Consider the following 115,343-nt stretch of genomic DNA (forward strand, 5'->3'; position numbering starts at 1 on the left):
CCTTATTGAAAAATGTATTGACAGTTAAAATTAAATTAAACAAAATACAAACATGATAAATATTAGGAGGTAAACGATGAGACTATCACAATTACTTATACCAACATTAAGAGAAGTTCCGGCAGAAGCGGAGATACCAAGTCATACACTTATGTTAAAAGCTGCTATGATGAGAAAGCTTGCATCAGGCGTATATATCTATCTTCCTCTTGGAAAAAGAGTACTTAAGAAGATTGAAGAAATAGTAAGAGAAGAAATGGATAGAGCAGGTGCACAGGAAGTACTTATGCCTGCTATCATACCTGCGGAACTTTTAAAAGAATCTGGAAGATGGGATGTGTTTGGACCTGAGATGTTTAAGCTAAAAGACAGAAATGATAGAGAGTTTTGTTTGGGACCCACACATGAAGAAGTATTTACGGATCTTGTGAGAAATGAAGTGAAGTCATATAGACAGCTTCCGCTGACTATATATCAGATACAAACGAAGTACAGGGATGAGAGACGTCCTAGGTTTGGAGTCATGAGATCTCGTGAGTTTATTATGAAGGATGCGTACAGCTTTGATGTGGATTGGGATGGACTTGATGCTTCTTTTGACAAGATGTACGATGCTTACTGCAGAATATTTGATAGATGCGGATTGAAGTACACAGTTGTTGAAGCAGACTCAGGTGCGATGGGCGGAAAAGACTCGAAAGAGTTCATGGTAACTTCAAGCGTAGGTGAAGCTGTAATAGCGTACTGCGATAGCTGTGGATATGCTGCAAATGAGGAAAAAGCTGAATGTACTGTAGAGCATAAAAGCGATGAGGAAATAAAGCCATTAGAAAAGATTTATACGCCAGATGTAAGGACAATTGATGAGCTCGTATCATATTTAGACGTAAAATCAGATAAATTTGTTAAAACATTAATATATACGTATAAAGATAAAGTTGCAGCTGTGCTTTTAAGAGGAGATAGAGAAGTAAATACTGTGAAGTTAGCAAATTTACTTAAAGTAAATGAAAATGATATAGATTTTGCAGATGAAGAAACCGTAAGGAGTGTGACAGGCGCAAATGTAGGATTTGCTGGCCCTATTGGGCTTAAAGGAGATGTCCTTTTGATAGCTGATGCGGAGGTGCCTATGATGAAAAACATCATCGTAGGTGCAAATGAAACAGATTACCATCTGAAAAATACCAATTACGGGAGAGACTTTAAGGCAGATGTGGTGTCAGACATTAGAAAAGTCGTAGATGGTGATAAATGTCCTAGATGCGGGAATCCTTTAAAACTTGAGAGGGGTATTGAAGTAGGACACATATTTAAGTTAGGGACAAAATACTCTGATGCACTTGGTGCAAATTACATTGATGAGAATGGAAATGAAAAGCCTATGATAATGGGATGTTATGGCATTGGGTTAAATAGGATTGCTGCTGCCGCAATAGAACAAAATCACGATGATAAAGGTATTATTTGGCCTATGTCTATAGCTCCATATCATGCCATTGTTGTGCCAGTCAATGTCTCTAACGATGCACAAAGGAATTTGGCAGAAAAAATATACGATGAATTAAGCAAGGCTGGCATTGAGACGCTGATAGATGATAGGGATTTAAGGGCAGGAGTTAAGTTTAATGATGCTGATCTATTGGGAATACCTATAAGGATAACAGTAGGTAAAAAGGCTTCCGACAACATTGTTGAGTTAAAACTTAGAAGAGATGAAAATTCAATTGAATTAAATTATGATGAAGTGGTAAATAAGGTTAAAGAACTGATTATTAATAGTATATAGGAGCTAAATGCTCCTTTTTTATTCGCATAATATTTTGCGATTAATAAAAAAATAAAGTAGAAAGGAGTGGTTGCATGTCGATTTACATAATGGGCATTTCCGTTGATAAAAGGTCAGATTTTGCACCTAAAGTTCAAGAGGTGTTGACTAAACACGGTCAAAATATATTGGCGAGATTCGGAATACATGATGACAGCGATGATAACGGGCTTATAACATTGAATGTACGAGGGGATGAAAACTATATAAATGAATTTTCAAAGGAACTTACAAGTATTCCGTCTGTCAAAGTAAATCATATGACTGTTAAATGATTTGCTTGGGGTAGCGCATGCTACCCCTTTGCAAACAATTTTAGTAATGATGTATTGTAAGAATGACATAAAATTTGTATAATGTATATGATGAATACAAAAGATGGAGATGGCTATATGGAGAAAAGAGTTAGATTTGCACCAAGTCCTACAGGTGCGATTCATATTGGTAATATACGTACGGCTTTGTTTAATTATCTATTTTCAAGAAGCGAAGGTGCTAAGCTGATATTAAGGATAGAAGATACGGATTTGACTAGGTCGTCAAAAGATTTTGAAAAGCTCATCTTTAAAGAGTTAAATTGGCTTGGCATTGAGTGGGACGAAGGGCCTGATAAACCTGGTGATTATGGACCTTACAGACAAAGCGAAAGGCTTCATATTTATAGACAATATGCAGAACAACTTATAAAAGAAGGTAAGGCGTACAGATGTTACTGTACACCTGAAGAACTGGATAAAGATAGGGAAGAGTCTGTTAAAAGAGGCGACATACCGAGGTATTCGGGAAGATGTAGACATTTGACTAAAGAACAGGAAGAGGAATACTTAAGACAAGGCAGAAAACCATCAATCAGGTTTATTATACCTGATGATGTTATAATAGCGTTTGATGATATGATAAAAGGGAGAATAGAGATTAAATCAGATACACTGGGTGGAGATATGATAATAGTTAAATCTGATGGCATGCCCACTTACAATTTTGCAGTTGTAATTGATGATACTCTTATGAAGATCTCGCACGTTATAAGAGGGGAAGACCACATTTACAATACACCGAAGCAGCTGCTTATATATGAAGCATTAGGTTTTAAACCGCCCGTATTCGCGCATGCGCCACTCATCTTAGGGCCAGATAGGACTAAGCTGTCAAAGAGGCATGGCAATACTTACATTGGACAGTATAGAGAGATGGGTTATCTTCCTGAGGCCATGTTTAACTTTTTATCGCTTTTAAGCTGGTCGCCTGAGGATAATGTCGAATTGATGTCAAAAGATGAAATAATCAAAAAGTTTAATTTCAATAAAATTCACAGTGCAAATCCTGTGTTTGACATTGAAAAGTTAAACTGGATGAATCAGCATTATATTCAAATGAGTTCTGTAGATAGAATAGTAGACCTAGCAATACCATATTTTAAAGAAGCAGGTTATATCAAAGATGTTGATGATAAGACTTATGAATGGTTAAAAAAGGTAGTGTCTCTTTTCAAAGACGGTCTACATTATGTTGCAGAATTAAAAGACAAAGCGAAAATGTTTTTTGATGATGATATTGAATATGACGATAATCTAAAAGACGATATATTATGTGGCGATGCAATGAAAGTTTTGAAGAGCTTCAAAGAAGAGATCGAAAATATGGAAGATATCAGTGAAGAGTCTGTTAAAACATTGCTTAAGATGTTGCAGAAGAAGATAGGGGTTAAAGGCAAGGCATTTTTCATGCCTATAAGATTTGCTATAACAGGACAGGATCATGGACCAGAACTTGTAATGATAATTCCTCTTTTAGGTAAACAAAAGATATTATACAGGATTGATAAAGCGATGAAATTAATATCGTAAATGTGATGAGTGGGAGAGTAGCATAGTAGATTCCAAAAGAGAGGAGCTGTCATGGGCTGAAAGCAGCTTCTGGATATATTGTGTGAAGTGCACCCATGAGCTATACGCAATTAAGCGTACGGGTATCCGTTATAAATACAAGTGGAGTTTACTCAATCAGAGTGGAACCGCGAGCCCCCTCGTCTCTGGATGATGGGGGATTTTTTTACCATTTATTTAATTTTTTTCAAAGGGAGATTGATTTTAATGTTTAAAACATTGAAGGAGGATATAAAAGTAGTATTTGAAAGGGATCCTGCAGCCAAAAGTGTTTTGGAAGTGGTTTTATGCTATCCGGGATTTCATGCTATAATTATGCATAGAATTGCTCACTATCTATACAATAGGAAACTATTGTTATTATCAAGGCTTATATCGCAATTTAACAGATTTTTCACGGGAATTGAAATACATCCTGGCGCAAAAATAGGTAAGGGATTTTTCATAGACCATGGCATGGGGGTAGTGATAGGGGAGACTACAGAGATAGGTGATAATGTAACACTGTATCAGGGTGTTACACTGGGCGGTACTGGAAAAGATAAAGGAAAAAGGCACCCTACAATAGGAAACAATGTTGTAATAGGAAGTGGTGCTAAAGTTTTAGGTCCTATCAAAATAGGCGATAATACAAAAATAGGAGCAGGTGCTGTTGTACTGCACGACGTTCCGCCTAATTGTACTGTTGTAGGTGTTCCAGGACATTGCGTGAAAAAAGATAATATAAAGGTCAAGTCAGCTTCAAAATTAAATATTGACTTAGAGCACGGTAAGTTACCTGATCCTATAGAGGACGAAATCAGAAGTTTGAGAGCTAGGATAAAGAAACTGGAGTCTTATATGAATAACATGGAGGATGATAGAGATGAAGATATATAATACATTAACGAGAAAAAAAGAAGAGTTTGTTCCTTTAAATGATAATATTGTAAACATGTATGTATGTGGTCCAACTGTGTATAACTTTATACACATAGGAAACGCAAGAGCGTTTATCGTTTTTGATACGGTTAGAAGATACCTTGAATACAAAGGATATAAGGTGAACTATGTACAAAACTTTACTGACATAGATGATAAACTTATCAAAAGGTCACATGAAGAAAATACGACTGTCAAGGAATTGGCTGACAGATATATTGAGGAGTATTTTAAAGATGCGGATAGTCTTGGAATAAAAAGAGCTACGGTTCATCCAAGAGCTACCGAAAACATAGATGATATAATCAATTTTGTAAAAAAATTGATAGATAAGGGATTTGCTTACGTATTAAATGGCGATGTGTATTACGACACAACGAAGTTCAAAGAATATGGTAAGCTTTCGCATAAAAATATCGATGAACTAAAAGCAGGAGCGAGGATAGAAGTAAATGAGGATAAAAAAAATCCAACAGATTTTGTTCTTTGGAAAGCTGCTAAAGAAGGGGAGCCTTACTGGGATAGTCCATGGGGAAAAGGTAGGCCTGGCTGGCACATTGAATGCTCTACAATGTCGACAAAGTATCTAGGGAAAACACTAGACATACATGCAGGAGGTCCTGATTTGATATTTCCGCATCATGAAAATGAGATAGCACAAAGTGAAGCTGCTAATGATGCAGAATTTGCAAGATTCTGGATGCATATTGGATATCTAAATATCAATAACGAAAAAATGTCGAAATCAAAAAATAACTTTTTTACTGTGAGGGATATAACAAGCCAATATGATCCGGAAGTATTGAGATTTTTCATGTTGACATCACATTACAGAAATCCAATAAATTTCAGTCATGACCTTCTAGAACAGTCAAAAAGTGGATTTTTAAGGTTAAGCAATACAGTTGACAATCTTAGACATCTTTTAGATGATGCTTTAGACAGGGAGTTAAGTGATGAGGAAAAAGCATATAAAGAGAAATATGATGAATATAAAAGAAGGTTCGAAGAAGCAATGGACGACGATTTTAATACTGCCGATGCTATTTCGGTTCTTTTTGAGATGGTGAGGGATATTAATACAAATATTGATGGAAATTCTCCTAAAGAATTGATAGAATATATATTAGATATATTTTTAAAACTGTCTTCTGTACTTGGTATATCATATAAAAAGCGTGATTTGCTTGATGATGAAATAAAGAAATTGATAGAAAAGCGAGAGGAAGCTAGAAAGGCGAAAAATTGGGCAGAAGCTGATAAAATAAGAGATGAGCTTAAAAAACAAGGGATAGCATTAGAAGATACTCCTAGTGGAGTAAGGTGGAAGAGGATTTAATGGATAGCTTTATTATAAAAAACAATAAAATACTTTCGAAACAAGAGGTTATGAGCTTATCTCCACTTATAATGGCTTTTATTGGCGATAGCGTTTATGATTTATTCATAAGAACGCACATCGCTGTTAAGGGAAATAGGCCTATAAATAAAATTCATAAAGAATGTGTACAATATGTTAAAGCATCATCTCAGTCAGAAATTTTAAAAAAGCTTTATGATATTTTTGACGAAGAAGAAAAGGACATAATAAGGAGAGGACGAAATGTAAAAAGTGCAACTATTCCAAAGCACGCCGGTATTGAAGAATACCGGCTGGCTACTGCATTTGAGGCACTATTAGGATATTTATATCTTTTAGGAAGATACGATAGGCTAGATGAAATACTTAACTGTGCATTAAATATAATATAAATGAGGGTTAGATTATGAAGGAAAATGAAAATATAATATACGGAAGAAATCCTGTTTTGGAAGCTATTAATAGCGGTCGTGAAATTGAAAAAATATATGTATCGAAAAATGCAAAGGGTAATATCTCTAAGATTATAAAAGCAGCAAGGGATAAAAATATAATCGTTTCTACGACAGATAATGGAACTTTGGATAAACTGTCTAATTATGGCAATCACCAAGGGATTGCAGCTTTATGTTCTTTATACAAGTATTATGAAGTTGAAGACATACTTGAATATGCGGAAAAAAGAGGTGAAAAACCTTTTATTTTGCTATTGGATGGAATCACAGATACACATAATCTAGGTGCCATAATAAGGACTGCGGAAGCTTTTTCTGCTCATGGTATCATTATACCAAAGAGAAGATCCGCTGTTGTCAATAGTACGGTAGTAAAAACGTCAGCAGGCGCAACCGAATACATTAAAATAGTTAAAGTTTCTAATATAAACAATGCTATAAATAATCTTAAAAAGCAAGGTGTTTGGATTGTTGGAAGCAGTTTAGATGCAGACGTCGATTTTCAAAATGTTGATTATACTGGGCCTGTAGCAATTGTAATAGGTAGTGAAGGAAAAGGAATGTCTGAGCTTACACAAAAAAATTGTGATTATATAGCGAAAATACCTATGAGAGGGAATATAAATTCTTTAAATGCGTCGGTTGCGGCTTCTATTTTTATGTATGAGGTTATAAGACAGAGGATGGGTAAGGCGTGATCTGATGTATATGGTGATTGATGGTTACAATATAATAAACAATTGGCAAGATTTAAAGCTTGAAGCTAAAAGCAGTCTTGAAGATGCCAGGCAGAAATTGATAGATATACTTCTAAATTTTAGAGGGTATACAGGATTTAACATAATATTGGTTTTTGATGCAATGTATGTAAAAGGAAGCCAACAAAAGCATGAATATTATAGCGGGCTTGAGGTTGTATATACGAAGGAAGGTGAATCTGCCGATAGTTATATAGAAGGAATCATAAAAGACATAATAAAAAATGATAAGGTTGTTGTTGTAACTTCTGACTGGATTTTACAGCAAGTTGTTTTAGGTCAAGGGGCCATAAGAATGTCAGCTAGGGAATTATACGAAGAATTGAATAATTATTTGGAAAACAAGAAGAAATTATATACAAAAGATGATAAAAAGGATAGTATTGAATCAAGACTTTCTGAAGAAGTTATAAAAAAACTGCGGAAAATGGCTGAATGAAAAAAAATGTTCTTGACTATAATGTACAATAAAAGTATAATTATTATGTGAACTTGGCCTATAAGCGGAGGCGATTTTTGTGAAATCGGGGGCACAAATAGATTTATACAATGTGTTTTCATCAATGGATGAAGGCGATATCGTAGAAGAAGCCCAAAGGGGCAATCAAGCAGCATTAGAGTTTATCATTGATAAGTACTATTCTTTTGTCAAAGCAAAGGCACGTTCCTACTTTTTGGTCGGTGCAGACAAGGAAGATATAGTGCAAGAAGGTATGATTGGGCTGTATAAGGCTATTCGCGATTTCAAAAGTGATAAACTTTCTTCATTTAAAGCGTTTGCGGAACTATGCATAACAAGACAGATGATAACTGCTATTAAGACTGCAACAAGGCAGAAACATATTCCTCTAAATTCTTACGTTTCTCTGAACAAACCTATCTTTGAAGAAGAGTCTGATAGAACTTTGATGGATGTTGTATCGAGTGAGTGTATATCAGATCCTGAGGAGCTAATAATAAACCGAGAGGAATACGTTAACATCGAAAATAAGATTGGAGAAATGCTTAGCGATCTAGAGTGGGAAGTGCTTATATCTTATCTTGACGGCAAATCATATCAAGAAATTGCTGTTGAGTTGAGAAGACATGTAAAGTCAATAGACAATGCCCTCCAGAGAGTCAAGAGGAAGCTTGAAAGGTATCTCGAGATGAGAAATAGTTAACTATTGACATTTTAAAGCTTTTATAGTAAAATTTAAAATCGATGCAAAATAATGATTGCCCACGTAGCTCAGTCGGCAGAGCGTCGCCTTGGTAAGGCGGAGGTCACCGGTTCAATCCCGGTCATGGGCTCCAATTTTATTTTTTTATATTTAAAACAATAGAAACGCGTGGATGAGTTTATTAAAGTAGGAGGAAAAAAGAAATGGCGAAGCAAAAATTTGAAAGAAAGAAACCCCATGCAAACATAGGAACGATAGGGCACGTAGACCATGGCAAAACGACGTTAACATCAGCAATAACAATAGTATTGTCAAAGCAAGGGATGGCACAAGCCACAGCATATGATGAAATAGACAAAGCACCAGAAGAGAAAGCAAGAGGAATAACAATAAACACAATGCACGTAGAATACGAGACAGAGAAAAGGCACTATGCGCATGTAGACTGTCCAGGGCACGCAGACTACGTAAAGAACATGATAACAGGAGCAGCGCAGATGGACGGAGCGATACTAGTAGTATCAGCAGCAGATGGTCCAATGCCGCAGACAAGAGAGCACATCCTGTTAGCAAGGCAGGTAGGAGTACCATACATTGTAGTATTCCTAAACAAAGCAGACATGGTAGATGATGAAGAATTAATCGAACTAGTAGAGATGGAAGTAAGAGAACTATTAAACGAATATGAATTCCCAGGAGACGACACACCGATAGTAGTAGGTTCAGCATTAAAAGCAATGGAATGCGGATGTGGACAAAGAGACTGTCAGTGGTGCGGCAAGATATGGGAATTAATGGATGTAGTTGACAGTTATATACCGACACCAGAAAGAGACGTAGACAAGCCATTCCTGATGCCAGTAGAAGATGTATTCACAATAACAGGAAGAGGGACAGTAGCAACAGGAAGAGTAGAGAGAGGCAAATTAAAAGTAGGAGACGAAGTAGAGATAATAGGCTTATCAGACGAAAGCAAGAAGACAGTAGTAACAGGAGTAGAGATGTTCAGGAAGACATTGGACGAAGCAGAAGCAGGAGATAACATAGGAGTACTGTTAAGAGGAGTAACAAGAGATGAAGTAGAGAGAGGGCAAGTACTGGCGAAACCAGGGTCAGTAAAACCGCACACGAAATTTGAAGGACAAGTATACGTGTTAACAAAGGAAGAAGGCGGAAGACATACACCGTTCTTCAATGGATACAGACCACAGTTCTACTTCAGGACAACAGACGTAACAGGAGTAATAGAATTACCAGAGGGCGTAGAGATGGTAATGCCCGGAGACCATGTAACGATGACAATAGAATTAATAACACCGATAGCAATGGAAGAAGGATTAAAATTTGCTATAAGGGAAGGCGGACACACAGTAGGAGCCGGTGTTGTTTCCAAGATTCTGTCATAAAAAGGGCTGGGTATTTTACCTGGCTTTTTTTGAGTTTATACAATTAGATTGACATAAATTAATATTTATGATAAAGTTTTAAAAGTAGTTTTAAATTCCGGGAGGTGGAATTGTTGCGGGTTAAGATCACATTAGCTTGCACGGAATGTAAGCAAAGGAACTATAACACTACGAAAAATAAGAAAAATGATCCTGATAGGATAGAGCTTATGAAATACTGTAGGTTCTGCAGAAAACATACATTGCATAAAGAGACAAGGTAAAATACATGTTATAAAGGGATGTGATTCGATGGCTGCCGATGAAAGGAGAAAAGCCGGGAAGTTTTTTAGGGAAATTAAAGCCGAGATGAAAAAAGTCACATGGCCAACAAGAAATGATTTACTGGCATATACTGAAGTTGTACTAGTCGTTGTAATAGCATTTACTTTATTAATATTTCTTGCAGACTCGGCCTTTAGCTATCTACTGAAATTAATTATAAAAAGTTAAAGGAGGATGGGGTTAATCCCCAAATCAAAGATGTCTGAAACGAACTCAGCTAAATGGTATGTAGTCCATACTTATTCCGGATATGAGAATAAAGTTAAAGCGAATCTGGAAAAGTCTGTTGAAAATAGAAACCTTCAAAACTTAATACATCAGATTGTAGTTCCGACAGAAAAAGTGGTAGAAATTAAAGACGGCAAAAAGAAGTCTGTTGATAGAAAGGTATTTCCAGGATATGTACTTGTGAAGATGGTCATGAATGACGAATCATGGTATGTTGTTAGGAATACCAGAGGTGTAACTGGCTTTGTTGGGCCTGGGTCCAAACCGGTACCACTTACTGAAGCGGAAGTCAGAAGTTTAGGCATTAAAGAAGCGCAGACGTCAGTAGATATAAAAGTAGGCGATAGTGTTAGAGTTATTGCCGGACCACTTGAAAATTTCATCGGTGTTGTTGAAGAGATTTACCTTGACAGACAAAAGGCTAAAGTTTTGATTTCGATGTTTGGGAGAGAGACTCCAGTCGAATTTGACTTTGTCCAGATTCAAAAAATTCAATAAAATGACATAAATTAGGAGGTGTAAACATGGCTAAAAAAGTTGCTGCAGTGGTAAAGATACAGTTACCTGCAGGAAAGGCTACACCAGCTCCACCAGTAGGTACAGCACTTGGACCACATGGTGTCAACATAATGGGCTTCTGTAAAGAATTCAATGAAAGGACAGCTAAACAAGCTGGTTTGATCATTCCTGTAGTTATTACAATATATGCTGATAGATCATTTTCTTTCATCACAAAGACACCGCCTGCGGCTGTGCTTCTAAAAAAAGCGGCTGGCATTGAAAGTGGTTCACCACAGCCAAATAAGCAAAAAGTTGCAAAGATAACAAAAGATAAAGTCAGAGAAATAGCTGAACTAAAGATGAAAGATTTGAATGCATCAGATATTGAAGCTGCTATGAGAATGATAGCTGGTACTGCTAGAAGCATGGGTATTGAAATTGAGCAATAGATGTTTTTTAGTGGGAGGACGAATGTCCGAAAAATACCACAAGGAGGTAAAGAATAGAATGAAACATGGAAAAAAATATTTAGATAGTGTCAAATTGATAGACTCTACAAGATTGTATGATGCAAATGAGGCTGTAGATTTAGTTTTAAAGACTGCTAAAGCTAAGTTTGACGAAACTGTTGATTTGTCTGTAAGACTTGGCGTAGATCCGAGGCATGCTGATCAACAGGTTAGAGGAACTGTAATATTGCCTCATGGAACTGGTAAAACAGTTCGCGTTTTGGTTTTTGCAAAAGGCGATAAAGCGAAAGAAGCTGAAGCTGCTGGTGCAGAATATGTTGGTGCAGAGGAACTTGTTTCAAAGATACAAAATGAAAACTGGTTTGACTATGATGTTGTTATAGCTACACCAGATATGATGGGTGTTGTGGGTAGACTTGGTAAGGTTTTAGGACCAAAAGGTTTGATGCCAAACCCAAAAGCTGGTACTGTTACATTTGATATTGAGAAAGCAGTAAAAGATGTTAAAGCTGGTAAAATTGAGTACAGAGTAGATAAAAATTCAATAATACATGTGCCGATTGGGAAAGTATCTTTCGGACAAGAGAAATTAGTGGAAAATTTAAAGACGATTATGGATGCTATAATAAGATCAAAACCTGCAGCTGCGAAAGGACAGTATTTAAAGAGCGTTGTTCTTTCGTCAACAATGGGACCAGGAATAAAGGTTAATCCACAAAGAATCTTATAAAAACTGTTGACATAACAACACAGTAATGATATACTCTTAAAGTAAAATTGAAAACTTACCGTAGACAGTAGGTGTGGCAACACGTAAATCCTACCGAGGTTTTTGATAAAGTAAAAAAGGATCCTCATGTCTACGGGGGATCCTTTTAATATTATGGACGGGAGGTGTAAGTTTGAGTACAGCTAGGGAAGCTAAGGAAAAAGTCGTTAGTGAATTTAAAGATAAACTAGGAAGAGCACAATCCATCATATTTACTAGTTACAGTGGCTTGACAGTTGAGGACGATACCGCTTTAAGGAGAAAATTTAAAGAAGCGAATGCAGAGTATAAAGTCTACAAAAATACTTTGATGTGGCGTGCAGCGCAAGAATTGGGATATAACGACTTAAAGAAGTACTTAGAAGGACCAACATCGGTATCTTTTGGATACGATGATCCTGTTACACCTGCAAAAATTTTAGTTGAATTTTTGAAGAACAATAAAGGACTTGAATTAAAAGCAGGTATTGTTGATGGAAAGCTGGTTGGTCCAGAAGAAATTAAAGCATTATCAGAATTGCCATCAAAAGAAGAACTCATTGCAAAAGCACTTGGCAGCATGAAGGCGCCTATAAACAATCTTGTGTATGTATTATCTGGTACATTAAGAAGTCTCGTAATAGCTTTAAATGCTGTTAAAGAGAAAAAAGAAGCATAATAAAAAATTTTTAAATGGAGGTATTTGTAATGAATAAGGAAGAAATTTTAGAAGCTATAAAAAGTATGACAGTTTTAGAATTAGCTGATTTAGTAAAAGCTCTTGAAGAGGAATTTGGAGTATCTGCAGCAGCACCTGTTGCTGTAGCAGCAGCACCTGCAGCTGGCGCGGCAGCAGCACCTGCAGAAGAAAAGACAGAATTTGACGTTATATTAACAGATGTAGGTTCAGAAAAGATTAAGGTAATAAAAGTAGTCAGAGAAGTTACAAATCTTGGCTTGAAAGAGGCAAAAGACCTTGTTGAAGGTGCTCCAAAGCCAATTAAAGAAGGCGTAAGCAAGGATGAAGCAAATCAAATAAAGGCAAAATTCGAAGAAGTTGGAGCAAAAGTAGAAATAAAATAATTAAAAATAAAATTCGACTTAAGAAAAAAAGCATTCGAAAGGATGCTTTTTTTCTTTCCAATGAATGTTTTCTTATTGACATGGTTTTGCTATTGTGGTAATATTATATATTGCATTAACAGTGTCATTTTATTACATAAAATGAAGTACGAAACAATAAAATTTTTATGAACATGTAAATAATAGAATATTTGTATGTATTCTGGCAAATAATAATTATGTCTTTCTGTAAATTATCCAAAAGCTTTCTCTTTTGGTTATTTTAAATTTATAAGGGGTGAAGTGGATGTTACATCCTGTTGATGCCGGCTATAAGAAGCGTATGAGCTTTGCAAGGATTGAAGAAGTCTTGGAAATGCCTAACCTTATTGAGGTGCAAAAAAATTCGTACAAGTGGTTTCTTGAAGAAGGTTTAAGGGAAGTTTTCCGAGATATTTCTCCAATTGAGAGCTTTACCGGCAATTTGTCTTTGGAATTTCTTGACTATAAGCTTGATGACAATCCTAAATACTCTGTAGAGGAGTGCAAAGATAGAGACACGACATATGCTGCACCTATGAAAGTAAAAGTAAGACTGACTAATCGGGATACAGGAGAAATCAAGGAATCGGAAGTTTTCATGGGTGATTTTCCTTTGATGACAGATAAAGGCACCTTCATAATAAATGGTGCAGAACGTGTTATTGTAAGCCAATTGGTGAGGTCGCCAGGCGTATATTACGAACAACAGTTTGATAAATTAGGGAAGAAACTCTTTTTTGCAACTGTTATCCCCAATAGAGGAGCTTGGCTTGAATACGAAGAAGATTCTAATGATATTTTTTCTGTAAGAATAGATAGGACAAGGAAAGTTCCAATTACTGTATTTTTAAGAGCGCTGGGCTATGGAACAGATGCTCAGATTCTCGATCTTTTTGGGGAAGATGAAAGGATAAAAGCTACACTTGACAAAGATACTACGAAATCTGAAGAAGAAGGCTTGCTTGAAGTCTATAAAAGATTGAGACCCGGTGAGCCTCCTACAGTTGACAGTGCTAAAAGCCTTTTGTATTCTTTGTTTTTTGATCCAAAAAGATATGATCTTGCTTATGTTGGACGCTATAAATTCAACAAAAAACTTGCATTAAGTTCTAGATTGACAAATCAAAAGGCAGCTACAAATATTGCTAATCCTATAACAGGTGAAATTATAGTTGAAGAGGGGCAAAGAATATCAAGAGAGACGGCTAAAAAAATACAAGATTGTGGTATAAATGTAGTTGAAGTGCTAGTAGAAGGAAGACCAATAAAGGTTATTGGCAATAATACTGTTGATATTAACGAATACCCTCTTCCTTTTGACGTTTCTGATTTAAACATTAAGGAAAAAGTTCAATTAGGAGTTTTAAAAGAAATACTTAGTAATTTTACAAATGAGGATGAAATAAAAAATGAAATAAAACGCAGAATGGATGAATTGATACCTAAGCATATAACTAAAGATGATATAATTGCTTCTATAAATTACAATTTGAATCTTTCATTTGGAATAGGATTTGTAGATGATATTGATCACCTTGGAAATAGAAGGCTGAGATCTGTTGGCGAATTGCTTCAAAATCAGTTTAGAATTGGCCTATCAAGAATGGAAAGAGTAGTTAGAGAAAGAATGACAATACAGGATGTCAGTGAGATAACTGCTCAAAATTTGATAAACATAAGGCCTGTTGTTGCTGCAATTAAAGAGTTTTTTGGAAGTTCACAGCTTTCACAGTTTATGGATCAGACTAATCCCCTTGCAGAGCTGACACATAAAAGAAGATTAAGTGCATTAGGTCCAGGAGGACTGAGCCGTGAGAGAGCCGGAATGGAGGTTAGGGATGTTCATCATACACATTACAGCAGGATGTGCCCTATAGAAACGCCTGAAGGTCCAAACATAGGACTTATTGGTTCCCTTGCTACATATGCACGGATAAACGAATATGGATTTATTGAAGCTCCGTACAGAAAAGTTGATAAAGCTACAGGTAGAGTTCTCAATGAAATTGTCTATATGACTGCAGATGTAGAAGATGAATATGTAATAGCGCAGGCAGACGAACCCCTTGACGAGGAAAATAGATTTGTAAATGAAAGAGTTACAGTCCGTTCAAAAGATGATATATTATCAGTGCCGAGAGAAGAAGTAGATTTTATGGATGTTTCACCTAAGCAAGTGGTGTCTGTTGCAACGGCTATGATTCCCTTCCTTGAAAATGATGATGCTAACAGAGCATTGATGGGGTCAAACATGCAAAGACAAGCTGTTCCACTTCTTGTGCCACAGGCTCCTATTGTTGGAACTGGTATCGAATATAAAGCTGCGAGAGATTCGGGTGTTGTGAATATTGCAAAAAATAGCGGTGTAGTAGAGAGGGTAACTGCAGATAAAATAGTGATAAGAACAGATGACGGGAGACGTGACGAATACGAGCTGCTTAAATTTAAGAGATCCAATCAGGGAACTTGCATAAACTGTAGGCCTATAGTAAATGAAGGAGATCGAGTTGAAAAAGGACAGGTTATAAGTGATGGTCCTTCAACTGAGTTAGGCGAAATTGCCCTTGGGCGAAATGTGCTTGTTGGGTTCATGCCGTGGGAAGGTTATAACTACGAAGATGCAATTTTAATTAGTGAAGAGCTTGTGAAAGATGATGCTCTTACGTCTATTCACATTGAAGAATATGAATCGGAAGCTAGAGACACAAAATTAGGACCTGAAGAGATAACGAGAGATATACCAAATGTTGGTGAAGAGGCATTAAAAGACCTTGATGAACGTGGAATCATACGTATTGGTGCAGAAGTTACAGCAGGTGATATTCTTGTTGGAAAGGTAACACCAAAAGGTGAAACGGAACTGACTGCTGAGGAAAGACTTTTAAGGGCCATATTTGGAGAAAAAGCAAGGGAAGTTAGAGATACATCCCTAAGAGTACCACATGGTGAAGGTGGAATAGTAGTAGACGTCAAAGTATATACGAGAGAAAATGGTGATGAGTTGCCACCTGGAGTAAATGAAATGGTTAGGGTGTTTATCGCTCAGAAAAGGAAAATATCTGTTGGTGACAAGATGGCAGGTAGGCACGGAAATAAGGGTGTTGTTTCAAGGATACTTCCGGTTGAAGATATGCCTTTCCTGCCTGATGGTACGCCACTGCAGATTTGCTTGAATCCTCTTGGAGTTCCTTCTCGTATGAATATAGGTCAGGTACTGGAAGTTCACTTAGGACTTGCAGCAAAAGCTTTAGGTTGGTATATGGCTACACCAGTTTTCGATGGAGCTCATGAGGAAGATATACAAGAGCTACTTGAAAAAGCAGGGTTCTCACCGGATGGAAAGATTCAACTGTATGACGGAAGGACTGGTGAGCCATTTGACCATCCAGTTACGGTTGGGTACATGTACATGCTAAAGTTACACCATCTTGTAGATGACAAAATGCATGCAAGATCTACAGGACCGTATTCATTGGTTACACAGCAGCCACTTGGTGGTAAAGCACAATTTGGTGGTCAGAGATTTGGTGAGATGGAAGTATGGGCACTTGAAGCATATGGTGCAGCACATACTTTACAAGAGATACTTACCGTTAAATCTGATGATATAACAGGTCGTGTAAAAACCTATGAATCTATAGTTAAAGGTGAAAATATACCAGAACCTGGTGTTCCAGAATCGTTTAAGGTTCTGGTAAAGGAATTGCAAAGTCTTTGCCTTGATGTGAAAGTATTGACTGAAGATAATCAGGAAGTAGCATTAAAAGAATTTGAAGATGAAGATGATGATGATATTTCAGAAGATACAATAAATATAAATATCGAGGGAAGAGAAGATGCACCGGAAGAAGTAAATTATGGTGAAGAATTTAATGAAGATTACGATGAAGATAAAGACAGCTTAGATGATTTAAACTTTGAACCTAGTGATATAGATTTTGGTGATAGCGACAGCTTTGATGATGATTATGATATATAAAATTATTATGAAGGGAGCGAAACTCCTTGTTTGAGCTTAAAAATTTCGATTCAATGAAAATAGGTCTTGCTTCACCAGAAAAGATTAGAGAATGGTCAAGAGGTGAAGTAAAAAAGCCTGAAACTATAAACTATAGGACATTAAAACCTGAGAGAGAAGGATTGTTTTGCGAAAAAATATTTGGACCTACTAAAGATTGGGAATGCCATTGTGGTAAATATAAAAGAGTGAGGTACAAAGGTGTTATATGTGACAGATGTGGCGTTGAAGTAACGAGATCAAAAGTTAGGCGTGAAAGGATGGGACATATTGAGCTTGCTGCCCCTGTTTCACATATATGGTATTTCAAAGGGATACCTAGCCGTATGGGATTAATACTTGACATGTCACCAAGAGCACTTGAAAAAGTTTTGTATTTTGCATCATATGTTGTGATTGATCCTGGTGAAACAAATCTATCTAAAAAGCAGCTTCTAAGCGAGAAGGAATACCGCGAATACCTTGATAAATATGGAAATAAGTTTAAAGCCGGGATGGGTGCTGAATCAATAAAGGAACTTTTACAGGAGATAGACCTTGAAAAATTATCAAAGGAATTAAAAGCTGAAATCAGGGAATCTACTGGTCAAAAACGCGTTAGAGCAATAAGAAGACTTGAAGTTGTGCAAGCATTTTTGGATTCTGGGAATAAACCTGAGTGGATGATATTAGACGTCATACCTGTTATTCCACCTGATTTAAGACCAATGGTTCAACTAGATGGTGGACGATTTGCGACATCGGATTTAAATGATCTTTATAGAAGGGTTATAAATAGAAATAACAGGTTAAAGAGGTTGCTTGATTTAGGTGCACCGGATATTATAGTTAGAAATGAAAAAAGAATGCTTCAGGAAGCTGTAGACGCACTCATAGACAATGGCAGGAGAGGAAGACCAGTAACGGGTCCAGGCAATAGGCCACTTAAGTCATTGTCAGACATGCTAAAAGGAAAACAAGGGAGATTTAGGCAAAACCTTCTAGGTAAGAGGGTTGACTATTCTGGACGTTCTGTTATTGTCGTAGGACCTGAACTTAAGCTTTACCAATGCGGTCTTCCTAAAGAAATGGCTCTTGAGCTTTTTAAACCATTTGTTATGAAAAGGCTTGTTGATAAAGGAATTGCACAGCATATAAAAAGCGCAAAGAGAATGGTTGAGAAAGTGCGCCCGGAAGTGTGGGATGTTTTGGAAGATGTCATAAAGGAGCACCCCGTTCTATTGAACAGAGCACCTACATTGCATCGTTTAGGTATTCAAGCATTTGAGCCTGTATTGGTCGAAGGCAGAGCCATAAAGTTGCATCCATTGGTATGTACGGCTTATAATGCCGACTTTGACGGTGATCAGATGGCTGTTCACGTTCCATTGACTGTTGAGGCACAGGCAGAGGCAAGATTCTTGATGTTGGCTGCTAACAACATATTAAAGCCTCAGGATGGAAAACCTGTTATGACACCTACACAGGATATGGTTCTTGGATGTTACTATTTAACAGGTGATGAAGACGGCGTCAAGGGTGAAGGCAGAATATTTAAAGATTATGAAGAAGCATTGATGGCGTATCAATTAGGTCAAATAAATATTCATGCTAAGATAAAAGTAAGGATGAAAAGAGAAGTCAATGGCGAGATTAAGTCCAAAATCATAGAGACTACTATTGGAAAGCTCATATTTAATTCTGCTATACCTCAGGATTTGGGTTTTGTGGACAGGACAAATCCTGATACCATGTTTGATTTAGAAATATCAACTCTTGTTGACAAATCAAAATTGGGAAAAATATTAGATAGAGTGTACAGGGTGCATGGTCCAACAAAGACAGCTGAGACGCTGGATAAAATCAAAGCATTAGGTTATAAATATTCTACAAAGGCTGCATTGACTGTCAGTGTATCTGATATGGTTATACCTGAAGAGAAAAAGACTCTTTTAAATGAAGCGGATGAAGCAGTGAAGAAGATAGATGCCCAGTTTAGGCGTGGTCTTATTTCAGAAGAAGAGAGATATGAAAGCGTAATTAGAACTTGGAACATGACGACAGAAAAAGTAAGCGATGCTCTGATGGCAAACCTAGATAAATTTAATCCTATATTTATGATGGCGCATTCAGGAGCTAGAGGTAGTAAAAACCAAATAAAGCAGCTAGCCGGTATGAGAGGCTTGATGGCAAATCCGGCAGGAAGGATAATCGAACTTCCTATAAGATCCAACTTTAGAGAGGGCCTCAATGTGCTAGAATTCTTCATATCTACACATGGCGCAAGAAAGGGTTTGGCTGATACGGCCTTGAGGACCGCTGACTCAGGGTATTTGACCCGTAGGCTTGTGGATGTTAGCCAAGATGTGATTATCAGAGAAGATGATTGTGGAACAGATGAAGGAATATATGTAAGTGAGATTAAAGAAGGAAATGAAGTAATAGAAAAGCTTTCTGACAGGTTAAGTGGAAGGGTATCGTTAGAAGATATAAAAGATCCTAATACTGGCGAAGTAATAGTAAAGAAAAATACAATGATATCAGAGCAAGATGCTGAAAAAATTGAGGAGTTAGGAATTAAGAGAGTTAAAATAAGATCACTTCTAACATGTAAATCTAAGCATGGCGTTTGCAGGATGTGCTACGGCAGGAACTTAGCGACTGGTTCACAAGTCGAAATTGGTGAGGCTGTCGGCATAATTGCAGCACAAGCTATTGGCGAGCCTGGTACACAGCTTACCATGAGAACATTCCACACCGGCGGTGTTGCTGGTGCCGATATTACACAAGGTTTACCGAGAGTCGAAGAGCTTTTTGAAGCAAGGAAACCGAAGGGGTTAGCTGTGATTTCTGAAATACCAGGTGTTGTGAAAATAAATGAGACGAAAAAGAAGAGGGAAGTCGTAATTACAGATAACGAAAATAATATTTCAAAGACATATCTCATACCTTATGGATCGAGGTTAAAAGTTCAGGATGGACAATACATTGAAGCGGGCGATGAACTAACAGAAGGGTCTGTAAATCCGCATGATATTTTGAAGATAAAAGGTTTGTTTGCGGTTCAGACGTATTTGTTACAAGAGGTTCAAAAAGTATACAGACTACAAGGTGTTGAAATAAATGACAAACATATTGAAGTTATAATCAGACAGATGATGAGGAAGATTAAAGTTGAGGATTCTGGAGATACATCAATGATGCCTGGTGAGCTTGTGGATATGTTTGCGTTTGAAGAAGAAAACAGGAAGGTTCAGGAAAAAGGATTGAGGCCAGCTACTGGCACTAGGGCACTTTTAGGTATTACAAAAGCTGCACTGGCAACAGATTCTTTCTTATCTGCTGCATCTTTCCAAGAGACTACAAGGGTTTTGACTGATGCCGCAATAAAAGGAAAAGTTGATCCACTTATTGGTTTAAAGGAAAATGTTATTATAGGTAAGCTGATCCCAGCAGGGACTGGTTTATCAAGGTATAGAAACATAGTTGTAAAATCCGTCGATGAAGTAGGCAATGAGGTCAGTGAAGCAGAAGATAATAATGCAGAAGTTAATGTAAAATAATATCTATTATTGACAGAGTTTGACCTTAATGATAAAATATTTAAGTGTGTTAAAAACTACTTCCAAGTAGGGAGGAGAAGAACTTAATGGGTTCAAGTAAAAGCGGTTCTTCTAAATTAGTGATAGGGGCGAAGCAGACATTTAAGGCTGTAACAAATGATAAAGCTGCTAAGGTATACATTGCTCGGGATGCTGAAGAACACGTTACAAAAAAAATCATTGATGCTTGTAATTCAAAATCTATCGATATAGTTTATATAGACACAATGAAAGAACTAGGAGATATGTGTGGCATTGATGTAGGAGCAGCGACTGCTGCTGAGTTAAAGTGAGAAATGATTAGATTTATCCCCTATATAGGGGATAAATCTTCTAAATATTGGAAGGAGGTGTAAGGATGCCGACAATTAATCAGTTAGTGAGAGAAGGAAGAAAAAAGGTTAAATATAAATCCACATCCCCAGCATTAAAAGGCAATCCTCAGAAGAGGGGTGTTTGCACAGTTGTTAAGACAACAACACCAAAGAAACCAAACTCAGCGTTAAGGAAGATAGCCAGAGTAAGGCTTGTAAATAATACTGAAGTCACTGCATATATCCCGGGTATAGGTCATAATCTGCAGGAGCACTCTGTTGTTCTTATAAGAGGTGGAAGAGTAAAGGATCTACCTGGTGTTAGATATAAGATTATAAGAGGAACGCTTGACGCAGCTGGTGTTGCTAACAGAAAACAAGCTCGCTCACAGTATGGTGCTAAGAAACCTAAATGATAGGAGGGATAGTGAATGCCTAGAAAGGGCTATGTAGCAAAACGTGATGTTCTACCAGATCCAGTTTATAATAGCAAGAAAGTTACAAAGTTGATAAATAAAATAATGTACAGTGGCAAAAGAGGTATAGCTCAAAAGATATGCTACGGTGCATTTGACATAATAAGAGAAAAAACTGGTAGAGATCCACTGGAAGTTTTTGAAGAAGCATTAAATAATGTTATGCCTGTTCTTGAAGTAAAACCAAGACGTGTTGGTGGTGCTACTTATCAAGTACCTGTCGAAGTTAGGCCTGAGAGAAGACAGACACTTGGAATAAGGTGGATCATAGAATTTGCAAGAAAGAGAAGCGGAAGGACAATGATGGAAAAATTAGCGGCGGAAATTATGGATGCTGCAAATAATACAGGTGCTAGTGTTAAGAAGAGAGAAGATACACATAAAATGGCTGAAGCAAATAAAGCATTTGCACATTACAGATGGTAATGATGCTGATGGTAGTGTGTATTATATGGGCAGGAAAGGAGGATATAAATGCCTAGAGATTACAGCTTAGATAAAGTTAGGAATATTGGAATTATGGCGCATATAGATGCTGGCAAAACTACAACTACCGAAAGAATACTGTTTTATACAGGAAAAGTCCATAAGATAGGTGAAGTGCACGAAGGCAATGCAACAATGGACTGGATGGAGCAGGAGCAGGAGAGAGGTATTACAATAACTTCTGCTGCTACAACATGCTATTGGAAAGATCACAAGATTAATATTATAGATACGCCGGGACACGTGGACTTTACAGTTGAGGTAGAACGCTCTTTAAGGGTGTTAGATGGAGCAGTTGCAGTATTTTGCGCAAAAGGTGGTGTTGAACCACAATCAGAGACAGTTTGGAGACAGGCAGACAAGTACAAAGTACCAAGGCTAGCATATGTCAACAAGATGGACATAATGGGAGCGGACTTTTTTAATGTCATTAAGATGATGAAAGACAGGTTAAATGCAAATCCTGTTGCGATACAGCTTCCTATTGGGAAAGAAGATACATTTGTAGGGATTATAGACCTAATAAAGATGGATGCGATTATCTATGAAGATGACTTAGGAACTATATCAGAAGAAGTCGAAATTCCAGATGATCTAAAGGATTTAGCTCAGGAGTACAGAGAAAAACTTTTAGAAGCTGTTTCAGAACAAGATGAAGCGTTAATGGAAAAATACTTAGAAGGTGAAGAGATAACTGAAGAGGAGATACATGCAGCATTGAGAAAAGGAACCATTAATAATGAACTTGTGTGTGTTACTTGTGGTTCTTCATATAAAAACAAAGGCGTACAGCCGATGCTGGATGCTGTTGTAAGGTATCTACCATCTCCTATTGATATACCTGCTGTAAAAGGTATGAAGCTTAATAGTGATGAGGAAATAGAGAGAAAGGCCGATGATAACGAGCCATTTTCAGCTCTTGCATTCAAAATAATGGCCGATCCATACGTTGGTAAGCTTGCGTTTTTTAGAGTATATTCAGGAACGCTTGAAGCAGGTTCATATGTTTTGAATTCTACAAAAGGGAAAAAAGAGAGAATTGGTAGAATACTCCAAATGCATGCAAATCATAGAAAAGAGATAGACAAAGTTTATACAGGTGACATAGCAGCTGCAGTTGGATTGAAAGATACTACAACCGGTGATACTCTGTGTGATGAAAATCAGCCTATTCTTTTAGAGTCAATGGAATTCCCTGAACCTGTTATAAGAGTTGCAATAGAGCCTAAGACAAAAGCTGCACAGGATAAAATGGCTGTAGCCCTTCAGAAACTTGCAGAAGAGGATCCGACATTTAAAACATATACAGATCAAGAGACGGGACAGACGATTATAGCCGGCATGGGTGAACTGCACTTGGAAATCATTGTTGACAGAATGAGGAGAGAATTCAATGTAGAGTGCAATGTTGGCAAACCTCAGGTTGCTTATAAAGAAACAATAACAAAGCCTGTACGTATTGAAGGTAAGTTTATAAGACAGTCAGGTGGCCGCGGTCAGTATGGACATGTATGGCTTGAAATGGAACCTTTGGAGAGAGGTCAAGGATATCAATTTGAGAATAAAATCGTTGGCGGTGTTATACCAAAGGAATATATACCTGCAGTTGATGCCGGTGTGCAGGAAGCAATGGAGAATGGTATCCTTGGTGGGTATGAAGTCGTGGACGTAAAAGTTTCTTTAGTAGATGGTTCTTACCACGAAGTTGACTCATCTGATATGGCATTTAAGATAGCTGGCTCAATGGCTTTCAAAGAAGGTATGAAAAAAGGCGGAGCTGTACTTTTAGAGCCTATAATGGAAGTTGAAGTTGTTGTGCCAGAAGAATATATGGGCGATGTAATGGGTGACATAAATTCAAGGCGTGGAAGAATTGAAGGCATGATGGACAGAGCTGGAGCCAAAGTAATTAGAGGCATGGTTCCACTAGCTGAAATGTTTGGTTATGCTACAGATCTTCGCTCAAAAACACAAGGAAGAGGCACATATACTATGCAGTTTAGTCACTATGAAGAAGTGCCTAAAAATATTGCTGATCAAATATTAGAGAAAAAGTAAAAATAAATTAATGTAAGGAGGAAAAAAGAAATGGCGAAGCAAAAATTTGAAAGAAAGAAACCCCATGCAAACATAGGAACGATAGGGCACGTAGACCATGGCAAAACGACGTTAACATCAGCAATAACAATAGTATTGTCAAAGCAAGGGATGGCACAAGCCACAGCATATGATGAAATAGACAAAGCACCAGAAGAGAAAGCAAGAGGAATAACAATAAACACAATGCACGTAGAATACGAGACAGAGAAAAGGCACTATGCGCATGTAGACTGTCCAGGGCACGCAGACTACGTAAAGAACATGATAACAGGAGCAGCGCAGATGGACGGAGCGATACTAGTAGTATCAGCAGCAGATGGTCCAATGCCGCAGACAAGAGAGCACATACTCTTAGCAAGGCAGGTAGGAGTACCATACATTGTAGTATTCCTAAACAAAGCGGACATGGTAGATGACGAAGAATTAATCGAACTAGTAGAGATGGAAGTAAGAGAACTATTAAACGAATATGAATTTCCAGGAGACGACACACCGATAGTAGTAGGCTCAGCATTAAAAGCAATGGAATGCGGATGCGGACAAAGAGACTGTCAGTGGTGCGGCAAGATATGGGAATTAATGGATGTAGTTGACAGTTATATACCGACACCAGAAAGAGATGTAGACAAGCCATTCCTGATGCCAGTAGAAGATGTATTCACAATAACAGGAAGAGGGACAGTAGCAACAGGAAGAGTAGAGAGAGGCAAATTAAAAGTAGGAGACGAAGTAGAGATAATAGGCTTATCAGACGAAAGCAAGAAGACAGTAGTAACAGGAGTAGAGATGTTCAGGAAGACATTGGACGAAGCAGAAGCAGGAGATAACATAGGAGTACTGTTAAGAGGAGTAACAAGAGATGAAGTAGAGAGAGGGCAAGTATTAGCGAAACCAGGGTCAGTAAAACCGCACACGAAATTTGAAGGACAAGTATACGTGTTAACAAAGGAAGAAGGCGGAAGACATACACCGTTCTTCAATGGATACAGACCACAGTTCTACTTCAGGACAACAGACGTAACAGGAGTAATAGAATTACCAGAGGGCGTAGAGATGGTAATGCCCGGAGACCATGTAACGATGACAATAGAATTAATAACACCGATAGCAATGGAAGAAGGATTAAAATTTGCTATAAGGGAAGGCGGACACACAGTAGGAGCCGGTGTTGTTTCCAAGATTCTTGCTTAATAAAAATGTGCTAATAGCTTAAGCTATTAGCACATAACTATTGTTTTGTCAAGACTTGAAATAATACGGTCTTTAAGGTAAACTAATAAAGTTGAACGAGATTTTTCAATAGAACTGAAAACACACGGATGAGTGTATATGGAATTAATGATTGCTTATATAGAAGGAGGGAAAAATTATGCCCAAACAGAAAATTCGCATAAGATTAAAAGCTTTTGACCATATGGTTTTAGATCAATCTGCTGAAAAAATAGTTGAAACAGCAAAAAGAACAGGCGCAGAAGTGTCGGGACCGATACCACTTCCGACAGAGAGAGATGTAATTACAATATTGAGAGCGCCACATAAATACAAAGATTCACGAGAACAGTTTGAGACGAGGACACATAAAAGGCTTATTGACATATTAAGTCCAACACCAAAGACTGTAGATGCATTGATGAGATTGGATTTACCTGCTGGTGTTGATATAGAGATAAAATTATAACAAATAATAAGAAATTATGACGCGCAAGCGTCCGATGATTTCAGGAGGGTAGAAGATGAAAAAAGCAATACTTGGCAAGAAACATGGAATGACTCAGATTTTTGTAGGGAATGAAATGATACCAGTCACAGTTGTAGAAGCAGGTCCATGTGTAGTTGTTCAAAAGAAGACAAAAGAAAATGATGGGTACGATGCTATACAAGTTGGCTTTGGTGATGTAAAAGAAAAAAGGCTTATAAAACCTTTAAAAGGCCATTTTACAAAAGCAAATGTGCCATTTAAGAAATATTTAAGAGAATTTAGATTGGATGATATATCATCATATGAAGTTGGCAGTGAAATAAAGGCTGACATATTCTCAGTCGGTGATAGAGTAGATGTAATCGGTACATCAAAAGGTAAAGGATTTGCAGGTGTAGTAAAGAGATACAATGCAAACAGAGGACCTATGGCCCATGGCTCTAAATATCACAGAAGACCAGGTTCTATGGGTGCAAGTTCAGATCCTTCAAGGACATTCAAAGGTAAGAGATTGCCTGGCCATATGGGAAATGAAAGAGTAACGGTACAGAATCTAGAAGTAGTAAAAGTTGATCCTGAGAAGAATTTGCTACTTATAAAAGGTTCGGTGCCAGGAATTAGGGGTTCACTTCTCATGATAAGGGACACTGTTAAAAGCAAGTAATGAAAGGAGGAAAATCGATGCCGAAAGTAGCGGTTTATAACATAAATGGTGAACAAATTGGTGAAATGGAATTGAGTGATAATGTTTTTGGCGTTGAAGTGAATGTACCTGTTATGCATGAAGTTGTCTTAAATTATTTGGCAAGTCAAAGGCAGGGTACTCATTCAACAAAAAGACGTGGCGAAGTTAGAGGTGGCGGTATTAAGCCATGGAGGCAAAAAGGCACAGGCAGAGCTCGCCAAGGAAGTATAAGGGCACCACAGTGGATTAAGGGTGGTGTTGTTTTTGGACCGAAACCAAGAGATTACAGCTACAATATTCCAAAGAAGGTTAAAAGACTTGCGCTAAAGTCTGCATTGTCATCAAAAGTAAGAGATAACGAAATAATAGTCATTGATGATATAAACATTGATGAACCAAAAACTAAAAAAGTTGCCGATATGCTGAAAAAATTTAATGTTAAAAATGCACTGATTGTTATACCTGAAGATAAAAAGAATGTGGTATTATCATCAAGAAACATACCAAATGTTAAGGCAGTGTATGCAAACAGCTTAAACACATATGATGTATTAAAATATGACAGATTCATAATAACAAAAGACGCTGTCAATAAAGTTGAGGAGGTGTATGCTTGATGGATGCTAGAGATGTAATATTAAGACCGGTTATTTCGGAAAAAAGTATGAATCTAATGAACGAAAGAAAATACACCTTCATCGTAAATAAGAATGCAAATAAGATTCAAATAAAACAAGCTGTTGAAGAATTGTTTGGTGTTGATGTTGAAAAAGTCTATACAATGAATTATATTGGAAAGCTAAAAAGAGTAGGAAGAAATGTTGGTAGAACCAGCAGTTATAAGAAAGCTATTGTTAAATTAAAGCCTAACAGCAAAGGAATTGAATTCTTTGAAGGATTGCAAGCTTAATACAGCAATTTAAGGAGGGAAAACAATGGGAATTAAAAAATACAATCCTACTTCACCTGGTAGAAGACAAATGACTGTCTTGACATTTGAAGAAGTAACAAAAGAAAAACCAGAGAAATCCCTGACAGTCAGTCTCAACAAAACAGGTGGGCGTAATGTATATGGCAGGATTACTGTTCGCCACCGTGGCGGCGGTCACAAAAGAAAATACAGGATCATAGATTTTAAAAGAGATAAAGACGGTGTACCAGGCAAAGTAGCTTCAATTGAGTATGATCCAAATAGATCAGCTTATATTGCACTTATTCACTACCTTGACGGTGAAAAAAGATATATTATTGCACCATATGGATTAAAAGTTGGTGACATAGTAGAATCTGGTGAAAATGTTGATATAAAAGTAGGCAATGCACTTCCACTCTACAATATTCCTGTTGGTACGTTTATTCACAATATTGAATTAGTAGCTGGAAAAGGCGGTCAATTGGTGAGAGCGGCTGGTTCAATGGCACAGTTGATTGCGAAAGAAGGAGATTATGTACAAGTAAGAATGCCATCTTCAGAAGTTAGGCGGATTAGATCAAACTGCAGAGCGACAATTGGACAAGTGTCTAATTTAGATCATGAAAATGTAACGATCGGTAAAGCAGGTAGGTCTAGATGGCTAGGAATCAGGCCGACAGTCAGAGGTTCAGTTATGAACCCAGTTGATCACCCACACGGTGGTGGTGAAGGAAAGGCTCCTATAGGACATCCAGGACCAATGACTCCATGGGGTAAACCAGCTCTTGGTTATAAGACACGTAAGAAAAACAAGTCTACTAATAAAATGATTGTAAAAAGTCGTAAAGCTTAGTTGGGAAGGGAGGCTATAATTTTGAGTAGATCCTTAAAAAAAGGCCCATATGTTGATGAGAAGCTATTAAAAAAAATAGAAGAAATGAACAAGAAAAATGAGAAAAAGGTTTTGAAGACATGGTCAAGGAGTTCCACTATATTTCCTCAGATGGTTGGTCACACTATAGCTGTACATGATGGAAGAAAGCATGTGCCTATATACATTACAGAGGATATGGTTGGTCATAAATTAGGAGAATTTGCTCCAACACGTACATTCCACGGCCATTCAGATACTGAAAAGTCTTCAAAAGTTCAATAGGCAAAGGAGGTAATAGTGTGGAAGCGAAGGCAGTTGCAAAATATGTAAGAATTTCACCTCAAAAAGCTGGCCTTGTTATGAATATGATACGCGGGAAAGATGTTAATGAGGCATTGGCAATACTAAAATTTACACCTAATAAAGCAGCTGGCATTGTAGAAAAAGTATTAAAATCAGCGATTGCAAATGCTGAAAATAATTTTGGACTTGATAGAGATAATCTGTATGTGGCGAAAGCTGTGGCGGATCAGGGTCCAATAATGAAGAGAATGATGCCAAGGGCAATGGGTAGATCAAATTTGATGAGAAGAAGAACGAGTCATATAACAGTAGTTGTCAATGAAAAATAAAAAGGAGGGATAAAATGGGTCAAAAGATTAATCCTCGTGGCTTAAGAGTTGGTGTATCGCAAGATTGGGATGCAAAATGGTTTGCAAAGGATAAAGATTTTAGTGATCTTTTGATAGAAGATATAAAGATAAGAGATTTTATTAAAAATAAGATTTACGCTTCAGGTGTTCCGAAAATTGAAATAGAAAGAGCTGCAAATAGAATAAAGATCGATGTGTATACTGCAAAACCAGGAATGGTAATTGGCAAAGGTGGCGCAGGAATTGAAGAATTGAGGCAGGAAATCGAGAAGATGACTAACAAAAAAGTCATCATAAATATTGTGGAAGTAAAAAATCCAGAACTTGATGCTCAATTAGTAGCTGAAAATATTGCTTCACAGCTTGAAAGAAGGATCTCATTTAGAAGAGCAATGAAGCAGTCAATATCAAGAGCAATGAAACAGGGTGCTAAGGGTATAAAAATAGCATGTTCTGGAAGGTTAGCAGGTGCAGAGATTGCTCGCACTGAAAGATATCATGAAGGTGTTGTGCCGCTTCAGACATTAAGGGCAAATATAGATTATGGATTTGCAGAAGCAAATACTACGTATGGCAAGATCGGCGTTAAAGTTTGGATTAACAAAGGAGAGATATTGCCACAGCCGAAGAAACAGGTAACAGCGGAAGGAGGCAAATAATCATGTTGATGCCTAAAAGAGTTAAATATAGGAAACAACAAAGAGGCAGGATAAAAGGCAATGCTACAAGAGGAAATACATTGAGCTATGGTGATTATGGCTTACAAGCACTTGAGGGCGGTTGGATAACAGCAGTACAGATAGAGGCTGCCAGGGTCGCAATGACAAGGTATATAAAGAGGGGCGGAAAAGTATGGATAAAGATTTTCCCAGATAAACCTGTAACAGAGAAACCAGCTGAAACACGTATGGGTTCTGGGAAAGGATCTCCTGAGTACTGGGTAGCTGTTGTAAAACCAGGTAGGGTGCTTTTTGAGATAGCCGGTGTAAATGAAGATATTGCAAGGGAAGCTTTAAGATTAGCTAAACACAAACTGCCTATAAAAACGAAGTTCATAAAACGTGAAGAATTGGGTGGTGAAGAGAATGAAGGCTAAAGAGATTAGGGAATTGACAGATGAAGAATTGTTGCAGAAGCTTTCCGATTTAAAGGGAGAACTTTTTAACCTTAGGTTTCAACTTGCCACTGGTCAATTAGATAATCCAATGAGGGTTAGAGATGTTAGGAAGTCTATCGCAAGAATTAAGACAATCTTAAGAGAAAGAGAACTTGGCAAGTTGAATGCATAGAAAGGAGGATTTAAATTGGAAAGAGGCATGAGAAAAGTTAGAATTGGAAAAGTAGTTAGCAACAAGATGCAGAAGACGATAGTTGTTGCTGTTGAAGATAGAATAAGGCATCCACTTTACAATAAAATAATAAGACGTACAAAGAAATTTAAGGCTCACGATGAAAATAATCAATGCAATATTGGTGATGTAGTAAAAATCATGGAAACGAGGCCTTTAAGCAAGGAGAAGAGATGGAGGCTTGTAGAGATAATTAAAAAAGCAGAATGACTGAAAGGAGGTATTTGGAATGATACAGCCTCAAACAATATTAAAAGTTGCAGATAATACTGGTGCTAAAGAGATTATGTGTATACATTTGATGGGTGGTTCAACTAGAAAGTTCTCAAATATAGGTGATATAATAGTAGCTTCTGTCAAAAGTGCAACACCCGGAGGTGTTGTAAAAAAAGGTGATGTAGTTAAAGCTGTTATAGTAAGAACAAAGAAAGGTATAGCAAGAAAAGACGGCACGTATATAAGATTCGATGATAATGCGGCTGTCATAATAAAAGATGATTTACAACCTAGGGGGACTCGTATTTTTGGACCAGTTGCTAGAGAATTAAGAGAAAAAGATTTTATGAAGATAATCTCACTTGCACCGGAAGTTCTATAAGGAGGTGTGACAATTGGAGAGAAAAAAACTTCATGTAAAAAAAGGCGATATAGTCACAGTAATTTCAGGGCAAGACAAGGGAAAAAAGGGCAAAGTGTTAAAAGCATTGCCTAAAGAAGGAAAAATTATTGTAGAAGGTGTGAATGTAGTAACAAAGCATAAAAAAGCACGTGGGCCGCAGGATCAAGGCGGAATAATACATCAAGAAGCACCTATTTATTCGTCTAAAGTTATGTTATTTTGCAATAACTGTGGGACTGGCGTGAGATATGGTGTTAAAATTCTTGCTGATGGTGAGAAGATAAGATATTGCAAAAAGTGCGGAGAAACATTATAAGAGTGAAAGGAGGTATATCATGGCAAGGCTTAGAGATAAATATATAAACGAAGTAGTACCTGCTCTTATGGCAAAGTATTCTTATAAAAACATAATGCAAGTACCGAAATTGGAAAAAATAGTTTTAAATATAGGACTTGGTGAAGCAAGAGAAAATCCAAAAGCGATAGAAGCTGCTTCTAATGACTTGGCTGTAATAACAGGTCAGAAACCAGTAGTTACAAAAGCAAAAAAATCAATAGCAAATTTCAAGATACGTGCAGGCATGCCTATAGGTGTTAAAGTAACATTAAGAGGCGAAAGAATGTATGAATTTGCTGATAAGTTATTTAATGTAGCATTGCCAAGGGTTAGGGATTTTAGAGGTCTTCCAACAAAATCTTTCGACGGCAGGGGAAATTACTCATTTGGCATAAAGGAACAACTTATATTCCCTGAAATTGATTATGATAAAATTGATAAAGTAAGAGGAATGGATATCATATTTGTTACGACAGCTAAAAATGATGAAGAAGCAAGAACACTCTTGGAGCTTATGGGAATGCCGTTTGCAAAGTAAAGGAGGTATATAAATGGCCAGAAAGGCATTGATATTGAAACAAAAAAAGACCCCTAAATTTAGTACAAGAGCTTATAACAGATGTAAAATTTGTGGGCGACCACATGCATATATCAGGAAATATGGAATATGCCGTGTTTGTTTTAGAGAATATGCTCATCAAGGCATTATTCCAGGCGTAAAAAAAGCAAGCTGGTAAGAGGGGAGGTATTGAAATGACAGATCCAATAGCAGATATGCTTACACGTATAAGAAACGCAAATATAGTTAGACATGAAACAGTAGAGATACCAGCATCAAATACAAAAAGAGCAATAGCAATGCTTATGCTTCGTGAAGGATTTATTAAAGCAGTAGAAGAAATAGATGATGGTAAACAAGGTATTTTAAAATTAACACTGAAATATGGGCCAAATAAAGAAAGAGTTATATCAGGCCTTAAAAGAATAAGCAAACCGGGTTTGAGGGTTTATGCAAAAAGCAATGAAATTCCAAGAGTTTTAGGTGGCCTTGGTATGGCAATCATATCAACATCTAAAGGAATAATGACAGATAAAGATGCTAAAAAAGAAGGAGTCGGAGGAGAAGTTCTCTGCTATATCTGGTAATTCAAAATAGGAGGTGTAAAGTGTGTCTAGAATAGGGAAACAACCAGTAGATATTCCAAAAGATGTAACAGTTACAGTTAATGATAATCATGTTATAGTAAAAGGACCAAAAGGTACTCTTGAAAGAGATTTTCCAAATCTAGTTAATATATCTGTAGAAGATAATAAAGTCGTTGTAACAAGAAACAGCGATGATAAAGAAGCAAGAGCTATGCATGGAACAACTAGAGCTTTGATTCAAAACATGGTAAAAGGTGTAAGTACTGGATATGAAAAAAGCCTTGAGATTGTTGGTGTAGGTTACCGTGTTGCGAAACAAGGTAAAAAAATTGTTTTAACAGTTGGCTATTCTCATCCAGTAGAAATAGAAGAAGAACCGGGCATTGAATTTGCAGTTGATGGTGCAAATAAGATTACCGTGAAAGGTATTGATAAACAAAGAGTTGGTGAGGTAGCTGCAAGCATAAGGAAAGTAAGGCAACCAGATGCTTACAAAGGAAAAGGTATCAGGTATGTTGGAGAACATGTAAGGCTAAAAGAAGGCAAAACAGGTAAGAAGTAAGGGGTGATAATATGATATCAAAAATAGATAGACGATTGACACGGAAAAGGCGTCATCTAAGAGTCAGGAAAAAAATTTCTGGAACAAGCGAAAGACCAAGACTTAGTGTGTACAAAAGCTTAAGCCATATATATGCACAGCTGATTGATGACGTAAGGGGCGTTACTTTAGCACATGCTTCTACATTAGATCCAGAATTGAAGAATGTTGCTAAAGGTGCGAATAAGGAGTCAGCAAGATTAGTAGGCAAATTAATTGCGAAAAAAGCTCTTGAAAAGGGAATTAAGGATGTAGTTTTTGATCGCGGTGGATATATATATCATGGTACGATAAAAGAATTAGCAGATGCTGCAAGAGAAGGCGGTTTGAATTTTTAATAAGGAGGGAAATCATGGCTCGTATTGATATATCAAATCTTGATTTAAAAGAAAAAGTTGTAAGTTTAAATCGTGTTGCAAAAGTTGTCAAAGGTGGAAGGAATTTCAGATTCAGCGCAACGGTAGTTGTTGGAGATCCTGAAAAGGGTTATGTCGGCGTTGGAACCGGGAAATCCGCAGAAATTCCTGAAGCAATTAGAAAAGCAGTCGAAGATGCTAAGAAGCATCTTATAAAAGTTCCAGTAGTAGGAACTACAATTCCACATGATACGATAGGAGTTTTTGGGGCCGGAAAAGTTTTATTAAAACCGGCTAAGGAAGGTACCGGAGTAATTGCAGGAGGTCCTGTGCGTGCTGTACTTGAATCAGCAGGAATTAAAGACATACTGACAAAATCTTTGGGATCAGCTAATTCTACAAACATGGTATATGCAACGATTGAAGGATTGAAATCATTAAAGACTGCAGAGGAAGTAGCAAAACTGCGTGGAATTCCTGTTGAGCAATTGCTTGGATAGGAGGATTGAAATGGCAAAATTAAAAGTGACATTGGTAAGAAGTACTATAGGCCGTGAGAAATCACAAATAGATACTGTAAGAGCATTGAAGTTGAGAAAAATAGGAAGCAGTTCAGTTTTAGATGATACACCACAAGTAAGAGGTATGATTAACAAGGTTAAACACTTAGTAAGTGTTGAAGAAGTAAATGAATAGGAGGTGTGGACATTGAGACTTCACGATTTAAAACCAGCTGAAGGTGCAAGAAAGGAAAGAAAAAGAGTTGGCAGAGGTATTGGTTCGGGGCTAGGAAAGACATCTGGACGTGGACATAAAGGTCAGAAGGCTAGAAGCGGTGGAAATATAAGACCAGGTTTTGAAGGTGGACAGATGCCTTTAACAAGACGCTTGCCAAAGAGGGGATTTACGAATATCTTTAAGAAAGAATACGCTATTGTCAATTTAAGCCTGCTTGATAATTTTGAAGATGGAACTGTAGTAACTCCAGAACTTTTAATCGAGAAAGGGATTATCAAAAAAATCAAAGATGGCGTAAAGATATTGGGTTCAGGTGATCTTAATAAAAAGTTAACTGTAAAAGCGCACAAGTTTAGTAAGTCTGCTGTAGATAAAATAGAATCCGTAGGGGGAAAGGCAGAGGTGATATAAATGCTAAAGACCCTTGTCAATGCATGGAAGGTTGCGGACATCAGAAAAAAAATAATTTATACCGTGTTGATGCTTTTGGTATTTAGACTTGGATCTCATATACCAGTACCTGGTATAGATCCAAATCAAATTAAAAACATATTGGGACAAGGAACACTTTTTGGGTTTTTTGATATAATTTCAGGTGGTGCATTCCGCGATTTCACAATATTTGCTATGAGTATTGTTCCATACATTAATGCATCAATTATAATGCAGTTATTAACTATAGCTATACCTTCATTAGAACAGATGGCAAAAGAAGGCGAAGAGGGAAGAAAGAAAATTGCTCAATATACGCGTTATATGACAGTAGTGCTTGCATTAATTCAGGCTATAGGAATGACGATAGGGTTAAGAGGTGCAGTAATTAATCCCAATTTTCTCAACTTAACAATAATTGTATTAACATTGACAGCGGGTACATCATTCTTAATGTGGCTAGGTGAGAGGATAACGGAAAATGGTGTTGGAAATGGCAGTTCTCTTATAATTTTTGCTGGTATTCTAGCTAGAATACCTAATATGATCTATACTACAATACAGTATGTAGGTGCTGGAACAGCTAACATATTTGGTGCTATAGCGTTCTTGATTGTCATACTTGTTATGGTTGTTTCAATCATATTGATGTCAGAAGGACAAAGAAGAATACCTGTTCAATATGCTAAGAGGGTTGTAGGCCGTAAAGTATATGGAGGACAATCAACTCATATACCATTAAGAATAAATATGGCTGGTGTTATTCCTCTGATATTTGCGCTTTCACTTCTGCAATTTCCACAGCAGATAGCTACATTTTTCCCTAAATCGGCATTCTACGCTTTTACAGAAAAATGGCTCGGAACAAATGGATGGATATATAATGTATTGAATGTTCTCCTTATAATATTCTTTACCTACTTCTATACAGCGATAATATTTAATCCTGTAGAGATATCCGACAATATGAAGAAGTATGGTGGATTTATTCCAGGTATTAGGCCTGGAAAGCCAACGACGGATTTTATTACTAGAGTTATGAATAGAGTAACATTTGTAGGTTCAATATTTTTAGCTGTTGTTGCAGTGCTTCCTGTTATAATGATGAATGTTACTGGTCTGCAACTATACTTTGGCGGTACGGCATTGTTGATTGCTGTTGGTGTGGCACTTGAAACTATGAAGCAGATTGAAGGGCAACTCATAATGCGTAACTACCAGGGATTCTTGAGATAGTCAGGGGGAAGAATATATGAGAGTCATATTATTAGGGCCACCTGGAGCTGGAAAGGGAACACAGGCGGAGAGGATAACAAAGGACTATGAAATACCCCATATTTCAACTGGTGATATCTTTAGGTACAACATAAAAAACAATACAGAACTTGGTAAATTGGCAAAGCAGTATACTGAAAAGGGATTATTAGTGCCTGATGATGTCACAAATAAGATAGTCGAAGATAGGCTCACAAAAGATGATTGCAAAGATGGTTTTTTACTTGATGGATATCCGCGAAACGTTATACAGGCTGAGTCTCTTGGCAAATACCTAGAGAATAAAGGTCTAAAAATAGATCACGTCTTAAATATAATAGTTGATAGAGATGAACTAGTAAAGAGACTTAGTGGTAGAAGAGTGTGTCCATCGTGTGGTGCAACATATCATATTGTCACAAAGCCGCCAAAAGTCGAAGGAATTTGTGATCACTGTGGTGAGAAATTAATTCAAAGAACGGACGATAACATCGAATCTGTTTTAAAGCGCTTAGAAGTATATGAAGATGAAACAAAGCCTCTAGTGGAGTATTACGGCAAATTGAATTTGATTCGCAATATTGATGGAAATAAACCTGTTAATGAAGTTTATAAGGAGATACAGATATTAATAGGAGACGAAGTTTAATGATATATATTAAATCTGATAGTGAAATAGCTTTGATGAGATATGCTGGAAAAGTTACAGGAGAAGTTTTAAATCTTTTAGAAAAGTATATAAAGCCGGGGATAACCACCAAAGAACTTGATGAGATAGCTGAAGATTATATAAGAAGCAAAGATTGTGTACCGGCTTTTAAAGGGCTTTATGGCTTTCCAGCTACAATATGTGCATCAATTAATAATGAAGTTGTCCATGGTATACCAGGTTTAAGAAGGCTTAAGGAAGGCGATATTATTAGTATAGATACTGGTGCGATCTACCATGGATTTAATGGTGATGCGGCAAGGACTTTTGCTGTTGGAAAGATAAGTGATAATCTAAAAAAATTGATAGATGTAACAAAGCAAAGCTTTTTTGAAGGTATAAAAATGGCAACTGAACAACACAGACTTTCTGATATATCAAATGCTATACAGATTTACGTAGAAAAAAACGGTTTTTCGGTAGTCAGGGAATATGTAGGTCATGGAATAGGCAAAAAAATGCACGAGGACCCTCAAATACCAAATTATGGTCCACCGGGAAGAGGACCGAGATTAAGAAGTGGCATGGCTCTTGCTATTGAACCAATGGTCAATGAAGGAAGATACAATGTAAAGATTGAGGATAATAATTGGACAGTTGTTACAGTGGATGGAAGTTCATCTGCTCATTATGAGAATACCATAATAATAACAAAAGGAGAGCCTGAAATTTTGACATTAGTTTAAGAGGTGAATTTAATGGATGATACCTCAATAGGGCGAATAGTTAAGTCAAAGGCTGGGAGAGATAAAGACAGAATCTTTGTCATAGTTGGAGTTGCCGATGAAAAACATGTGTTTATAGCTGACGGCGATTTAAGGAAGATTGAAAAGCCGAAAAAGAAAAAATTGATTCATCTTCAAAAGTATAATGAAGTAGACGAAACAATAAGAGAAAAGATATTAAAAGGTGAGACTGTTACAAATGCTGAGATAATGGATGCTTTAAAACAGTTTAAGTGTGAAGAATAAGGAGGGTTTGATATCCTTGGCAAAAGATGATGTTATCGAAGTTGAGGGTAAAGTTATAGAAGCTTTACCAAATGCGATGTTTCAGGTGGAACTTGATAATGGACACAGAATCTTGGCGCACATATCTGGCAAACTTAGAATGAATTTTATCAGGATTCTGCCTGGTGATAGAGTTACGCTTGAATTATCTCCATATGATTTAACAAGAGGCAGAATCGTATGGCGAGGTAAGTGATAAGGAGGTATAATAATGAAAGTAAGACCATCGGTTAAACCGATTTGTGAAAAATGTAAGGTTATTAAAAGAAAAGGCAAGGTAATGGTAATCTGCGAAAATCCTAAACACAAGCAAAAACAAGGTTAGGAGGTGGAAAAATGGCAAGAATTGCTGGGATTGATTTACCAAGAGAAAAACGCGTTGAGATAGGATTAACTTATATTTACGGCATAGGACGTTCTCGTTCAAATGAGATATTGGCCAAAGCTGGCGTTAATCCAGATACAAGAGTAAAAGATCTCACAGAGGATGAAGTATCAAGATTAAGAGATATAATTGATAAAGAGTATAAAGTTGAAGGTGATTTGAGAAGAGAAGTATCTCTAAACATAAAGAGACTTATTGATATAGGATGTTATAGAGGAATAAGGCACAGAAAAGGCCTACCAGTACGTGGGCAAAGGACAAGGACAAATGCACGTACAAGAAAAGGTCCAAAGAAAACTGTAGCTAAGAAGAAGAAATAATAAGGAGGGAAATTATGGCAAAAAAAGTTAAAAGAATAGCTAAACGCCGTGAGCGCAAAAATGTTGAACGTGGTGCCGCACACATACATTCAACATTTAATAATACAATAGTTACATTGACTGATATGGCAGGCAATGCATTAGCATGGTCAAGTGCAGGAACGTTAGGATTTAAGGGTTCTAGGAAATCTACTCCATATGCAGCACAGATGGCAGCAGAAACAGCAGCTAAAGCTGCAATGGAACATGGACTTAAAACTGTAGATGTCTATGTAAAAGGTCCTGGTGCAGGTAGAGAGGCTGCAATAAGAGCTTTGCAAGCTGCTGGATTAGAAGTAAGTCTTATAAAAGATGTCACACCGATTCCACACAATGGGTGCAGACCACCTAAGAGAAGAAGAGTATAAGGAGGTGCAAAAATGGCAAGGTACACAGAATCTACATGTAAATTATGCCGTAGAGAAGGCATGAAATTATTTTTAAAAGGCGATAAATGCTATACTGAAAAATGCCCATTTGCAAGAAGACCATATGCTCCCGGACAACATGGACAAAATAAGAAAAAGCTTACAAACTATGGCACACAGTTAAGAGAAAAACAAAAATTGAGAAGGTATTATGGAGTTCTAGAAAGACAATTTGAAAGATACTTTGAGGAAGCAGAAAGAATGAAAGGTATAACTGGTGACAATCTCCTACAACTTCTTGAAAGAAGACTTGATAATGTAGTATATAGATTATCTATAGCGTCTTCAAGGGCTCAAGCAAGGCAATTTGTGGCACACGGTCATATTCTTGTAAACGGGAAAAAGGTTGACATACCTTCGTATTTAGTAAAAGCAGGCGATGTAATATCCGTCAAAGACAGCAGCAAGTCGTTAGAGGTTATTAAGAATAATGTTGAAGCATCCACAAATATACCTGATTGGTTAGATTTTAATAAGGATTCATTAGAGGGTAAAGTTTTATCTCTGCCAACAAGGGAACATATAGACTTACCAGTTGAAGAGCACTTGATTGTTGAATTGTATTCAAGGTAATAATCGGTTACCCTCATAAAATTAAAAAAAGGAGGGTTTAAATGGTGATTGAAATTGAAAAACCAAAAATAGAGATAGTGGAGCAATCCAATGATGACACGTATGCTAAGTTTGTTATTGAACCACTTGAGCGTGGCTATGGGATAACACTTGGCAACTCTTTACGCCGTATGCTTTTATCATCACTTCCAGGTGCGGCAGCGAAGACAATTAAAATAGATGGGGTGTTGCACGAATTTTCTACTGTACCAGGCGTAAAAGAGGATGTTACTGAGATTATACTAAACTTAAAAGAGTTGGCAGTGAAATTATATACGGATGAACCAAAAATAGTGAGGATTGAAGCAGAAGGTAAAGGCGAAGTGACTGCAGGAGATATAATATCTGATGGCGATGTTGAGATAATGAATCCAGATCTCCATATTGCCACATTAAGCGATAATGGCAAACTAAATATGGAAATCGAGTTGGTTAAAGGGAAAGGATACGTTCCTTCAGATAAAAATAAAGAACCGAATCAGCCGATAGGTATCATTCCGGTTGATTCTATATTTACTCCAGTTAAGAAGGTAAGCTATAATGTTGAAAATACTCGTGTTGGTCAGGTTACAGATTACGACAAGCTTACAATGGAAGTATGGACGAATGGAACTATAAGTCCTAAAGAGGCAATAAGCTTAGCTGCTAAAATATTAATTGATCATTTTAATTTGTTTACATCCTTTGCAGAAAATTATAATGACATGGAAGTTTTGGTTGAAAAATCAGAGAAGAAGACAGATAAGCCTCTTGACATGACGATAGAAGAACTTGATCTATCTGTACGGTCATATAATTGCCTTAAAAGAGCAGGAATTAATACTGTTCAGGATTTAGTTCAGAAGACAGAAGAAGAGATGATGAAAGTTAGAAATCTTGGTAAAAAATCATTGGTGGAAGTTGAGCAAAAATTGAAGGCATTGGGACTATCATTGCAAAAGAGTGAAGAGTAAGGAGGGCAGATAATGGGATACAGAAAATTAGGTCGACCACATGACCAGAGGAGAGCAATGTTGAGAAACCTTACAACTAGCTTTTTGAATTATGGAAGAATTCAAACTACAGAAGCCAGAGCCAAAGAAATAAAAAGCATTGCGGAAAAAATGATTACACTTGCAAAGAGGGGCGATTTGCACTCAAGAAGGCAGGCTTTGGCATATTTAACAGATGAATCAGTTGTTAAAAAATTATTTGATGAGATTGCTCCTAAATATTCAGATAAAAATGGCGGGTATACAAGAATATTAAAACTTGGTCCTCGTAGAGGCGATGCAGCACCGCTGGTTATCATAGAACTTGTTTAGACTCAAAAGGGGTTAAGTTATCAATAAAACTTAACTCCTATTTTAATAGTCACAGCCAATCATTTTGCGGCTTAAAAGAAGGTGGTCATATGGAAAATATAATTATGGCAAGAGACCTTACATTTAGCTATGAGACTGGCAACGAAGAGAACAAAAAAAAATTGTATTGAATTCATTGAACATTGATCTTGAGGAAGGAAAATTTATTGCCATTATTGGACACAATGGTTCAGGGAAATCTACACTTGCAAAACATTTTAATGCTCTTCTTATACCAACAGAAGGCGATGTGTATGTCAATGGTATGAATACTAAAGATCCTGCACATGTATGGGATATAAGGCAGACTGCTGGCATGGTATTTCAAAATCCCGATAATCAGTTGGTAGCAACGATTGTGGAAGAAGATGTAGCTTTTGGACCGGAAAATTTAGGCATAGATCCGAAGGAAATTCGTAAGAGAGTGGACTTCGCATTAAATGCTGTAGACATGTTTAAATATAAAGATTCTGCACCACACATGCTGTCAGGTGGGCAAAAACAGCGAATAGCCATTGCCGGAGTAATTGCAATGAGACCTCAGTGTATCATATTAGATGAGCCAACTGCTATGCTTGATCCTATGGGAAGAAAAGAAGTAATAAAAACAATACAGAAGTTAAATAAAGAGAATGGCATTACAATAATCTTAATTACACATTTTATGGAAGAAGCTGTTCTTGCCGATAGAGTAATTGTAATGGATGATGGAAATATTGCTCTAGATGGTACACCTAAAGAAGTGTTTAAGGAAGTAAAAAAGCTGAAAGAATTGGGGCTTGATGTTCCTCAAGTTACAGAGTTAGCCTATAAACTAAAGCAAGAGGGGATAGAGATACCTACAGAAATATTAACTGTTGATGAGATGGTGAGGTTCATATGTCAATACAAGTAGAAAATATTTCGTTTATTTACAATGAAGGCACCCCATTTGAGTCAGAAGCATTAAAAGACGTGAGTTTCACAATAGAAGACAATGAATTTGTAGGGATTATAGGACATACTGGTTCAGGAAAATCAACCCTTATACAGCACTTAAATGGCCTTTTAAAGCCAACATCTGGTAGAATAACAATAAACGGAATCGATATTACGAGTACAAAAAATTTAAAAGATATTAGAAGAGAGGTTGGTATTGTATTCCAATACCCTGAGCATCAACTATTTGAAGAGACAATATACAAAGATATTGCATTTGGACCATCTAATTTGGGACTTTCAGATAATGAGACAAAGATGAGAGTATTTGAAGCCATGAAGACTGTTGGACTTGATGTAAGTATGAAAGACATGTCTCCTTTTGAATTATCTGGAGGTGAAAGAAGACGTGTTGCGATAGCTGGGGTTTTGTCTATGATGCCAAAGATATTGATTCTTGATGAGCCAACGGCTGGTCTTGACCCAAGAGGGAGAGATGAGATATTAGGCAAAATTAAAGAAATTCATGAAAAATATGAAATGACTACAATACTTGTGTCTCATAGCATGGAAGATATAGCAAAACTGGTGAATAAAATAATTGTCATGCATGAAGGAAAGGTATCATTGATAGGTACTCCTAGAGAAGTTTTTAAAAATGTCGAAAAACTTGAGCAAATGGGACTTGGTGTGCCACAGATTACTTATCTCATGAGAGATCTAAGAAAAAATGGAATAGAGTTGCCAGATGATATATTAACAGTTGATGAAGCGAAAAGATGCATATTGGAGTACCTTAGGGGTGTGAGAGATGCTTAAAAATATTACTATAGGCCAATATATACCAGGTGATACATTCATACATCGTTTGGATCCCAGAGTAAAAATAATACTTTCTATAATATTCATAATCTCATTGTTTATAATAACAAAATTTTCAGGTTATGTGTTTATCTCATTATTTATATTAGGAAGTATATATATATCGAAAATACCATTAGGTTACATTTTTAAAGGATTAAAACCGATTTTGGTAATTCTCATATTAACTGTTGGATTAAACATATTTTTCACTCCTGGTGGAATACTTCTTGCATCAATTGGTCCACTTAAGATAACTTCTAATGGTGTAAGATTAGCGTTATTTATGGGATTAAGACTCATATTTTTGATAGTTGGGACATCGCTTCTAACTCTTACAACATCTCCCATAGCATTAACAGATGGCATAGAAAGCCTTTTGAATCCTTTTAGACGCATTGGAATGCCAGCACATGAATTAGCTATGATGATGACTATTGCTTTACGCTTTATACCAACATTATTAGAAGAAACAGATAAAATAATGAAGGCACAAATTGCTAGAGGTGCTGACTTTGAAAGCGGCAATTTAATGAAAAGAGCGAAAAACTTGATTCCTCTGTTAGTGCCTTTGTTTATCAGCGCCTTTAGAAGAGCTGACGAGCTTGCCGTTGCAATGGAGGCAAGGTGCTACAGAGGAGGCTTTAATAGAACAAAACTAAAACAATTAAAAGTAAGCATAATAGATTATATAGCAATTTTAGTGACATCAATACTGGTAATGATACTCATATGGAATAGATTTTGGCCTTGGTGATGAGAATTAAAATGAGAAACATAGTCTTAGTTATCGAATATGACGGTACAAATTATCACGGGTGGCAAATACAGAAAAATGTTGTTACGATACAAGAAACTATCACAAAAGCGATAAAAAAAATAACAAATGAAGATGTAGATTTAATAGGATCCAGCAGAACCGATGCTGGTGTACATGCTTTGCATCAAGTGGCCAATTTTAAAACATGTACTAATATACCTACTTCAAAAATTCCTAATGCCTTGAATAGTGTTCTTCCAGCTGATATAGTTATAAAAGATGCTTTTGAGGCTGATATGGATTTTCATTCAAGATATTCTGCTAAAGGCAAGAGATACAAATATATCATATATAACAGAAGATTTAGTTCACCTATATTAAAAAATTACAGTTGGCATATAAGCAAGAGTTTAGATGTAGAAAAAATGAGAGAATCACTTAAGTACTTAGAAGGTACACATGATTTTTCAGCATTTAAAGCAAGTGGAAGCTCTGTAAAAAGCCCTGTAAGAACTGTTCGCGATATTTCTCTTAAAAAAAATGGCTTTAATGTAGAATTTGAAATTGAAGCTGATGGATTTTTATACAATATGGTGAGAATAATTGTTGGTACAATTGTTGATGTAGGATTAGGTAAGATTAATCCCATCGACGTGAAAGAAATTTTAGACTCAAAAAATCGATGTATGGCAGGTAAAACTGCACCGCCACAAGGGTTATTTTTAACTAAAATATACTATTGACATGCGTGGTGCTGTGGATTAAAATTATATTATGTAAAATTGTGCCCCGTTTATTGAAGTGTATGTTACTTAAGTATAAGTTTCTTAAGGAGGTAAAATAAGTGAAGTCATTCATGCCAAAAAAGAATGAAGTAGAAAGAAAATGGTATGTTATAGATGCCGAAGGAAAAGTATTAGGCAGGTTAGCTAGCCAAGTAGCAAAGATTTTGTCTGGTAAAAATAAACCTATTTATTCGCCGAGTGTTGATACGGGTGATTATGTTATTATAATCAATGCAGATAAAGTTGTTTTAACAGGCAAAAAATTAGAGCAAAAGTACTTTAAGTATTACACAGGACATCCAGGTGGACTAAAATTGATACAGTACAAGACATTGATGAGGACAAAGCCGGAGAAAGCGATTATCAGAGCAGTTAGAGGAATGCTTCCTAAAAATAAATTGGGGAGACATATGATAAAAAAACTCAAAGTTTATACAGGCCCTGAACATAAACATATAGCACAAAAACCAGAAAAACTTGACATATAAGGAGGGAAATAAGGAATGGCTACGATCCAATTTTTTGGTACAGGCAGAAGGAAAACTTCTGTTGCACGTGTTAGATTAATGCAGGGGAAAGGCAACATAATAATAAATGGGAGACCACTTGATGAGTATTTTGGATTAGATACTTTGAAGTATACAGTTAAACAACCGCTTATACTGACTGAAAATATTGATAAGTTTGATGTGATTGCAAAAGTTGAGGGTGGTGGCTTATCAGGCCAAGCTGGTGCTATAAGATTAGGCATTACTAGAGCATTAATGAAAGCTGACAATGAATTAAGGCCAATTCTTAAGAAAGCTGGTTTTGTGACAAGAGATCCAAGAATGAAAGAAAGAAAGAAATACGGTCTCAAAAAAGCAAGAAAAGCACCGCAATTTTCTAAGAGATAAAAAGAGCGTTATATGCGCTCTTTTTTACATAAGTTATTTATTGACTCGTTGAGAATGTGAATGTGACATAAAATAACCGAGTAAAAGGCAGTAAATTAGCGAATTTTAAAAATAAATTGACCTAATAACTGATAAACGGATTATTTAAAGATAAGAAAAATTTGATATAAACTGCTTAATGTGATATATTATTACCTGTCACTGCGAGTGCAACATAAGGAATTAGTAGTAAAAAGCACTTGACAGAGAGAAATAAATGTGGTAATATAGACAATGTCGCTTGACGCGAGATTGAACCTTGAAAACCGAACAGTGAGATAAAGCCAGTAAGAGTAAGAAGAGCAAAGGATATGAACATGAGAGTTTGATCCTGGCTCAGGACGAACGCTGGCGGCGTGCCTAACACATGCAAGTCGAGCGAAGGGAGTACTACGGTACGAACTTAGCGGCGGACGGGTGAGTAACGCGTGGACAATCTACCCTGTAGACTGGGATAACACCTCGAAAGGGGTGCTAATACCGGATAATGTCGAGAAGCGGCATCGCTTTTCGAAGAAAGGAGGAAATCCGCTATAGGAGGAGTCCGCGTCCCATTAGCTAGTTGGTGAGGGTAACGGCCCACCAAGGCGACGATGGGTAGCCGGCCTGAGAGGGTGAACGGCCACACTGGAACTGAGACACGGTCCAGACTCCTACGGGAGGCAGCAGTGGGGAATATTGTGCAATGGGGGAAACCCTGACACAGCGACGCCGCGTGAGTGAAGAAGGCCTTCGGGTCGTAAAGCTCAATAGTATGGGAAGAAAGAAATGACGGTACCATACGAAAGCCCCGGCTAACTACGTGCCAGCAGCCGCGGTAATACGTAGGGGGCGAGCGTTGTCCGGAATTACTGGGCGTAAAGAGCACGTAGGCGGCTATAAAAGTCAGATGTGAAAAACCTGGGCTCAACCGAGGGTATGCATCTGAAACTAAATAGCTTGAGTCAAGGAGAGGAGAGCGGAATTCCTGGTGTAGCGGTGAAATGCGTAGAGATCAGGAAGAATACCAGTGGCGAAAGCGGCTCTCTGGACTTGAACTGACGCTGAGGTGCGAAAGCGTGGGGAGCAAACAGGATTAGATACCCTGGTAGTCCACGCCGTAAACGATGGATACTAGGTGTGGGTTAGTATAATCCGTGCCGGAGTTAACGCAATAAGTATCCCGCCTGGGGAGTACGGCCGCAAGGTTGAAACTCAAAGGAATTGACGGGGGCCCGCACAAGCAGCGGAGCATGTGGTTTAATTCGAAGCAACGCGAAGAACCTTACCAGGGCTTGACATCCACAGAATCGAGTAGAAATACTTGAGTGCCTCGTAAGAGGAGCTGTGAGACAGGTGGTGCATGGTTGTCGTCAGCTCGTGTCGTGAGATGTTGGGTTAAGTCCCGCAACGAGCGCAACCCCTGTTGGTAGTTACCAGCGTAAAGACGGGGACTCTACCGAGACTGCCGTGGAAAACACGGAGGAAGGCGGGGATGACGTCAAATCATCATGCCCTTTATGCCCTGGGCTACACACGTGCTACAATGGCCTGAACAGAGGGCAGCGAAGGAGCGATCCGGAGCGAATCCCAGAAAACAGGTCCCAGTTCAGATTGCAGGCTGCAACCCGCCTGCATGAAGACGGAGTTGCTAGTAATCGCGGATCAGCATGCCGCGGTGAATACGTTCCCGGGCCTTGTACACACCGCCCGTCACACCACGAGAGTTTACAACACCCGAAGTCAGTGACCTAACCGAAAGGGAGGAGCTGCCGAAGGTGGGGTAAATGATTGGGGTGAAGTCGTAACAAGGTAGCCGTATCGGAAGGTGCGGCTGGATCACCTCCTTTCTAAGGAGCAAATCCTACGATTAAGAATAAAGAAAAGAGTATTTATTTTAAGAGCGAACATATAGCGAAGTGTTCGAAATGTGTCCGATGAATGAAGCGAGTGAAGCGTGCGAGCGTGAAGGACCACGCGAGAGGCACTACGACAGGACGTCGTTAAGTGCCGTTAGCGAAACGAGCTGAAAGAATCGAAGACACATAGAACACGGAGCCTATGTGAGCGATAAAATAAATACGAATATCTCACTGTTCAGTTTTGAGGGTTAAACCTCAGCATGGTCATGGGGGTGTAGCTCAGTTGGGAGAGCACCTGCCTTGCAAGCAGGGGGTCAGGAGTTCGAATCTCCTCATCTCCACCATGGGCTTATAGCTCAGGTGGTCAGAGCGCACGCCTGATAAGCGTGAGGTCGATGGTTCGAGTCCATCTAAGCCCACCATGATAAGTGAACCTTGAAAACTGCACAATGCGAAAAAAGGGTAACGAGAAAAACGAGTTACAATAAACCGAAATAGGTCAAGTTACAAAGGGCGTATGGTGGATGCCTAGGCACTTAGAGCCGAAGAAGGACGCAGCGAGCGGCGAAACGCTCCGGGGAGTCGCAAGCAGACGTAGATCCGGAGATCTCCGAATGGGGAAACCCGCTTAAGGTAATACTTAAGCATCCCATGGTGAACACATAGCCATGAGGAGGGGACACCGCGTGAACTGAAACATCTAAGTAGCGCGAGGAGAAGAAAGAAAAAGTCGATTTCCTAAGTAGCGGCGAGCGAAAAGGAAAGAGCCCAAACCATCACCGCAGGTGATGGGGTTTAGGACCACGAGAAGGTATATGGAGTGAAGCCGAACAGACCTGGGAAGGCAGGCCAAAGAAGGTGAAAGCCCTGTAGGCGTAAGCGAAATATACCGAGTGGGATCCAGAGTACCACAGGATAGGCAACCCGGTGGGAAGACGGGAGGACCATCTCCCAAGGCTAAATACTCCTAAGTGACCGATAGCGCAAAGTACCGTGAGGGAAAGGTGAAAAGAACCCCGGGAGGGGAGTGAAAGAGAACCTGAAACCATATGTCCACAAGCAGTGGAAGTCCGGCACTCAACTGAACATGTTAGAGAGAAGAAAAAAAGAACTAGCGTGTCCAGTTGAGAGCCGGACGACCACGTACTTTTTGTAGAACGGACCGGCGAGTTATAGATATGCAGCGAGGTTAAGCGAAAGCGGAGCCGAAGCGAAAGCGAGTCTTAAGAGGGCGAAAGTTGCATATCATAGACCCGAAACCGTGCGACCTACCCATGATCAGGGTGAAGCCGGAGTAAGATCTGGTGGAGGCCCGAACCACGTTGACGTTGAAAAGTCATGGGATGAATTGTGGGTAGCGGAGAAATTCCAATCGAGCTCGGAGATAGCTGGTTCTCCCCGAAATAGCTTTAGGGCTAGCCTCAGGGGGGGTAAATATGGAGGTAGAGCACTGAATGGACTAGGGGCCAAAAAGGTTACCGAACCCTATCAAACTCCGAATGCCATATTGAGAACCCTGGGAGTCAGACTACGAGTGATAAGATCCGTGGTCAAAAGGGAAACAGCCCAGACCGACAGCTAAGGTCCCAAAGAGCATGTTAAGTGGGAAAGGAAGTAGGATTTCCAAGACAACCAGGATGTTGGCTTAGAAGCAGCCATACATTCAAAGAGTGCGTAATAGCTCACTGGTCGAGAAATCCCGCGCCGAAAATAAACGGGGCTAAAACATGCCACCGAAGCTACGGATTCGAAAGAATGGTAGGGGAGCGTACTGTACAGGGCGAAGGATAAGCGTAAGCGAATCTGGACAGTACAGTAGAGAGAATGCCGGTATAAGTAACGAGAGTAAGGCGAGAAACCTTACCGTCGAAAGCCTAAGGTTTCCTGGGGAAGGATAATCCGCCCAGGGTAAGTCGGGACCTAAGCCGAGGCGAAAGCGTAGGCGATGGACAACCGGTAATAAATCCGGTACCACCGAAATCCGTCAAAAGAGAAGCAAGGACGCAGCGAGATAAGAAAAGCGTGCGGTTGGTAGAGCACGTCCAAGCAGCGACGAAAAGAGCTTTGAGTGAAGTACCAAAGCTCATAAGAGCTGTGAAGGGGAGCCGAAAGGCGAAGTTTCGAAGGGGCTGCCAAGAAAAGTTGCTATCGAGGATAGAGGTGCCCGTACCAGAAACCGACACAGGTAGGCGAGGAGAGAATCCAAAGACGAGCGGGAGAACCCTCATTAAGGAACTCGGCAAAAAGACTCCGTAACTTCGGGAGAAGGAGTGCCGAAAGGCCGCAGAGAAGAGGCCCAAGCGACTGTTTACCAAAAACACAGGTTTCTGCTAAGTCGAAAGACGAAGTATAGGAGCTGACGCCTGCCCGGTGCTGGAAGGTTAAGGGGAAGGGTCAGGAGGAAATCCAAAGCTCTGAACTTAAGCCCCAGTAAACGGCGGCCGTAACTATAACGGTCCTAAGGTAGCGAAATTCCTTGTCGGGTAAGTTCCGACCTGCACGAAAGGCGTAACGACTTGGGCGCTGTCTTGATGGGGGACCCGGTGAAATTGTAGTACTCGTGAAGATGCGAGTTACCCGCGACAGGACAGAAAGACCCCATGGAGCTTTACTGCAGCTTGTCACTGAATTTTAGTAATATCTGTACAGGATAGGTGGGAGGCGGAGAAAGATGGGCGCAAGCCTATCTGGAGCCGACGTTGGGATACCACCCTGATATTACCGAAATTCTAACATAGGAGCCGTAAGCCGGCATATGGACACTGACAGGCGGGCAGTTTGACTGGGGCGGTCGCCTCCCAAAGAGTAACGGAGGCGTCCAAAGGTTACCTCAGCGCGGAAGGAAATCGCGCGTAAGAGTGCAAAGGCAGAAGGTAGCCTAACTGCGAGAAAGACAATTCGAGCAGGGACGAAAGTCGGGCTTAGTGATCCGGCGGTAGAGAATGGGATTGCCGTCGCTCAACGGATAAAAGCTACCCTGGGGATAACAGGCTGATCTCCCCCAAGAGTCCACATCGACGGGGAGGTTTGGCACCTCGATGTCGGCTCATCGCATCCTGGGGCTGAAGTAGGTCCCAAGGGTTGGGCTGTTCGCCCATTAAAGCGGTACGCGAGCTGGGTTCAGAACGTCGTGAGACAGTTCGGTCCCTATCCGTCGCGGGCGTAGGAAATTTGAGAGGAACTGCCCTTAGTACGAGAGGACCGGGGTGGACAAACCGATGGTGTACCAGTTGCGAAGCCATTCGCACAGCTGGGTAGCCAAGTTTGGAAGGGATAAACGCTGAAAGCATCTAAGCGTGAAACCCACCTCAAGAAAAGATTTCCCATCTGGCACTCAACTATACTTACTGAAGGAAAAAAGCACTATGTACAAATGTTAGGGAATGAAATAAAATAGATTACAGTAGGTAGAGTTGAGTGCCAGAGTAAGACACCTTGGAGAAGACGAGGTAGATAGGCCGGAGGTGTAAGAGTAGAAATACTTTGAGCTGACCGGTACTAATAAGTCGAGGACTTGACCAAGATAAGCATTGTGCAGTATTCAAAGTTCATTAAAAAGCATATATTTGAAAAAATCTATCAAAAGCGAACGATTAATGAAGCTTTCGTGATATATCACGATAAATGTAGCGCAGTTTGGCGTATGAGCGAAAGCGAAAGCCGTCACAACGCATAGACGGCGTTAGCCAAACAAGCGAAATGAATCGATGATATATTAGATAATCGAAATTTGTGAGCGTTGATAAGATTTTTTCGAAAGATGTAAAAGGACAAATGAACAAAAGATTTCCGGTGGCAATAGCGGAGGTTAAAAACCCGTTCCCATTCCGAACACGGAAGTGAAGCCCTCCAGCGCCGATGGTACTGATTACTCGGGAGAGTAGGTCGCTGCCGGATAATTATTCCTCAGTAGCTCAATGGTGGAGCAACCGGCTGTTAACCGGTAGGTTGTAGGTTCGAGCCCTACCTGAGGAGCCAATACGTGGCCCCGTGGTCAAGTGGTTAAGACATCGCCCTTTCACGGCGGTAACATGGGTTCGAATCCCGTCGGGGTCACCAAAATTAAGGGCCTTTAGCTCAGTTGGTAGAGCGGTCGGCTCATAACCGATTGGTCCGGGGTTCGAGTCCCTGAAGGCCCACCATAAATAAATAATTATTGCGGCCCAATAGCTCAGTTGGTTAGAGCGCCAGCCTGTCACGCTGGAGGTCGAGGGTTCGAGCCCCTTTTGGGTCGCCATTATTATACATATGCCTCGATAGCTCAGTCGGTAGAGCAAGGGACTGAAAATCCCTGTGTCAGTGGTTCGATTCCACTTCGAGGCACCAGCAGGAAATAGAAGTTTCAACAAATCTGTTGAAGCTTTTTTTATTTTTATTAATAAATTTAAGCTTGTTTGCAAAATTGGTAATAAGATAGGATTCATTAAATTACTTTTGAAGTCAATTAACTTCAATTTTATTTTTTATAACTTTTAATAATAATTTATTCTTTTTTCGAAATAAAAAAAGTATCTATCGCTCATCTCTAGATACTTTTTTAATATTAATTATTTCCTTATATTTTTAAATATCTTTTATATTTGAGAATTAAGACATGGAGCTGGCAAAGGGACTTGAACCCTTGACCTGTTGATTACGAATCAACTGCTCTACCGACTGAGCTATGCCAGCGCTACACTTATATAATATAGCATGAAAATAAATTTTTATCAAGTATAAATTTTGATTTATTTCTGCCACATAAAATTAACAAATTGTTCAATTATTTGATAAAATTATTATATATAATTAATATAAAATCAACATTATATGTATTTTAGATGAAAGGAAGGTTGTTAAAATAATGAAAAAAAATACATAGCCATCATCGTAATTTTAATTATTATTGCAGGTACAACTTATTATTTTGTAAGAAAAAGGTCTACACCAACAGTAGCAAGAACGCCGTATGTAACAGTTACACGCGGTAATATATCAATGCATATAGATGGGACAGGAAATCTTGATGCGGACAAGAGAGTGATAACTTTAAAAGGTAATGGAACAGTAAAAAAAGTCTATCATAAAGTAGGAGACAAAGTAAAGGCTGGTGAACTGCTATATCAGATAGAGGATGACAATTTGAACCAGCAACTTCAAGATGCTTTAATAAATTTGGAATTAGCGCAAGAACAACTTGATAACGATACAAAGTCTTATAATGATACTATTTCAAAACAAAAAATAATATCTTCGTATTCGGGTATCGTCGATAGTATAAATGTTAAAGTAGGGCAAAATGTAAATCCTGGGACAGCAATAGCTGTTATAACTGACTATTCGAATGCATCTATAAAAGTTCCGTTTAATGGCTCGCAGATAAATAATATAAAGGTTGGACAGAGTGCAGATGTTTACCTTTATAATTCATATACTACAGTAAAAGGAATCGTAACGGATGTATCAACACAAGCGATACCTGTTAATGGTGCATCATATTATTATGTTACAGTAAGCCTGCCAAATCCGGGTGCATTGACGGATGGTATGACAGCACAGGTAACTGTACATACCAATATTGGTGATGAAAGAGCCATTCAAAATGGAACATTAAGTGTTAAAAATTCAAATACCGTGACAGCGTCAATACAGGGAACGATTGCAAGCATAAATGTAAAAGAAGGACAGAAAGTAAGTGCTGGAACATTAATAGCTACATTAACGAGTGATGTAAATGATATACAAATTAAAAATGATAATTTAAAGTTGCAGCAAGCACAGAGCAATTATGACAATATTCAAAGTCAGATAAATTCTTTAAATATTTATGCACCTATTGACGGAGTTATTATATCGCAGAATATAAACGAAGGTGATGAACTGTCTGGTCAATCCAGTTCAAATTACAGCTCGAACGCTAGCTCTGGAGGTAATTCTAATACAAGCAATAGTAGCAATACGTCAGTAAGCAGCCTTTCGTCTATTACCAACCAATCAGATACAGCAGTAATAGTTAACAACAATAATTATTCTGTAGATGTGCCCATAGATGAGACTGATATAAGCAAGATAAAAATAGGGCAGAAAGCAACGCTTACAACAGATGATTTACAAGGAGAGACATTTGAAGGAACTGTGACAGAAATATCATCAATACCGACAATACAAAATAATGTAGCATCGTACGATGTAACTGTATCACTGCCGTATACAGATAAGCTAAAGCTTGGTCAGACTATGAATGTTTCTATCATTGTTGCCCAGAAAGAAAACACATTGCTGCTTCCTATAGAAGCAGTTCAGACGAATGGAAATAACAAGTATGTAATCTTGTACAATGAAAATAATTCAAATAATAATGGAGGAAGGGCGAGGAATATAAGGCAAGTACAAACTGGACTTTACAATGACAAGTATATAGAAATATTGAGTGGTTTAAATGAAGGTGATAAAGTATTGATATTTGGTGCCGCTACCTCTTCGACGAATAACAATAATAGTCGTAGTGGTTTCAGTGGCTTTGGTGGCGAAAACTTCGGAAACAGAAGCTTTGGCGGAGGATCAGGAGGAGCTGGTTTTATAATAAGGCAACAATCTGGTGGGAATAGGAGTAGAAATTAGTCATGATGGAAAATAGAAAAGAAAACAAAAATGTGATCACGATGAAAAACATATCAAAAATATACAAGATGGGAGACAACATAGTAAAAGCCCTTGACAACATAAACTTAACCGTCGATGAAGGAGAATTTGTATCAATTGTTGGACCATCAGGCTCAGGAAAATCAACACTGATGAATATAATAGGGTGCCTTGATGTCATGACAGAAGGAGAATACTACCTAAATGGAAACGACACGAGGAAGCTTAATGAAAACAAACTTGCCGAATTAAGGTCCAGCGAAATAGGATTCATATTTCAAAGCTTCAACCTCCTTCAGAAGCTGTCAGCATTAGAAAATGTAGAACTGCCAATGATATACAAAGGTATACCTGCAAAAGAAAGATACAATAGAGCAGTAGAACTATTGACGATGGTAGGTCTGGAAAAAAGAATACACCACAGGCCAACAGAACTATCAGGAGGACAGCAGCAGAGAGTAGCAATAGCAAGAGCCCTTGCCAACAACCCACACCTTATACTAGCAGACGAACCAACAGGAAACCTGGACTCCCAAAGCGGGAAAGAAGTCATGAAAATAATAAAAGAACTAAACGAAAGAGGCAACACTATAATACTGATAACACACGACATAAACGTAGCAAACCAAGCAAAAAGAACAGTAAAAATCATGGACGGAAAAATATATGAATAAAAGGAAGTGCATAAAATGGCATTAATGCAAGCAATAAAAATGTCCTTAAAAAGCATAATAGACAACAAACTAAGATCATTTCTGACAATGCTGGGAATAGTAATAGGCGTAATGTCAGTAATAGGACTAGTAAGCTTAGGACAAGGAGCAACAGAAGGAGTAACATCCCAGATAAAAAGCATGGGGTCAAACCTGATAATGGTATCAATAATGGGCAGGGGTATGGATACATCCCTGTCCTACAACCAAGCCATGTCAATAGGAGACTCCCCATACATAAAAGAAATATCACCAATAATGAGTGCAAACGCATATGCCAAGTACGGTGACCAATCATACGAAGAAAGCATAAACGGAGTAAATGAAAACTACATGTCACTGAGAAATTTAAAACTTGCAGAAGGACGATTCATACTATCAATAGACAATGACATGAGACAGAAAGTAGCTGTAATAGGAAGCAATGTAGCCAGCGACCTATTTGGATTCACAGACCCACTGGGCAAGACAATCCAGCTGGACGGAAACAACTTCACAGTAGTAGGAGTATTAGCATCAGGCGGTTCATCAATATCAAACTCGTACGACGACTCAATATTCATACCAATAAAGACAATGTTCGTATTTCAGAGAAACAGAGGAATAACCCAGATATACCTAAGTGCAACTGAAGAGCAGTATGTAAACATAGCACAATATCACGTAGAAAACATGCTAAACACCATATTCAAAGGAGACACAAACGCATATAGAATACTGAATCAATCAGACCTCTTATCAACAGTAAATAGTGTCAGCAACACATTATCAATGATGCTGGGAGGAATAGCAGGCATAGCTTTAATAGTAGGTGGCATAGGCATAATGAACATAATGTTAGTATCAGTAACAGAAAGGACGAGAGAGATAGGCATAAGAAAAGCATTAGGAGCAAAGAAAAAAGACATACTGCTGCAGTTTATGATAGAATCACTGACGATAAGTGGAGTTGGAGGAATAGTAGGAGTAATTTTTGGTTTTATAGCATCGTACTTGATGGGGCATTTTATGAACATGACAGTAAGCCCATCAATAAACACGATAATAATTTCATTTTCGTTTTCCCTCTTAATAGGGCTGTTCTTTGGAATGTATCCTGCTAACAAGGCAGCAGGACTAAAGCCAATTGAAGCTTTGCGATATGAGTAAAAATTAAAGTTTATTAATATTTTTAACTAATTAATATTGTCTCTTTATTGACTTTTACTTTTTGTAATATCATAATAAATGTAGGTAGTGAAAATTATAATTTAAATGTCAATTAAGGGGGTTTTTATATGAAATCTAATTTTACATACTTTATGCCGACAGAAATTATTTTTGGTCCTGGTACTCTTGAAAAGTTAGCTACAGTCCGATTGCCTGGGAAGAAAGCTCTTCTGGTGATTGGAAGCGGAAATTCTATGAGAAAACATGGGTATTTAGATAGAGTAACAAGTTATTTGAAACAAAACAATGTTGATTATGTAGTGTATGATAAAATATTGCCAAATCCTATAGCCGATCATGTGGCAGAAGGTGCAAAATTGGCAAAGGAGAATGAATGTGATTTTGTTATAGGGCTTGGTGGTGGCAGCACTATAGACTCATCAAAAGCTATAGCTGTCATGGCTAAGAATCCTGGTGACTATTGGGACTATGTATCTGGCGGAAGCGGAAAAGGTATGGAAGTCAAAAACGGGGCATTGCCTATAGTTGCTATACCGACAACTGCAGGTACAGGCACAGAATCTGATCCATGGGCCGTTGTGACGAAGACAGAGACAAATGAAAAGATTGGTTTTGGGTGCAAATATACATATCCAACACTTTCAATAGTTGACCCTGAATTAATGGTATCAATTCCGCCAAAGTTTACTGCGTATCAAGGGATGGATGCATTTTTCCATTCCGTTGAAGGATATCTCGCAACTGTCAATCAACCAGGAAGCGATGTTTTAGCACTTCAATCAATAAACCTTATTACAGAGAATCTTCCAAAAGCTGTTGAGGATGGAAACAATATTGAGGCTCGTACAGCACTGGCATGGGCAAGCACAGCAGCAGGAATAGTAGAATCATTATCTTCATGTATTTCGCATCATTCGATGGAACATGCTTTAAGTGCATATCACCCTGATATACCACACGGAGCGGGCCTTATAATGCTATCTGTATCTTACTTTAGCTTTATGGCTTCAAAAGTTCCTGATAGATTTGTAGATATTGCAAAGGCCATGGGCGAAGAGATAAATGGAGCTACTAAAGAAGAGCAAGCTATATCCTTTATAAAAGGTCTAAAAAAATTAATTAAGAATATAGGAATGGAAGATTTGAGCTTGTCAGGCTTTGGAGTTAAAGAAGATGAAATAGAAAAGCTGTCTAGGAATGCTATGGATACAATGGGAGGACTATTTCAGGTTGACCCATATAAGCTGTCATTAGAAGAGGTAATGTCCATATACAAAAACTGCTTTTAAAATAAATATGGCATGGTAAAATAAAGGCTGCTTCTAGTACTTTTAAGCAGCCTTTCTCCTTAATTATAACTGACATAAAAATTCTATAGAATGAAGATTTTTTTAAGCTTACTATACTTGACAATGTTTGATATTTATTATAAAATAAAAAAGTCGTTGTTGAGATTTGCTAAATAATCTTGGAGGGATACCCAAGTGGCTAAAGGGGGCAGACTGTAAATCTGTTGGCATTTGCCTTCGCTGGTTCGAATCCATCTCCCTCCACCAAATGTGACCCATTAGCTCAGTCGGCAGAGCACCTGCCTTTTAAGCAGGGTGTCCCGCGTTCGAATCGCGGATGGGTCACCATTTTTATATTCTGAAAATAATATTGACAAAAAAAGGAGCTCATTTAGCTCCTTTTAATGTACCGCAAAAACCCTTTTTACGATATAATTTATATATAATTAAGTTTGAGAGGAGTTTTAATATGTTAATGAGAAAATTGACAGAAGGTGAAGAAAGGTTATTAAAAAAATTTGTGACGAATTTATACGGCCCGGTTTATTTTATACATTCACTGCCAGAGTTTATAATACCTCCTATTAATTCGAAAGTAAGCAGGAAGGATACTAGCTGGAGGTTAAATATATTAGAGTCTCTAACATCAGGCGATCTTGATATAAATGATTTTCTTACAACATCTGAAATTCCGATGGATGTGGCAATAAAGAAAGCTAAGGCATTCCACGAAAAGTGGGTAGAAAAGTTCGGCCATTCTTCTATAGCAGAACAGAATTTGATGCATTTGTGCATAGAGGATACTTCTAGATACCTATCTGGTGACATTGAACTGATGAATAAAAGGCCTTCGTTTATTGAATGGAGCCAAAGATATCAAAGGCCAACAAGAGACAGGTTTATAATTCCTCCAGAACTTGATGATTATCCGGATTTAAAGGGAAAGTTTATAAAGGTTTGGAATATTTCTTTTGATGCATATGAAACTCTTGTAGCTGAACTTACGGAATTTTTAAAGTCAGCTGTCGAGAGGAATGAGCATGAAAGTGACAAAGCCTACATAAATAGAATAAGCAAAATAGCCTTTGAAGATGCTCGATATGCACTCTTGTTGTCTGCTAAAACCAGCTTTGCTGTTGCGTTAAATGCTCTTGACTTACAAGATATAATAAGAAAACTGCAATCTCATGGTACAAAAGAAGCGGAAATATTAGCAGAGAATATCATAAATGAAGCAGAAAAAATAGCACCAAGCATGATGAGACATTTAAGTCCGTCAAAATATCAATTGGCTGTTAATAAAGATATGGAGAAAATAGCTAAGGGTTATAATTTTAACGATAATTCGGAAACATCAGATGTTGAGTTGATTGATTATACAGGTAAGAACGGAGAAATGACATTTCTTGATATACTAACAATGCATATTCTCTTTTCATATACTGGAAAACCTATTGATGGAATAATAAAAACGGTTAAGGCTCTTAGCAGAGAAGAAAAGGCTTATATAGTAGAATCTGCAGCATCAAAGATGGATCAGTTTGATCATCTGATAGAACCTTTTAGAGCTGTAAGGTATAAATTTCAGTTAAAAGTAAGTGAAGCGGCATGGCATCAATTGCTTAGGCACAGAATGATTAATTTCAATGCTTATAAGCCTACAGTTGAAAATGGATATACTGTACCGCCGAATGTTGAAAAAGCTGGATGTGTTGATGTATTAAAAAAGGCAATTGATGAATCCGAAAAATTGTACATGGAGCTGTCTGAAAAATTACCTAATGTATGTCATTATGTCGTTACAAATGCACATAGAAGGATTGTACTTATGGATGCAGATCTGTGGGCATTTGACCATTTTGCTAATTTAAGATGTACACCGGAAGCCCAGTGGGATATAAGAAGTATTTCATACAAAATGCTTGATCTCATTAAAGAACAAACACCTGAAGTATCAAAGTTTTTAGCTAGAAGGAAACAGTCATAAGGTGGTGATATTATGGAGACAAAGTATAAAGCTATCAGTTTACCTCAACTTAATAACCTTAAGCCTTCCCTGGAGTCTACCGCATTGAAGCTTATGGAAGAAGCAGGAGAGTTAGCACAGGCAATAGGAAAATTCAGGGGATTAAATGGAGAAAATATAACAATGTCTAATAAGGATGTGGCAGAGAAAATTTCAGAAGAACTTCTAGATGTTGCACAGGTAGCTGTATCTATGATGTTTGTCTTGGAAGATCAATACAGTATAAATATTGATGAAAAGTTGAATGAGCACATCGAGAAACTGAAGAGAAAGGGATACATCAAATGACAATTTTAAAATATACGGCATCGTCGTATATTTTTTTTTCATATGCACATATTAAATTTGAAACTTATGAAAGGAGGAATTGAATTGCCACAGATAACAAGCAAAGAATTGATGTATCTGGATGATGTGCTTTCGCTTCAAGAGCATATGGTAAAGTGTTTAAACGATAGTGCTACGAGGCTTAAGGATCAGCAATTAAAAGCGCTTTGCCAGAATTTGGCCAGCAGATGTCAAAATAGTTTTAACTCTATTGTGAAAAATTTAGGATGAGGAGGTGTACATATGATAAGTAATGCAGGCATGACAGATAAAGACATTATGATGGGAGTACTGGGCGATTACAAACTTGCTATCGATGCACTTTCACATGCAGCGACTGAAGCTGCCAATGAAAGCCTCAAAAGGGATTTTATTAATGCTTTAAATTCAACATTTGAAGAACAAAAGCAAGTATGGAATGCTATTAATCAAAGAGGATGGTACTCAGTAAAGCCGGCACAATTGCAAGAAATACAGGAGACAAAAAATAAATTTAGACAACCAGCCGGCGTTATGTAAAATCAAAAAAATATGGTACAATAATGGAAGTAGTATTGAACTACTTCCATTATTGTATTGTGATAAGGAGTGATTATTGTATGTACGATCTAATCATACTGGGCGGTGGGCCGGCAGGACTTGCTGCAGGACTCTATGCATGCAGATCCAAATTAGATACTGTCATGATAGAGCAAATGTATGTAGGAGGCCAAATTGTAACAACATATGAGATAGAAAACTATCCGGGCTTTGACGGTATTAGCGGTCCTGACCTAATAAATAAAATGGAAGCGCAGGCAAAAAGCTATGGACTGCAGATTTATAACGAAGAAGTTGTAGGCCTTGATATAACAGGCAAAGTAAAAAAGGTAACCACAAATAAAAAGACATATGAGGCAAAAGCAATAATACTTGCCACAGGAGCAACACCTAAAGAATTAGGCTTTGATAAAGAGAGAAAATTCAGAGGCTCTGGTGTTTCATATTGTGCTACTTGCGATGGAGCTTTTTATAAAGATCAGGTAGTTGCAGTTGTAGGTGGTGGAGATACTGCTATGGAGGACTCCAATTATTTGACTAAATTTGCAAAAAAGGTTTATGTTATTCATAGAAGGGATAAGCTGAGAGCCACAAAAACTCTTCAAGATAGAGCATTTGCAAATCCTAAAATAGAATTCATTTGGGATACTGTTGTTAAGGATATACAAGGAGAATACGGTGTTGAAGGACTAGTTTTAAAAAATGTCAAGACGAATGAAGAAAGCACTCTAAAGGTTGATGGTGTGTTTATTGCTATAGGTTTAAGCCCGAATTCCGATTTAGTAAGAGGCATTGTAGATACAGATGAGTATGGTTATATATTAACTGATGAAGACATGAAAACAAATATACCGGGTGTTTTTGCTGCAGGAGATGTCAGAAAGAAGACATTGAGGCAGGTAGTAACCGCTACTGCAGATGGTGCTATTGCGGCTTATGTAGCAGAAAAATATATAGATAGTCTGGAGTAAAAAAGACCATCCAGTTATTGGATGGTCTTTCCTTTTTCATCGTTATCTTCACTGGCTTTTTCCTCTCTATTTTCGTCTGTTTTTTCACTGCCTTTTTCTGATTTACTTTCACTCTGTGCTTGAGCACTGTCATTATTTTCAGACTCTTTCGAAACAGGTATTATTATTCTCTGCCCCGGGTATATAAGTGAAGGATTTTGGATATCAGGATTAGCTTTCAGGATAGCATCTACTGTCGTATTGAATCTCATAGCGATTGTATAAAGAGTATCACCGGGTTTTACTACGTATACCATTCTGCCTTCCTTTGGATGTTCATATACAGGTGGTGAAGGTGGCATAGGTACAGTTTTTGATGGACATGGGATGATGATAGTTTGACCCGGGTAGATCATATTAGGATCCATAAAATAATTTGCCCTTATTATCTCATCTAATGAAATGCCGAATCTATTTGATATACTCCATAAAGTATCTCCTGGCTGTACAACATAATAAGTCGGGCAAGGCATATGTTGTGTAGGTGCTGTTGGCGGCATGTCGTACATTTCTCCTATTGGAGTCATCGGTGGTGTATAATACATTTGATGTATTTCTGACTCTGATTGCATAAGTTTATTAGCACCAGGTATGAATAACATTTGTCCGGGATATATTGTATAGGGATATAGTATGTTATTTACATAAATTATCGATTCATATGGAATGCCAAACTTTTGCCCTATAATATAAACTGTATCACCTGGCATTACTGTATAGTATACTCCGGTAACAGGTATTATGAGAGTTTGACCGGGATATATGAGGGAAGGATTTACAATATTGTTTCTCGATATTATCGATTCGACAGAAGTATTAAATTTCTTAGCAATTGAAAATAAAGTATCACCTGACTTTACAACATACGTAAACTCTAAAGTAATCATATTGATTCCTCCTTTCCTTAATCATAATATGTAATTTAAATCTTATGGTGACATAGTTATATCGAAATCTGAATATTTTATAATGTGATTAGAAATTACGGTAAATTGCATTATATCCAGTAAAAACATAAAGGAGTAATGTGGATGAAACCTAATAGATACCTGTTACTTGCCGGTTTAATGCTTCTACTTGTCTTCCTTATCAGTTTTTTGAATAAATCAATTGAAACTATAAACTACATTCCTGTAATGAATAAAATAGTGGTAATCGATGCGGGTCATGGAGGAAATGATCCGGGTAAGCCTGGGAAATATGGAAAAGATGAAGATGAGCTTAACCTGGAAATAGCCTCCAAACTTAAGAATCTAATAGAAGAAAGCGGTGGTATCGTACTTATGACGAGGGAAGACGATGCATTAACTGATAGCGATATAATGAAAGATTTAAAAAACAGGGTGTATGCTGGCAATGATGTAAAAGGAGATATTTTGTTAAGCATTCATCTTAACAGTTTTCCTGATCCTAAATATAAAGGTGCACAGGTTTTTTATCAAAAAAATTCAAAAGAAGGTAAGCTTCTGGCAGAGATAATACAAGACGAATTAAGAAAAACTTTAGATTCTAATAACGACAGGATGGCAAAAGAAACAAGCACTTTTTACATATTGAGACATGCAAAGATGCCTGCTGTCATTATCGAGTGCGGTTTTATGTCGAATCCGGAAGAAGAGAAACTTTTAAATGACGAAAAATACCAGTATAAAATTGCATGGGCTATATTTAAAGGTATTCTTAGATATTTCAAAGAAAATTTATGATTGAATTTCTATGTCCTTGTTTAAGGAATTTTTTTTTTGTATACTTATAGTAAAGAAATTATAAAATTTGGATAAAATATTTGTGTATTACAGATATTAAAAACTATGGAGGAATTATGGAAACGATAGTTAAAATTATTGACAATATAAGCAAAGTAATAATAGGAAAGACAGAAGAAGTGAAGTTGGTGCTGGTGGCACTCTTATCTGGTGGACATGTTCTCATAGAAGATGTTCCAGGAGTTGGAAAAACATCATTAGTTAAAGCATTGGCGAAGTCAATTAATGCTGATTTTAAGAGAATCCAATTTACGCCGGATCTATTGCCATCCGATGTTATTGGCGTTTCTATTTACAATCCAGAAAAAGGAGTATTTGAGTTTAAACAAGGACCTATAATGAGTCAAATATTGCTGGCTGACGAGATAAACAGAACATCACCTAAAACACAATCAAGTCTTTTGGAGGCAATGGAGGAAAGGCAGGTTACAGTAGATGGAAAGACTTACATGTTGCCTCGGCCTTTTATGGTAATCGCCACACAAAATCCTATTGAATACGATGGTACATTTAGACTTCCCGAGGCACAGCTAGACAGATTCATGATTAAAGTCAATTTAGGATATCCAGATATTAAGCACGAGATTGAAATGCTTAAAAGGTTTGAGGCGTTAGATCCTCTTGAAGATTTAAAGCCTGTTGTGTCGATAATGGAAATATTGAAAATGCAAAATGAAGTAAAGTCTGTCTATGTTGATGACAGTATTCTTGATTATATTATTACGATTGTCAACAATACCAGAAATTTGTCGACTGTGCTTTTAGGAGCAAGTCCGAGAGCAGCGATTAGTTTGATGAAGGCGTCGCAAGCCAAGGCTTTTATAGAAGGTCGCAATTATGTTCTGCCTGATGATGTGAAATATTTAAGCGTGCCAGTTCTATCACACAGAATAATATTAAAAAATGAAGCGAGATTTAATAACCTTGATGAGAGAAGTGTGATAAAAGATATCTTGAATGCGACAAAAGTACCGGTGGTAAAGAAATATGCGTAATTTTATTCTTTTATTGTCATTTACAACAGTATCTTTTCTGTTTGCAATATTTACTGGGGGAGAAATACTTTATTACATCTTCTTTGCTCTTTCATCAATTTTATTATTAAGCATTCTATACTCCATAATAGGTAGAGAATCAATCAAGCTAAAAATTGATATAAAAGACAGTGAAATCCATGTTGGAGAGAAAATTGGGTACAAGATAAAGATTAAAAATAAATGGTTTCTACCTTTGATATTTATAGCTATTGATGATAAAAATGAAAGCTTTTTTCCCATAACGACAAATTTAAATCCATTTCAGAAGAAAGTAATAAAAAGAAGCATCGAGTGTAAAAGAAGGGGGATATATAAGATAGGTCCTGTTAAAATAAAATTAAGGGACCCTTTTGGCATATTTGAGGTTAAAAAGACGTTTAATAAAAAGCATAAGATAATTGTATATCCCAACGTATACGACATTTCGATTGAACTGCCTGCAATTGCGGAAATAGGTAGGGCTGAAGGTAAAAATAAGCAGTACGAAGATTATACAAACCTATCAAATTTAAGAGAATACATTGACGGTGATAGCCTTAAAAGGGTTCATTGGCGAATATCTGCAAAACTACAGAAATTGTATGTAAAAGAATATGAATATACAGCGTCAAATGAAGTTTTTATAATATGGGATTTGTATAGACAGCATTACAAAGAAGACTATAATGGAATGATAGATGAAAAAACTGCAGAGTGTGTACTTTCAATTGCAAAATATTGCCTTGCCAATGGTGTACCTGTAAGTCTTGTTGATTATGAATCAAACAAGCATTTGGTAAGATGTAAAAGCATAAAAGATTTTAGTATTCTTAAATTATTGACTCTTAAACTGTTTCCGACTTATGATAGTGATTTCGATGAAAAACTATTGAATAATATAAGACGTGTTTCCAGAGAGTCTACATTGGTGATAATTACACCATATGTTGATGAAAACACTGTATTTACGCTGTCAAATATTAATTTACATCAAAATGTAATTATATTTTATACAAATAAAGCGCCATTGGAAGAAGAGACTAAAAGAAAATTAGATAATTTGGGAATAAAATTTATTTCTTGGGGAGATAAATATGAAGATATACACAAAAAAGTTCAATATATTTGAATATATTATAACTGTTATCTTATCAGTAATACTTTCATTGTCGATATTTGTGGGCTTGAACTTTAATGTAAGTATACTTGATATCATATTTTTATCTTCCGTATTGGTTGCTTTACTGACATTTCTTTTTAAGCGGCCGCAACTTATTATAGCATTTCTTTCATTGTTCATTTTAGTAGATTTATACTATTTTTACATGAAGAAGGATGTGCTTACAAAAGTCGTTGTAGATATTGATAGATATATAAATTGGCTTTACATATATATGGGAGAAACAAATTGGCCTGACGGATTTAGCCAATTGACAAGCAGGTATTTTTTGACGACTGTTATATTAGGTATTTTTGTCGTTGCATTGGCTATTACTTTTTTAAACAGCATCTTAAAGAGTTATTTTTTAACGATGCTATTTGGTATATTGGTATTGGTTTTCCAATGGTATAATTACATTGACAAAGCATATACATATTTAATATTCTATATTGCTGTAAGTTTTATAAATATGTCAATAAATTATTATCAAAAGGCTGGGAATGGCAAAGCTTCAATTGTGAGCCTGCTTGTAATATCAATTGTATTTTCTTCTATAAGCACTGCAATTGCATACGCACTTCCGAAAAGTTTTCAACCTGTTGTGTGGAAATCAATGAATGATAAATTCTATACTACATTTCCATTCACAAAAACATGGAGAAATGGTATAGGCGTTGAAGGCACTACAACGACTTTTAGCACTGACTTTGGTTCATTTTCTCAGGATTTGGGTGGCCCGGAAAGTGTAAGTGATCAAATTGTTATGAGGGTAAAGGCTGATGAAAGCACATATTTAAGAGGTGAAGTTTTTGATACTTATGAGAACAACAGATGGACAAATTCTGAGATTCAGCACAATTTTGGAAATGGCAATTATTTTCCACCTGCCTTTTCAAAAGGTATAAAATACACCATTAGAAAGTTAGAAATTTATCCGGTGGCGATGAATACAAATATTATTTTTTCGCCTTGGCAGCCGTATCATGTAAGTATTAACAATATATACGACAAAAGCTCTTTAGCATTGATATCTATGGGGAGAAGGATAAAAAGTCCTTATGTTGTTGAATATTACAAACCTGACATAAGTGTCAAAGATTTAGAGAATGATAAAACTGTTGCCAGCGATGATATGAAGAGATATCTTCAATATCCTGATAATTTGCCTGAAAGGGTAAAAGAATTGGCTTTAAGTATAACTAAAGATAAGAAGACTGATTACGACAAAGTAAAAGCCGTGGAGCAGTATCTCAGAAATACGTATAAATACAATCTGGATGTTCCTGAAACACCACCTGGAAGAGATTTTGTCGATTATTTTCTTTTTGATTTGAAGCAAGGCTATTGTACGTATTTTGCAACTTCAATGGTTATCATGTTAAGGACTATAGGGATACCTGCGAGATATGTTGTAGGCTTTAAAATGCCTCCTCCACCTATTTTCGGAGATAATTATGACATTAAAGCATCATATGCCCATGCGTGGGTTGAGGTACACTTTCAAAACAGTGGCTGGGTTACATTTGAGCCAACAGCTATTTATTCCGAGACATTTTCTCAAGCAGCAGGTGCCGATTCTGGGACACCATCTTCCACTCAGCCAAATACAAATACCGGTAATGTAGCTATACCGAAAACCAATGTCAACCAAAATAAGATGCAAGATAATATCGTCAAAAACCAGGCAGGAAACAATATAATTACTCGCAGAAATATGTATACAACCATAATCATAATATGGCTTCTTATAACATTAGCATTAGCTATTGCGGCTGCTATTAAATATGTTTTGCTAAAAAAGTATCTTGACTCTAATAAAAATGCATATGTATATTATTACAATAAAATACTTAAAAGCCTCGGGAAAAGAGGTCTTAGAAAGGACGACAGTGAAACAACTATAGAATATCAAGAAAGAGTCATGAGTGCTGGATTTAAAGATTTTGACAGAGTCACAAAAGTATACAACGATTTGGCATATGGAAATGTGGAGCCATCTAAAGACGATGTTGTATATATAAAAGAGTACTTAAAGAGGAATATCAGGAATAGAAAAATTTTTGTATGAATAAATCTGATGATTTGTTCGATTGACACAAATGTTATTTTAAATATATAATATATTTAGTATGGTTATTATTTCTCCTGATAGGAGGCTTGCTGATGGTTTTAAGTTACGAGCCTGGGGTAAAAAGCAGGATCATGGTTTGCGTGACGCCTCAAAAGAGTTGCCGAAGGCTTGTTGAAAGAGGAGCAGAGAGAGCGAAAGAGACAAATGGGGAATTTTGTGTTGTATATGTAAATAAAAACAATGATATATATAAAGATTTAAAAGAACACAAGATTTTAGTTGAACTCTTTGAGATGGCTCAGAAGTTGGGTGGTAGAGTATCTATATTGGTGGGAAAGAAGATATCTGATACTTTAGCCGAATTTGCGGATGAAAACGATATTACAGAGATTATAGTAGGCAAATCGTTAAGATCTGCTTTTGAAGTATTGCTTCACGGGGATGTAATAAATCCTCTTATAAAGCGTGTTGAAGAGAAAAATATAATTGTGGAAGTCATAGAATGATTGTCATTCTATGACTTTTTCCATCTATAGAATATTAAAGTTTATAGGATTTTGCGAATTATTATTGTATAATTATTATAAATAAGTACTACAATTAGATTAGTTTACAATTTTGCCTCAAGAGGTGAGCTTTTTGTTCAATGGCCTTATAGAAATAATAAAGACAATGAAAATAAATGATATTGTTGACATAGCAATAATAGCATACGTAATGTATCGACTTATCTTAGTCATAAGAAAAACGAGAGCAGAACAGTTATTTAAAGGAATTATAATACTTTTAATATTGACGAAGTTAAGTGAATGGCTGCAGCTCAGGACAGTCAATTATATTTTAAGCAATGCAATGACCGTAGGCGTGATAGCACTTTTAATAGTATTTCAGCCGGAACTGCGAAGAGCTTTGGAATCACTTGGAAGAAGTGAGTTCATAAAGAGAAATTTCTTCATCATAAACGATGATGTCCAGGATATAGCGGATGTCATAGGTGAGATATGCGATGCTGTTCAGTTTTTGTCTAGATCAAAAATAGGAGCACTTATAGTTTTAGAAAGAAATACAGGGTTAAACGAACTGATAGAAACAGGTATATCCCTTGACTCTAAGATATCTAGCGAGCTTCTAATAAATACATTTATACCAAATACTCCACTTCACGATGGTGCAGTTATAATAAGAGGCGATAGAATAATGGCTGCAGGATGTTTCTTGCCACTTACTGATAATCAGAATTTAAGCACAGAGCTTGGCACAAGACATAGGGCTGCAATAGGAGTCACAGAGATATCGGATGCTGTATCAGTCATAGTTTCCGAAGAAACTGGCACCATCTCATTAGCTCAAAATGGGAGAATCTCTAGGCATTTGGATATAAAGACATTGAAGGAAGTTCTTTTAAGTATGTTCAAAGTAAAAGAGAGCAAAGGACCCAACTGGTTTAAATGGGGGAATAAGCATGCTGAGTAAAAACATTACAATAAAGATACTTTCAGTTGTTCTAGCCTTTATATTGTGGCTTTATGTTATGGGGGAGAAAAATCCCGAAATATCATACGATGTAGGCAATATTCCTGTAAATATCGTTAATTTGAATACCCTTGATAAAAAAGGATTGACATTAATTGGGGATAAGAACTTTACAGTGACAGTTAGAATAAAGGGAAGAAGAAGCGACGTTATGAATGTAAGACCTTCTGATATACAGGTGGAAGCAGATGTAAGCAGGATAATAACTAAAGGAATAAATGTCGTGCCAGTACAGGTTAGCTCCCTGCCTAAAAATGTGACATTTGTCTCTGCAAATCCATCTGAGATAAAGCTAGATGTAGATAAAGTAGCTAGAGTGCAAATGCCTGTTCGCGTTAAGGTAAACGGCACTGTTATTGACGGATATGCAATGAAGCCAGCTATATCGACACCCGGAGAAGTTATAGTTAGTGGACCGGAAAGCAAAGTTAACTTAGTAAAAAACGTAATTGCTCAAGTAGATATGTCTAATAAGTCAAAGGATGTAAATATATCTGTTCCAGTGGAGGCTGTAGACAGCGATAACAATGAAGTCAAAGGAGTCGATTTAAATCCTAAATATATCAAAGTTGAGATAGATGTAAATAGAGCGATAAGAGTGCCTGTAACTGCTAAAATATTTGGCAAGCCAATGGACGGCTATGATGTAGCGGAAGTCAGCGTACTGCCTGAGTATGTGTACGTTACAGGAGAAGATTCTGCCTTGAATTCTATAAAAAGCATTGATACAAAGCAGATAGATATATCAGGAAAAAATGCACCGGTCACTGAAAATGTATCTTTTGACCTTCCAGATGGTATTAGCCTTGTCAAAAGCGACAGTACGGCAAAGGTGTATATCGATATTGAAAAAATAGTTACAAGCGATATTACGCTTAGCAATATCGATGTGAAGGGCGCAGGCAATAAAAACGTGACTGTTTCAAATTCCAATGTTGTAATAACCGTAACAGGTCCTGAAACTATAGTAAATTCGGCAACTCCAAGTGAATTTAGTGCGTATGTGGATGTAACAAATGCTTCACCAGGCACCCAGACATTACCAATAAATGTTACAACAGATTTAAATCTAAAAATAGTTAAAGTAAAGCCAGAGACTGTAGATGTAAATATTCAATAAAATGAATTTATTGCTTATTTCTTTTAGTGAGCAGTGGGACGAGAGTGTGTTAAATAAAGGATGATGATAATGGATTACAAGAGACTTACGATTGTTCTTGGGCATTATGGTACAGGTAAGACTGAAATAGCCATAAATTATGCAAGGTATATCAAAGAAACTGGACACGATGTAGATATTGTAGATCTCGATATAGTAAACCCTTATTTTCGTTCTAGGGAGGTGAGAAGAGAGCTTTTTGACAAATGGGGCATTAAAGTAATCGGTGCTGATGAAAAATACATGAATGCTGATATGCCAGCATTGTCTAGAGATATATATGGTGCTATTCAAGATAAAGAAAAGTATGCTGTGTTTGACGTAGGCGGAGATGATGCAGGGGCAATTGCATTTGGACAGTATCACAACATCATATCCAATAAAGATGTCGAAGTCCTATTTATCGTAAATGTCAATAGGCCTTTTACGAAAGACGCAGATTCCGTGATAAAATATATAAAACTTGTTGAAAATGCGGCAAGAATTAGTGTGACTCATCTCGTTAATAACACACATCTATCATATGACACATCTATAGAAGATGTCATAAAAGGGCAAAAGGTAGTAGAAGAGGTGTCTAGGATAACAGGGATACCCGTTAAAATGACTGCCGCAAAGAGAGATATTACCGAAAGACTCATTGAAATGGGTTATGAGGTATTCCCTATAGACCTATATATGAAAGCACCTTGGAATAAAATATGATGGAGAGGATAAAAATGAAACAAGTCATTTTTAATGAAAATTTATGTAAAAGCTGCGAACTATGCGTAGAAGCATGTCCAAAACACATAATTGAGATGGATCTAGACAGGCTAAATGTCAAAGGATATCATCCAGCCATGATAAAACCCGAAAACATAGAAAAATGTATAATCTGTGGATTCTGTGCAATCATGTGTCCTGATACAGTTATAACGGTTATAAAGTGACGAAAGGGGAAAATAAAATGGCTAAAGTATTGATGAAAGGAAATGAAGCATTAGCAGAAGCTGCTATACAGGCCGGATGCAGGCATTATTTTGGTTATCCTATAACACCTCAAAACGAAGTCACAGCATACATGGCTAAAAGGATGCCTGAAGTAGGAGGAGTATTTCTGCAGGCAGAGAGTGAAGTATCTGCCATAAACATGGTATATGGTGCCGGTGGAGCCGGTGCAAGAGTCTTAATCACATCGTCAAGTCCCGGAATAAGTCTAATGCAAGAAGGGATCTCATATATAGCCGGAGCAGAAGTACCATGCGTAATAGCCAACATAATGAGAGGCGGTCCAGGACTTGGAGGAATACAACCTTCACAATCAGACTACTTCCAAGCAACAAAAGGCGGAGGACATGGAGACTACAAACTCATCGTCTTAGCGCCATCAACAATACAAGAAATGGCGGACCTTGTACAACAAGCCTTCGACATAGCCGACAAATACAGAAACCCTGTCATGATACTAGGAGACGGTATGTTAGGCCAAATGATGGAACCTGTCGACTTTGACAGCATAAAAAAAGGAGAAAACCACATAGAAGAAAAAACATGGGCTACAACAGGCATGGGTACAAGAAAGAAAAAAAACATCATAAACTCTCTTGAACTAGATCCACAAATGTTAGAAAAACACAATATAGAACTATTTAATAAATATGAAAAAGCATCAAAAGAAGAAGTACGCTATGAAATGATAAACTGCGAAGATGCAGAAATAATACTGGTAGCATACGGTACAATTGCCCGCGTAGTAAAAAACGTAATCGAGTTAGCAAAGCGAGAAAACATAAAAGTAGGACTAATAAGGCCCATATCACTGTGGCCATTCCCAGTTGAACCATTCGAAAAAACTGTAGATCATGTCAAAGGATACCTATCAATAGAAATGAGCATGGGACAGATGGTAGAAGACGTAAAGCTGGCAGTCAATGGACGAAAACCAGTGTACTTTTACGGGAGAGCAGGAGGAATGGTACCAGAACCAGCAGCAATACTAGAAGAAATCAGGAAAAGATCAGGGGGTGCAAAATAATGGCTGTAGTATTTCAAAAAACCAAAGGCCTTACAGATGTCCCATTTCACTACTGTCCAGGTTGTACACATGGGATAGTCCACAGACTGGTAGCAGAAGTAATGGAAGAACTAGGAGTATTAGACAAAGCAATAGGCGTGGCACCTGTAGGATGTGCAGTATTTGCCTATGAATATTTCAACTGCGACATGCAAGAAGCAGCACACGGAAGAGCACCAGCCGTTGCTACCGGCATAAAGAGGGTACATCCAGATAAAGTTGTATTTACATACCAAGGAGATGGAGACCTAGCAGCAATAGGCACAGCAGAAACAGTACACGCAGCAGCAAGAGGAGAAAATATAACTGTAATATTTGTAAATAACGCCATATACGGAATGACAGGAGGACAAATGGCGCCTACATCTTTGATAGGGCAAGAAACGCTTACAACACCATATGGTAGAAAACCGGGGAACAACGGTTATCCGGTGAAAATGTGTGAAATGCTGTCGACGCTTGATGGAGCATCCTACATTGAAAGAGTATCAGTATACGATGTAAAACACATACTACAAGCAAAAAAAGCAATCAAAAATGCGTTTACAGCGCAATTGAATAAAAAAGGATTCTCCATGATAGAAGTGCTGTCAAGCTGTCCCACAAACTGGGGATTATCTCCAAACGAAGCACTTAAATGGATAAAAGACAATATGGAGCCTTACTATCCTTTAGGTGTATATAAAAACACCTTAGAGGAGGCTAAATAAAATGGATGAAAGAATAATATTTGCAGGATTTGGTGGACAAGGAATCATGTCGATGGGGCTTATTATGGCGTATGCGGGCATGATGGACGGAAAAAATGTATCATGGCTACCGTCATACGGTCCAGAGATGAGAGGTGGCACAGCCAACTGTCATGTTACAATATCTGATGAACCAGTAGGATCTCCAATAATAAATGAGGCAACGGTAGTTGTTGCAATGAATAGACCTTCTTTAGAAAGATTTGAAAAACATCTGGTAAAAGGTGGCATACTGCTTATAAATAGTTCGTTAATAGACATAGGCCCTCAAAGGAGCGACATTGAAGTATACAGGATTCCAGCAAACGATATTGCAAATCAGATGGGAAATCTCAAGATTGCCAATTCCATAATGATTGGAGCATTGATGAGTTTGAAAAACATAGTAAGCGAAGATGCTGTAATAAATGCCTTTAAAAAAGTCTTTGAAGGAAAAGAAAAACTGATACCAATAAATATACAAGCATATAATAGAGGTAAAGAGTCTATTGGCTCTCAATTTGCTGTAAAATAAAAATCTCCGCATTTGGAGGTTTTTTACTTTGCATAGAAAAGTATAGATTTTCCTTAATTTGTTACTTTCCGATAATGCGAAAAAAAAGTTACATATAATTATATTCCAAAGTGAATTTCGCTTTTATTGATTTTTTTATTTTAGATAGAGAACTTTTTTTGCTAAGTCATCTATTATAATTATGGGTGATATTAATGATATTATTGTACAATTTGATAAAGATGATTACAACGGGGCTGCTTGCTTCATTTTGTAGTTTTAGCGTAAAATTTATAGATGATATACCGAAAGGACCGTGTATATTTGTAGCCAATCATAAGAGCATTTTAGATCCTATCGCATTGATAGATGCGCTTGATAGGAGAGTTTTCTTTCTTGCCAGCAAGGATTTATATAAAATTCCAATTTTAAATTTGATGTTAAATGCACTGGGGACTATTCCGATCAAGAAAAATACTGCAGATGTTAATGCTTTAAGAAGTGCTCTTAAGCTGCTTAAAAATGGGTATTCCATAGCTGTGTTTCCTGAAGGCGGTATATCCTTGGATAAAAGTGTAAAAAAAATTTACAAAGGTGCAATGTATCTTTCGTATAAATCTGGGTCTCCTATAGTGCCTGTAGGAATAAGTGGAACTGATGTAGTGCTACCTATGGGAGAGTATCTGCCGCGCAGTGGAAGAATTTCTGTAACAGTTGGTAAAAGTATATATCCAGATTTATCGCTTAAAAAAGCTGAATCTTTAGAAAAAATGGGTAATGCGGTAATAGCTGCTTTAAATAACCTCATCAATTATCCAAATTCAAAATAGCTGTGTGGTCTTGGATCAAAATTTTTCATTCCTGATAATGGCGCCAATTGCTTGATTTTTTCACCTGTAAGTATTAATCCGCGGGAGATGCTGTCAAATCCGTACTTATCTCTAATCATGTCAATTGCGTAATTAAGTTTTTTTAAATTTTCGTATTTTGCATTTTGAAAGAGACAGAGCTGAATATTTTCATCAATTTTTACAAGATTCGATACACTGACACCCAGCATCCTTATTTTAAAATTTGTATCGTAGTTTTCTTTAAATAATTTCATGGCGGCGTTAAAAATGTCCTCTGTTAAAACGGTGTAATCAATTGTACGAGAGCGGGTTATTGACTTGAAATTATTGTCTTTCACGGTAATACTAACTGTCTTTCCCATAAAATTTTGCTTTCTCATTCGGCTTCCAACCATCTCAGAAAGAGATAAAAAGCCCCTCTTTATATCTTCTATATCTGTGTAATCTCTAGGAAGAGTAATTGTATTGCCGAATGATTTTGCAGTTATTGCATAAGGCCTAACTGGACTTAAATCGATGCCATTTGCAAAGTAATAAATATCTTTTCCTGGTTTTCCAAAGAGATTTATGAGAAACGTCATAGGTGTATTTGCAAGGTCACCAATTGTATTTATACCAAAGCTTTTTAACTTTTTGCTTCTTGCGGATCCAATCCATATGAGATTTTCAACATCTAGTGGCCATATCATATCTTTTATTTTTTCGAGAGGAAGCTCCGTTATTCCCAAGGGCTTCTTTAATTCTGATGCCATCTTTGCCACAAGTTTATTTTCCGAGATTCCAATGGAACATGGCAGATCAAGGCTATCTTTTATCCTGCTTTGTATTTTATGAGCTATTTCTATTGGAGAGCCAAATAAGTCTTCGCACCCTGTTACATCAACCCATGCCTCATCAATGGAAAATTGCTCTACTAATGGTGAAAACTCTTTTAGTATATTTATCATTTTTATTGAATATTGAATATAGCTGTCAAAGTCTGGCTTTAAAAATATTGCATCATTGCAAAGCGTACGCGCTTGCCAATTGGGCATACCTGTTTTTATACCATATTTGCGAGCTTCATATGAAGCGGTAAGGACGATGCCATGGCGTTTTGAAGGATCTCCCGCAACTACCACCGGTTTACCTTTTAAGCTTTTATCTTTTGATTGTTCACATGACGCATAAAAAGCATTCATATCAATGTGCAGAATATGACGCATAAATTGCACTCCTCAAACTTATGTTCCTAAAACCTTTGTTCGCATATTAGTATACCGTATTTCATGAAAAAATAAAAGAAACTTTTGATGGGATTCAAGGTAGAATATAGCAAATTGCATTGACTTGGTTGGTGTGATAAAATATTATCGTATGATTTTTGATTACTGAAAGGAATGGATTATATGGCAAGATTATTCGGAACGGATGGTGTGAGGGGTATTGCCAACAAGGATCTTACACCGCAGCTTGCATTTGAGCTGGGAAGAGCCGGCGCATATGTTCTAACAGAATGCTCCAGAAGGCCAAAGATTTTGATAGGACGTGATAGCCGCGTATCTGGCGATATGCTTCAGAGTGCCCTTACAGCAGGCCTTACATCAGTTGGAGCTGAAGTCATAGATGCAGGCATTATACCGACACCCGCTGTTGCATATTTAACAAGGCTTTATAAATTAGATGCAGGAGTAGTCATTTCCGCATCACATAATCCCGTGGAGTACAATGGAATAAAATTTTTTAATAAAGATGGATATAAACTTCCGGATGAAGTAGAAGACAAGATAGAAAAGATAATAAATGAGAATAGCGATTTACCAACTCCGACAGGATTAGATGTTGGAAATGTGATAGAAAGCAAAAGTGCTCAGAGGGATTACATCGAATTTTTGAAGTCCACCATAAACTGTGATTTAAAAGGTTTAAAGATAGTTTTAGATTGCGCATATGGTGCCAGCAGCACAGTCGCACCAATACTTTTTCATGAATTAGGTGCAGATGTAATACTGTACGGTTCGCATCCAAATGGAGAAAAAATAAATGTCAAATGCGGATCTACGAATCCAAAGGTATTGCAGGAGATTGTAGCTGGAACCGGTGCCGATGTAGGATTTGCCTTTGATGGAGATGCAGATAGATTAATTGCAGTTGACGAAAAAGGTAACATCGTTGATGGAGATCACATAATGGCTATGTGCGGCATACATCTTAAAAGTAGAGGCAAACTAAATAAAAATACAGTAGTTGTGACAGTGATGAGCAACATAGGTTTGGATATAGCGCTAAAGCAAAATGGCATAGATGTCGTTAAAACAAAAGTCGGCGACAGATATGTATTGGAGGAAATGGTTAGAAACGGTTACTCAATAGGTGGCGAGCAATCAGGTCATATAATATTTCTTGACCACAATACAACAGGAGATGGCGAGATTACTGCACTTAAGGTTGCTGAACTTCTTGTCTCAAGCGGCAAAAAGCTGTCAGAATTGTCAGGAGTAATGGTTTCATATCCTCAGGTTTTGATAAATGCCAAAGTCAAGAATGAATTAAAGCACAAATACATGGATGACGAAGACATAGCTAGAGAAATAAATAAATTAGAAAAAGAGATGCAAGGCGAAGGACGTGTGCTAATAAGACCGTCAGGTACAGAGCCATTAGTCAGGGTAATGGTAGAAGGGAAAGATCAAGAAAAGATTGAATCGATGGCAAAAGAATTGGCTAGCTTGATTGAAAAAAAGCTTAATTAATGATGCTTATTAATACAGGAGGTATAATTACTTCCTGATTAATATAAATTTAAATAAGCTTTTAAGTATTGACACAAATTATAAGACTTTAAATGTTGAAAGGGGGAATGCCCATGACATTTACAACTGAATAAAAGCGCCTGGGCTTAGAGGAAACTCTAAGTTGACGAGGACAGGGTTTATCGAGTTATCGGCGGATGCCCTGCGGTCTCCTGCGATCGATAAAAAACCGGGAAAACCATGGGTGACCATTGGCATAGAGCGGTTTGAGCAGGGAAAACTAAATATAAAAAATATTGAGAGGAGATTTTTACTATGTGTGGAATTGTTGGATATATTGGTGATGAACAGGCGACACCAATATTGATTGAAGGACTTAAAAAGCTTGAGTACAGGGGGTACGATTCTGCCGGTATAGCTGTCATAAACGACGGCAATATAAATATAAAAAAGGCAAAAGGCAGAATAAGTGAACTGGAAGAAGCACTTAAAAAAGACAATCTTTATGGTTCCATAGGAATAGGTCATACTAGATGGGCAACACATGGGGAACCATCTGATATAAATTCGCATCCACATTTGTCACAGTCCGGGATAATTGCCGTTGTTCATAACGGTATAATAGAAAATTATTTGCCATTAAAGAAAAGGCTGATAGAAGAAGGCTACACATTTAAATCAGAGACGGATACAGAAGTTGTTGCAAATCTTCTTGAGTACTATTACAAGGGAGATATAGTAGAGGCCGTTATGAAAGTCCTCGATAGAATAGAAGGATCTTATGCGCTTGGTGTACTTTCAAAAGACCATCCAGATATGATAGTTGCTGCAAGAAAAGATGCTCCACTTATAGTTGGCCTTGGAGATGGTGAAAACTTTATTGCATCAGACGTACCAGCCATATTGAGACACACGAGAAAAGTGTACTTCCTTGATGATAAAGAAATTGCGATAATTAAGAAAGACAGTGTCAAGATAATAGATGCATTTGGCAAAGATGTGCAGAAATCTGTATTTGAGGTAAAATGGGACGTTGAGTCGGCAGAAAAGAGCGGATATGAGCATTTCATGCTGAAAGAAATTCACGAACAACCTAATGCCATAAAAGACACATTAAGAGGTAGGATAATAAATGATGGCGAAATTGTATTAGACAAGGTGAAAATAACAAAGGATGAGATTGACAAGATTGAGAAAATATTTATTGTTGCGTGTGGAACTGCATATCATGCAGGTGTTGTCGGGAAATATGCTATAGAGAAATTTGCAAGAATACCTGTTGAAGTAGATATAGCTTCAGAATTTAGATATAGAGAACCAATTATAAACGAAAGAACATTGACAATAGTAGTAAGTCAGTCAGGTGAAACAGCAGATACGATTGCGGCACTTAAAGAGGCTAAAAAACATAATTCCCGAGTAATAGCAATCACAAACGTTGTGGGAAGCTCTATATCGAGAGAAGCAGACGATGTAATTTATACTTGGGCAGGGCCTGAGATTGCCGTTGCATCCACAAAGGCGTACACGACACAGTTAGTAGCTTTATATCTCATTGCATTAGATTTGGCATTGAAGAAGGGAACAATTGAAAAAGAATATGCAAAACAAATCTGCGATGAATTAAAGAAACTTCCTGAGAGGGCAGAACGCATATTAAATTACAAAGATGAGCTTCAAGAATTTGCATCAAATCATTTTAATACGAAAGACGTATTCTATTTGGGAAGAGGTCTTGACTACGCTGTCGCTATGGAAGGATCTTTAAAGCTTAAAGAAATATCATATATACATTCAGAAGCATACGCAGCAGGTGAATTAAAACATGGAACATTAGCATTGATCGAAAATGGCACATTAGTCATTGCACTGGCAACACAGGAACACCTTTTTGAGAAGATGCTTAGCAATATAAGAGAAGTAACAACAAGAGGCGGCTACGTACTTGCGTTCGCAATGGAAGGAAATAAGCAATTAGAAGGAATCGTCGAGAAAGTCATATATTTACCGAAGACGATGGAAGAAGTGGCTCCAATAATCACAGTAATACCGCTGCAGCTTTTAGCGTACTACATGGCAGTTGAAAAAGGATGCGATGTTGATAAACCTCGTAACCTTGCAAAAAGCGTAACCGTAGAATGACACATGGGAACGGTTCTGTTGTTTCTATATAACTAAAATAAACTCCACTCCATAATAATAAAGTTGACTCTATAAAAATAAAGTTCATTGCATAATCCCGTAGCAGATGCAGGATAACTCCTGATTTGCTGCGGGGTTTGCTTTTTGGGAGGGTAGACAGGGATAAGGTGTAAGGGTTAAGGGATTAAATTTATTATTAGAATTTTGATTGATGGCGAATTAAAATTAAACCAATGAATTTTTATCAAACCACTTGACATCAGTTTAGCACTGTTGTAAAATGGATGTAGAATAAACCACTGAATTCAAAATATCATTTATGAATGGAGGAGTTGTGTATGTTTAATGAAAACATTGAGTTTTATGCTACTCTTGCGAGACCGAAAGCAGGTGTAAGGTTTGATGCTGGAAATGAGTTTGCTAATGATTTGGAAGATGCGGTGAGGGAAGCAAATGATGAGTGGAGTGGTGACCGAATGTTTGAGATAATTGAGTATAATGGAATATCTGTAAAGATGGCGTATCGAGCATTAGACCCAATCCGTGGGGAGAGGACATTGACAAGATATCTTCAAAAGATATCGCAAATATTGGCATATGACAAACAATGGAATGAAAAAGCAACGAGAAAGAAGGGAACGATTTTTACTGTACAGATTATTAGCAGCCCTAATCAGAAAGATATTAAGACTGGTACAAAAAGTGAAGATATACTTGACGAGGAACCGACAACAAAAGAACTTTTAAAGCAGATATTGGAGGTTCTCACAGATATAAAAGAAGAGATTAAAAAGTAATATCTTAGAAATACTTGGGCTTCTGTTGTTGTCTATGTTTTATAATGTCTGATGAATGAAAATAAGGTTTAAAAAATTAAAAAATCGCTGGTGATTCCCCGTGAGGTGTTTACAGGAGTAATCATGTGAACCTTCACGGTTTTTTACATCCTTAGAATACCTGCAGATATAATTAACCTTATCCTAATTCAACAGCAGAACTTTATCATGAGTACATGCCATAAAATAAGGTAGTTTGAAAATAATAAATTATTTATGTAAATGAAACCAATTATAATGGAAAAGGTACTTATGAAAATAGAATTTAATGTATAATGGTAATAGAATACGATTAAGAAATGATAGAACATTATGTGGAAAAGTATTACCATATTTTAATTTGGGGAGGAAAAATAAAATGGATAATGGGATAATGAATAAATGCTGCTGTGGCAGCAAATCTCAATCAACATATAAAATAGAAAATGACAATACATGTCCTGTGTGTAAAACATCAGGAATCAAAGTAAAAAATATTACGGTAAAGCATAATTATAGTACACTTTGCAGGTTATAGGCATATTACAATTTTACCATTTAATCTGTACAAAATTTATTTTAATGATATAATGATAGTATAAAAAGTGGACCAGAAAGAAGGAAAAGTATGGCTGATGAGTTAGAATATAAATCCACAATTAAATCAAGACCGTTTCTTTTCAGGGAAACAAAAAAGGCTGCAGAACTTATAAATAAAGGGCTTAAGGAATTTGAGATAAAAAATAAAGCGAAAAACGATAACATATTTCAGGTGAATACAGAAACAAGAAGAAGTGAAATTGCGTCAACTGTGATGCGAAGGTTAAAGGCACTCGATGATTTTTTGATTGATAAATTGGCAAATGGAGAAATCGATACGAGTAAACAAATAGTTGTCTATGCCATTATGAAAACAGACCGATTGTTCTTTGAATTTATGTATGAGGTGTTTAGAGAGAAGATACTGCTTCGGGATTTTACCTTGCAGGACAAGGATTTTAATATATTTTTTGACAGAAAAAAGGAACAAAGTGAAAGGGTGGCCTCATGGGATGATTATACCTTCTATAAGTTAAAGCAGGTATATATTCGCATCTTGTTTGAGGCTGGTTTTATAAAAAATCAAAAAAATGATAGAGAGATTACCAGGCCAATTGTTGAAGAGGATGTAGCATATCATCTTAAAGAAATTGGAGATACAAAATACCTTAATGCACTGACAGGGGAGATGTAAATGAAAACCATTTATGACAGGTTAGATGAAATAATGCAGCGTATAACGAAAGAGTCTTTCAGGGAAAATACAGGTCTCGGAAATGAAGTCGGGTATTACATATTCGATTATGAACCCAAATATGAAATGCTTGTTAGAGATTACGTGCAGTTTCTCAAACAAAAAATCAATGGGGGAAACTACGGCTTTACTATAAAAGAATTTGACCTGTATGAAATAATGCTGGAACTTCTTGAGACAAAAGGTTATCTTGAGAAGAACTTTAAGATGGAGCAGGATAAGGGAAGTGAGTTTGTATTTAACGCTACGAAAAAGGCATTAAGGCTTACAGAGAAGAACGACCTTATTATCCAGTATATCAGGGATAGGGTCAAAAAAGGCGACGTAGTATTTATCACTGGCGTGGGAAAGGTATGGCCGATTATCCGCTCGCATACGGTGCTAAATAATCTTCATCAGGTTTTGGATGAAGTTCCAGTAGTTATGTTCTTTCCAGGAGTATACGACGGACTTGAACTGGTGCTGTTTGAAGAAATAAAAGACGACAATTACTATAGAGCCTTCAAACTTGTAGAAAGATATTGATTTGTCAAGGGGGATGTACATATGCGTATAAAAGAAATGTTTTATAAACCAATAGACAGGGATATCAAGGGAGTTATTAAGGTTGGCCAGGGCGATGACAGCAATGTATACCAGGAGCTTGAAGAATATGTCGTCACAAGGGAACTGGCAAAGCACTTTAACGATTTTTTTGAAGCATATAAAAAGAGTATTGTAGGTACTACCGACAAAATGGGGGTATGGATTTCTGGATTTTTTGGAAGCGGTAAATCCCACTTTCTCAAAATACTCTCTTATCTCCTTGAAAACAAAGAAGTCAATGGAAAGAAGGCAATTGAATACTTCAAAGACAAAATCCAGGACAGTATGGTTCTGGCCGATATGAAATTGGCAGGGGATACGTCTGCCGATGTGATTCTCTTTAACATCGATTCCAAGAGCGATTCTGACTCTAAGGCCAACAAGGATGCCATTGTCAAAGTGTTCAATAAGGTATTTAACGAAATGCAGGGTTTTTGCGGTTCCATGCCGTGGATAGCAGACTTAGAGCGACAAATGGTAATGGATGGCGTTTATGAGGATTTTAAAAAAACATTCAAAGAAATATCGGGAAGAGAGTGGCAAGATGCAAGGGAAGATTTTTACTATGAGGAAGATGCCATTGTTGAAGCCCTTTCAAAGAGTACCAAAATGAGTATCGAGGCAGCGCGGAACTGGTATGCGAAAGCCGAGGAAAATTATACATTAAGCGTTGAGAAGTTTGCCAGAAGGGTAAGGGAGTATATTGAAAGGAAAGGAAAAAACCATCATGTTATTTTCCTGGTAGACGAAATCGGACAATATATCGGAGATAACTCCCAGTTGATGCTCAATCTCCAAACCGTTGTTGAGGATCTGGGAACGGAATGCGGCGGCAAGGCCTGGGTCATTGTGACAAGCCAGCAGGATATTGACTCTGTTACAAAAGTAAAAGGCAATGACTTTTCAAAGATACAGGGTAGGTTTAATACTCGTTTAAGCCTTTCCAGCGCCAATGTTGATGAGGTAATCAGAAAAAGGATACTTCTTAAAAACGATGTGGCGAAGGATACATTAAAACTCCTTTATGAGAATAAAAATGCCATACTTAAAAACCTTATTACCTTTTCAGCAGACACTCCAGAGAAAAAGATATATAAAGACAGTGAGGATTTTGTAGAGTGCTATCCATTTATACCATATCAGTTTAATCTATTGCAGCAAGTATTGACTTCTATTAGGATACATGGTGCGTCAGGCAAGCATCTGGCAGAAGGTGAGCGTTCTATGATTAGTTCCTTCCAGGAATCTGCTATCAAATATATGAACCATGAAGAAGGAGCCCTCATACCCTTTTCAGCCTTTTATGACACCATTGAAGCCTTCCTTGATTCTAATATAAGGACGGTTATTATCCATGCTCAGGAGAACGGAAATCTGAATGACTTTGATGTAGAACTTTTGAAAGTTCTTTTTATGATTAAATATGTTAAGGAAATACCTGCAAATATAGAAAATCTGGCTACCCTTATGGTAAGCCATATTGACGAAGATAAGATAGACCTTAAAAAGAAAATAGAGGATTCTCTAAAGAGACTGATAAAGGAAACACTTGTTCAAAAAAACGGGGACCAATATATCTTTCTTACCCATGAGGAACAGGATATCAACAGAGAGATAAAGAATATCAGTGTAGATTTGGGAGAGGTTATACAGAAAGTATCTGAAATCATCTTTGAAGAAATCTATATCGATAAAAAGTATAAATATTCCTCAAGATACAACTTTAGTTTTAACCAGGTTGTAGACGATAGATTCTTCAGGGGCAATCAAGGAAATGACATAGGCCTTAAAATTATTACCCCCTATTATGATACGGGAGTAGAACTTACAGATAATGAACTTAAACTAATGTCTGCAAGGGAAAACAACTTAATTGTTAAACTTCCCAATGATACTGCTTTTCTCGACGAAATGGAGGAAGTATTGAAAATTGAAACCTTCCTGCGTAGAAAGGGAGGCACTTCCCTTACTCAGAAAATTGAAGAAATCAAGGATAGAAAAAGAAGGGAACTGGTAGAACGTAAGGAGAGGGTAAAATTTCTTCTGATCGAAGCCATCAGGAATGCGGATATGTATGCCAATTCCCAGAGGCTTGAAATTAAGGAAAAGCATCCTGTTGATAGGATAAATGACGGCTTTAAGGTGCTTATCGAAGGGATTTATACGAAACTTGGCTATATTACCTACTTTACCACCACTAAGGACTTGTACGATATATTTGCCGATAATGAACAGATTGCATTAAATGGTGTGGAATCCCCAAATAAACTTGCCCTTGATGAAATGGCAGGCTATATAGAAAGAAATACTACAAGAAGTATACCTGTGACCATGAAAACAATCCTTGGCATATATGGAAAAGCCCCTTATGGATGGCTTGAGGAGGATATTGAATGGCTGGTTGCCAAACTATTTAAGGCACAGGAAGTGAAACTGCAATTAAACAGCCAGTACCTCGATGTTCAGGACAGGGAGATTGTCAAATACCTGACTAAGAGGGATTATGCCGACAGGCTCCTTATTGAAAAAAGGATAAAGGTACCTGCACACCAGATTAACAATGCCAGAGAACTGTGCAAGGAACTGTTCAATATTACTGCTGTCCCTTCTGATGAGGACGGACTCATGAAGAGGTTCAAAGACCTGGCAAGGGATGAAATAGCAAAAATAAATGAATTGCTAGTGTACTACAAACAGTCCAAATACCCTGGACAGGATATTTTACAGGAAGGTAAGGAAGCTTTGGAGAAGATTTGTAAAATCCATGATGCCAGGGAGTTTTACGATGAACTTCAAAGAGAGAAAGATGTACTGCTGGACTATGCCGATGATTCCATAGATGTTAAGAAGTTTTTTGGCAGCAACCAGAAGGAGTTCTTTGATAAGGCTGTCCACAAGATAAATGTGTACAACAGCAACAAGACCTATGTATTGGACAAGGAAGTCATAGACCTTATTGAACAGATGAAAAAGATTGTAGAAAGCAAGGAGCCGTATTCCGATATCCATAAACTGCCCAGCCTTATAGATAAATTTGTAGCCAGGTTTACAGAACTTCTGGAAGAGGAATGCAAGCCTGTAAGGCAGGTAATAGAGAGTGATTATAACAAGGTTCTTGAGGAATTGAACAAGTACGAATTCAAATCTGAACTTTTTGACAGGTTCAAAGGTAGATTTGATGATCTTTTAAGCAGGCTGGACCACGCCAATAACTTCTACGAAGCCATAGCAATGAAAGAGGAAAGCGACAGGCTCAAGTTAAGGTGCTTTGATGAAATTGCTGCGGAAATCGCAAAAAGGAAGCCTGTCGAACCTCAAATAACACATGAAGAACCAGGTAAGCCAACAGTTGTAAAAGATCCGCCAAAGCAGTATAAGAAAACAGTAAATATCAGTATTGCCAATATCCTGCATGGAGCAAAAAGCATTGAAAGTGAATCGGACATAGAGGATGTTGTAAATGAAATAAGGAACAGGTTAAAAAGCGAGTTAAAAGATGGCGTCATTATTAAACTTGTATAAATGGAGGCAGTGACATGGATAAAACAGCAATAAAAAACTTTGCAGTATGGGCCAGAAAAAAACTTATTGAAGATATAAAGCAGAAGGCTTATGAGATAGGAATAACCGAGAAGGAGATTAAAGAACCTGAAATTACCACATCCGACACAATGATAATTGGAGACAGAACTTTAAACAAGGCGGAAATGGAACAAAGAAAGAGCCTTGTGTCGAGGATAAAGGGAAAGGGATTTAACAATGTGATAGAGGAGGTGGCATACACCTGGTTTAACAGAATTTTAGCCTTGCGTTTCATGGAAGTAAATGGGTACCTACCTACAGGGGTAAGGGTACTGTCGTCGATTGAGCCAGGCAAAAAAGAACCTGATATTATTAAGGAAGCCCTTAATACTGACCTTGATTTGGATAGGGAACTGGTGTACAGGTTGCAGGATGCCAATGATACGGAAGGCTTATATAGGTATCTCCTTGTTAAGCAGTGTAATGCCTTAAATGAAATCCTTCCAGGACTTTTTGAAGAGATAGAGGATTATACAGAAATCCTGTTGCCTTCAAACCTGCTTGCTGAAGGTTCGGTCATAAGGCAACTGGTAGATAATATATCCGAGGAGGATTTCAAAGACCAGGTGGAAATCATCGGCTGGATGTATCAGTACTATATATCCGAAAAAAAGGATGAAGTATTCGAAGGGCTGAAGAAGAATATAAAGATAACCAAGGAGAATATTCCTGCGGCTACCCAGTTGTTTACTCCTGATTGGATTGTCAGATATATGGTGGAAAACTCTCTGGGGAGGTTATGGCTTGAAGGACATCCAAATGAAGAGTTAAAGAGTAAATGGAAGTATTACCTTGAGGAAGCGGAGCAGGAACCAGAAGTACAGAAACAGTTGGAGGAAATGAGGGCTAAAAGCAAGGATATAAGGCCAGAGGACATCAAGGTGCTGGACCCTGCTATGGGTAGCGGGCACATTTTGGTGTATGCTTTTGACGTGCTTTACGATATTTACAAGAGTGCAGGGTACTCTGAAAGGGATATTCCAAGGCTTATTCTTGAAAACAATCTATACGGATTGGATATAGACGACAGGGCGGCTCAGCTTGCCTATTTTGCAGTCATGATGAAGGCGAGGAGCAAGAGCAGAAGGATATTCAGGGAGAAGGTAAACCTTAATATATGTGCTATACAGGAAAGCAACGGTTTTCCCAGAGAGGCCATAGATTACTTTGTGAACCATGATGAAACAGAGATTGAGAAGCAGAAACTCAGGGGGGATGTGGAGTACCTTATAAATGTATTTAATGATGCTAAGGAGTATGGGTCCATACTTGAGGTAAAGCCTATTGATTTTGAGGCTATTGAGAAAAGGATAGAGGAAATAAGGAATGGAGGAACAGGGAATTTATTTGAGTATCAGTATAGGAATATAATCCTTGAGAAGATTCCAGCATTGGTTAAGCAGGCAAGGATTATGAGCCAGAAGTATGATGTTGTAGTGACTAATCCGCCGTATATGGGTTATAGTGGAATGAATATTAATGTTATTAATTATATAATAGAAAAATATCCAAAATCTAAAACAGATTTATATTCAGTTTTTATAGAGCAATGTTCTAAATTAGTTAAAAATGATTGTTTTTTTGCTATGATTACTATGCATTCTTGGATGTTTATAAAATCGTTTATCGAATTTAGAGAATATATGCTAAATTACAAGTTAACTAATATGGTTCATTTAGGAGAAAGAGCATTTGAAGAATTAAGTGGAGAGGTTGTAAAAACAGTAGCATTTGTTTATAGAAAAAGAAAATGTCTACAATATAAGCCAGTATATATTAGGTTAGTTGAATATAATTCTTGTGAAGAAAAAGAAAAGGAGTTTTTTAACATCAATAATTATTATGTTAAACAATCATTACAGAAAATTAAAGAATTACCAGGAGTGCAATATGTATATAGAATGACTGATAAATTGATAAAGAATTATAACGGTAAATTGATTGAAGAAGTAACGGATTATAATGGTGCTCAAAATAAAACAGGTAATAATGATAAATATATTAGGTTTAAATGGGAAATCGATGATACTAAGTTTAAAAAAGACTGGTACGGTATAACTAAAGGTGGCAAATTTAGAAGGTGGTATGGAAATTTAGAATCAGTTATTGATTGGTCAGTTGATGCAAGGAACTTTTATAAAAACAATAAAACTTCATGTATTATGAATGAAGATTATTTGTTTAGGGAAGGGATATGTTGGACTAAATCAGCATTTGGTAACAAGCCGAGTTTTAGATATTTGAATAATCAAGTACTTTATGAAACTGCTGCACCAACTATACATGTAAAAAATTCAGAAAATTTCAAGTATATACTTGGACTATTAAATTCTTCTGTAGGGAATGTTTATATAATGTATAGAAATGAATCTAATTCATATCAACTTATTGATATAATAAAAATACCTTTTATACAGCCAAAAGATAGATTAACAAAAAATAGAGTTATTAGATTGGTTGATGTCTGTATAGAGTTATCCAAAACCGACTGGGACTCCTTCGAAACTTCATGGGACTTCAAAAAGCATCCTTTGCTTGTCCACAAAGGCAATAGCAACATCATAGAAGAAGCCTTCAACAACTGGGCGGTTTTTGCTGAAAAGCAGTTTTATAAGCTGAAAGCCAACGAAGAGGAACTAAACCGCATATTTATTGAAATATACGGTTTGCAGGATGAACTCACACCAGAAGTTGAGGACAAGGATATAACTATACGAAAAGCCGACAGGGTAAGGGACATCAAGTCCTTTATCTCCTACGCCGTTGGCTGTATGTTTGGAAGGTACTCTATTGATGCAGAAGGCCTTATTTATGCTGGCGGAGACTTCAAAGATAAGTGGAAGTGTGAGGACGGGCAGTGGAAAGTAAGAAAGATAATAAAAGATGAGGAAGGCAAAGTAATCGAGGATAAATGGGTAGATGCTACTTTTATGCCTGATATGGATAATGTTCTACCAATTACCGATGATGAATATTTTGAGGATGACATCGTCAGCAGGTTTATTGAGTTTCTCAAGGTAACATTTGGCGAGGATACTCTGGAAGAAAACCTGAACTACATTGCTGATACACTAGGAAGAAAGTCCTCTGAGACTGCAAGGCAGGCTATAAGAAGATACTTTCTCAAGGATTTTTACAAGGACCATGTGCAGGTATACCAGAAAAAGCCTATCTATTGGCTTTTTGATTCTGGTAAGCAGGATGGCTTCAAAGCACTCATCTATATGCATCGATATGACGAACTTACGGTAGCAAGGGTAAGGACCGATTACCTGCATAAACTGCAGAAATCCTATGAAGCAGAGATTAAGAGGTTGGATATTGTCATTGACTCCAATGCCTCCCAGAGGGAAAAGGCCAATGCAAGGAAGAAAAAGGAAAAGATACTAAAGCAGATAGATGAATGCCTGCAGTATGACCAGGTAATCGCCCATGTTGCAAACCAGAGGATAATGATAGACTTAGATGACGGGGTAAGTGTAAACTATGCTAAGTTCCAAGGGATTGAGATACCTCAGGGCGAAGGCAGGAGGCCATTGAAGGCGGACTTGCTGGCGAAAATATAGAGAAAAGAGTGTGATATTATGGATTTAGCTCAGATAAAAACGCTTCTTGAAGATACGTTTAGTAAGGAATTAAGCGAAGGCAAGAAACGCCATATCGTTTTCTGGTATGACGATGATGGGGAATTCAAGGAAGATATAGATGAACTAAATCTTGAAAATGCAAAGATAATTAAATTAAGTAAAAACAATTATTTTTATGTTAAGTATCAATTGGAGAAGGTGGATACAAATTCCAACTACCTTATCTATGCTCCCTTTGAGAAACCGTCCCCAAAAGAGAACTACTTATTGGATGTATTAAAATATAGTATGGAATTTTCTACCGACAAGGCTGCTGTCATCATGAGAGACTTGAATATTTCAGATGATAGTTTAAAAATCGTGTTTAGAAAATATATAAAATTCTTTAACAACAAAGACAGATATAAGATTTTTAAAGGATATGAAATAGAAAGGTATACAGAGGAAACAGTGGATGTGGCTGTTCTGTCGGCATTGTGCAGACTGCCTTATCCAGATTTTGATGAATGTTTAAGAGTACTTTTGATGGAAGAAGATTTAAAAAACAACAAGTACATCGAGGCTATCGAAAAGTTTGGAAGATTAGACGTACTGTGGAAACTTGCTGATAAGTACTATGGATATAATGATAAGGAACCTACCCTCGAAAAACTGGCCGTATTCATGCTGGTTACAAATGTTGCATATTCCCTTAATGGTGAAATACCTGAAACATGGAGAAAATATGTTTCTTCAAGAAAGGCTGACTGTGTGGTATTCTTGAGCAACTTCATGAACCACTCTCTTTACTCCGCTTTCTATGACAGGTTGGCAAACAGTATGGAAGAGAAACTGAAAGTACGTGAATATATTGATAACTGGGAGATGGAGGACTATATCAACTGTGATACTTTCAAAGCCTTTGACGAAGCAATCATAAAGAAAATTAAAGAGCAACTGCTTATCAGTATAGGAGAATTTGAAAGGTACAGAGATATTATTCAGGCCAGGAGGACAAAGCACTGGTATAATTTGTTTAAATCTGAGTATGAGTGTATTTACTGGGCTATCGAGTTATTTGACTGCTGGAAGAATATAAGCCAGAACATGCGACAGTATACTCCTTTAGAATTTATTGAAAGATATACAGAGCAGTATTATAGACTGGATACTGCCTACAGAAAATTCTATGCTTCTTTCGATAGGATACAAAACAAGGAATTGTTGATGGAATTAAAGGAGAAGGTTGAGAATACCTATGTCAACGGATACCTGAACATACTTTCCATCAAGTGGTCTGATAGCCTAGAAACTTTAAATGGGAACTGGAAAATTCCTGGCATGGTTATGCAGAAAGATTTTTATAGTACCTACATAAAACCATTTGAAAGCCGTGGTGAAAGAGTATTTGTTGTTATTTCAGATGCGCTCCGTTATGAGGCTGCCAGGGAGTTTTGCGATATGCTCAATAAAGAAAGGAAAGGGTCTTGTGATATTGTATTCATGCAGGGCAGTATACCATCCAGTACTAACATTGGCATGGCAGCCCTTTTACCCCATAAGGCCATTACAATAGATGAGGATTATAAGGTATATGTGGACGGTATATCTTCAGAGGGAACGGATAACAGAAACAAAATTCTAAATAATTACAGTCAGGAATCCATAGCAATACAGTATGAGGATGTAATTGAGATGAAGCGGGATGACTTCCGCAAAACCTTCGGAGGAAAAGATTTAATCTATATTTACCACAACACCATCGATGCCAGAGGTGACCATGCTCAGACCGAAAGGGAAGTTTTTGATGCGGTAGAAGAAGCCTTTGAAGAATTAAAGGTGCTGATAAATAATCTTGTAAATAATGTTACGGCAACCAATATCATTATTACAGCCGACCACGGATTTATATATAAACGTGGAGATCTTATAGAAAGTGATAAGGTGGCAAAAGGTTCTATCGAAGATGCCTATGAAAATAGACGGTTTGTATTGAGTACAAAGCCTTTGGAGCTGGAAGGAACCTTAACCTTTAGCATGGAGTACTTACTTGGACCCGATACCAACCTTAACTTTATAACTCCAAGAGGAGTAAACAGGTTTAAAGTGCAGGGTGCTGGGGCCAACTATGTACATGGTGGTACATCCCTGCAGGAGATTATTATTCCTGTAGTCATATTTAAGAATGACAGGAGCAAGAGCAGTAAAAATGAAGTGAAGAAAGTTGATGTAAAACTCACAAGCATTACGAGGAAAATAACCAACACTATATCGTATTTGGAATTCTTCCAGACCGAGAAAATAGAGGATAAGCGTATACCATTGAGGCTTAAAGTGTACTTTGTAGATGAGGATGGTAACCGCATATCCAATGAAAATATAATTATTGCCGATAGCAAGTCTGAAACTTATGAGGACAGAAGTTTCAGGGAGAAATTTGTATTAAAGAACAGAAAGTATGATAAAACCAAGAAATATTATCTTATTATGGAAGATGAAGAGGAAACGGTAGAAAAGATATATGATAAGATACCGTTTATTATAGATATAGCAATATCCAATGATGACTTTGGGTTTTAAGGCGGGGGAAACATATGGATGAATTAAGCAAAAAACTAAATAAATATTTTGCTGGCAGGGTTGTAAGAAAGGACTTAACAAAAAAGATAAAAGAAGGAGCAAATGTACCCGTATATGTCCTTGAATACCTTTTGGGCATGTATTGTGCAACAGATGATGAAGAAGGTATAGCCGAAGGCGTTGAAACTGTAAAAAGGATTCTGGCTGAAAATTATGTGCGTCCCGATGAAGCAGAGAAGGTAAAATCTAAGATAAGGGAAATAGGAAAGTATACTGTTATTGACAAGGTTAGTGTAAAACTCAATGAAAAGAAGGACGTATACGAGGCCGAGTTTTCAAATTTGGGCATAAAGGGTGTGGCCATATCCCCGACATATGTAAAACAATACGAAAAACTCCTGTGTGGCGGCATATGGTGCATCATAAAGATGGACTACTATTATGATGAAGAGGCTAAAGGTGTAAGCCCATTCAATATCAGCAGCCTGACTCCTATCCAGATGCCCAATCTGGACATGGAGGAGATTTTCAACGGAAGAAAGTATTTTACAAAAGATGAATGGATAGATATTCTGCTCAGGTCCATAGGGATGGAACCTACAAGATTCGAAAATAGTGTAAAGTGGCATCTTCTGGCGAGGATGATACCCCTGGTAGAGAACAACTACAATCTCTGTGAACTGGGGCCAAGGGGTACGGGCAAATCCCATGTTTATAAGGAGATTTCTCCAAACAGCATCTTGGTGTCGGGTGGGCAGACGACAGTAGCAAACCTATTCTACAATATGGCTTCAAGGCAGATAGGCCTTGTGGGGCTTTGGGATTGTGTGGCTTTTGACGAGGTAGCAGGCATAACATTTAAAGACAAAGATGGAATTCAGATAATGAAGGATTACATGGCTTCGGGCTCTTTTGCCAGAGGGAAGGAAGAAAAGAATGCTTCTGCCTCTATGGTATTTGTGGGGAATATCAATCAGAGTGTGGATGTCTTACTTAAAACATCCCATCTCTTTGACCCGTTCCCGGAGGCAATGGCAAATGATACTGCATTTTTTGACAGGATGCATTATTACATACCTGGATGGGAGATACCCAAAATGCGTCCAGAATTCTTTACAGATGAATACGGTTTTATTACAGACTACGTATCAGAGTTTATGAGGGAGATGAGGAAGAGGTCATTCTCTGATGCATTGGATAAGTTCTTTAAACTGGGCAACAACTTAAATCAGAGAGATGTTATTGCAGTAAGAAAAACAGTTTCAGGGCTTGTAAAACTCATATATCCTAACGGTGAGTTTACAAGGGACGACATTGAAGAAATACTGCGTTATGCATTGGTAGGAAGAAGGCGTGTTAAAGAGCAGTTGAAAAAAATCGGCGGTATGGAGTTTTATGATGTCCACTTCTCATATATAGATAATGAAACAATGAATGAGGAATTTGTGTCGGTTCCCGAACAGGGTGGTGGCAAAATAATCCCTGAAGGTATGGGAAAACCTGGGCACCTTTATACCGTTGCCAGAGGGAAATCAGGCATGATAGGGGCTTATAAGATTGAAACACAGGTTATATCAGGTACTGGTAAATTTGAAAGGACAGGCCTTGGCTCTGACAGAGAGGCAAAAGAAAGTATCGAGACAGCCTTCAGATACTTCAGGGCAAACAGTAAAAATGTAAGTGGAAGTATAAGTGTTACCACAAAGGATTATTTGATGCATGTACAGGATATACATGGAGTGGGCATGACACGTGAACTTGCATTGGCAGCCTTTGTTGCCCTATGTTCAGGGGCATTGGGTAAGCCACCACAGAGCCAGTTGGTTGTTCTGGGTTCACTCAGCATAGGTGGCACAATTATTAAGGTTGAGGAATTGGCAAATGTGCTGCAGGTATGTTTTGATTCGGGTGCCAAGAGGGTGCTTCTTCCCATGGCATCTGCGGTGGATATTCCAACCGTTCCGCCTGAACTATTTGCAAAGTTTCAGATTTCATTCTACCAGAGTCCAGAGGATGCTGTATTTAAGGCACTTGGGGTAGAGTAGTTTGAGTTAAAGTTTACAAAGAACTATCTGCCTGTATTGTGTAAGGAGTGAAAAAGGATGTTAATCCCGATAAGTATAGAAGAACATAAAATTAATACTAGTGATATTGAGATTAGCAATTCTACTTTTAAAGATTTGAAGTTAAAGGAAGAGCATATAGAAGAGTTTCTCAGGAAAAATATTGAGGTTATATTCAGTGAAGAAGAAAGTCTTTTAATAGTAGGACAGCAAGTTAACAATAAAGAAAAAGGACGAAGTGATTTAACTGCAATAGATGAAAATGGGAATATTGTTCTTATAGAGATAAAAAGAGATGCTGATGATATAAAGAACAGAAAAGAAGCATTTGAATTCCAGGCAATTAGGTACGCAGCAAGTTATGCAAAAATAAAGTCACCAGATGTTTTAGTTAATAAAATATTCTCAAAATATATTGAAAAGCATAAAGACGAATTTGATTTGGGCGATTTAACACCTGCTGAGAAAGGGAAAAGAATAATAAATGACTTTCTAATAAGCAATAATTCTTTAAAAACCTTTAATCAAAAGCAAAGAATAATATTAATTTCGTCATCATTTGATACTCAGACATTATCTGCTGTGGCTTGGTTAATATCAAATAATGTTGATATCAGTTGCTTTAGTATTATACCGTTAAAGATAAACGACCAGGTGTTTTTACAGGTTGATAGGATTCTTCCCCTTTCAAGCATAGAAGATTTCTATGTAAATATTGAGGATAAAGAAGAAGTTGAAATGGGGAAAAACTCTACTGAAATTAGCAGGACCAATCTTCCCAGAATACCTAAATTGTTTGAATGGGGTTTGCTAAAAAAAGGTGATAAGTTGTATATAAGAAATCATGATAAGGAAACATCAATGGCTGAAGTTATTGACCAAAGATTTGTTAACTACAAAGGCAACAAAATTACTTATAATCAGTGGGGGCAAGATGTAACGGGATGGTCGTCGATATGCATTTATGAATGGGCAGTAAAATTGGATTGTGATAAAACTTTAGACAGCCTAAGGAGGGAGAAACTTCAAGAGATTGAGAGCAAAGAATAGTTGTATGTATAAGAAAGTGAAGTTAACGATTAAGAGATATTACAAATACTTATATTACCACAAGAAATAAAAAATATATGTAAATTGGACAAGTAGAGTGTTAGGAAGTGTATTTCATGGATAGATATGAACGAATACTTGGAGGACTTTTTGGCGTTGCCTGCGGAGATGCTCTCGGCGGAACGCTGGAATTCATGCCAAAGGATGAGATTGAAAGGAAATATGGATATCTAAAAGATATTATAGGTGGAGGCTGTTGGGATTTAGCACCTGGAGAAGTGACGGATGATACAATGATGACTATTGCTGTGGCAGAAGGCATCCTGGACAACCCGCAGAATCCTATTGAAGATATCGGAAAACACTTTATTGAATGGTATGATAGTAAACCCAAGGACATAGGCAACATTATCCGGATTGCACTTGGAGAATATAAGCGAAGTAATGACTGGATGAAAACTGCCTTCTACGCCCATCAGGCAACAGGTGGCATGAGTGCTGGAAATGGTTCACTTATGAGGTGCTTACCAGTTGCGTTATATTATAATGGCGCTGAAAAAATGCTGGAGATAACTGCTTCACAAAGCCTGCTTACTCATCATGACCAAAAAGCAACGGATGCCTGCCAGTTTTATAATCTGTTAGTTTACCAGTATCTAAATAATAAGGCAAAAATACCACCTATTAGGGAATATATTGAAAAGTATCCAGAATATAAGCAGGTATTCCAGTTATCAAAAGATGAATTGAAGCCAACGGGATATGTGTTTGATACCTTGATATGTGCATTATGGTGTTTTATTAACACTTATTCCTTCGAGGATGCTGTATGTGAAGCAGCTAACCTTGGAGGAGATGCGGACACTATAGCAGCAATTACAGGAGGAATGGCTGGGGTGTACTATGGCTATGATGCTATTCCCGATAGGTGGAAGGAAAAGATATTGGTAAAAGACCAGTTAATTTCTATTGCACAACGGATTTTAATTTAAAAGGGTAATTCCGTCTACCAGCCCAGCAAAAGCCATACGATTCAAAGATAAGTTAGACCAGTGGAAGGTTGTTTTATCGTATTTAGGACTTATTGATGATAGCCAGTAAGCATTTATGGAAAAGGAGATATGACAATATGAATAAGGTTATAATTGAATGTAATGATCTTATTGATAAGTATGGATTAAATGAGGAAAACATTTTAAAACAGTTGCATTCAATGAACATAGAAAAAGGAGCAGAGGATTTTGTTATTATGTAATATGACGACTCACATTACACTCTGATTGGCGAAATTAAGGGCAATCAGGTAGTTTTAACTAAATATAATAAAAGTAATCGCTTTTAAAGAAATGGATAACTCAGATATTTTTGAATTTATCAAGGAACAAAGTGATTAGGATTAAAAAATAAGGCTTTGTGGATAGGGTTGTCTATCCTGCAAGGCCTTATTTTATTAGAATCTGGGTATCTCGGATTTTACTTTTTCCATGAAAATTCTTTATAAGTAATAAAATATTACATAAACAGATAAAATATTGACACAAACCCGTTATTGATGTAATATAATATTACAAAAAGGAGGGATTAAATATGTCGAAGGAGATTTCTATCGGACTAAAAATAAAGGCTATTAGAGAAGCAAGAGGATTAAGCCAGATTGAAGTAGTAGAAAGACTTGCCGAAAAGGATATTAACATTAGCAGGGAAACATTAAGCAAAATAGAAAACGGTAACAGGACCGTATCGGCCGTGGAGTTAAATGCTCTATGTAAGGTTTTAAATATAGATATAAACATTCTTTTTGAAGATGAAGAAGACGATGATTTAGTTACACTATTCAGGAAGAAAAATTTTTCAGAGAAAACCGTTGAAGAAGTTGAGAAACTTCAGGATATGATAAAGATGTTCATTTACCAAAAGAAAATATATAATGGAGAGTTTAAACCACAAAAGAGAAAGCCACTGTGGGAGGAGTGTTAAGATTGCAAAAGAATAATTTAAATCTCCCAGGAGAATCCTTCAGACTGCAAATCAAAGATTTGGCAGAAGAAGTAAGAATAAAATTTGCAAGGAAAGGGCTTTCCGATATATTTGATATTCTTTCAGAGGCTGCATTTTTAATAAGAAAGCCATTGGATACTGACGAGTTATCAGGATTTAGTACCTATTTTGAGGGACAGTTTATTGTCTATTTAAACAGCAATTTTACTTTGGGACATGAACGCTATACTGGTGCTCATGAACTATACCATCTTATTTATAATGCTGATATCCTGAAAAAAGAAAAAATCCTTTTGGATGATGAAAAGCATAAAGCGGAAGATACGAAAGCGGATGTATTTGCTTCCGAATTTTTAATGCCTGAGGACTATGTGAAAGAAGTATTTTATAAAATTGTTAATGTAGATAAAGATAGTGTTTTACCAAGGCATATCATTAGAATGCACAATTATTTTAAAGTAAGTTATAAGGCGATGTTAAAAAGGCTTATCCAACTTAATTTATGTTCTATTGACAAGTATGAGGAACTAGTAGACATCTGTTCACTGGGAAATACGGAATTACTCCAATCTTTAACCATAAGAGAAGGTTACAGTATAGACTTGATAACTCCATCAAAAGAAACATATGTGTCAAAAGAATATATCGAGTTTATAAAAACCAACTACGAAAGAGGGAATATTTCATACAAGAACATGAAAACCAGCCTTGAATTTATCGGACTGGCTCCTGAACAATTCGGATATGAGTATCCCTTGGAAGAGGACTATTAACATGAGATATTCAGGAGCCATATCTGATGCTGATATCCTGATTAATTTAGCCAGGGTTAACAGATTGGACATTTTAGAACTTTTATTTAAAGAAATCATCATTCCTCAATTTGTATATGACATTGAAATAAAGAAAAATGCAGGAAGATATTATGGTTTGATTAACGAAGCAATTCATAAGGACGGAAGTATATTTAAGATTGTAGATAGGAAGAAAGACATATCTATAAACATACTTGCTAGAGACATCATCGAAGATAAGAAAAAGGTAATCGGTCCAGGAGAAAGTGAATGCGCAGGATATGCCCAGGCGTTGAGAATTCCAATAATAATATCAGATAATTACACTGAATTTAAGTGGCTGGATGAGTTTATTACCCTTACACACAATAATATTCTGGCTTTATGTGTGTATTTTGGTGAGATTACAAAAAACGAAGCAGAAGATATTTTTAATAATATTAATAGCAAATTGACTCATCCAACTAAAGATACATTTGAAGACCAATATGAGAAATCCATAAGAAGGTTTGAGAGAAACGGTTGGGAAGGATATTTGGGCATAAAAAAGGCACGCATATGTAAAAAGGAATAAGGGTTAAAAGAATTAGGTTAGATGGAAGTAGTAATTGTTAGAATGTAATTGTGTTCTTCTGTAATATGCGCTACAATACCGTTATTATTTAGGGAGTAGCAATATGACTAATATCCAAAATATAAGGTTCACTATACGCCTAATGGGAAGCAAATTGGGTATAAGGGGACTCATTTAAAGGCATTTGGATAGATGTCCTTTACCAAGCAGTATCTTGATTCTGTGAAGGAAAACAGGAAGGACTTTCGAAGGACAAAGTGGACTGTTCGGGAACTAAAAAACTAAGACGAAGTCCCGAAACTGCGGAAAGCATTAAGGGAGGGAGGGCTTATAATATGCTTTTAAAAGCGGAAGAAATTTATTTGAAATTTAATGAAGAAAGTATTGAGATTAATATTCCTAAGAAATTGCTATTGCCATTGCTGCAGCAAGTAAATAGACTATGAAATATTAAAGTGTGAGGAAGAAATTATAAATAATTTTGCTATTCATGAAAATATCAGTAATACAAAGATGATAATGGCCAAATTACTTATCTTAATGGCCGAACCATATGGTAAAAGGAAAATCATATTTGAAACAAGTATAGCAGAATTTCTGGTATTGTGGGACTTAGTATATTGCAATTATTCCATGCTGCACTTGAAAACAAAGATGAAGCCCCGCATTCTAAAAGTATACAAAGAATTTTACGATGAAATTGAAAGCATCTATGAAATGTTAGAGCAGGACGAAATAAAAGTATACTGGGATTATATTAAGAATTACAAAATGAAAGGTTGCATTCTTCATTAAGCAATAGAAAAAAGGCATTAGCAGGAATTAAATTCTGCCAATGCTTTTTCTTATTATTAGACTTAGTCCGAATGAAGACAGAAAATTTTACAACTCAAAAAGTAAACCCAAGGATTTGTAAAAATATTTTTTACAAACCATATCTTTTTTACATTTTTGGTGTATAATAAAGTAGGAGGTGTAAAAAATGAGCATGGAATTATTATTTGAAAATAGAAAACTAATTGGCAAAAATATATTGAATATCATTAAAGACAACGGATATACAAAGTCTTCCTTCTCAAGACTTACTAATATTTCAAGACCTACTTTGGATAAATTAATTAAAGGAGAAGTCGACAGCCTTGCTACATTCAAAACCCATATTCAAAAGATTTTGGACAGCCAGAATATGGATGAAAAACAACTACTAAACTATGTTCCAAAGTACAAGGTAAAAAAGGAACTTGTTTTTGCGATGTCTGACAATGCTCCAGAGAATCATGCCATGAGTCCTAAGGCTCAAGAAATGTTTGGTATTTTAGAGGACATAGTTCATATGTGTGAACTGTATTACAATTAAGAAGGTGTAGATTATGTCGGAATTAATAACGAGCAAGAACCTTGAACAGGTTATTGAAAAAAATAAACTGATTAAAGATGATATATTAAGATTAACAAATGATTTTACAGTCAGATTTAATAAGTCGGGAGTAACGGGGCAGGATAAACTGTCTTTTTCGGTATTAAAAGAGAATCATTTAATCCAGATTCCCATTGATGATGAATATTGGGGCGGGGCTATTATTACAAAGGGAAGTATTAAAATACCAGTTATCAATACAGCCCAGCCCCGTGTCTATCAATATTTTGTTGCATGGCATGAAATATATCATTTGTTCTATGACCTCAGTTTAAGGGATGAGACCCATAATATTGCTGTTGATATGGATTTAAATGAAAGAAGAGCAGATTATTTTGCCGCAAAGATGATTTTTGGCAATGTGTACGATTACTACTATTCGCTAGACGATGAAGATTTTATCGACAGAGTCATAAAATGCATGGATGTATATAAGGCACCATATAAGGCAGTACTGATAGAAATATTTGAAGAAGCCGTTACAAAATATAATGATTTGGATTTAAAAGAAAAAATTCTTGAGCATTTTGATAATAAACCTGATGACTTAGTGCAGAAATTTATAGATTTGGAATTGGATGCAGAGTTAGTAAAACCCTCATATATTATAAGTTTAGGTGGATTGGAGAAGAAAATACAAAGTGTTATGAAAGTAAACCCAGATGTCTCCTATCATAAAGATAACTATCAGTTTCTACTCACGCTAAAGAGTAAAATTAAAAAAGCAGTGGAGGGGCTTGCCAAATGAAAGGAGAAAGAATAAATAACTTAAAAAAATACCTTTCCATGGGCAAGTCTCTCAAAATTTGTATCCTGGATAATAACTCTGTTGAATTTTTGACATGGGTACGCAAGAGCGTCAGCCATGAAAAGATATTTAGCCAGTATGATATTATTTTTATCCCTCAATGGGTATGGGTTGAGGCCTGTGATAGTGATAATAGAAAAAGTTACATAAATGATTTAAAACATTATTCGAAGGTCAAAATTATAGATGAAGTTGATTATTTAACATTGGTGGATTACAAAGAAGCAGAATTATACTATCTGTTTTTGTATTGCTGCTACAATGTGAGCAGGCTTGTTAGTTTTATCAAGAAAAACATCTTAAAAAATAGGCCTGTAGAGGATTTAGTCCCTTATGAGGAATGGCTTAGCGTGTTTTATGAAGAGGGACTAGACCAAAGAAAACTTTCAAACGGAAGAATTCAGAAGAAGAATGCAGGAGAGATATCTATTGCCGTTTTAAGTTATATCCTTTCCTATTATTTCAGTGGAAGCATTGATATTATAACTATCTTCAGCAGTGACAGGGATACCTATGAATTTGTTTCTAAGGCTAAAGAAATGCTTTATAGAGATGAGCGATTTAAAGACAGGAGCAATACTTCCATAACTTTCAAATCGAATGACTTTTTGATTTATGAATGGACAAGGCTTGGGTATATAAACGAAGAAAATATTGATGCTTTTGTGGACAGTTACAGGCAGACGAGGAGAATAAAATTTACGAGAAAAAAACAGGATAATTCAATTGAGGAGCAAGACAAATCGATAGATAATGCCGCATTTTTAGAGATGTTAAAGGACAGCACGATACATTTAATCTTTTGAATATACTGAACTATAGTAAAAAGGTTTTAGTAGATTTTAAGCCTGCCAAAACCTTTTTCTCATAACTTTACTATATCTTTTCTTTATTAAATATAGATTGAACTTTTACAGTAAAGGAAAAAAGTATAATAAGGGATATACCTAGTAAAGAGCCCGTAATAAAGCGGATAAACATATTTTCTGTAATAATGGTAAATAGTAACAAAAACATGCTCATGAGAATTACCAGTTTTATAGTCAAAAAAACACTATGCCTCATAAAATACCTCCTTATGTTGGTTACACAGAATTTTATCCGACTACTGCATATTATTTCAAGTCAGATTTTACGTTTAAAATAAAGTCGGTCCATGATATAATAATATAAATATAGCAGATGGTGGTTAAATGCCATTGACACAGACATCTAATAAAAGATGTCCTAGAGTCAGTGGTATTTTTTATTTTGAAATTTAGGAGTTTAGGGATAAGGTTTAAGGCATAAGGGATGTTACGATTATACTAATCCTTGATTCCTAAACCCTAGTCTCTAATCCCTAACATGTGGAGGTGATTGCATGGCTAAAAGAAATATCAATTGGGATGAAGATAAATTAAAAAAATGGATACAGGAAGGGCGTGGACAGGGGGAAGGCAAAGAATATAAACCCTGGCTTACTGTCCAGGACTTCCCTTCTAAAGGAAGGGTTACACGTATATTTGGATAGAAAACAAAAAGAACACATCACTTTTTCACGGATACAGAGACAAGATATTTTTATCTGCTTGAATGGGAAGATGATGTATTGGATATCAGGGAGCACTATCCTTTATTTAACTGTGAAGAAGTAATACAAAATAAGGCTGGTTTAAACTTCGACTTATTTAAAGACAAAGATACAGGAACGCCATACATTTTATCTACATCATTTTTAATAACCTTAAAAAAAACAGATGGCAAAATAGCATATGTTGCCAGAAGTCTTAAAGCGGATTGTGAACTTGAGCGGAAGACGGCATTAGAAAGGTTGGAAATAGAGAGGAGATATTGGCAGAGCCAAAATATTGATTGGGCAATAGTAACACAAAAAGAGATTCCAGTGGTTAAAGCAAAGAATATAGAATGGATTCACTCATCCTTATTTCCTGCTGATGAAAGAGGATTTACTTGACTATTACTGTAATGCTTTCATTGAGAAATTAGCAGGAAGTAATACATCGATTAGAAATTTCACTATCAAATTTGACAGGCTGTTTAATTTGGATACAGGGACAGGGGTATACATATTCAAGCGTTTAATTGCCCTTAAAAGGATAATGGTGGACATGGATAAAAAAATCGACCTTAATGATTCGACCCAAAGTATAAAAATTGTACAACAAAGTTTGCTAAAGAGGGTGGGAGTACTTTGATTGCAGTAAATACACTAATTAAGTGGGCGCAGGATAATGCTAAAGAAAGCGTGGAAAGGATTTTGTGGCTTAATTGTTAAACAGCAAGATATCACATCCTGAAAAATTAAGATTAATTAAGCTGACTTATCATAAAAAGTATAAAGATTAAACAATCACTAAACAGGGTTTTTACTTAAAAATTCACATTATACAATCTATAAGATCATATTATTCTAAAATATCATATACATATAGCTTTAAGTATATACATTTTTGGGATTTACGCTTTTTGGGTAAATGCCATCTTGAATGTATTTTCTCCCCCGGATTAAACTGGGAGAAAGTTGTTTTAAAGTATAGACCCATGGATACATCAGATTGCCAGCAATCATTAGGATACTCCATTTCAAAAGCTTTCCTGTCTTTTATGTTCAATGTTGATGTAGAAATTTTAGTTTTGCATAGATTCTTTGAACTGTAGATAGGGATACCTTGTCAAGCTCAATAAACTTTTTAGCTAAAAGTTCCTGATAGATTGACTTAGCTGATCTTCTTGGATTATCAAGTTTTAGATTCTTAATATAGGCTTTAACATCATCAGTTAAAACTCTTGAAGCACCTTTGTCGCATCTACTTTTAGGATATAAACCTTCAAATCCATATTTTCTGTAACAGTAAAGCCATGTCTTAATTGTATTAGGCGAGAATTCTCTTTTACCTAATGAAGGCACATCATAAACTTTAGAAGTAATAACCTACATATATTCTTTTGCGTTTCCTGAGTGTAATTTTCATTGATAAGCGGTGCTATCAAAGAAAATTTAAAGTAAGCAATTTTTTGTTTAACATCATTATCCATGTCTAAAAACCTCCTCAATTTGATTATCAGTATTATTGACTGGATAATGATGGTACATTCACAAAGGTTATGTGGTGAAATAAAATGCGTCGATAAAGACACCCCTGCAGTAATAACCATGCCTGTACAATTTACCTTTGTAAGTGCAATTAGGGCATCCAGATGGTGCATCTATGTACAAATATGATTCATTTTCGATATATTCATGTATATTTTTAACTGGAAAGGCTATAATTATCGTTATGATACCTTTCTTGGGGTGGTAATTAATTTTACCGCCCCATTATTTTTCTATAATTGTAGGGAAGATTAACCAATCTTATACATGAATATGAAAATTAATTAACTTTATATAATGGATAAGGTTAAATTATTTTGCTTTTTATAGTGCTTTTTATATTGAAATAATTTGCTGCATAACAATTTATGGTTCATTTCTATATAAGAAAAGTTTTTAAGCTATATCATAATAATTCAATGCAATTATGGTAGAAATTCATACCTGCTAGTAGTATACTAGTAGCATATTATAAATTAAATTATAGGAAGGAGTTTTTGAGAAATGAAATATGTTCTATTGACAACGATATTTTTGGTTGTATTAGGTTTGATTGTAGGTTTAATTGTTCATGGCTTAAAGAAAGGGGCTTCAGGTTTTAAGATAATGCTTTTAGGGTTAAACATTACTTTGTTCGGAGGAATAATTGCAGTTGACCCTAATTCTAATCTTGGTGGTATTGAATATTTAATAGCGCTTTCAGGCTTATTAATTTCTATTATAGGTCTTGAGAAAAAGGATTAACTTCAATTAAGCGGTCTTTTTATACATTATGGTGAAATAAGTAAGGTATATTAGTTTTATCTGAATATGCTCTTATGGAGGGCAGGTAAGGCTTCCGTTTATAGGCGGATTAATGTGCCTAATCAGAATTTTTTCCCTCAATATACATAAGAAGAATACAAAAGAGGTAACTGCACTACGATTGTAAGCAGGGGCTTGGAAGATAGCATTAATTTAAATTACAGTAGTTCTTTGTTGATACAGATGACGAAGAAGAAGTATATGTAAAAAGAAGATTTATGAGGTAGTTTTATATTATGAAAATGAAAAAGAAAAATTAGCATTTAAATCTTATTTAGAAAGTAATCAGAATATTGTTGAATCATACATAACTGAAACCAATAAGGTATTACAGTTTCAGCAAGAGAGCGGTTATTACGATATATTTATTGAGAATTTAAAAATATTGAGTGATTCATATAAAGAGTATTTTGAAAGACTCCAGACGTGATAGCGATAAGGCAATACGCTATGGTTGAGATGAATTCTTAGTTATCTTTGAAAACTGTAAGAGTGCAAAGGTGAATAATAAAAAAGATTTTATTTTAAACAAAATAAACAGGAATCACTATAAGTATAAACATTGAAATACAGAGTTGCTAAGGAGGACTATAAATGCAAAATCATCCAATTATTAAACTAATTCAGGAATCAAATTACTTGCCCAAAATACCAAAGGCATTTGGAGAAATCCTAAATATGTTATTAAAACCTTGTGAGTTTAATATAGATGAATGCATTGAGAAGTTTTCCAATATTCCAGAACTAGAATCAACCTTAATACAAATATTAAATTATAATTCAAAATTAAACCGTGAAATATTATCATTAAAAGATGCAGTTTTGTATTTAGGTGCTAAAAATACTAGAATTATTGCTATCGCATATATAACTAGATTATTATTGCCAAATAGAAATGGAAGGGCAAAGATATTCAATAATGAAATATACTGGAAGCATTGTATTGGTACTTCCATTGCTAGTTATATGATTGCAGCCGAGACTTGTCTATGTGATAAGGACAAAATGTTTACCTATGGATTAATTCATGATATTGGTGTAACGGTTTTAGACATTTGTTTGCCAGAACATTTAGATAAAATTCATACATTACAATTAAAAGGATTGCATCAAATAGCAGCAGGAAAGATTGTATTAAGTGGACTGACCCATGCAGAAATCGGAATGTGGATATGTAAAGAGTGGGGGTTACCGGAAGAAATTGCAGAAATTGTAGGATATCATCATACTCCATTCATAAACAGTCAAGTTAGCAATGAAGTAAGGCTAATGTATCTGGCAGATTCTATAAGTACCAATTATTATGAAAAGTTATTAGGGAATAAAACAACTTTTATTTATTCGGATAGGACAAGTGAGCTGTTAAATATTTCAGAAGCATTCATAGAGGATATAGCGAAAAAACTGCCAAAAGAAGTAGATAAGGTAAATCGTATTATAGACTTTAAATTCTAAATATGTTTACATATATATTGAAGGGTGACACCGAGAAACTTATTTTAAAAACAAAAGCTACAAAAGAATTGTCCTATATATATCCGCTTTTTAATACTTACAAACAAGATGTTATTAACACTATTGTTATTCCTTTTGTTAAAGCTAATCAAAAGGGAGTTTATGAAATTACTGATGGTGTTTTTGAAATGGCTGAAAAAGTGCCTAATTCGAAGACTAATCCTTTTGCGATATCAAATTGTTTGATAAAAATAGCAAGAAAAACTCGCAAGGTAACCAGAGAGACTATGGCAATAAGAGGTATTACTGTTTTAGTATATTCTTATATTCCGTATTATCAGGATAGATTTATTGATACGGAATTATAGAGTATTATGAGTTATTAAAGGAGAGTGATTATACTATGTTAAAAGATAAGGCACTGCCATTTTCTATCTTTTGTTTATCAATATCTATTATTATAAGTGCTGTTATCATTGCAAATGGAATGAGAAGTAATGGAGATTATGTTGGCACTGGTTTGTCTGATATGTCACAAGGATTAAGTAATATCGTAAATAATATGTACAATAACAATGATAATGTTGTTTACACAAGAAATACTTATGATTTATCTACAGCATCTTCTTATTTAGGAATTGAGGAGAGTAAATTATTAGACCTTGTTAATGAAAAAGATTCAGGGATACCCTATATCAAAATAGGTAATGATTATATATTTAGCAAAGGTGCATTAGACAAATGGCTAGAAACAGCAAGAGTTGAAATAAAATAGGATAACAGTTTTTGGTCAGTTATATAACTAAAATAATCGCCACTCCATGATAATAAAGTTGACTCTATAACACTTAACACATGTTTTATGATGAAATTATAAATATAAAAGCATTATTATTCCAAAAGGTTTATAAACATTCTTCAGTTGGGGGATGAGAAAATGTTTAGAGAATTGAGAAGGCAAGACAGAAAAATGGACAATAATGAAATAATTGAAGTATTAAAAAAGTGTCAGTATGGAGTTTTATCTACAGTAGGTATAGATGGCTATGCATATGGGGTACCGTTAAGCTATGTATACTTAAACAATAGCATATATTTTCATTGTGCAACAGTAGGTCACAAACTAGATAATATAAGAAACAATGACAAAGTATCATTTTGTATTGTAGGGGAAGTAGATCCTGTCCCGGAAAAGTTTACTACAAAATATAAAAGCGTGATACTATTTGGTAAGGCTTCAGAAGTTAATGGCGATGAAAAATACTTGGTTCTTATAGCTATATTAGAGAAATACGCAGGTCAGTGTATGGACAAAGGAAAAGAGTATATAAAAAGCGCCGGTGAAAAAGTAAAAGTTATAAAAATATCTATTGACTATATTGAGGGAAAGACGAATAGATGATAAATAGTTCAAAGTTTTAAATTATGGTAAAATTTTTGTTTTATGGCATTAAGGTGCTATGGCTTTGTGAATTAATTTAGAGGAGGAAAACTCATGAAATTTATAATATTAGGAAGTGGAGGATGCACTGCAATACCCAGACCGTTGTGTAAATGCAAAATTTGTAAAGAGGCGAGAGAAAAAGGTAAACCTTATTCAAGATTCGGCTGCAGCCTGTTTTTAGATGATTTAAAATTATTAGTAGATACACCGGAAGATATAGTCCATGCGTTAAATTATGCTAATATTCAGCAAGTTAATTCTGTTTTGTTTAGTCATATAGATCCTGACCACACGCTTGGCATGAGAGTCTTTGAACATATGCGTCTTGATTGGCTTCAAATTTCAGAAGGAAAAGAATGTTCAAATCCAATAGATGTTTTTGCTATGGACCATGTTATGTCTGATGTGAATTCTATAGGCTCAAAATTTGGTTCTTATTTAGATTATTATGAAAATATCAGAAATATTATAAAAAGAAAAGTTGTATCAGATTTTGTTTATTTAGATGATATAAAAATAACGTTTATTAAGGCAAATTCAGCGACCGTATTTGTATTTGAGCAAGGGAAAAGAAAAGCTATCTATGCTCCATGTGATGTAAAACCGTTTCCTAATAATGACATTTTCACAGACACAGATATTATGATAATTGGGAATACCGTCATTGGCGAAATTTTAAAAGATGGTTTTATTTTAGAAGAAAATAATAGTCTTAGAAATGAATTGTTTAGCATGAATGAAATTGAGCAGCTTAAAAATGATTATGGCATCAAAAAGGTTATTATCACCCATATAGAAGAAGACTGGGGCAAGTCATATGACGATTATTTGGAATTACAAAAGCAATACAAAGACATTGTGTTTGCTTATGATGGAATGACTTTTGAAGTATAGATTTAATTTTATGGAGGATTAATTCATGAATGATACGTTAAGAGATGTTAAAGAATATTTGATAAAAAAGTATAATTGCCATTCAATAATATTATATGGTTCTTATGCTAATGGAGATTTTACAGAAGAAAGTGATATAGATTTATTATGCTTTTGCGACAATCCTGTGGCAGAGAATGACACATCTATAATTAGCGGTAGACAGCTAGATGCCTGGATTTATGAAACAAGTATGATGGATAACTTTATTCAATTTCTTCATATTAGAGATGGCAAGATACTTTTGGATAAAAGAAATAAGTGCGATAATTTTCTTAAAGAAATAGATAAGCAGTTTAAAAAAGGGCCTGAACAATTGACAGCAGAGAAAAAATATTTTCTAAAAAATTGGCTTGCCAAGATGCTCAATAGAGCACAAAAAGAAGATATAGAAGGTAATTTTAGATATCATTGGTTACTTGTAGATTCATTAGAAATTTACTTTAATATCAAAGGTTTATGGTATTTGGGACCAAAGAAATCTTTAAAATGGCTATATGAAAATGATAGGGATGCATACAATGTGTTTGATAATGCATTAAAAGTCAATGCAGATATTGCTGATGTGGAAAAGTTAGTTGAATTCATAAGGACATTATAAAAATTATCAGGGCACATGTTTATTTTGGATGTAAAGTAACTCTATTTAACATTGTAAAAACTAGGGATTGTATATGAGCAATTTTGAATTTATAAGTGGAGGCAGAGAACTACTTGACTTAGTACAGCCATTAAATGGTGATATTGAGCTACCTATAAAATGGTATGTGGTAATAATGTGTAAATAGAATCAGCAATAAATCATGTCCTAAATTCTTTAACTATTCCGAATGAATGCATGCCAGATTTTAAATCTAAATATAAATATTATTTAAAAAAGAAAGAAGACTTTTCGGTAATATATTTGGTATTTGTTCCTGATAAAAAAAGGCTTTACGTAATCGAAAATATTTTTTAAGTGTTTTGTTTTGAAATTGAATCGAATATTGCCCTGCTGCCTTCAAACAAGCTGAAACTATTTTTTGAAGATTGAAATAAATATACAAAATGATTAATACAGCACAGAAGGGATGTAATGAATATGCACATTAAACCAATATCAATTGATGATCGTCAACGCATAAATGATTTTATAAAATCTCGCTGGTTTTCAACTGAAATGGTCGTTGGTGGTGAAATAGTCGATATGACAAAATTAGAAGGCTTTATTGCATATGAAAATGAAGAAATTGTAGGGTTAGCGACATATAGAATTAAGGATAGTGAATGTGAAATCATGTCTTTAGACAGTTTGAAGGAAAATCAAGGTATTGGAACTGCTCTTCTAAATAAGATCATCGAAGAGGCAATCAATAAAAAATGTACAAAAATAAAATTGGTTACGACAAATGACAATATAAACGCAATTCGTTTTTACCAAAAACGCGGGTTTGATATGGTGAGAATACATAACAATGCTGTGGATGTTGCGAGAAAATTAAAGCCGTCGATACCGTTATTGGGAGATTTTGGCATACCGATTAAACATGAGATTGAATTTGAAATGAATTTAGATAAATGAATTGATTTCTTGCTTCCTTGTTTATTAGGAGATATTATCTTGACAAGATGCTTATCAAGATTTGATACTGTTGTGTATATTTGTTATTAATATTATAGAGTAAATAATATGGTATTTTAGGATAATATATACTAATGAAATATAAAAGCATATATATATAATATGTACATGGATATATCATACCAAGGGGGAATCCATGTTGAGAAGACTTAAAAAGATGCTTTTATATTTCTTTATCCTTTTAATAGCGTTTGTGCCTACAATTTCATATGGTGATAATAGTCTTCCTCAATTTAGTTTTGGGTCAAGGCTTTTATATGCCGGAACGTACGGCACTGATGTTTTAAAACTTCAAAGCATACTGAATAATATTGGATTTGATACCGGTATTATCGACGGTATTTTTGGCAATAACACATTAAAAGGAGTTCTGAATTTTCAGAAGGCAGAGAACTTAGTTGCTGATGGCATTGTTGGTTCCAAAACGTACTCTGCTATACAGAATGCGACGTGGAGCAATCCAGTCGTTTATTATGTACAACCTAATGACAATATTTATTTTATAGCAAAAAAATTTGGAACTTCGATTCAAGACATTTTAGATGAGAATGGGCTCAACAGCAATGCGTCGTTGTACACAGGAGAAAAATTGCTGATACCGCATCCACCGGTTGTGGTACCGCCTCAGCTTGATAATGCCGCTAATTATCAAGAATTAAAAAATAATATTGAGACATTGCTTAGTCAGCATCCAGGGAAGTACGGTGTATATTTTATAGATTTAAATTCTGGCGAGACTTTTGACATAAATGGATATGATTCTTTTGTTGCTGCAAGCACCTATAAAGTTCCTCTTAATTTTTATCTATACACATTGATAACTGAAGGTAAGATAGATCCTAACATGGAAGTGCAGTATACATCACAGGATTACGAAAGCGGCTCAGGTTCTATACAGTACGATCCAGTAGGAACTTATTATACAATAAGGGAACTTTCTAGAAGATCAATTGAAGAAAGTGATAATATAGCTTCAAACATGATAATGAGAGTTGTAGGATACGATAATTATTTAAACTTTATGAAAAGCATGGGTGCTAATGTTATACCGTATACAAGTAATATCACATCACCGAGAGATTTGAGCTTGTATATGGAAAACTTATTAAATTATGTAAATGCTCACAGCGGCACTGCAGGAGAACTTCTAAATTACCTTGAAAATACCATATACAATGACAGGATTTCATATCCGCTGCCAAGCAATATAACTGTTGCTCATAAGATTGGCAATCTTTCCGATGTGGTAAATGATACTGCGATAGTATTTTATCCGTCAAAACCGTATATATTGACGGTTATGGGCAATAATGTGGACGGTTCTGATAATTCAGATGCATACACTGTAATAAGAGAAATCTCAAAAATGGTATATGATTTCCAAAGCAGATGATAGAAATTAAAATAAGTCGGTTAATCCGGCTTATTTTAATTTCTTAAATTTAAATTTCTTCATTAATGACTTTTTCCAATATGTCGCTTACGCCATCTTCAAGATTAGATTTAGCTATATAATTGGCACTGTTCTTTATGCTATCATCGGCATTTCCCATGGCTACGCCGCATCCTGCCTTTAAAATCATTTCTCTGTCATTGTCTTGATCACCTATTGCTACAACGCTTTTTATATCTATGTCTAATATGTTGCACAATTTTACGAGAGCTGAACCTTTTGTAACGCCGTAGGGCAATATTTCAATAAAAAATTCATCTGACTGTACGCACGTAAAAGGCTCGTCTGATAATTGCCTTATTTCGTCTACAAGCTTTAAAGACGTTTTGCTGTTGCCTCTAAACAATACTTTTATTATTTTATTAAGGCTGGAAAGGTCATCTACAATATCACATTTGACGTGTTCTATAGCCATATATGATTTGATGAAATCGGAAATTTTATTGACAAATATGCCGTCTATACTGTATACAAGTATGTCGACATTGTACCTTCCTTCTTGCCACAGATTCGCTGTAAGCTTGTATAGATCATCTGAAAGATATTTTTCAAATAATATTTTTTTATCTACGGGATTATATATCATACATCCATTAAATAGTATAACAGGTACATCTATATTAAGCTCATTTATATACGGTGTTGCAGATAAAATTCCTCGACCAGTTGCTAATGTGAAAATACCGCCCTTGTCACGAAATTTTTCAATGCTATTCTTTGTTGCGACTGTTATTTCTTTTTTATCATTTAATAAAGTTCCATCTGCGTCGGCTACTACCATTTTATACTTCATTGAAATCACCCCGAATCATTATTTGCACAGTATTTATTATACTATTTTTTAAACATTGAGACCATCAAAATTTTTGTACGGGAAAGATATTGTTTTAAATATTCCAATATATTAAAATTGTATGAGAAGAGAAATATCGCAAAGGGGAGATTAAAATGATAACGTGGAGGGAAGAATTTCGCTTAGGCGTTGAAGAAATAGACAAACAGCATAAAAGGATATTTGATATTGCTAATGAAGCATATGACCTTCTAAAAGATGAGTTTCATTTGGACAAGTATGATCGTATTGTTGATATAATCAAAGATTTAAAAAATTATGCCGTATATCATTTTGATTATGAAGAAAATTATATGAAAAGCATAGGGTATAGGAAGCTGCTTTCACATAAGGTATTGCATGATGACTTCAAAGAGAAGATAAACAACATAGATTTGGACAAGGTAGATGAAAACCAAGATGAATACATAAAGGAAATTTTAAACTTTGTTGTTGATTGGATAGAAAGCCACATATTGAAGACAGATAGACTTTATGCAGAAAAAGATTTAAAAACGTAAAAGGTGGTATCAAATGATACCACCTAAAATATTATATTAAAGGCGTAAATTGGCAGTAGCCTATTTCATCACATCTTTTTTTCATGTCGCTCCAAAGATTATCATCAGCTATAGCTTCATAAGCTGTTGGATATAGGATATAATTTTCTTTAAATATGTGATCTCTCATGTTAAATACGATATAGTTTGATAGCTCATTTACTCTATTTTTAAAGTCTGTAAAGTCAAGGAAGTTGACACTGTTTGATAATTCAACTAACATCCTTTTTCTTAATCTTATCTCATCATGCTCAAGCCGCATTATTCTCGTTGGACCTGTTATGCCGAGATTTTCTAGTTCAGGGAATAGCACATCTTCTTCTCTTTTATGATGTTTTTCAGCGCTTAAAATGCCTTCAGCAGTATTTTTAAGGTCGCTGAATATTGTCGCACTTTCTTCAGATGATTTCATTTTCTGTATTTTAGAGTTTAACTGTTCCAGTCTATCAAGCAATTTAAGTATTTCATCGTGCTCTTCTATAAACGTATTTAATACATGATCTTGTGGCAGTGATGCCTTTAAATCATTTAACTGTCCTTCTAGCATCTCTATGTGAACAGAGCAAAGACTTCTTAATTCTTCCGCTTCAATTCCTTCATCGACTAATTTCTGCTCAGCTAAAGACAATTCTTCAGCAGTAAGATCCTCTATTAGTTCTCTTGCTTCGTTTTTAACAGAGTCAGGATCTTCATTGTTGTTTAACCTTTTTAAGATATCTGCTAATTTATCAATCTTATTTTCCATAATTGACATCCTCCTTTTTCTAATGATAGTATAGCAGAACATATTTTAAAATAATGTGATTTAAATCACAGTAAAATGATAGGAATAAATATTTTTTATACTGGTAGTTTATTTTTTGAAATATTTGTTTTAAAATTTAATTGAAAGCTTGTATTCCACCATAAGACAAAACATATAAGTTTTAAAATTTTGGTTCCTATATCAGTTTTGACGAATTTATTGTCTTTTTACTATGTGTACAAGCTATTTTTAAAGCTATGATTTTTTTATATGTAAAAACAGCGTTGTTTGTATTAAGAACTATTTTTGCTGTGCTAACATGTAATTCACATTGACAACAATTGAAATTCAGTTATTAACAAACTTATCCACAATATCCACAGAATATGTATCAACACGAACAGGGTATAATGTTAATAAGCAATGTCTAAGCAAAAATTTTAGGAGCGTGATAAAATGGAATACGTTGATGATTATCAGGCAGAATTAAGATATCTTAATAAGACTATCGATTTTATCAAGAATGAGCTTTATAGGTTGAGACAATTGCTTATGATAGAGGAGTCAAATCTTTTGGAATTAAGAAATGCAGTTATGGAAAATGCACCTAATGTTCCCAGCAATTTTGACAATCTTGTAGAAGTGAATCCATATTTGATGGAGATTAAAAGACAGACGATGTATTACAATAATACATTGAAAGAATTAAATATATTTAATAAAATGCTTGATTCGCCGTATTTTGGAAGATTCGACTTCGTCGAAGATGGATCAGACGAAAGAGAAAAAATATATATTGGTTTGCACACTTTAAGAGATCCAAATACATTTGATATACTTGTATATGATTGGAGAGCGCCTATATCAAGCATATTTTACCAGTTCGAAAAGGGCAGGGCTTATTTTATAGCACCTGACGGCATTGTAGAAGGAAATGTAGTGTTAAAAAGGCAATATACGATTAAAAATTCTAAGCTTAAGTATTACTTTGACTGTAATCTGGTGATAGATGATGAAATACTAAAAGAGGTATTGAGCCGAAATTCGACAGCTAAAATGAGGACGATTGTTGAGACGATACAAAGGGAGCAAGACATCATTATAAGAGACACAGACAGCGATATTTTGATTGTACAAGGTGTTGCAGGAAGCGGAAAAACGTCAATAGCACTTCACAGAATAGCATATCTATTGTATTTTGGTAGAGATAAAAATTTAAAAAAAGATGATATACTTATAATTTCACCGAATAATATATTCAGCCAGTATATAAAAAATGTATTACCTGAGCTAGGAGAGGAAAATGTAAATCAGATTATTTTTGAGGATTTTTTGAAAGATGTTTTAAGCGACAGTGGAACGATAGAGGAAAAGTCAGAATACATCGAGAGACTTGCTTCAAATGAGGATAAAATAAAAGCTGATTCAATAAGATTTAAAGGCTCTTTGGAATTTGTCAAGATCTTAGACAGGTTTGTATCATACTATGAAAGAAAAATGATCGAGTTTACAGATATATATTATGATGGAAAAGTCATTTACACGAGGCAGGATTTAAAAAATGAATTTTTAAATAACAAGATAAATCGTCCTATACAGAAAAGACTAGAGCGAATAGAAAAAATGATATTTGAAAAAATTCATCTCTTAAGGCAAGAAAGGATTTCAAGGATTGAGAAATTCGTTGAAAATTATAAGGAACATGAGTTTGAAGTAAAGCCATACAGTCGGCTTTTATCCATAAAAGAGATGAAGGCAATTAAAAATCAGATAAGCAGTTTTACTCAAATAAACTACTTTGATGTTTATAAGCTGTTATTTTCAAATATGGATCTATTAAAAAAGCTTTCACATGGGATAAATTTACCAGAGGGTATAGATGAAATTGCTCACATGACAGATAGGTCGCTAAAAAGTGGATTTATAAGCTATGAAGACTGTGGCCCTCTTTTGTACTTGAAGTGCAAGATTGAAGGATTTAAAATCGATAAAAGAATAAAACACGTAGTTGTAGATGAAGCACAGGATTATCCACGTATCTTTTATGAAATTTTCAAATTAATATTTGAAGGTGCTAAGTTTACTATATTAGGGGATGTCTTTCAGACGCTGGATAGAGAAGTAGACGTCGCTTTTTACGATGTAATAGAAGATGTTTTTGAAGGAATGAAAGTCAAAAAATTTTTCATAGAAAAAAGTTACAGGTCGACTTATGAAATAAATGAATTCAACAGAAAATTGCTTAAACACTCTCCAAAAATAATACCATTTGATAGGCATGACGAAAAACCACGTTTAGTCCAAAAAAATAGCTTTGAGGAAATATGTAATGTTATGCTTGAAGATATGGATATGCTTTTAAGTCATGGGTATAAGACTATTGCAGTGATCTGCAAGACGAAAGATGAATTGAAAGAAGTCTACAGGATGATGAAAAATAAGATTGATTTAAGGATTTTAGATTCAAGCGATGAAGAAATAGTAGAAGGCATTAATGTTATTACGCCGTATGCTGCAAAAGGGTTAGAATTTGATGCAGTGCTTGTTTTTAACGTATCGAAAGAAAATTATAAAACTGAATTTGATAGAAGGCTTTTGTATGTTGCATGTACGAGGGCGCTGCATAGGCTTCTTATATATTCTGTAGGTGAAGTCACTGATTTTATAAAAAATTTTTATTCATGTTAGATTCAAAGTAAGTGCTGAATGATTTTATCTTTAAAAACAAATTTGCTATAATTTATATAATAATCAAGAACGGGGTGGTTTTATGACAATATTGAAAATAAACACGCATTCTAGAGAATCCATGATAGATATAACAGAGGAAGTAAAAAGCGCGATAAAATCAAGCGGCATAAAAGACGGAATTTGTACTGTCTTTGTGCCCCACACAACGGCTGGCGTGACAATAAACGAAAATGCCGACCCTGATGTAAAAGATGATATTATTAGAGGATTGGATGAAATAATTCCCAATATACGTTTTAAGCATATGGAAGGCAACTCAGATGCACATATAAAGTCGGCTTTGGTGGGCAACTCTGCCAATTTGATAGTAGAAAACGGAGAAATTCAGCTAGGAACATGGCAGGGAATATATTTTTGCGAATTTGAT

At 36.3% G+C, this 115,343-nt stretch carries 123 protein-coding genes, 11 tRNA genes, 3 rRNA genes, 2 pseudogenes and 2 other annotated features (2 of these 141 running past the window's edge); of the genes and pseudogenes, 133 read left to right on the top strand and 6 right to left on the bottom strand.

Going from position 1 to position 115,343, the window contains the following annotated elements:
• The 74 genes and pseudogenes from ispF to TTHE_RS02375 form a co-directional block, all read left to right on the top strand.
• Positions 1-28 carry the end of a 2-C-methyl-D-erythritol 2,4-cyclodiphosphate synthase gene (gene ispF, locus TTHE_RS02015; protein ID WP_013296951.1) on the top strand. Its footprint begins 455 nt before the window's first position, so the window shows 28 of its 483 coding nt (coding positions 456-483); its start codon lies off the left edge, out of view; the stop codon is at positions 26-28.
• Positions 29-76: 48 nt separating this feature from the next.
• Positions 77-1,789 carry a proline--tRNA ligase gene (locus TTHE_RS02020; RefSeq protein ID WP_013296952.1) on the top strand — a complete coding sequence of 571 codons (1,713 nt, stop codon included), beginning with the start codon at positions 77-79 and terminating at the stop codon, positions 1,787-1,789.
• Between the two features lie 74 nt (positions 1,790-1,863).
• Complete coding sequence (locus TTHE_RS02025; RefSeq protein WP_013296953.1) at positions 1,864-2,103, top strand: hypothetical protein; 240 nt, start codon at positions 1,864-1,866, stop codon at positions 2,101-2,103.
• 117 nt (positions 2,104-2,220) lie between these two features.
• The gene (gltX, locus tag TTHE_RS02030) at positions 2,221-3,675 is read left to right on the top strand and encodes a glutamate--tRNA ligase (RefSeq protein WP_013296954.1); all 1,455 of its coding nucleotides are present in this window, start codon (positions 2,221-2,223) and stop codon (positions 3,673-3,675) included.
• Positions 3,672-3,865: a binding site (T-box leader), on the top strand. (Overlaps the previous gene by 4 nt.)
• Before the next feature lie 56 nt (positions 3,866-3,921).
• A complete protein-coding gene (gene epsC / locus TTHE_RS02035) occupies positions 3,922-4,593 on the top strand; it encodes a serine O-acetyltransferase EpsC (protein WP_013296955.1) in 672 nt (223 codons plus the stop codon).
• Positions 4,580-5,974, top strand: a complete 1,395-nt coding sequence (gene cysS, locus TTHE_RS02040) for a cysteine--tRNA ligase (protein ID WP_013296956.1) — start codon at positions 4,580-4,582, stop codon at positions 5,972-5,974. Before epsC ends, cysS begins: the two co-directional genes overlap by 14 nt.
• Positions 5,974-6,387, top strand: a complete 414-nt coding sequence (locus tag TTHE_RS02045; RefSeq protein ID WP_013296957.1) for a Mini-ribonuclease 3 — start codon at positions 5,974-5,976, stop codon at positions 6,385-6,387. The genes cysS and TTHE_RS02045 overlap by 1 nt, the downstream gene beginning before the upstream one ends.
• Positions 6,388-6,401: 14 nt before the next feature.
• Positions 6,402-7,148, top strand: a complete 747-nt coding sequence (gene rlmB / locus TTHE_RS02050; RefSeq protein WP_013296958.1) for a 23S rRNA (guanosine(2251)-2'-O)-methyltransferase RlmB — start codon at positions 6,402-6,404, stop codon at positions 7,146-7,148.
• A 4-nt stretch (positions 7,149-7,152) separates the two neighbouring features.
• Entirely contained in the window at positions 7,153-7,647 is a 495-nt protein-coding gene (locus TTHE_RS02055; protein WP_013296959.1) for an NYN domain-containing protein, read from the top strand.
• A 79-nt stretch (positions 7,648-7,726) separates the two neighbouring features.
• Positions 7,727-8,371, top strand: coding sequence for an RNA polymerase sporulation sigma factor SigH (gene sigH, locus TTHE_RS02060; protein WP_013296960.1), 645 nt, complete (start codon positions 7,727-7,729; stop codon positions 8,369-8,371).
• Positions 8,372-8,428: 57 nt separating this feature from the next.
• Positions 8,429-8,504, top strand: a tRNA-Thr gene (locus TTHE_RS02065).
• 70 nt (positions 8,505-8,574) lie between these two features.
• A complete protein-coding gene (gene tuf, locus TTHE_RS02070) occupies positions 8,575-9,777 on the top strand; it encodes an elongation factor Tu (RefSeq protein ID WP_013296961.1) in 1,203 nt (400 codons plus the stop codon).
• A 113-nt stretch (positions 9,778-9,890) separates the two neighbouring features.
• Complete coding sequence (gene rpmG, locus TTHE_RS13890; RefSeq protein WP_013296962.1) at positions 9,891-10,040, top strand: 50S ribosomal protein L33; 150 nt, start codon at positions 9,891-9,893, stop codon at positions 10,038-10,040.
• A gap of 28 nt (positions 10,041-10,068) precedes the next feature.
• Entirely contained in the window at positions 10,069-10,269 is a 201-nt protein-coding gene (gene secE / locus TTHE_RS02075) for a preprotein translocase subunit SecE (protein ID WP_013296963.1), read from the top strand.
• Positions 10,270-10,299: 30 nt separating this feature from the next.
• Positions 10,300-10,827 (top strand): transcription termination/antitermination protein NusG, encoded by a 528-nt coding sequence (gene nusG, locus TTHE_RS02080; RefSeq protein ID WP_013296964.1) that lies wholly within the window; start codon positions 10,300-10,302, stop codon positions 10,825-10,827.
• A gap of 26 nt (positions 10,828-10,853) precedes the next feature.
• Positions 10,854-11,279: a 50S ribosomal protein L11 gene (rplK, locus tag TTHE_RS02085; RefSeq protein WP_013296965.1), complete on the top strand. Its 426-nt coding sequence runs from the start codon at positions 10,854-10,856 to the stop codon at positions 11,277-11,279.
• Between the two features lie 58 nt (positions 11,280-11,337).
• Positions 11,338-12,030: a 50S ribosomal protein L1 gene (rplA, locus tag TTHE_RS02090; protein WP_041587411.1), complete on the top strand. Its 693-nt coding sequence runs from the start codon at positions 11,338-11,340 to the stop codon at positions 12,028-12,030.
• Positions 12,031-12,070: 40 nt separating this feature from the next.
• Positions 12,071-12,188 (top strand) — a sequence feature (ribosomal protein L10 leader region).
• A gap of 14 nt (positions 12,189-12,202) precedes the next feature.
• Positions 12,203-12,727 (top strand): 50S ribosomal protein L10, encoded by a 525-nt coding sequence (gene rplJ / locus TTHE_RS02095; RefSeq protein ID WP_013296967.1) that lies wholly within the window; start codon positions 12,203-12,205, stop codon positions 12,725-12,727.
• Positions 12,728-12,756: 29 nt separating this feature from the next.
• Positions 12,757-13,131, top strand: coding sequence for a 50S ribosomal protein L7/L12 (gene rplL, locus TTHE_RS02100; protein ID WP_013296968.1), 375 nt, complete (start codon positions 12,757-12,759; stop codon positions 13,129-13,131).
• A gap of 286 nt (positions 13,132-13,417) precedes the next feature.
• Positions 13,418-17,131: a DNA-directed RNA polymerase subunit beta gene (rpoB, locus tag TTHE_RS02105; protein ID WP_013296969.1), complete on the top strand. Its 3,714-nt coding sequence runs from the start codon at positions 13,418-13,420 to the stop codon at positions 17,129-17,131.
• 26 nt (positions 17,132-17,157) lie between these two features.
• Positions 17,158-20,712 (top strand): DNA-directed RNA polymerase subunit beta', encoded by a 3,555-nt coding sequence (rpoC, locus tag TTHE_RS02110; RefSeq protein WP_013296970.1) that lies wholly within the window; start codon positions 17,158-17,160, stop codon positions 20,710-20,712.
• 86 nt (positions 20,713-20,798) lie between these two features.
• A complete protein-coding gene (locus tag TTHE_RS02115) occupies positions 20,799-21,044 on the top strand; it encodes a ribosomal L7Ae/L30e/S12e/Gadd45 family protein (protein ID WP_013296971.1) in 246 nt (81 codons plus the stop codon).
• A 65-nt stretch (positions 21,045-21,109) separates the two neighbouring features.
• On the top strand, positions 21,110-21,481 hold the full coding sequence (rpsL, locus tag TTHE_RS02120; RefSeq protein ID WP_013296972.1) for a 30S ribosomal protein S12: 372 nt from the start codon (positions 21,110-21,112) through the stop codon (positions 21,479-21,481).
• A 15-nt stretch (positions 21,482-21,496) separates the two neighbouring features.
• Positions 21,497-21,967, top strand: a complete 471-nt coding sequence (gene rpsG / locus TTHE_RS02125; protein WP_013296973.1) for a 30S ribosomal protein S7 — start codon at positions 21,497-21,499, stop codon at positions 21,965-21,967.
• A 48-nt stretch (positions 21,968-22,015) separates the two neighbouring features.
• Positions 22,016-24,085: an elongation factor G gene (gene fusA / locus TTHE_RS02130; RefSeq protein WP_013296974.1), complete on the top strand. Its 2,070-nt coding sequence runs from the start codon at positions 22,016-22,018 to the stop codon at positions 24,083-24,085.
• A 30-nt stretch (positions 24,086-24,115) separates the two neighbouring features.
• Complete coding sequence (gene tuf / locus TTHE_RS02135; protein WP_013296975.1) at positions 24,116-25,318, top strand: elongation factor Tu; 1,203 nt, start codon at positions 24,116-24,118, stop codon at positions 25,316-25,318.
• A 178-nt stretch (positions 25,319-25,496) separates the two neighbouring features.
• Complete coding sequence (gene rpsJ / locus TTHE_RS02140; RefSeq protein WP_013296976.1) at positions 25,497-25,805, top strand: 30S ribosomal protein S10; 309 nt, start codon at positions 25,497-25,499, stop codon at positions 25,803-25,805.
• A gap of 55 nt (positions 25,806-25,860) precedes the next feature.
• Positions 25,861-26,490 (top strand): 50S ribosomal protein L3, encoded by a 630-nt coding sequence (gene rplC, locus TTHE_RS02145; RefSeq protein ID WP_013296977.1) that lies wholly within the window; start codon positions 25,861-25,863, stop codon positions 26,488-26,490.
• A gap of 17 nt (positions 26,491-26,507) precedes the next feature.
• Entirely contained in the window at positions 26,508-27,128 is a 621-nt protein-coding gene (rplD, locus tag TTHE_RS02150; RefSeq protein WP_013296978.1) for a 50S ribosomal protein L4, read from the top strand.
• Positions 27,128-27,421: a 50S ribosomal protein L23 gene (rplW, locus tag TTHE_RS02155; protein WP_013296979.1), complete on the top strand. Its 294-nt coding sequence runs from the start codon at positions 27,128-27,130 to the stop codon at positions 27,419-27,421. Before rplD ends, rplW begins: the two co-directional genes overlap by 1 nt.
• Before the next feature lie 25 nt (positions 27,422-27,446).
• Entirely contained in the window at positions 27,447-28,277 is an 831-nt protein-coding gene (gene rplB / locus TTHE_RS02160) for a 50S ribosomal protein L2 (RefSeq protein WP_013296980.1), read from the top strand.
• A 21-nt stretch (positions 28,278-28,298) separates the two neighbouring features.
• Positions 28,299-28,580: a 30S ribosomal protein S19 gene (gene rpsS, locus TTHE_RS02165; RefSeq protein ID WP_013296981.1), complete on the top strand. Its 282-nt coding sequence runs from the start codon at positions 28,299-28,301 to the stop codon at positions 28,578-28,580.
• A gap of 17 nt (positions 28,581-28,597) precedes the next feature.
• The gene (rplV, locus tag TTHE_RS02170) at positions 28,598-28,930 is read left to right on the top strand and encodes a 50S ribosomal protein L22 (RefSeq protein ID WP_013296982.1); all 333 of its coding nucleotides are present in this window, start codon (positions 28,598-28,600) and stop codon (positions 28,928-28,930) included.
• 14 nt (positions 28,931-28,944) lie between these two features.
• Positions 28,945-29,610: a 30S ribosomal protein S3 gene (gene rpsC / locus TTHE_RS02175; protein WP_013296983.1), complete on the top strand. Its 666-nt coding sequence runs from the start codon at positions 28,945-28,947 to the stop codon at positions 29,608-29,610.
• Positions 29,611-29,612: 2 nt separating this feature from the next.
• Positions 29,613-30,047 carry a 50S ribosomal protein L16 gene (gene rplP / locus TTHE_RS02180; protein ID WP_013296984.1) on the top strand — a complete coding sequence of 145 codons (435 nt, stop codon included), beginning with the start codon at positions 29,613-29,615 and terminating at the stop codon, positions 30,045-30,047.
• Positions 30,037-30,240 (top strand): 50S ribosomal protein L29, encoded by a 204-nt coding sequence (gene rpmC, locus TTHE_RS02185; protein WP_013296985.1) that lies wholly within the window; start codon positions 30,037-30,039, stop codon positions 30,238-30,240. Before rplP ends, rpmC begins: the two co-directional genes overlap by 11 nt.
• Positions 30,241-30,255: 15 nt before the next feature.
• Positions 30,256-30,510, top strand: coding sequence for a 30S ribosomal protein S17 (rpsQ, locus tag TTHE_RS02190; protein ID WP_013296986.1), 255 nt, complete (start codon positions 30,256-30,258; stop codon positions 30,508-30,510).
• Between the two features lie 19 nt (positions 30,511-30,529).
• A complete protein-coding gene (gene rplN, locus TTHE_RS02195; RefSeq protein WP_013296987.1) occupies positions 30,530-30,898 on the top strand; it encodes a 50S ribosomal protein L14 in 369 nt (122 codons plus the stop codon).
• 13 nt (positions 30,899-30,911) lie between these two features.
• On the top strand, positions 30,912-31,235 hold the full coding sequence (gene rplX / locus TTHE_RS02200; RefSeq protein WP_013296988.1) for a 50S ribosomal protein L24: 324 nt from the start codon (positions 30,912-30,914) through the stop codon (positions 31,233-31,235).
• 19 nt (positions 31,236-31,254) lie between these two features.
• The gene (rplE, locus tag TTHE_RS02205; protein WP_013296989.1) at positions 31,255-31,794 is read left to right on the top strand and encodes a 50S ribosomal protein L5; all 540 of its coding nucleotides are present in this window, start codon (positions 31,255-31,257) and stop codon (positions 31,792-31,794) included.
• Positions 31,795-31,807: 13 nt separating this feature from the next.
• Complete coding sequence (locus TTHE_RS02210; protein WP_013296990.1) at positions 31,808-31,993, top strand: type Z 30S ribosomal protein S14; 186 nt, start codon at positions 31,808-31,810, stop codon at positions 31,991-31,993.
• Between the two features lie 10 nt (positions 31,994-32,003).
• Positions 32,004-32,402, top strand: a complete 399-nt coding sequence (rpsH, locus tag TTHE_RS02215; protein WP_041587412.1) for a 30S ribosomal protein S8 — start codon at positions 32,004-32,006, stop codon at positions 32,400-32,402.
• Between the two features lie 22 nt (positions 32,403-32,424).
• Positions 32,425-32,964, top strand: coding sequence for a 50S ribosomal protein L6 (gene rplF / locus TTHE_RS02220; protein ID WP_013296992.1), 540 nt, complete (start codon positions 32,425-32,427; stop codon positions 32,962-32,964).
• An 11-nt stretch (positions 32,965-32,975) separates the two neighbouring features.
• On the top strand, positions 32,976-33,341 hold the full coding sequence (gene rplR / locus TTHE_RS02225) for a 50S ribosomal protein L18 (protein ID WP_013296993.1): 366 nt from the start codon (positions 32,976-32,978) through the stop codon (positions 33,339-33,341).
• A gap of 14 nt (positions 33,342-33,355) precedes the next feature.
• A complete protein-coding gene (gene rpsE / locus TTHE_RS02230) occupies positions 33,356-33,859 on the top strand; it encodes a 30S ribosomal protein S5 (RefSeq protein WP_013296994.1) in 504 nt (167 codons plus the stop codon).
• A gap of 10 nt (positions 33,860-33,869) precedes the next feature.
• Positions 33,870-34,055, top strand: coding sequence for a 50S ribosomal protein L30 (gene rpmD / locus TTHE_RS02235; protein ID WP_013296995.1), 186 nt, complete (start codon positions 33,870-33,872; stop codon positions 34,053-34,055).
• Positions 34,056-34,067: 12 nt separating this feature from the next.
• Positions 34,068-34,508, top strand: coding sequence for a 50S ribosomal protein L15 (gene rplO, locus TTHE_RS02240; protein ID WP_013296996.1), 441 nt, complete (start codon positions 34,068-34,070; stop codon positions 34,506-34,508).
• Complete coding sequence (secY, locus tag TTHE_RS02245; protein ID WP_013296997.1) at positions 34,509-35,765, top strand: preprotein translocase subunit SecY; 1,257 nt, start codon at positions 34,509-34,511, stop codon at positions 35,763-35,765.
• A 16-nt stretch (positions 35,766-35,781) separates the two neighbouring features.
• Positions 35,782-36,432, top strand: coding sequence for an adenylate kinase (locus tag TTHE_RS02250; RefSeq protein WP_013296998.1), 651 nt, complete (start codon positions 35,782-35,784; stop codon positions 36,430-36,432).
• Entirely contained in the window at positions 36,432-37,178 is a 747-nt protein-coding gene (gene map / locus TTHE_RS02255) for a type I methionyl aminopeptidase (RefSeq protein ID WP_013296999.1), read from the top strand. Before TTHE_RS02250 ends, map begins: the two co-directional genes overlap by 1 nt.
• A 12-nt stretch (positions 37,179-37,190) precedes the next feature.
• Positions 37,191-37,463 (top strand): KOW domain-containing RNA-binding protein, encoded by a 273-nt coding sequence (locus tag TTHE_RS02260; RefSeq protein ID WP_013297000.1) that lies wholly within the window; start codon positions 37,191-37,193, stop codon positions 37,461-37,463.
• Between the two features lie 16 nt (positions 37,464-37,479).
• Entirely contained in the window at positions 37,480-37,698 is a 219-nt protein-coding gene (gene infA / locus TTHE_RS02265) for a translation initiation factor IF-1 (RefSeq protein WP_013297001.1), read from the top strand.
• 15 nt (positions 37,699-37,713) lie between these two features.
• A complete protein-coding gene (rpmJ, locus tag TTHE_RS02270) occupies positions 37,714-37,827 on the top strand; it encodes a 50S ribosomal protein L36 (RefSeq protein ID WP_002509257.1) in 114 nt (37 codons plus the stop codon).
• An 11-nt stretch (positions 37,828-37,838) separates the two neighbouring features.
• Positions 37,839-38,207, top strand: a complete 369-nt coding sequence (gene rpsM, locus TTHE_RS02275) for a 30S ribosomal protein S13 (RefSeq protein WP_013297002.1) — start codon at positions 37,839-37,841, stop codon at positions 38,205-38,207.
• 14 nt (positions 38,208-38,221) lie between these two features.
• On the top strand, positions 38,222-38,614 hold the full coding sequence (gene rpsK, locus TTHE_RS02280) for a 30S ribosomal protein S11 (protein WP_013297003.1): 393 nt from the start codon (positions 38,222-38,224) through the stop codon (positions 38,612-38,614).
• 12 nt (positions 38,615-38,626) lie between these two features.
• Entirely contained in the window at positions 38,627-39,247 is a 621-nt protein-coding gene (gene rpsD, locus TTHE_RS02285) for a 30S ribosomal protein S4 (RefSeq protein WP_013297004.1), read from the top strand.
• Between the two features lie 41 nt (positions 39,248-39,288).
• Positions 39,289-40,239: a DNA-directed RNA polymerase subunit alpha gene (locus TTHE_RS02290; protein ID WP_013297005.1), complete on the top strand. Its 951-nt coding sequence runs from the start codon at positions 39,289-39,291 to the stop codon at positions 40,237-40,239.
• A 12-nt stretch (positions 40,240-40,251) separates the two neighbouring features.
• Positions 40,252-40,590 carry a 50S ribosomal protein L17 gene (gene rplQ / locus TTHE_RS02295; RefSeq protein ID WP_013297006.1) on the top strand — a complete coding sequence of 113 codons (339 nt, stop codon included), beginning with the start codon at positions 40,252-40,254 and terminating at the stop codon, positions 40,588-40,590.
• Between the two features lie 89 nt (positions 40,591-40,679).
• Positions 40,680-41,524, top strand: a pseudogene (locus TTHE_RS02300) (energy-coupling factor transporter ATPase).
• Positions 41,509-42,366, top strand: a complete 858-nt coding sequence (locus TTHE_RS02305; protein WP_013297008.1) for an energy-coupling factor transporter ATPase — start codon at positions 41,509-41,511, stop codon at positions 42,364-42,366. The pseudogene TTHE_RS02300 and the gene TTHE_RS02305 overlap by 16 nt, the downstream one beginning before the upstream one ends.
• Positions 42,359-43,165, top strand: a complete 807-nt coding sequence (locus TTHE_RS02310; protein WP_013297009.1) for an energy-coupling factor transporter transmembrane component T family protein — start codon at positions 42,359-42,361, stop codon at positions 43,163-43,165. Before TTHE_RS02305 ends, TTHE_RS02310 begins: the two co-directional genes overlap by 8 nt.
• 11 nt (positions 43,166-43,176) lie before the next feature.
• The gene (gene truA / locus TTHE_RS02315; protein WP_179211545.1) at positions 43,177-43,911 is read left to right on the top strand and encodes a tRNA pseudouridine(38-40) synthase TruA; all 735 of its coding nucleotides are present in this window, start codon (positions 43,177-43,179) and stop codon (positions 43,909-43,911) included.
• 101 nt (positions 43,912-44,012) lie between these two features.
• Positions 44,013-44,441 carry a 50S ribosomal protein L13 gene (rplM, locus tag TTHE_RS02320; RefSeq protein WP_013297011.1) on the top strand — a complete coding sequence of 143 codons (429 nt, stop codon included), beginning with the start codon at positions 44,013-44,015 and terminating at the stop codon, positions 44,439-44,441.
• A gap of 15 nt (positions 44,442-44,456) precedes the next feature.
• Entirely contained in the window at positions 44,457-44,849 is a 393-nt protein-coding gene (gene rpsI / locus TTHE_RS02325) for a 30S ribosomal protein S9 (RefSeq protein ID WP_013297012.1), read from the top strand.
• 352 nt (positions 44,850-45,201) lie between these two features.
• Positions 45,202-46,717 (top strand): 16S ribosomal RNA (locus TTHE_RS02330).
• Positions 46,718-46,997: 280 nt separating this feature from the next.
• Positions 46,998-47,073, top strand: a tRNA-Ala gene (locus TTHE_RS02335).
• A gap of 1 nt (position 47,074) precedes the next feature.
• Positions 47,075-47,151: transfer RNA gene (locus tag TTHE_RS02340), tRNA-Ile, on the top strand.
• 75 nt (positions 47,152-47,226) lie between these two features.
• Positions 47,227-50,251: ribosomal RNA gene (locus tag TTHE_RS02345) — 23S ribosomal RNA — on the top strand.
• Between the two features lie 266 nt (positions 50,252-50,517).
• Positions 50,518-50,626, top strand: a 5S ribosomal RNA gene (rrf, locus tag TTHE_RS02350).
• The 16S, 23S and 5S rRNA genes sit together here with 7 tRNA genes alongside, the layout of an rRNA operon.
• Before the next feature lie 6 nt (positions 50,627-50,632).
• Positions 50,633-50,707: transfer RNA gene (locus TTHE_RS02355), tRNA-Asn, on the top strand.
• Between the two features lie 6 nt (positions 50,708-50,713).
• Positions 50,714-50,788 (top strand) — tRNA-Glu (locus TTHE_RS02360).
• 7 nt (positions 50,789-50,795) lie between these two features.
• Positions 50,796-50,871 (top strand) — tRNA-Ile (locus tag TTHE_RS02365).
• Between the two features lie 18 nt (positions 50,872-50,889).
• Positions 50,890-50,966: transfer RNA gene (locus tag TTHE_RS02370), tRNA-Asp, on the top strand.
• A gap of 13 nt (positions 50,967-50,979) precedes the next feature.
• Positions 50,980-51,055 (top strand) — tRNA-Phe (locus TTHE_RS02375).
• Positions 51,056-51,324: 269 nt separating this feature from the next.
• Here the strand turns inward: TTHE_RS02375 and TTHE_RS02380 are convergent.
• A tRNA-Thr gene (locus tag TTHE_RS02380) sits at positions 51,325-51,400 on the bottom strand.
• A 306-nt stretch (positions 51,401-51,706) separates the two neighbouring features.
• Here TTHE_RS02380 and TTHE_RS02385 point away from each other — a divergent pair.
• The 11 genes from TTHE_RS02385 to trxB all read left to right on the top strand — a co-directional run bounded on the left by TTHE_RS02385 (position 51,707) and on the right by trxB (position 60,386).
• Positions 51,707-53,329 carry an efflux RND transporter periplasmic adaptor subunit gene (locus tag TTHE_RS02385; RefSeq protein WP_013297013.1) on the top strand — a complete coding sequence of 541 codons (1,623 nt, stop codon included), beginning with the start codon at positions 51,707-51,709 and terminating at the stop codon, positions 53,327-53,329.
• Between the two features lie 2 nt (positions 53,330-53,331).
• The gene (locus tag TTHE_RS02390) at positions 53,332-54,024 is read left to right on the top strand and encodes an ABC transporter ATP-binding protein (protein WP_013297014.1); all 693 of its coding nucleotides are present in this window, start codon (positions 53,332-53,334) and stop codon (positions 54,022-54,024) included.
• Positions 54,025-54,039: 15 nt separating this feature from the next.
• The gene (locus tag TTHE_RS02395; RefSeq protein ID WP_013297015.1) at positions 54,040-55,212 is read left to right on the top strand and encodes an ABC transporter permease; all 1,173 of its coding nucleotides are present in this window, start codon (positions 54,040-54,042) and stop codon (positions 55,210-55,212) included.
• Positions 55,213-55,340: 128 nt separating this feature from the next.
• On the top strand, positions 55,341-56,522 hold the full coding sequence (locus TTHE_RS02400) for an iron-containing alcohol dehydrogenase (RefSeq protein WP_013297016.1): 1,182 nt from the start codon (positions 55,341-55,343) through the stop codon (positions 56,520-56,522).
• A 181-nt stretch (positions 56,523-56,703) separates the two neighbouring features.
• Positions 56,704-56,789, top strand: a tRNA-Tyr gene (locus TTHE_RS02405).
• A 5-nt stretch (positions 56,790-56,794) separates the two neighbouring features.
• Positions 56,795-56,870, top strand: a tRNA-Lys gene (locus TTHE_RS02410).
• Positions 56,871-56,991: 121 nt separating this feature from the next.
• Positions 56,992-58,509: an FAD-dependent thymidylate synthase gene (locus TTHE_RS02415; protein WP_013297017.1), complete on the top strand. Its 1,518-nt coding sequence runs from the start codon at positions 56,992-56,994 to the stop codon at positions 58,507-58,509.
• A gap of 12 nt (positions 58,510-58,521) precedes the next feature.
• Complete coding sequence (locus TTHE_RS02420; RefSeq protein ID WP_013297018.1) at positions 58,522-58,836, top strand: MazG-like family protein; 315 nt, start codon at positions 58,522-58,524, stop codon at positions 58,834-58,836.
• An 84-nt stretch (positions 58,837-58,920) separates the two neighbouring features.
• Positions 58,921-59,106, top strand: a complete 186-nt coding sequence (locus TTHE_RS02425) for a hypothetical protein (RefSeq protein ID WP_013297019.1) — start codon at positions 58,921-58,923, stop codon at positions 59,104-59,106.
• Positions 59,107-59,118: 12 nt separating this feature from the next.
• Positions 59,119-59,394 (top strand): spore coat protein, encoded by a 276-nt coding sequence (locus tag TTHE_RS02430; protein ID WP_013297020.1) that lies wholly within the window; start codon positions 59,119-59,121, stop codon positions 59,392-59,394.
• 80 nt (positions 59,395-59,474) lie between these two features.
• Positions 59,475-60,386, top strand: coding sequence for a thioredoxin-disulfide reductase (trxB, locus tag TTHE_RS02435; RefSeq protein WP_013297021.1), 912 nt, complete (start codon positions 59,475-59,477; stop codon positions 60,384-60,386).
• Positions 60,387-60,400: 14 nt separating this feature from the next.
• On the opposite strand, the gene TTHE_RS02440 is transcribed toward trxB, so the two are convergent.
• Entirely contained in the window at positions 60,401-61,312 is a 912-nt protein-coding gene (locus TTHE_RS02440) for a LysM peptidoglycan-binding domain-containing protein (RefSeq protein WP_013297022.1), read from the bottom strand.
• Positions 61,313-61,456: 144 nt separating this feature from the next.
• On the opposite strand from TTHE_RS02440, the gene cwlD reads away from it, so the two are divergent.
• The 13 genes from cwlD to TTHE_RS02505 all read left to right on the top strand — a co-directional run bounded on the left by cwlD (position 61,457) and on the right by TTHE_RS02505 (position 73,260).
• Positions 61,457-62,131, top strand: a complete 675-nt coding sequence (cwlD, locus tag TTHE_RS02445) for an N-acetylmuramoyl-L-alanine amidase CwlD (RefSeq protein ID WP_013297023.1) — start codon at positions 61,457-61,459, stop codon at positions 62,129-62,131.
• 116 nt (positions 62,132-62,247) lie between these two features.
• Entirely contained in the window at positions 62,248-63,186 is a 939-nt protein-coding gene (locus TTHE_RS02450) for an AAA family ATPase (protein ID WP_013297024.1), read from the top strand.
• Complete coding sequence (locus TTHE_RS02455) at positions 63,179-64,336, top strand: DUF58 domain-containing protein (RefSeq protein ID WP_013297025.1); 1,158 nt, start codon at positions 63,179-63,181, stop codon at positions 64,334-64,336. Before TTHE_RS02450 ends, TTHE_RS02455 begins: the two co-directional genes overlap by 8 nt.
• The gene (locus TTHE_RS02460) at positions 64,302-66,437 is read left to right on the top strand and encodes a transglutaminase TgpA family protein (RefSeq protein ID WP_013297026.1); all 2,136 of its coding nucleotides are present in this window, start codon (positions 64,302-64,304) and stop codon (positions 66,435-66,437) included. The genes TTHE_RS02455 and TTHE_RS02460 overlap by 35 nt, the downstream gene beginning before the upstream one ends.
• A 95-nt stretch (positions 66,438-66,532) precedes the next feature.
• Positions 66,533-66,946, top strand: a complete 414-nt coding sequence (locus TTHE_RS02465) for a universal stress protein (protein ID WP_013297027.1) — start codon at positions 66,533-66,535, stop codon at positions 66,944-66,946.
• Positions 66,947-67,079: 133 nt separating this feature from the next.
• The gene (gene cdaA / locus TTHE_RS02470; protein WP_013297028.1) at positions 67,080-67,913 is read left to right on the top strand and encodes a diadenylate cyclase CdaA; all 834 of its coding nucleotides are present in this window, start codon (positions 67,080-67,082) and stop codon (positions 67,911-67,913) included.
• Positions 67,903-69,093 carry a CdaR family protein gene (locus tag TTHE_RS02475; protein WP_013297029.1) on the top strand — a complete coding sequence of 397 codons (1,191 nt, stop codon included), beginning with the start codon at positions 67,903-67,905 and terminating at the stop codon, positions 69,091-69,093. Before cdaA ends, TTHE_RS02475 begins: the two co-directional genes overlap by 11 nt.
• A gap of 69 nt (positions 69,094-69,162) precedes the next feature.
• Complete coding sequence (locus TTHE_RS02480; RefSeq protein ID WP_013297030.1) at positions 69,163-69,837, top strand: P-loop NTPase family protein; 675 nt, start codon at positions 69,163-69,165, stop codon at positions 69,835-69,837.
• A gap of 14 nt (positions 69,838-69,851) precedes the next feature.
• Positions 69,852-70,064 carry a 4Fe-4S binding protein gene (locus TTHE_RS02485; RefSeq protein ID WP_013297031.1) on the top strand — a complete coding sequence of 71 codons (213 nt, stop codon included), beginning with the start codon at positions 69,852-69,854 and terminating at the stop codon, positions 70,062-70,064.
• Between the two features lie 17 nt (positions 70,065-70,081).
• The gene (locus TTHE_RS02490) at positions 70,082-71,149 is read left to right on the top strand and encodes a 3-methyl-2-oxobutanoate dehydrogenase subunit VorB (RefSeq protein ID WP_041587416.1); all 1,068 of its coding nucleotides are present in this window, start codon (positions 70,082-70,084) and stop codon (positions 71,147-71,149) included.
• Positions 71,149-71,898: a thiamine pyrophosphate-dependent enzyme gene (locus TTHE_RS02495; RefSeq protein WP_013297033.1), complete on the top strand. Its 750-nt coding sequence runs from the start codon at positions 71,149-71,151 to the stop codon at positions 71,896-71,898. The genes TTHE_RS02490 and TTHE_RS02495 overlap by 1 nt, the downstream gene beginning before the upstream one ends.
• A gap of 1 nt (position 71,899) precedes the next feature.
• Positions 71,900-72,451 carry a 2-oxoacid:acceptor oxidoreductase family protein gene (locus TTHE_RS02500; protein ID WP_013297034.1) on the top strand — a complete coding sequence of 184 codons (552 nt, stop codon included), beginning with the start codon at positions 71,900-71,902 and terminating at the stop codon, positions 72,449-72,451.
• Positions 72,452-72,645: 194 nt separating this feature from the next.
• The gene (locus TTHE_RS02505; RefSeq protein ID WP_013297035.1) at positions 72,646-73,260 is read left to right on the top strand and encodes a lysophospholipid acyltransferase family protein; all 615 of its coding nucleotides are present in this window, start codon (positions 72,646-72,648) and stop codon (positions 73,258-73,260) included.
• Here the strand turns inward: TTHE_RS02505 and TTHE_RS02510 are convergent.
• Positions 73,242-74,486 carry a DNA polymerase IV gene (locus tag TTHE_RS02510; RefSeq protein ID WP_013297036.1) on the bottom strand — a complete coding sequence of 415 codons (1,245 nt, stop codon included), beginning with the start codon at positions 74,484-74,486 and terminating at the stop codon, positions 73,242-73,244. The two genes, TTHE_RS02505 and TTHE_RS02510, sit on opposite strands and share 19 nt — an antisense overlap.
• A gap of 183 nt (positions 74,487-74,669) precedes the next feature.
• Here TTHE_RS02510 and glmM point away from each other — a divergent pair, with 183 nt between their 5' ends.
• From glmM to TTHE_RS14305, 23 genes are all read left to right on the top strand, one after another.
• On the top strand, positions 74,670-76,013 hold the full coding sequence (gene glmM / locus TTHE_RS02515) for a phosphoglucosamine mutase (RefSeq protein WP_013297037.1): 1,344 nt from the start codon (positions 74,670-74,672) through the stop codon (positions 76,011-76,013).
• Positions 76,014-76,328: 315 nt separating this feature from the next.
• Complete coding sequence (gene glmS, locus TTHE_RS02520) at positions 76,329-78,155, top strand: glutamine--fructose-6-phosphate transaminase (isomerizing) (protein WP_013297038.1); 1,827 nt, start codon at positions 76,329-76,331, stop codon at positions 78,153-78,155.
• 338 nt (positions 78,156-78,493) lie between these two features.
• Entirely contained in the window at positions 78,494-78,952 is a 459-nt protein-coding gene (locus TTHE_RS02525) for a hypothetical protein (RefSeq protein ID WP_013297039.1), read from the top strand.
• Positions 78,953-79,349: 397 nt separating this feature from the next.
• Entirely contained in the window at positions 79,350-79,508 is a 159-nt protein-coding gene (locus tag TTHE_RS14125; protein WP_155812164.1) for a hypothetical protein, read from the top strand.
• Positions 79,509-79,598: 90 nt separating this feature from the next.
• Positions 79,599-80,204 carry a DUF1819 family protein gene (locus tag TTHE_RS02530; RefSeq protein WP_013297040.1) on the top strand — a complete coding sequence of 202 codons (606 nt, stop codon included), beginning with the start codon at positions 79,599-79,601 and terminating at the stop codon, positions 80,202-80,204.
• On the top strand, positions 80,205-80,789 hold the full coding sequence (locus TTHE_RS02535; RefSeq protein ID WP_013297041.1) for a DUF1788 domain-containing protein: 585 nt from the start codon (positions 80,205-80,207) through the stop codon (positions 80,787-80,789). It abuts the gene before it with no gap.
• A gap of 21 nt (positions 80,790-80,810) precedes the next feature.
• Positions 80,811-84,371, top strand: coding sequence for a BREX system P-loop protein BrxC (gene brxC / locus TTHE_RS02540; RefSeq protein ID WP_013297042.1), 3,561 nt, complete (start codon positions 80,811-80,813; stop codon positions 84,369-84,371).
• A 14-nt stretch (positions 84,372-84,385) separates the two neighbouring features.
• The gene (gene pglX, locus TTHE_RS02545; protein WP_013297043.1) at positions 84,386-87,997 is read left to right on the top strand and encodes a BREX-1 system adenine-specific DNA-methyltransferase PglX; all 3,612 of its coding nucleotides are present in this window, start codon (positions 84,386-84,388) and stop codon (positions 87,995-87,997) included.
• 18 nt (positions 87,998-88,015) lie between these two features.
• Positions 88,016-90,577, top strand: coding sequence for a BREX-1 system phosphatase PglZ type A (pglZ, locus tag TTHE_RS02550; protein ID WP_013297044.1), 2,562 nt, complete (start codon positions 88,016-88,018; stop codon positions 90,575-90,577).
• A gap of 14 nt (positions 90,578-90,591) precedes the next feature.
• On the top strand, positions 90,592-92,622 hold the full coding sequence (brxL, locus tag TTHE_RS02555; protein ID WP_013297045.1) for a protease Lon-related BREX system protein BrxL: 2,031 nt from the start codon (positions 90,592-90,594) through the stop codon (positions 92,620-92,622).
• A gap of 57 nt (positions 92,623-92,679) precedes the next feature.
• Entirely contained in the window at positions 92,680-93,690 is a 1,011-nt protein-coding gene (locus TTHE_RS02560; RefSeq protein WP_013297046.1) for a PDDEXK family nuclease, read from the top strand.
• Positions 93,691-93,806: 116 nt separating this feature from the next.
• Positions 93,807-94,682: an ADP-ribosylglycohydrolase family protein gene (locus tag TTHE_RS02565; RefSeq protein WP_013297047.1), complete on the top strand. Its 876-nt coding sequence runs from the start codon at positions 93,807-93,809 to the stop codon at positions 94,680-94,682.
• Positions 94,683-94,819: 137 nt separating this feature from the next.
• Positions 94,820-94,945 carry a hypothetical protein gene (locus TTHE_RS14770; RefSeq protein WP_257789815.1) on the top strand — a complete coding sequence of 42 codons (126 nt, stop codon included), beginning with the start codon at positions 94,820-94,822 and terminating at the stop codon, positions 94,943-94,945.
• 332 nt (positions 94,946-95,277) lie between these two features.
• Positions 95,278-95,667, top strand: a complete 390-nt coding sequence (locus TTHE_RS02575) for a helix-turn-helix domain-containing protein (RefSeq protein WP_013297048.1) — start codon at positions 95,278-95,280, stop codon at positions 95,665-95,667.
• Positions 95,661-96,461, top strand: coding sequence for an ImmA/IrrE family metallo-endopeptidase (locus tag TTHE_RS02580; RefSeq protein WP_231292707.1), 801 nt, complete (start codon positions 95,661-95,663; stop codon positions 96,459-96,461). Before TTHE_RS02575 ends, TTHE_RS02580 begins: the two co-directional genes overlap by 7 nt.
• A gap of 1 nt (position 96,462) precedes the next feature.
• Positions 96,463-97,056 (top strand): PIN domain-containing protein, encoded by a 594-nt coding sequence (locus tag TTHE_RS02585; RefSeq protein ID WP_013297050.1) that lies wholly within the window; start codon positions 96,463-96,465, stop codon positions 97,054-97,056.
• Between the two features lie 519 nt (positions 97,057-97,575).
• Positions 97,576-97,851 (top strand): hypothetical protein, encoded by a 276-nt coding sequence (locus TTHE_RS02590; protein WP_223814660.1) that lies wholly within the window; start codon positions 97,576-97,578, stop codon positions 97,849-97,851.
• A gap of 187 nt (positions 97,852-98,038) precedes the next feature.
• Positions 98,039-98,413: a helix-turn-helix domain-containing protein gene (locus tag TTHE_RS02595; protein WP_013297052.1), complete on the top strand. Its 375-nt coding sequence runs from the start codon at positions 98,039-98,041 to the stop codon at positions 98,411-98,413.
• Between the two features lie 13 nt (positions 98,414-98,426).
• Entirely contained in the window at positions 98,427-99,221 is a 795-nt protein-coding gene (locus tag TTHE_RS02600; protein ID WP_013297053.1) for an ImmA/IrrE family metallo-endopeptidase, read from the top strand.
• Entirely contained in the window at positions 99,218-100,087 is an 870-nt protein-coding gene (locus tag TTHE_RS02605; RefSeq protein ID WP_013297054.1) for a hypothetical protein, read from the top strand. Before TTHE_RS02600 ends, TTHE_RS02605 begins: the two co-directional genes overlap by 4 nt.
• A gap of 557 nt (positions 100,088-100,644) precedes the next feature.
• Positions 100,645-100,794 carry a hypothetical protein gene (locus TTHE_RS14295; protein WP_196793649.1) on the top strand — a complete coding sequence of 50 codons (150 nt, stop codon included), beginning with the start codon at positions 100,645-100,647 and terminating at the stop codon, positions 100,792-100,794.
• A 78-nt stretch (positions 100,795-100,872) separates the two neighbouring features.
• Positions 100,873-101,238 carry a TnsA endonuclease N-terminal domain-containing protein gene (locus tag TTHE_RS14300; RefSeq protein ID WP_196793650.1) on the top strand — a complete coding sequence of 122 codons (366 nt, stop codon included), beginning with the start codon at positions 100,873-100,875 and terminating at the stop codon, positions 101,236-101,238.
• Entirely contained in the window at positions 101,219-101,479 is a 261-nt protein-coding gene (locus TTHE_RS14305; RefSeq protein ID WP_041587417.1) for a TnsA endonuclease C-terminal domain-containing protein, read from the top strand. Before TTHE_RS14300 ends, TTHE_RS14305 begins: the two co-directional genes overlap by 20 nt.
• A 336-nt stretch (positions 101,480-101,815) precedes the next feature.
• Here TTHE_RS14305 and TTHE_RS14965 read toward each other — a convergent pair.
• A pseudogene (locus TTHE_RS14965) lies at positions 101,816-102,320 on the bottom strand (helix-turn-helix domain-containing protein); the annotation flags it as partial.
• Positions 102,321-102,882: 562 nt separating this feature from the next.
• Here TTHE_RS14965 and TTHE_RS02630 point away from each other — a divergent pair.
• The 9 genes from TTHE_RS02630 (at position 102,883) to TTHE_RS02670 (ending at position 110,028) form a co-directional block, all read left to right on the top strand.
• On the top strand, positions 102,883-103,122 hold the full coding sequence (locus tag TTHE_RS02630) for a hypothetical protein (RefSeq protein ID WP_013297056.1): 240 nt from the start codon (positions 102,883-102,885) through the stop codon (positions 103,120-103,122).
• 654 nt (positions 103,123-103,776) lie between these two features.
• Complete coding sequence (locus TTHE_RS02635; protein WP_013297057.1) at positions 103,777-104,637, top strand: HDOD domain-containing protein; 861 nt, start codon at positions 103,777-103,779, stop codon at positions 104,635-104,637.
• Positions 104,638-104,639: 2 nt separating this feature from the next.
• Entirely contained in the window at positions 104,640-105,005 is a 366-nt protein-coding gene (locus TTHE_RS02640) for a hypothetical protein (RefSeq protein ID WP_013297058.1), read from the top strand.
• 35 nt (positions 105,006-105,040) lie between these two features.
• Entirely contained in the window at positions 105,041-105,412 is a 372-nt protein-coding gene (locus TTHE_RS02645; RefSeq protein WP_013297059.1) for a helix-turn-helix domain-containing protein, read from the top strand.
• 162 nt (positions 105,413-105,574) lie between these two features.
• On the top strand, positions 105,575-106,039 hold the full coding sequence (locus TTHE_RS02650; RefSeq protein WP_013297060.1) for a pyridoxamine 5'-phosphate oxidase family protein: 465 nt from the start codon (positions 105,575-105,577) through the stop codon (positions 106,037-106,039).
• A gap of 93 nt (positions 106,040-106,132) precedes the next feature.
• The gene (locus TTHE_RS02655; protein WP_013297061.1) at positions 106,133-106,975 is read left to right on the top strand and encodes an MBL fold metallo-hydrolase; all 843 of its coding nucleotides are present in this window, start codon (positions 106,133-106,135) and stop codon (positions 106,973-106,975) included.
• A gap of 25 nt (positions 106,976-107,000) precedes the next feature.
• Positions 107,001-107,615, top strand: coding sequence for a nucleotidyltransferase domain-containing protein (locus tag TTHE_RS02660; RefSeq protein ID WP_013297062.1), 615 nt, complete (start codon positions 107,001-107,003; stop codon positions 107,613-107,615).
• Between the two features lie 474 nt (positions 107,616-108,089).
• Positions 108,090-108,575 carry a GNAT family N-acetyltransferase gene (locus TTHE_RS02665; RefSeq protein ID WP_013297064.1) on the top strand — a complete coding sequence of 162 codons (486 nt, stop codon included), beginning with the start codon at positions 108,090-108,092 and terminating at the stop codon, positions 108,573-108,575.
• Positions 108,576-108,771: 196 nt separating this feature from the next.
• Positions 108,772-110,028, top strand: a complete 1,257-nt coding sequence (locus TTHE_RS02670) for a serine hydrolase (RefSeq protein WP_013297065.1) — start codon at positions 108,772-108,774, stop codon at positions 110,026-110,028.
• Between the two features lie 49 nt (positions 110,029-110,077).
• On the opposite strand, the gene TTHE_RS02675 is transcribed toward TTHE_RS02670, so the two are convergent.
• On the bottom strand, positions 110,078-110,881 hold the full coding sequence (locus TTHE_RS02675) for a Cof-type HAD-IIB family hydrolase (RefSeq protein WP_013297066.1): 804 nt from the start codon (positions 110,879-110,881) through the stop codon (positions 110,078-110,080).
• Between the two features lie 155 nt (positions 110,882-111,036).
• Here TTHE_RS02675 and TTHE_RS02680 point away from each other — a divergent pair, with 155 nt between their 5' ends.
• Positions 111,037-111,441, top strand: a complete 405-nt coding sequence (locus TTHE_RS02680; protein ID WP_013297067.1) for a bacteriohemerythrin — start codon at positions 111,037-111,039, stop codon at positions 111,439-111,441.
• Positions 111,442-111,472: 31 nt separating this feature from the next.
• Here TTHE_RS02680 and TTHE_RS02685 read toward each other — a convergent pair whose 3' ends face one another.
• Complete coding sequence (locus TTHE_RS02685) at positions 111,473-112,225, bottom strand: DUF438 domain-containing protein (protein WP_013297068.1); 753 nt, start codon at positions 112,223-112,225, stop codon at positions 111,473-111,475.
• A gap of 456 nt (positions 112,226-112,681) precedes the next feature.
• Here TTHE_RS02685 and TTHE_RS02690 point away from each other — a divergent pair, with 456 nt between their 5' ends.
• Entirely contained in the window at positions 112,682-114,913 is a 2,232-nt protein-coding gene (locus TTHE_RS02690) for a HelD family protein (RefSeq protein WP_013297069.1), read from the top strand.
• A gap of 82 nt (positions 114,914-114,995) precedes the next feature.
• Positions 114,996-115,343, top strand: partial view of a secondary thiamine-phosphate synthase enzyme YjbQ gene (locus tag TTHE_RS02695; protein ID WP_013297070.1) — the 5' portion only. 39 nt of this gene lie beyond the right edge of the window; 348 of the gene's 387 nt are visible here — the first part of the coding sequence; its start codon is at positions 114,996-114,998; its stop codon lies beyond the right edge, outside the window.

Origin of the sequence: Thermoanaerobacterium thermosaccharolyticum DSM 571, assembly GCF_000145615.1 — a bacterium.
In the GTDB taxonomy this organism is placed as follows: domain Bacteria; phylum Bacillota; class Thermoanaerobacteria; order Thermoanaerobacterales; family Thermoanaerobacteraceae; genus Thermoanaerobacterium; species Thermoanaerobacterium thermosaccharolyticum.

What these genes read in the sequence shown, in the direction of transcription:
- TTHE_RS02420 (WP_013297018.1), top strand. Translation starts at nt 58,522, where the DNA reads ATGGAGACAAAGTATAAAGCTATCAGTTTACCTCAACTTAATAACCTT.
- secE (WP_013296963.1), top strand. Translation starts at nt 10,069, where the DNA reads ATGGCTGCCGATGAAAGGAGAAAAGCCGGGAAGTTTTTTAGGGAAATT.
- TTHE_RS02535 (WP_013297041.1), top strand. Translation starts at nt 80,205, where the DNA reads ATGAAAACCATTTATGACAGGTTAGATGAAATAATGCAGCGTATAACG.
- TTHE_RS02475 (WP_013297029.1), top strand. Translation starts at nt 67,903, where the DNA reads ATGCTGAGTAAAAACATTACAATAAAGATACTTTCAGTTGTTCTAGCC.
- TTHE_RS02595 (WP_013297052.1), top strand. Translation starts at nt 98,039, where the DNA reads ATGAGCATGGAATTATTATTTGAAAATAGAAAACTAATTGGCAAAAAT.
- TTHE_RS14305 (WP_041587417.1), top strand. Translation starts at nt 101,219, where the DNA reads ATGAAAGAGGATTTACTTGACTATTACTGTAATGCTTTCATTGAGAAA.
- TTHE_RS02575 (WP_013297048.1), top strand. Translation starts at nt 95,278, where the DNA reads ATGTCGAAGGAGATTTCTATCGGACTAAAAATAAAGGCTATTAGAGAA.
- TTHE_RS02685 (WP_013297068.1), bottom strand. Translation starts at nt 112,225, where the DNA reads ATGGAAAATAAGATTGATAAATTAGCAGATATCTTAAAAAGGTTAAAC.
- TTHE_RS02450 (WP_013297024.1), top strand. Translation starts at nt 62,248, where the DNA reads ATGGAAACGATAGTTAAAATTATTGACAATATAAGCAAAGTAATAATA.
- TTHE_RS02655 (WP_013297061.1), top strand. Translation starts at nt 106,133, where the DNA reads ATGAAATTTATAATATTAGGAAGTGGAGGATGCACTGCAATACCCAGA.
- rpsE (WP_013296994.1), top strand. Translation starts at nt 33,356, where the DNA reads ATGGCTCGTATTGATATATCAAATCTTGATTTAAAAGAAAAAGTTGTA.
- nusG (WP_013296964.1), top strand. Translation starts at nt 10,300, where the DNA reads ATGTCTGAAACGAACTCAGCTAAATGGTATGTAGTCCATACTTATTCC.
- TTHE_RS02055 (WP_013296959.1), top strand. Translation starts at nt 7,153, where the DNA reads ATGTATATGGTGATTGATGGTTACAATATAATAAACAATTGGCAAGAT.
- rplD (WP_013296978.1), top strand. Translation starts at nt 26,508, where the DNA reads ATGCCGAAAGTAGCGGTTTATAACATAAATGGTGAACAAATTGGTGAA.
- TTHE_RS02455 (WP_013297025.1), top strand. Translation starts at nt 63,179, where the DNA reads ATGCGTAATTTTATTCTTTTATTGTCATTTACAACAGTATCTTTTCTG.
- rpsM (WP_013297002.1), top strand. Translation starts at nt 37,839, where the DNA reads ATGGCAAGAATTGCTGGGATTGATTTACCAAGAGAAAAACGCGTTGAG.
- TTHE_RS02505 (WP_013297035.1), top strand. Translation starts at nt 72,646, where the DNA reads ATGATATTATTGTACAATTTGATAAAGATGATTACAACGGGGCTGCTT.
- TTHE_RS02390 (WP_013297014.1), top strand. Translation starts at nt 53,332, where the DNA reads ATGATGGAAAATAGAAAAGAAAACAAAAATGTGATCACGATGAAAAAC.
- rpsC (WP_013296983.1), top strand. Translation starts at nt 28,945, where the DNA reads ATGGGTCAAAAGATTAATCCTCGTGGCTTAAGAGTTGGTGTATCGCAA.
- TTHE_RS02500 (WP_013297034.1), top strand. Translation starts at nt 71,900, where the DNA reads ATGGATGAAAGAATAATATTTGCAGGATTTGGTGGACAAGGAATCATG.
- TTHE_RS02560 (WP_013297046.1), top strand. Translation starts at nt 92,680, where the DNA reads ATGTTAATCCCGATAAGTATAGAAGAACATAAAATTAATACTAGTGAT.
- TTHE_RS02020 (WP_013296952.1), top strand. Translation starts at nt 77, where the DNA reads ATGAGACTATCACAATTACTTATACCAACATTAAGAGAAGTTCCGGCA.
- TTHE_RS02305 (WP_013297008.1), top strand. Translation starts at nt 41,509, where the DNA reads ATGTCAATACAAGTAGAAAATATTTCGTTTATTTACAATGAAGGCACC.
- TTHE_RS02250 (WP_013296998.1), top strand. Translation starts at nt 35,782, where the DNA reads ATGAGAGTCATATTATTAGGGCCACCTGGAGCTGGAAAGGGAACACAG.
- TTHE_RS02600 (WP_013297053.1), top strand. Translation starts at nt 98,427, where the DNA reads ATGTCGGAATTAATAACGAGCAAGAACCTTGAACAGGTTATTGAAAAA.
- rpmJ (WP_002509257.1), top strand. Translation starts at nt 37,714, where the DNA reads ATGAAAGTAAGACCATCGGTTAAACCGATTTGTGAAAAATGTAAGGTT.
- TTHE_RS02290 (WP_013297005.1), top strand. Translation starts at nt 39,289, where the DNA reads ATGGTGATTGAAATTGAAAAACCAAAAATAGAGATAGTGGAGCAATCC.
- TTHE_RS02395 (WP_013297015.1), top strand. Translation starts at nt 54,040, where the DNA reads ATGGCATTAATGCAAGCAATAAAAATGTCCTTAAAAAGCATAATAGAC.
- TTHE_RS02640 (WP_013297058.1), top strand. Translation starts at nt 104,640, where the DNA reads ATGTTTACATATATATTGAAGGGTGACACCGAGAAACTTATTTTAAAA.
- TTHE_RS02650 (WP_013297060.1), top strand. Translation starts at nt 105,575, where the DNA reads ATGTTTAGAGAATTGAGAAGGCAAGACAGAAAAATGGACAATAATGAA.
- cysS (WP_013296956.1), top strand. Translation starts at nt 4,580, where the DNA reads ATGAAGATATATAATACATTAACGAGAAAAAAAGAAGAGTTTGTTCCT.
- rplL (WP_013296968.1), top strand. Translation starts at nt 12,757, where the DNA reads ATGAATAAGGAAGAAATTTTAGAAGCTATAAAAAGTATGACAGTTTTA.
- secY (WP_013296997.1), top strand. Translation starts at nt 34,509, where the DNA reads ATGCTAAAGACCCTTGTCAATGCATGGAAGGTTGCGGACATCAGAAAA.
- rpsI (WP_013297012.1), top strand. Translation starts at nt 44,457, where the DNA reads ATGGCTACGATCCAATTTTTTGGTACAGGCAGAAGGAAAACTTCTGTT.
- TTHE_RS02495 (WP_013297033.1), top strand. Translation starts at nt 71,149, where the DNA reads ATGGCTGTAGTATTTCAAAAAACCAAAGGCCTTACAGATGTCCCATTT.
- rpsJ (WP_013296976.1), top strand. Translation starts at nt 25,497, where the DNA reads ATGCCCAAACAGAAAATTCGCATAAGATTAAAAGCTTTTGACCATATG.
- rpsL (WP_013296972.1), top strand. Translation starts at nt 21,110, where the DNA reads ATGCCGACAATTAATCAGTTAGTGAGAGAAGGAAGAAAAAAGGTTAAA.
- map (WP_013296999.1), top strand. Translation starts at nt 36,432, where the DNA reads ATGATATATATTAAATCTGATAGTGAAATAGCTTTGATGAGATATGCT.
- trxB (WP_013297021.1), top strand. Translation starts at nt 59,475, where the DNA reads ATGTACGATCTAATCATACTGGGCGGTGGGCCGGCAGGACTTGCTGCA.
- TTHE_RS02690 (WP_013297069.1), top strand. Translation starts at nt 112,682, where the DNA reads ATGGAATACGTTGATGATTATCAGGCAGAATTAAGATATCTTAATAAG.
- rplQ (WP_013297006.1), top strand. Translation starts at nt 40,252, where the DNA reads ATGGGATACAGAAAATTAGGTCGACCACATGACCAGAGGAGAGCAATG.
- rplN (WP_013296987.1), top strand. Translation starts at nt 30,530, where the DNA reads ATGATACAGCCTCAAACAATATTAAAAGTTGCAGATAATACTGGTGCT.
- TTHE_RS02645 (WP_013297059.1), top strand. Translation starts at nt 105,041, where the DNA reads ATGTTAAAAGATAAGGCACTGCCATTTTCTATCTTTTGTTTATCAATA.
- TTHE_RS02260 (WP_013297000.1), top strand. Translation starts at nt 37,191, where the DNA reads ATGGATGATACCTCAATAGGGCGAATAGTTAAGTCAAAGGCTGGGAGA.
- TTHE_RS02045 (WP_013296957.1), top strand. Translation starts at nt 5,974, where the DNA reads ATGGATAGCTTTATTATAAAAAACAATAAAATACTTTCGAAACAAGAG.
- TTHE_RS02605 (WP_013297054.1), top strand. Translation starts at nt 99,218, where the DNA reads ATGAAAGGAGAAAGAATAAATAACTTAAAAAAATACCTTTCCATGGGC.
- TTHE_RS14125 (WP_155812164.1), top strand. Translation starts at nt 79,350, where the DNA reads ATGGATAATGGGATAATGAATAAATGCTGCTGTGGCAGCAAATCTCAA.
- rpoB (WP_013296969.1), top strand. Translation starts at nt 13,418, where the DNA reads ATGTTACATCCTGTTGATGCCGGCTATAAGAAGCGTATGAGCTTTGCA.
- tuf (WP_013296975.1), top strand. Translation starts at nt 24,116, where the DNA reads ATGGCGAAGCAAAAATTTGAAAGAAAGAAACCCCATGCAAACATAGGA.
- TTHE_RS02440 (WP_013297022.1), bottom strand. Translation starts at nt 61,312, where the DNA reads ATGATTACTTTAGAGTTTACGTATGTTGTAAAGTCAGGTGATACTTTA.
- TTHE_RS02385 (WP_013297013.1), top strand. Translation starts at nt 51,707, where the DNA reads ATGCATATAGATGGGACAGGAAATCTTGATGCGGACAAGAGAGTGATA.
- rplA (WP_041587411.1), top strand. Translation starts at nt 11,338, where the DNA reads ATGAAACATGGAAAAAAATATTTAGATAGTGTCAAATTGATAGACTCT.
- rplE (WP_013296989.1), top strand. Translation starts at nt 31,255, where the DNA reads ATGGCAAGGCTTAGAGATAAATATATAAACGAAGTAGTACCTGCTCTT.
- truA (WP_179211545.1), top strand. Translation starts at nt 43,177, where the DNA reads ATGAGAAACATAGTCTTAGTTATCGAATATGACGGTACAAATTATCAC.
- TTHE_RS02460 (WP_013297026.1), top strand. Translation starts at nt 64,302, where the DNA reads ATGAAGATATACACAAAAAAGTTCAATATATTTGAATATATTATAACT.
- TTHE_RS02465 (WP_013297027.1), top strand. Translation starts at nt 66,533, where the DNA reads ATGGTTTTAAGTTACGAGCCTGGGGTAAAAAGCAGGATCATGGTTTGC.
- TTHE_RS14295 (WP_196793649.1), top strand. Translation starts at nt 100,645, where the DNA reads ATGGCTAAAAGAAATATCAATTGGGATGAAGATAAATTAAAAAAATGG.
- rplK (WP_013296965.1), top strand. Translation starts at nt 10,854, where the DNA reads ATGGCTAAAAAAGTTGCTGCAGTGGTAAAGATACAGTTACCTGCAGGA.
- TTHE_RS02635 (WP_013297057.1), top strand. Translation starts at nt 103,777, where the DNA reads ATGCAAAATCATCCAATTATTAAACTAATTCAGGAATCAAATTACTTG.
- TTHE_RS02025 (WP_013296953.1), top strand. Translation starts at nt 1,864, where the DNA reads ATGTCGATTTACATAATGGGCATTTCCGTTGATAAAAGGTCAGATTTT.
- TTHE_RS02115 (WP_013296971.1), top strand. Translation starts at nt 20,799, where the DNA reads ATGGGTTCAAGTAAAAGCGGTTCTTCTAAATTAGTGATAGGGGCGAAG.
- TTHE_RS02430 (WP_013297020.1), top strand. Translation starts at nt 59,119, where the DNA reads ATGATAAGTAATGCAGGCATGACAGATAAAGACATTATGATGGGAGTA.
- TTHE_RS02665 (WP_013297064.1), top strand. Translation starts at nt 108,090, where the DNA reads ATGAATATGCACATTAAACCAATATCAATTGATGATCGTCAACGCATA.
- rpmD (WP_013296995.1), top strand. Translation starts at nt 33,870, where the DNA reads ATGGCAAAATTAAAAGTGACATTGGTAAGAAGTACTATAGGCCGTGAG.
- rpsK (WP_013297003.1), top strand. Translation starts at nt 38,222, where the DNA reads ATGGCAAAAAAAGTTAAAAGAATAGCTAAACGCCGTGAGCGCAAAAAT.
- TTHE_RS02480 (WP_013297030.1), top strand. Translation starts at nt 69,163, where the DNA reads ATGGATTACAAGAGACTTACGATTGTTCTTGGGCATTATGGTACAGGT.
- TTHE_RS02590 (WP_223814660.1), top strand. Translation starts at nt 97,576, where the DNA reads ATGGCCAAATTACTTATCTTAATGGCCGAACCATATGGTAAAAGGAAA.
- TTHE_RS02525 (WP_013297039.1), top strand. Translation starts at nt 78,494, where the DNA reads ATGTTTAATGAAAACATTGAGTTTTATGCTACTCTTGCGAGACCGAAA.
- gltX (WP_013296954.1), top strand. Translation starts at nt 2,221, where the DNA reads ATGGAGAAAAGAGTTAGATTTGCACCAAGTCCTACAGGTGCGATTCAT.
- brxL (WP_013297045.1), top strand. Translation starts at nt 90,592, where the DNA reads ATGGATGAATTAAGCAAAAAACTAAATAAATATTTTGCTGGCAGGGTT.
- TTHE_RS02585 (WP_013297050.1), top strand. Translation starts at nt 96,463, where the DNA reads ATGAGATATTCAGGAGCCATATCTGATGCTGATATCCTGATTAATTTA.
- TTHE_RS02565 (WP_013297047.1), top strand. Translation starts at nt 93,807, where the DNA reads ATGGATAGATATGAACGAATACTTGGAGGACTTTTTGGCGTTGCCTGC.
- TTHE_RS02670 (WP_013297065.1), top strand. Translation starts at nt 108,772, where the DNA reads ATGTTGAGAAGACTTAAAAAGATGCTTTTATATTTCTTTATCCTTTTA.
- rpsG (WP_013296973.1), top strand. Translation starts at nt 21,497, where the DNA reads ATGCCTAGAAAGGGCTATGTAGCAAAACGTGATGTTCTACCAGATCCA.
- rplP (WP_013296984.1), top strand. Translation starts at nt 29,613, where the DNA reads ATGTTGATGCCTAAAAGAGTTAAATATAGGAAACAACAAAGAGGCAGG.
- glmS (WP_013297038.1), top strand. Translation starts at nt 76,329, where the DNA reads ATGTGTGGAATTGTTGGATATATTGGTGATGAACAGGCGACACCAATA.
- TTHE_RS02210 (WP_013296990.1), top strand. Translation starts at nt 31,808, where the DNA reads ATGGCCAGAAAGGCATTGATATTGAAACAAAAAAAGACCCCTAAATTT.
- tuf (WP_013296961.1), top strand. Translation starts at nt 8,575, where the DNA reads ATGGCGAAGCAAAAATTTGAAAGAAAGAAACCCCATGCAAACATAGGA.
- rplB (WP_013296980.1), top strand. Translation starts at nt 27,447, where the DNA reads ATGGGAATTAAAAAATACAATCCTACTTCACCTGGTAGAAGACAAATG.
- pglX (WP_013297043.1), top strand. Translation starts at nt 84,386, where the DNA reads ATGGATAAAACAGCAATAAAAAACTTTGCAGTATGGGCCAGAAAAAAA.
- rlmB (WP_013296958.1), top strand. Translation starts at nt 6,402, where the DNA reads ATGAAGGAAAATGAAAATATAATATACGGAAGAAATCCTGTTTTGGAA.
- TTHE_RS02310 (WP_013297009.1), top strand. Translation starts at nt 42,359, where the DNA reads ATGCTTAAAAATATTACTATAGGCCAATATATACCAGGTGATACATTC.
- TTHE_RS02530 (WP_013297040.1), top strand. Translation starts at nt 79,599, where the DNA reads ATGGCTGATGAGTTAGAATATAAATCCACAATTAAATCAAGACCGTTT.
- pglZ (WP_013297044.1), top strand. Translation starts at nt 88,016, where the DNA reads ATGGATTTAGCTCAGATAAAAACGCTTCTTGAAGATACGTTTAGTAAG.
- TTHE_RS02415 (WP_013297017.1), top strand. Translation starts at nt 56,992, where the DNA reads ATGTTAATGAGAAAATTGACAGAAGGTGAAGAAAGGTTATTAAAAAAA.
- TTHE_RS02630 (WP_013297056.1), top strand. Translation starts at nt 102,883, where the DNA reads ATGAAATATGTTCTATTGACAACGATATTTTTGGTTGTATTAGGTTTG.
- TTHE_RS02675 (WP_013297066.1), bottom strand. Translation starts at nt 110,881, where the DNA reads ATGAAGTATAAAATGGTAGTAGCCGACGCAGATGGAACTTTATTAAAT.
- epsC (WP_013296955.1), top strand. Translation starts at nt 3,922, where the DNA reads ATGTTTAAAACATTGAAGGAGGATATAAAAGTAGTATTTGAAAGGGAT.
- rplW (WP_013296979.1), top strand. Translation starts at nt 27,128, where the DNA reads ATGGATGCTAGAGATGTAATATTAAGACCGGTTATTTCGGAAAAAAGT.
- TTHE_RS02485 (WP_013297031.1), top strand. Translation starts at nt 69,852, where the DNA reads ATGAAACAAGTCATTTTTAATGAAAATTTATGTAAAAGCTGCGAACTA.
- TTHE_RS02510 (WP_013297036.1), bottom strand. Translation starts at nt 74,486, where the DNA reads ATGCGTCATATTCTGCACATTGATATGAATGCTTTTTATGCGTCATGT.
- rplR (WP_013296993.1), top strand. Translation starts at nt 32,976, where the DNA reads ATGATATCAAAAATAGATAGACGATTGACACGGAAAAGGCGTCATCTA.
- TTHE_RS14770 (WP_257789815.1), top strand. Translation starts at nt 94,820, where the DNA reads ATGAATAAGGTTATAATTGAATGTAATGATCTTATTGATAAGTATGGA.
- glmM (WP_013297037.1), top strand. Translation starts at nt 74,670, where the DNA reads ATGGCAAGATTATTCGGAACGGATGGTGTGAGGGGTATTGCCAACAAG.
- TTHE_RS02680 (WP_013297067.1), top strand. Translation starts at nt 111,037, where the DNA reads ATGATAACGTGGAGGGAAGAATTTCGCTTAGGCGTTGAAGAAATAGAC.
- TTHE_RS02490 (WP_041587416.1), top strand. Translation starts at nt 70,082, where the DNA reads ATGGCTAAAGTATTGATGAAAGGAAATGAAGCATTAGCAGAAGCTGCT.
- fusA (WP_013296974.1), top strand. Translation starts at nt 22,016, where the DNA reads ATGCCTAGAGATTACAGCTTAGATAAAGTTAGGAATATTGGAATTATG.
- brxC (WP_013297042.1), top strand. Translation starts at nt 80,811, where the DNA reads ATGCGTATAAAAGAAATGTTTTATAAACCAATAGACAGGGATATCAAG.
- rpmC (WP_013296985.1), top strand. Translation starts at nt 30,037, where the DNA reads ATGAAGGCTAAAGAGATTAGGGAATTGACAGATGAAGAATTGTTGCAG.
- rpsD (WP_013297004.1), top strand. Translation starts at nt 38,627, where the DNA reads ATGGCAAGGTACACAGAATCTACATGTAAATTATGCCGTAGAGAAGGC.
- TTHE_RS02660 (WP_013297062.1), top strand. Translation starts at nt 107,001, where the DNA reads ATGAATGATACGTTAAGAGATGTTAAAGAATATTTGATAAAAAAGTAT.
- rplC (WP_013296977.1), top strand. Translation starts at nt 25,861, where the DNA reads ATGAAAAAAGCAATACTTGGCAAGAAACATGGAATGACTCAGATTTTT.
- cwlD (WP_013297023.1), top strand. Translation starts at nt 61,457, where the DNA reads ATGAAACCTAATAGATACCTGTTACTTGCCGGTTTAATGCTTCTACTT.
- TTHE_RS02400 (WP_013297016.1), top strand. Translation starts at nt 55,341, where the DNA reads ATGAAATCTAATTTTACATACTTTATGCCGACAGAAATTATTTTTGGT.